Below are 115,343 nucleotides of genomic sequence, written 5' to 3'. Positions count from 1 at the left end.
TCCCGAGCGACCTGAATTCAAGGATTACAGTCCGCCCCTCCTCATTAAAGATCTTCCTGTATTTTACGAATCATACTTAATCTGATCCGGTTTTAAGACCTTTTAAGGGCTGGCAACTTCATGTCAGGCCTCAACTATTCTTTGTCTAAAACCACATTCAGATCCTATGCTTAATCGCACTATTAAGTTTCTTATAGAGAACAAACTCATCGCAGTAATTCTGCTGGTATGCTTTACCGGATGGGGCATCATGGTTGCCCCCTTTAACTGGGAGACTCCCCTGTTACCCAATGACCCGGTTGCCGTTGATGCCATTCCGGATATTGGAGAAAATCAGCAAATCGTATTCACCAAATGGCCGGGACGGTCGCCCCAGGATATCCAGGACCAGGTAACCTATCCCCTGACCTCCTCTCTTTTGGGCATACCAGGGGTAAAGACCATCCGAAGTACTTCCATGTTCGGGTTTTCCAGTATTTACATCATTTTCGAAGAAGACATCGAGTTCTACTGGAGCAGATCTCGTATCCTGGAAAAACTCAACTCCCTCCCTTCGGGCCTCCTGCCTGATGGGGTAAATCCTTCTCTGGGTCCCGATGCCACAGGTTTGGGACAGATCTTCTGGTATACCCTTGAAGGAAGAGATCAGGATGGTAACACCACCGGAGGATGGACCCTTCAGGAGCTAAGAAGTATCCAGGATTACTATGTAAAATATGCCTTATCCTCTGCAGGGGGCGTCTCAGAGGTGAGTTCGATAGGAGGTTACGTCAGGGAATACCATATTGATCTGGATCCGGAGCTCATGCGTCAGTACAACATCACCTTAAATCAGGTGGTGAAAGCCGTTAAGGAAAGTAACCGCGATGTGGGAGCACAGACCATAGAGATCAACCAGGCAGAATACCTGGTACGCGGACTCGGGTATATCAAAGACCTGAAGGATCTCGAGCAGGCGGTTGTCGCCGTAAACAACTACACCCCCCTGCGTATCGGCGACATTGCAAAGGTTTCCATGGGTCCGGCAGAACGTCGGGGCATCCTGGATAAGGAAGGAGCCGAAGTCGTTGGCGGTGTGGTTGTGGCCCGTTACGGGGCCAACCCCATGGAAGTGATCAACAATGTTAAAGCCCGGATCGCAGAACTGAAAGATGGATTGCCCTCTAAGGAATTAAAAGACGGTCGCCTTTCTAAACTTACCGTTGTTCCCTTCTATGACCGTTCCGAGCTTATTGAAGAAACCCTGGGAACCCTTAATGAAGCCCTTACCTTCGAGATCCTGATCACCATCCTTGTGATCATAGTGATGGTTTATAATCTCAGAGCTTCTGTTCTTATTTCAGGGCTGCTGCCCATCGCCGTGCTCATGGTATTTATTTCCATGAAGATCTTTCACGTAGATGCGAACATTGTGGCATTGTCCGGAATTGCCATTGCCATTGGAACCATGGTAGATGTCGGGGTAATTCTCTCGGAAAATATCATCAGGCACCTGGAAGAGAAAGGGGAAAGTCAACCGGTAAACACGATTGTGTATCAGGCAACCACCGAAGTATCCGGAGCTATCATTACGGCCGTACTAACCACAATTATTAGTTTTATCCCGGTCTTTACCATGATCGGTGCCGAAGGAAAACTGTTCCGTCCGCTGGCCTTTACCAAGACCATGGCCCTTACAGCATCCATTATAGTAACCCTTTTCCTGATTCCGCCATTTGCAGCAATGCTCTTTAAACGCAGGACAGGAAAAGGCTGGCTGAAACACTTTTGGAACATCGTCCTGATCCTCCTGGGTGGCTATGCCCTGGTGAAAGGGTATTGGGCAGGACTGGTACTTCCGGGGTTCGCTGTGGTAAACCACCTTGCATTCTCCAAAAAGATAACCGAGCAAAAACGTACCTGGTGGCATACAGGACTCACTGCCCTGGCTATTGTGCTGCTGTTGGCCACCTATTGGCGTCCCCTGGGCTTTGACCGGTCTGTGGTTCCTAACATCATCTTTGTTTCCCTTATCTGTTTCGGGTTATTGGGAGCCTTTACACTTTTTATAAGACATTATTCCCGGATTTTACGCTGGACGCTGAACCATAAAAAAGTATTCCTGATAGTTCCCACCACCCTGATCATCCTGGGGCTTGCTATCTGGAGAAACACCGGTAAGGAATTTATGCCGGCTCTAAATGAGGGGTCCTTTCTATTGATGCCTACCTCCCTCCCCCATTCGGGAGTGGCAGAAAACAAGCGGGTATTGCAACAGCTCGATATGGCGGTACAATCCATACCGGAGATCGCCACGGTTGTTGGTAAGGCCGGAAGAACGGAGAGTGCGCTCGATCCTGCGCCGCTTTCCATGTATGAGAACATTATCCTCTATCACCCGGAATACAAGGAAAATGAGTCCGGAGAAAAACAAAGATACCGGGTAGATGCATCGGGAGCATTCGTACTAAAGTCCGGGGGCACCGCAGTGAATCCCAATCAGGACAGAAATAACGATATCCCTGTCATTCCGTCAGGGTTCCCTGCAGATACAGACGAACTGATCCCTGATGAAGACGGAGCTTACTACAGAAACTGGAGGCCTGAAATTCGCACTCCCGACGACATCTGGAACGAGATCGTCAGGGTTACCAAACTCCCAGGGGTTACTTCTGCCCCTAAGCTGCAACCTATTGAAACGCGCCTGGTGATGTTACAAACCGGAATGCGGGCGCCTATGGGGATTAAGATAAAAGGTCAGGACCTCAATAAGATCGAGGCGTTCGGGATGGAATTGGAAAATATCCTGAAAACCGCAGAGGGGGTTAAGGACGAGGCCGTATTTGCAGACCGTATCGTTGGAAAGCCTTACCTGCTGATCGATCTTGACCGCGAGCAACTGGCCCGTTACGGGATTACTGTAGAAGAGGCTCAAAAAACCCTTGAAGTGGTTGTGGGAGGCATGCCCCTCACCCAAACCGTGGAAGGACGGGAACGTTACGGGGTGAGGGTGCGCTATCCGCGGGAACTCAGAAACGATCCCGGGGCCCTGGAAAACATCTTCCTGACCACCGCAGACCGAAGTCAGATCCCCCTGAGTGAGGTTGCCCATATCCGTTACGAAAAGGGTCCGCAAATGATCAAGAGCGAAGACACTTTCCTGGTAGGCTATGTACTGTTTGACAAGGTAGACGGATTTGCGGAAGTAGATGTGGTGGAGAATGCGCAAAAAGAAATCAGAAACCGCATTGAATCCGGAGACCTGGTAGTACCCTCCGGGATAAGTTTTAAATTTACCGGGACCTACGAAAATCAGCTAAGAGCAGAAAAGACCCTTCAACTGGTGGTTCCCTTATCACTGCTCATTATTTTCCTGATCCTGTACTTCCAGTTTCGCTCGGTAACCACCTCCCTGATGGTTTTTACAGGGATCGCCGTTGCCTTTGCCGGAGGTTTTATTATGATCTGGTTATACGGACAGGAATGGTTTATGAACTTTGAATTGTTCGGGATTCATTTCAGAAGCCTGCTTAACATAAAAACCATCAATCTCAGTGTTGCTGTATGGGTTGGTTTTATTGCGCTTTTCGGAATTGCCACCGACGACGGGGTGGTGATGGCCACCTACCTCACACAAACCTTCAGGGCGAATACTCCCGACACGGTTCGCGAGATCAGGGATTCCGTTATCGAGGCCGGAGAAAAACGTATCCGTCCATGTTTAATGACCACGGCTACTACCCTGCTGGCCCTGATCCCGATACTTACCTCTACCGGGCGTGGCAGCGATATTATGATCCCGATGGCCATCCCGGCCTTCGGAGGAATGACCATCGCCCTGATCACCCTGTTTGTGGTTCCGGTATTGTTCAGTATGGTTAAGGAATTCCAACTTAAAAGAAAACAGTCATGAAACACACCCGATATCTTTTGGCCCTGGCCCTGAGCCTCACTTCAGGTTTTACCATATACGCCCAGGATCCTTCCCCCCTGTTACAAACGTATATATTACAGGCACTGGAACATAATCCGGACCTGGCTTCCAGCCGGCTGGCCTATGAGATCAGCAAGGAAAAAACGGAAGAAGTCAACGCCCTTCCCAATACAGAATTTGGGGTAGGATACTTTGTGAGTGAACCGGAAACGCGTACCGGTGCACAGCGTGCGAGATTCTCGGTAAAGCAAATGATTCCCTGGTTTGGGAATATCTCTGCCCGGCAGAACTTTACCGCCTCCCTGGCCGATGCCCAGGCCCTGGAGGTACTCATCAGGGAGCGTAAGCTTATCCTGGAGCTCTCCGGAACCTATTACCGGTTGTACGCGCTGAAGAAAAAAATGGAAGTGGTCTCGAGACAGCTTACCTTAACCGACTCCTATGAACAACTGGCCCTTAGCGGACTGGAAACTGGGAAAGGATCTGCGGTATCTGTGTTTAAGATCCAGATCCGGAAAAACGAGCTGGAGAACAAACTGGCCCTTTTAAAACAACAAACGGAAACCGAAACAGTTCGTTTTCACAATCTTACCGGTACTGAAAGCACTGCCCCGGTCACCCTGCCCGACACCCTCATGCTCCAAGTGGAAGCAATGGATATGCAAACCATCAACCTGGATCTGCATCCGGAACTGGTGAAATTCGAAGAGATGTACGAGTCTGTGGTGCAGTCAGAGGAACTCAACAAAAAGGAGGCTGCTCCTAACCTGGGTTTCGGACTGGATTATATTCCAGTGGAAAAACGGACTGATATGAACCCGGCAGACAACGGAAAGGATATTATCATGCCTATGGTATCGGTTACCATTCCGCTATTCAATAAAAAATACCGGTCTGTATCACGGCAGAATGATATGAAAATACAAAGCCTAGAATTTGACCGTCAGGAACGCAGAAACCGCCTTGAAACGGTATTATACGAAGCTGTAAATTCCCGAACCACAGCCAGGATCAATACGGAAACCCTGCAGAAGAATATCAGGGAAGCAGAAAATGCCATGGAAATCCTGCTCAGGTCCTATGAAACCGGAACAATCGATTTCAATGAATTGCTGGATATCCAGGATATGCAGTTGCGATTTGAAATGAGCCTTATCGATGAGGTTCGCTCCTATTATAATGAATCATTAATTATTAATTATTTAAGTACTACAACATGAAACGAGTAAACAAAACCCTTGCTGCACTTTTAATGAGTGGATTGGTATTCACTGCATTTACTTCCTGCGGAACAGAGGATAAAAAGAAGGCTGAAGAAGCCGCCAATGACCAAGTAGAGATGCATGACGGAATGCATAAGGACGATCAAGAAGCCATGCACAACCAGGAAGGCATGCATGAAGACCATGGAAACATGAACAGCGACCAGCAAACTGCTGCCCTTGAATTCAAAGACGAAGCTACAGCAGAAACCTTTAAAGCCTATATCGCACTTAAGGATGCCCTGGTAGCTACCGATGCCGCTGCAGCTGCTACTGCTGCCAGTACACTGGCTGATAAAGCCGGAGACCAGGAAGCATTGAAAGCTGCTGCCCAGACGATTGCCCAGTCTGAAGATGTTGAAGCGCAGCGCAAGGCGTTTGTTGCCATTACTGCAGCCGTATCTGAGATGATGAACGGAGCTCTGACCTCAGGAGAGGTGTACAGACAGTATTGCCCGATGGCATTTAACAATACCGGAGCCTCATGGATCTCAGACAACAAAGAGATCATGAACCCGTATTTCGGAGACAAAATGCTTCACTGTGGAGCGGTGAAGGAAACCATAAAATAATCAGATTGGGTACCCCGGGAATCCTAAACCCGGGGTGCTACCCAATAAATATCACAGGATGAAACATACCTACCACATAGAAGGAATGAGTTGTAACGGTTGCCGAGCCCATGTTGAATCCCTTTTGAAAAAACAGGAGGGGGTACTTGAGGCCCGGGTTGATCTCGAGGCTAAGAAAGCCGTGGTGAGCATGGAGCATCATATTCCCCTGGAAACCTTACAAAAAGCCTTTGAGGAAGAAGGTGGCAACTACAGTATTCATCCCGAAAACTATACGGCCCCGCCACAACCGAAAAAACAAGTCTCTTCCGAATCATCAGATTCGCCCGGTTCCTGGTATTGCCCTATGCATTGTGAGGGCGATAAAACCTATGACCAACCCGGCGACTGTCCGGTATGTGGAATGGACCTGGTAAAACAGGCCGTTACTTCGAATACTCCTGTAATTTACACCTGTCCCATGCATCCCGAGGTCGAACAGGATGGTCCCGGATCTTGTCCCATCTGCGGAATGGACCTCGTTCCTAAAGATGCCGAGGCTGATGCAGAAGACGATACATATACCCGATTATTAAAAAAATTTAAAGTTGCCGTTGCTTTTACCCTACCCGTATTTCTGATAGCGATGTCAGATATGCTGCATCCAAACCCACTCTATAACCTCATGGACCGGGTGTACTGGGACTGGCTGCAACTGCTGCTCTCTATACCGGTGGTGTTTTACGCGACCTGGATGTTCTTTGAACGGGCCTGGAGGTCTTTAAAATACTGGAACCTTAACATGTTTACCCTGATTGGTATCGGAGCCGGAGTTGCTTGGATCTACAGTCTTGTTGCCCTCTTGTTTCCCGATATTTTTCCGGACCAGTTTAAAACCGGAGATGGTACCGTACACCTGTATTTCGAGTCGGCAACGGTGATCCTTACCCTGGTATTACTCGGACAGTTACTGGAGGCCCGTGCGCATCGAAAAACCAATGCGGCCGTAAAAGAGTTGTTGCAACTTACGCCCAACCAGGCCACCCGGGTCGTTAATGGCAAGGAAGAAATCATTGCTGTATCCCAGATAAGGACAGGAGATCTGCTCAAGGTAAAGCCAGGAGAGAAGATTCCCGTAGACGGCCATGTATCAGAAGGGAATACCGTAATCGACGAATCGATGATCACAGGCGAACCTTTGGGTGTTGAAAAGCATGAGGGGGATCCCGTCAAGGCAGGTACCGTTAACGGAAACCGGAGTTTTACTATGGAGGCTGAAAAGGTAGGAAAAGACACGCTGCTAGCCCAGATCATCCATTTAGTGAATGAGGCCAGTCGGTCCCGGGCTCCTATTCAAAACCTGGCCGATCGTATTTCGGCTTGGTTTGTACCCATCGTTGTGCTCACCGCCCTGATCACCTTTGCCATATGGGCGATCTGGGGGCCGGAACCTTCCCTGAGCTATGCCCTTATCAACGCCATTGCGGTTTTGATCATTGCCTGTCCCTGCGCCCTGGGACTTGCCACCCCCATGTCTGTCATGGTCGGAGTTGGAAAAGGGGCACAATCGGGGGTTCTGGTTAAAAATGCTGAAGCTCTTGAAAAAATGGCAAAAGCAACCGTAGTGCTCACCGATAAAACCGGAACACTGACAGAAGGAAAACCTGCCGTGGAAAAAGTGGTCTCCACCCACCCGGAATATACCGAAGCCTCCCTGGCCGGGATGGCAGCGACCATCAACAGCAACAGCGAGCACCCCTTGGCAGACGCCATGGTAACCCATGCTAAAGAACTCCATATCCCTCTGAAAGAGGTACAGGATTTTGAGGCCGTCACCGGCAAAGGGGTAAGAGGGGTGACAGATCAGGCTACCATTCTTCTCGGAAATCAAAACTTCCTAAAGGAAGAAGGAGTCGCGATTTCGCCCGGGGTGGCAGATGAGATCGCCCGGATTCAAAAGGAAGGAAAGACCGTACCTCTTATGGCAATTAACGGGGTCTTGGCAGGGTATGTTGTCATTACAGACAAGATCCGAAAAAACAGTAAAAACGCCATTAATACCCTCCAGCAACATGGCCTTCGGGTGATCATGCTAACCGGGGATAATGCAGATACGGCCAAAGCAGTAGCCAGCCATATCGGGATCTCTGACTTCCGGGCCGGACTTTTACCCGAAGACAAACTAAAGATAGTGAAGGACCTCCAGGATCAGGGAGAGATTGTAGCCATGACCGGAGATGGTATTAATGATGCCCCTGCTCTTGCCCAAAGCGACATAGGAATTGCCATGGGAACGGGTACCGATGTAGCCATTGAAAGTGCACAACTCACCTTGCTTAAAGGAGATATCAGCGGGCTGGTGAAGGCCAGAATGCTCAGTGAAAAAGTGATGACCAATATAAAACAGAACCTGTTCTTTGCCCTGATATATAATATGATCGGAGTACCGGTAGCCGCAGGGGTACTCTACCCCTTCTTCGGGGTTTTACTATCGCCTATGATAGCGGCCCTGGCCATGAGTTTCAGTTCTGTATCCGTAATTACCAATGCCCTTCGCCTTAGAAGTGCCCAAATCAAAACCTTAAAATGATCGATCGAAAAAAAGCAATGGCCCTGAGAAAGGCCCACCGTTACCTGGGGATCATCCTCGGCTTGCAATTCATCATGTGGACTGTAAGCGGCATGTATTTTAGCTGGACCGACATTGATGAGATCCATGGCGACCAGTTTAAAAACCTGAACTTTGAGCCCGGGAAACAAAAAGCCCTGGTCTCCCCTTCCACCCTTGAGGTTTCCGAAGGTATCAATTACCTGGAATTAAGGGTTATTGACGAACAACCCTACTACTGGGTAAATAAAAACATGCTGTACAATGCCCATACCGGTGCACCAAAGGCCACCATCTCTGAGGAGGAAGCCCTTAGCGTTGCCTCTAGTTATATGCAGGATGAGCTGCAGGTAGCCTCGGTGGCTTCCATCGCGGAGGCAGGTGATCACCACGAATACCGGGAGAAAATGCTCCCGGCCTATGTGATCTCCTATGAAGGGGATGAACAGCTCAAGGCCTATGTCTCCATGAAAGACGGAAAGTTCCAGACGGTAAGACACCGGGACTGGCGCATTTTTGACTTCTTATGGATGACCCATACCATGGATTATGAAGGAAGGGATAATTTTAACACCACCGTTTTGCGAGCCTTCTCCCTTTTGGGGCTCATTACCGTGCTCAGTGGCTTCATCCTTTGGTACATTTCTTCTCCTACTGTTAGAAAACTAAAAAAACGAATAAAAGTAAGATCATGAAAAAAACTGGAATTTATATTGGTATCCTGGCTCTGGGCCTGGTACTGGGATGGTTGATCTTTGGAGGTAACAACACGGCTACTACAGACCATGAGCACGAAACAGAAACCGGCGTGGCGCAAATGTATACCTGTTCCATGCACCCCCAGATCATGCAGCCCGAGCCCGGCGATTGTCCCATTTGCGGGATGGACCTGATTCCGGCAGAGACAGGGGCAGACGGATTAGCGGTCAACCAGTTCCGTATGAGTGAACAGGCAGTAGCTCTGGCCAATATCAACACTACTACCGCGGGAAGCAATTCAGAAGGCGCATCGAGTATCCGGCTATCCGGAAAAATTGTTGCTAATGAAAAAAATACCCTGGTGCAGGCAGCCTACTTCGGGGGACGTATAGAAGACCTATACATTAACACCACAGGGGAAGCGGTACGTCAGGGACAATTACTGGCTACCATATATTCTCCTGAACTCGTAGCCGCCCAACAGGAACTTCTCACTGCGGCAGGGCTCAAGGAAAATCAGCCTGCTTTGTACAAAGCCGTTAGAAATAAACTAAAACTCTGGAAACTTTCTGAAAAGCAGATCTCAGAGATCGAGACCAGGGGTAGGGTACAGGAATTCTTCCCGGTATACGCCAATATTTCAGGAACAGTAACGGAAAAGCTTATCAATGAAGGCGATTACGTAAAACAAGGACAACCGCTTTACCGCATTGCCAACCTGAACAGTGTCTGGGCTGTTCTGGATGCGTATGAGAATCAACTGGCGGTTTTAAATGAAGGACAGACACTCAACATCACAGCTAACGCCTATCCAGGGAAAAGCTTTGAAAGCAGCATTGAATTTATCGACCCTTTGCTCAACACGGCCAACCGGACTGCCAGAGTGCGGGCGGAGTTAGAAAATACCGAAGGCTTATTTAAACCGGGAATGTTTATCAAAGCAACCGCCGGGGTTGGAGAAGACCTGTCCAATTCGGGTATCGTAATCCCTAAATCGGCAGTCATGTGGACCGGAACCCGTTCTGTGGTATATGTTCAACCGGACACCAACGAACCGGTCTTTGAATTACGGGAAATTGAACTGGGCGGTGAAATGAATGATGCCTATGAAGTATTGGCCGGATTAGAGCAAGGCGAGCAGGTGGTTACTCAGGGAACCTTTACCATAGATGCAGCGGCACAGTTACAAGGCAAACCCTCTATGATGAACAGGGAGGAAAAGCAGGACGCAAGCGGTAATGAACCACTGGTATTACCAGGTAGTTTTCAGAAAACTCTTTGGCCACTTATTTCAGCCTACATCCAAATGAACGAATACTTTGTAAACACCGATGCACAGGGTGTTAAACAGCAGGCAAGGAAGGTATTGTCGGAATATGAGAAACTCGATATCTCTATCCTGGGGGAGGCAGAATCAAAACTGGTAAAACAAGCCGGACAAATGATCACCGCCATTGGAAACAATGAGGAGATCGAATCGCAAAGAGCGCACCTGGTTATATTATCGGATGTCATGGTAACCCTTGCCAAAAGTATGGACGAACTCCCCGAAAAATTATACGTGCAGAATTGCCCGATGGCAAATCAGAACAAGGGGGCCGACTGGCTGAGTACCACTGAAGAGGTATTAAATCCGTATTACGGGGAAGTAATGTTAAATTGCGGGAGTGTAACAGATACCCTTAAAACGAAGTAAACAACAATCCAGATCAGATCATTTATAAAGGGGCAGGGGTTAATCTTTGCCCCTTCCCATTTTATAATAGAGCATGACCACATATACAAGCCATCCCAGGAAAAGCACCCCTACGATAAGCGAGTAGTATAACACAAATTCGGTCATTATTCCTTAGGTTTAAAATAATTCATAAAACCCAGAATAGTCGGAGCCCAAAGCCCGATAAATATTCCCGACAATTTGTGCCCCATCAGAAAGATGGTTTCGGCCACAATAATAGTGACCAGAACTACCAGGATCATTACGATATTCCAGATGCCGTAGCGCTTAATAAGATCTTTAATCATTCAAAAGGTATAGGCATGTTAGTCCGGTCAAGTTAAGAATTTTTTAACAAGACAACAACTACAGCCTACAAGTTTTACAGGGTGGATGTTTTGCATAAAAAAAGCTTCCCTTCCGGGAAGCTTTTTACGTTCTTTTCTACTTATGTCAATCTAAATGATTCCGATCAAATTAAACATGGTTGAAATAAAGGTCCATGACAGCATCGTAATCAATACGAATACTATAAATTTGAGCGCGTAGATCAGTAAAGTAGATTCTTGTTTGCGTAATGATTGCCCCATAATGTTGATATTTAGATAGAGTTGATACTTCTAATTTAAGGTTAATTCTTACGTGTGTATTTCTATTTTGAATTTGGGGCTAACAAAAATACGACTGGAATATACGTTAAAATCCTGTATTTTCCAAATAAACGGACAAGAAAAATTCTCCGTGCCGTATAATTACGGTTTAGATTTGTACGTATTTACTTCCCAATTTAACGGATTTTTGGATAGCTTCAACGATACGAATATCCTTTAAACCCTCCTCTCCGGGTACCATAACCGGGGTATTATTTATAATGGATCGGGCATCGTCCTGCATTTGCAGCACCTGTTGTTTCCCTTTTATGGGTTCAAGACGGGTTCCGTCGCTGGCACCACCCTGAACTCCCGTATAGGATTGCATGGGGCGCAGGTAGTAATTTCCGTCCCGACACTGTACTTCCAGCCGGTTTAGATTTTCTCCGAAAGAGGTGGTACAGGACACCCTGAGATCGTTTTTAAAGTAGAGGGTAAACTCCGTGGTCTCGTCTACTTCCGTAAACAACTCCCCGCGCCGGTTCACCACCCGGGCCTCCACTCCTTCAGGCTCCTTGCCTGTGGCATAGCGGGCCGCATTTATGCAGTACACCCCCATATCATACAAGGCCCCTCCGCCCATCTCTTTTTTAAGTCTCCAGTTCGAGGGATCATCGCCCCTGAAATGAAATCCGGCTTCGGCTACGGCAGACTGCACGGGTCCGAAGGTTTCTTCTTTTGCCCATTTCATAAGCTGCCGGGTATTGGGTTCATGCTGCATGCGATAACCGATACTAAGGCTTACTCCATTCTTTTCACAGGCCTCGATTATCCGCTCGCATTGCTCCACATTCAGTGCCATAGGCTTCTCACACCACACATGCTTTCCGGCTTCTGCTGCCCGTACGGCATATTCGGCATGCATGGCGTTTGGCAGTACCACATACACCACATCGATCCCATCATCATTCGCCAGCTGATCCATTTGCCCGTAATCATACACATGGGCATCTGCTATCCCATACTCCTTTTGCCACCCGGGGATCTTACCGGGGCTACCGGTAATGATGCCTCTGAGTTCACAATGCTCCGTTTGCTTCAGGGAAGGCCCAAGCTGATGGGTACTGTAGGACCCCAGGCCGGTAAGGGCTACTCCCAGCGTTTTTTTGCCGGATGATGCATAGGACATAAAGGGCCATTGGGAAGCAAAAAATACAAATGTCCCCTGTTTTATAAATTGACGTCTTGATCCCATACTGCCTGCTATTTCCTTCTAAATTAAGAAATTAGCACAGAACAGGATCATAGTGTCTGGATTATTGTTAAAACACTGCTGCCGATGCGATAGCCCTTGTTTGCGTCATATCATGATCCAGACTTTTTAGTTTCGCTTCCATGCTGTTTAAGGCAATATTTCCAAGAGGGAGGCGCAATACCTCCAGATCGCCTCCAGCAATATGAAGGATTGCCCTGGCGGCTTTTACAGGATCACCTTCCTGCCGTCCGTGCACCGCCCGAAGTTTTTCGGTAAAGGCACCTGCCGATTTTTCATAGTCCCGGATCCTGGCATTTGAAACTTTCAGGTTTTTGCCCGCAAATCCGGTCCTGAAAGGTCCGGGTTCTACGATAGTAACCTTTATTCCCAGAGGTTGTACCTCCTGCGCCAATGCTTCACTAAATCCTTCGAGCGCGAATTTACTGGCATTATACACCCCAAAACCTGCAAAAGCCCTCACTCCCCCCGTGAGAAGAGATTTGTATGATATGTCCCTCTCCACGAAGTCTCATATGAGGAAGAACGGCCTTGGTAAGTTGCATAACCCCGAAAAAATTCACTTCAAATACCGCCCTGACCTCCTCCATTGATGCTTCTTCTATTGCTCCTGCAAAGCCGTATCCCGCATTATTCACAAGCACATCTATATGCCCGAATCTTTCAACTACCCTTGCAATGATCGTATCCATCTCCATTTTCTGATCGAGTTCCAAATGCACAGCAAAGCCCTTACCGTTATGCTTTTCGTTAAACTCGTTCACCTCTTCCTTTCTTCTGAATGTACCTATAACGAATATGTCATGAGTCATCAGCGTTTCGGCCAGGGCTCTGCCCAGTCCGCTTGAAATCCCCGTTACAAACCAAATTTTATTTTCCATCACCATCGCTCTTTAAAACGTTCAGAATATCCTCCGGTTCCACGCGGCTTCTGTAGTCTCCCCCGCCGGAACGTGCAAAACTCAATCGCCTGCTCTGTTCGATTATAAAAACCGCCGGCACGGGTAAGGTTCCGGATGAATCTGTATAAAAGTCATAAAAATTAATCCCAAGACTGGCCATGGCTTCTATCGCACGCTCTGAATTTCGGAATACTTCCACATATTGCTTCGCAACTATATTACCGGGATCACTAAGGACCTCAAATGCCAAAGTATTCTTCTCTTTGGTATCCATGGAGTTGTCCGGTGATTCGGGTGATACAGCCACAAGAACGGCTCCCTGCGCTCTAAATTCGGGAAGTACCTTTTGATAAAGCATTAACTGCAGGTTGCAATAGGGACACCAACCACCCCGGTAAAACACCAATACCACTCTTTGGTGTGTTAACATCTCGTACAGCCGTACTTTTTCTCCGGCAGCATTAAGCAGCTCAAAATCAGGGGCGATATCCCCTTTCTTTAACCTCACCCCTTCAGAAAGGTTCTTCTCCAGGTGGGCGGCATCATTGTCAAATATTTGTAATAGGTCCCCGGGGAGGGCTTCTTTTAATTGACTTCTCAGGGATATTAACCCCGACTCATAAGACGGAAGATGTGTTTTGGTCTTCATAATACTTTGATTTTAAATTCTCCTCATTATCGAGATAACAAAGTTGCATAAAGACACCTGGCATAAAAATGAACCAGTTCAGGAAATACTCTTGATATAGTTTAAGATTCTGATGATAATCCCTTACGAATACGGGACATGAATTCCGGGGTCATACCTAAATAAGAGGCAATGATCTTTTGAGGAACCCTTTGTACAATATCCGGGTAACGCTCCAGCAATTCGAGATACTTTTCCTCTGCAGTAAGGCTTAGGTTAGACAAGGCCCGTTTTCTGGAAAAGGCAAATGCCTTTTCTGTAGAGAGCCTGAAATACTCACTAAGGGAATGCACCTCTTTACACAGGTTTTCAATATCGTCATATGCCATTTGAAGGATGAGCGAATTTTCAAGGGCCTCTACAAACAAGGTGGCCGGCGTTTGTGTAATATAGCTGTAAAAGTCGCTTACAAACCAATCTTCCACCGCAATCTGTACCGTATGCTCCTTACCGTCTTCATCAATAAAATACGATCTGAACGCGCCCTGAACCACATAATTCCTGTAACGCGATACATACCCCGGCTGGTCTATAAACTGACGCTTTCGGATCCTGACCGGTCTGATGATCGCGTAAAGTCTCTCCTGCTCAGAAGCACTCAGGGATACGTAGCGCTGGATGTTATTTAACAGAAGTTGATTCGGTTCCACGGTACGGTTTATATAGCACTTATAATATCGTGTTTGGTGATGATCCCATACCTCCCATCTTCAAGTTCCACAAGAACGGCCTTATTTTCGCGGTTGATCATTCGGGAAACATCGTCTAAAGAGCTCGACTTTTTCACCACGGGAAACGGCGGCTGCATAATGGCTTTTACGGGAAGGTCGGCCACAGATTTGTTGTCGATATAGGCCTTAAAGAGGGTTGACTCGTCCAGGGAGCCGGCAAATCCATTGGCGTCGAGCACGGGTAATTGGGAAATGTTGTATTGCTTCATCCGTTCTATGGCATGTGCTACCAATTCTTCCGTCCTTACGGTAATCAATTCCGTATCCGATTTTGAGGTAAGGTCACCTGCATGCTTCACCTCTTCTTCCATAAAACCGCGATCGCGCATCCAGTCGTCATTAAACATCTTTCCTACATACCGGGTCCCGGAGTCGTGAAAAAGAACCACGACCACCTGTCCGGGTTTAAAATGATCCTTTAACTGCAAGAGGCCCTTAACCGCTGCCCCTGCCGAATTCCCACAGAAAACCCCTTCTTCCCTGGCCAGCTTTCGGGTATAGATGGCGGCATCCTTATCGGTTACTTTTGTAAACCCATCTATGATATCAAAATCTACATTAGCGGGGAGAATGTCTTCTCCTATGCCTTCGGTGATGTAGGGATAAATCTCATTCTCATCGAATTCCCCGGTTTCGTGATATTTTTTGAACACCGAACCGTAGGTATCGATACCCCAGATCTTTATCTCCGGATTCTTTTCCTTAAGGTATTTCCCTACCCCGGAGATGGTTCCTCCGGTACCCACCCCCACCACGAAATGATCGATCTTTCCATCGGTCTGTTCCCAGATCTCCGGACCGGTTTGTTCGTAATGCGCCAGGGTGTTGGAAAGGTTGTCGTATTGATTTACATACCAGGAGTTCGGGATCTCCTCAGCCAGGCGTTTTGATACCGAATAATAGGATCGGGGATCTTCAGGAGCTACGTTGGTTGGGCAAACCACTACCTCGGCACCCACGGCCCTCAGAATATCTATCTTTTCCTTACTTTGTTTATCACTGATCACACAGATCAGTTTGTACCCTTTTACGATCGCGGCAAGAGCCAGGCCCATTCCCGTATTTCCGCTGGTTCCCTCTATAATGGTTCCCCCGGGTTTTAGTCGGCCATCGGCTTCCGCATCTTCCACCATCTTAACCGCCATCCTGTCTTTTACAGAATTTCCGGGATTAAAGGTCTCTACCTTGGCAAGTACCAGGGCATCAACAGACCTGGTGATCGTATGCAGCTTCACCAGGGGGGTATTGCCTATGGTTTCCAGTATGTTCTCCGCGTATTTCATAAGGGGTCTTATTTCCTGACTAAGTTAGGGATTTACCCCCCCTTTTACAACTCTGAGATGTATGACCTTATTCGAAACGAATAGAACGTGCAGGAGAGATTCGGGTAATAATATAGGAAGGGATCAGCAGCATTAAAAGGCACAGCACCAGGGTTCCGGCATTTAATAAAAGAATATGCCACCCACTAACATACACCGGGGCAGTAGACACGTAATAGGTTTCCGGGTCCAGGGGTATGATTCCGAAATATTTTTGCAACAGGAGGATGCCCAGCCCAATGAGATTGCCCCAAAATAATCCCACCCCGATAAGATAGGCCGCATTGTATAAAAAGATCTTTCGAATACTCCAGTTAGAACAGCCCTGAGCCTTCAGGATCCCGATCATGGGTGTTCTTTCCAGAATAAGTACCAGCAGGGCAGTAATCATATTAATTCCTCCCACGATGATCATAATCCCGATAATGATGGCAATATTAAAATCAAAAAGCGACAACCATTCAAAGATATGGTAGTATTTACCGGATATGGTCTGGGAGTCCAGGGTAGACACGGTACTTCCGTACACCTCTCTCCCTTTTTGTTCCAGTTCATCAAAATCGTCAATAAACACCTCAAAGCTCCCTACCTGATCCGGTTTCCAGCGATTCATTCGCTGGACATGCCTCAGGTCAATGAACATATAATTGGAGTCGAATTCGCTGAAGCCGCTGTCATAGATCCCGACCACAGTAAATTTTACCTGGTTCGGGATCTCACTGGGCTGGTCCTTGAGGAAAAAGGCCCAGAACTCATCGCCCGGCTTAAACTGCAATCGGGAGGCGAGATATCTGGAGATCAGCACTTCCTCATTTCGTTTCTCACTGTAATCCGGGAGGCGCCCTTCCACCAGGTAATCCCGGAAAGGATCCCAGTTATAATCGGCCCCCACCCCTTTGGCAATGATTCCTTCAAAGGTATCCGCCGTGCGGATGATCCCCCCTTTGGTAGCCACCGCCTGGATATGGGAAATCCCTTCCACCGTATTAAATTCGGGGTAAAAATCCTGGTTGATAGAGACCGGATTTACCGAAACGTCAGATTGATTGTTGTCGTAATTAAAGATCTGGATATGACCGTTAAAGGCCGCCACCTTTTCACGGATCTTTCGCTGCAGTCCCACGCCTGTTGCCACCGCGATCATCATCATGACCAGTCCTATTGCAATAGCTGCAATGGCGATTTTTATAATTGGGGCCGAAATGCTACTTTTATGCTCCTTACCCCTGATAAGGCGTTTGGCTATAAAATATTCTAAATTCAAAGTATGATCCGCTTGTTAAGCCTCAAAAATACATTTTTATTATCGTTTTTCTTAATCGCTTCCTGTAACCCGGGAAAAGCCCAGGAACAACCCGCTGTAACCGGGCCCGTTCCTGCAGTTCAGCACACGGATAAATACCTGTCGCTACTGAAAGGGAAACACGTGGCCGTGGTAGCCAACCAGACCTCGGTGATCGCGCGAAAAGATACCGGATTTACCCATCTTGTCGACTCTTTGCTCCTGCAGGATATCTCCATTAAAAAGGTATTTGCGCCGGAACATGGCTTCAGGGGCCAGGCCGATGCCGGAGAAACCGTAAAGGATGGGACCGACAAAACCACCGGTCTCCTCCTTATCTCCCTTTATGGAAGCAATAAAAAACCAACCCCGGAACAGCTGGAGGGAATCGACGTGGTGGTGTTCGATATTCAGGACGTTGGCGTTCGGTTCTACACCTACATCTCTACCCTGCATTACGTTATGGAGGCCTGTGCCGAAAACGGGATTCCGGTAATCGTTCTTGACCGACCGAACCCCAACGGGTCCTATGTGGATGGCCCCACCCTGGAATCTGATTTTCAGAGTTTTCTGGGAATGCATCCCATTCCGCTGGTTCACGGGATGACCATAGGAGAATATGCACAGATGATCAACGGAGAGAAGTGGCTCAAGGATGGGATCCAGTGTGCACTTCAGGTGATCCCCATGGAGGGGTACAACAGAAATATGCCGTATTCGCTTCCGATGAGGCCCTCTCCAAACCTGCCGAACGATCAGTCTGTTGTGCTTTACCCAAGTCTCGGGCTTTTCGAAGGTACTACCGTAAATGCGGGAAGGGGAACAGAATTTCAGTTTCAGCGTTTCGGAGCCCCGTTTTTAGATCAGCAGCATTTTGACTTTCAATACACGCCTCAGCCTAATTTTGGGGCCAAAGACCCCAAACACAAAGGTGAAGTTTGTTTCGGAAGCGATCTCAGCGCGGTTACTGCTCCTGGAAAAGTTGACCTGCAATGGGTGATCGAGGCCTACACCTACAGTGAGAATAAAGATGCCTTTTTTAAAGACCGGTCTTTCACACTGCATGCAGGAACTGAAACACTGCGGAAACAGATAGAGAGCGGTATGGATGCAGAGACGATAAGAGGGACCTGGCAGGAAGGAGTAAATCAATTCCTGGCCATGAGAAAACCCTATTTACTTTACCCCTGAGGTTTATCGAATTTCGCACCTTCAGGAGCGCGGTACTTGCCAAAAGGCAACTTTAGCAGGATATTGATCTTTGCGTTCGAATCGACATCCGGATAGGTGTCTACCCCATAAACCAGGTCGGCATTTCGCATCTTTGCAAATGTACCGAACATGCGGTCCCAGATGGAAAAGATATTGCCGTAATTGGTATCTGTATACGGCAATACATAATGATGGTGTACCTTATGCATATCCGGGGAAACAATAAGCCAGCTGATCACATCATCCACCTTTTTGGGAAGTTCAATATTGGCGTGATTAAACTGAGAGAACACTACCGATAATGACTGGTATAACATGATAATCCCTACGGGAGCCCCCAGCACGAATACGCCAAGGGTGGTAAAGATAAACCGGATCACACTTTCACCGGGATGATGCCTGTTGGCTGTGGTCGTATCCACGTGGTTGTCGGTATGGTGGATCAAATGGAACATCCATAACGGCCTGATCTTGTGCTGTACCCAGTGCGCCAGCCAGGCACCGATAAGGTCCAGCAGCATGACTCCCAGCACTACCGTTACCCACAACGGAGCATCCAGCCATTGCAATACCCCAAAATCATTGGCTACTGTCCAGTCACTTGTCATTAAAAGTATAAATGCTAAAACGAAATTAACGACTATGGTAGTGAGGGTAAAGAAAATATTCGGCCAGGCATGCCTGAATTTCCTGTAATCGAATTTAAAAAGGGGGGCGGCGTATTCCAGCAGCCAGAAAAAAGTGATTCCGGAAACCAGGATAAGGCTTCTGTGAGTTGAAGGAATCGACTCGAAATAGTTGATAATACTTTCCATGTCCGAAATATAACAACTTCGGGCTATTTAGGCAATCGCTTTTTCATTTCCTCAACGATACGAAATGCTGCCGGACAAATGGCGGTGTTCTTCAGGGTGAGTCCGGTGATCTGGTGGAAGTTCTTGCGGTCGGTGTGCGGGTACTCCCTGCAGGCCTTGGGCCTGACCTCGTAGATGAGACAGTAGTTCTGATCGTCCAGAAAGGCACAGGGTACCTTTTGCAGTACATGGTCGTTATCTTCATCAACCCTGAGGTATTGTTCTATAAACTGCAGGGGTTTCATCCTGAGAAATTTTGCAATACGCTCAATATCGGCATTGGTGAAAAGGGGGCCTGTGGTTTTGCAGCAATTCGCACATTCCAGGCAGTCGATCTCACTAAACACCTCATCGTGAATTCCATGTACGAGATCATCCAGTTTCTTAGGCGGATTTTTTTTAAGCTTCTTAAAAAATCTTTTGTTTTCCTTATCTTGGTCTCCCGCCAATTGCGGTAATTTATTTATAAAATCTTCCATAATTAAAACTTAAAACCCGAAAATGAAAAAATTACTTTACCTCTTTACTTTTACCTTTACCCTTACCTCCATTTCGTCCTTTGCCCAACAAACCGAGGCTTATGCCTATGGAGCTACCACTTTACTAAACACTAAAGCTGCCGAATATAGCGGCATAGATGGCTCTCCATATCTCGATGGCAGCGAGTTTTCCAAAGGCTATATGGTCAAAGACGGGAAATCCATACCCAACATCGATCTGAGGTACAACGCCTACAAAGATAAGATAGAAATTAAGATCAGTGAGGAGAAGATCTACGCCACCAATCCGAATAATGAGAACGACTTCATCATTAAGGGGCGGCTTTTTACACAGGTAGATTTTACTTACAAAGAAAGCGAAAGAAAAGGATATATGGAATGCCTGAGTTGTGAAGGAGAGGCTAGACTCTTCAAGCGCCACTACAAGATCTTTGAGCAAGCCAAACAGGGACGTACCGGTTACGATCAAAATACGCCCCCGCGATTCATCAGCCGCGAGGATTACTTTCTGCAACTTCCGGGAATGGAAAAAGCCATTGAGCTGGAAGGTTCCAATAAAAAAATTGAGGAACAGTTCGGAACTTTAGATAAGGAGATGACTCAGTTTATCAAGGAACAACGACTTAAACTTAAGAAGGAAGAAGACCTGATCCGTTTTATCGAATTCTACAATAAGGCGATCTAACAAAACAACTGTAGCGATGAAGGATTTAATGGGGAAGGCATTACAGGATTACATCAATGGGGACTATACAGAGGACATGCTTACCGAGACCAACATCTCAGATCCGGATGAATTTCCGGTTGCATACCTGTTAAGAACCTATGAGGAAATGCCCGTTACCGAACAACGGGCATTACAATGTTGTAAAGGAAAAGTTCTGGATGCAGGTTCCGGAGCCGGCAGTCACGCCCTATACCTGCAACAACAGGAAAACCTCGAGGTCACTGCCCTGGACAGCAGTGCATCTTGTATCGAAATAGCCCGGAATCGCGGGGTAAAGCATGCGATTCACGGCAGCCTGTACGACCTGCCTCCACAGCGTTATGATACCGTATTACTGCTCATGAACGGCACAGGACTCCTGGGCCGTTTTGATGAGGCAGCCGGCAACCTGAAAAAAATAGCGGAATTGCTCACTCCAAACGGACAGATCCTTATCGATTCGTCAGATATCATTTATATGTATGACGAGGATGAAGACGGAGGCAAATGGGTTCCGGGAGACCGGTATTACGGCGAATTGGATTTTACTGTGCACTACAGGGGCGAAAGTGAATCTTTCCCATGGCTCTACCTGGATTATACACGCCTGGAGGAGATCGCCACCGAGGCTGGCCTGAATTGTGAGCTTATCACAGAAGGGGAACACTACGACTACCTGGCCAGGCTGACTTTTAGTGAATAGGAAATTTTGAAATCCAGCCGGAAATGTCCAACAACAAGGTAGTGGAAGCATAACCCCACAACCTGCTTTCAATCATCTCAATGGAGTATTTCGTTGATCTAAACCTTCAGACTCAAACTCCCAACTCAAACTCAAACTCAAACTCAAACTCAAACCTACCGTACTTCGCACAGGCAGGATTTCCTCCCTTGAGGGATGGCAAGCTCCAACTCAAACTCAAACTCCAACTCAAACTCCCTACTTCAAACTCTCCCTACGGAATATTCAAATACTTATGGGTTTGCAGGGACACCTTCCAACGCGGATTCTTCATTACATAGTCTACGATCTCAGGGATCATCGTCTCCCTTTTGCTCCATTCGGGTTGCAGATAAAGGATGCAACGGTCATTGACCCTGGCGGCCTGTTCCTCTGCAAAGACAAAATCGTGTTTGTTGTATACGATCACTTTTAGCTCATGGGCCTTTTGATAGACCTCATCTTTGGGAAGCTTCATTTTTTTGGGCGAAAGGCAGATCCAGTCCCAATGCCCCGTCAGCGGATAAGCCCCAGAGGTTTCGATATGGATCTTAAGGCCTTTGTCACGGAGTCGGCTGGTAAGCGGATCCATATTCCAGGTCAGGGGTTCTCCCCCGGTGACCACAATGGTATCTGAATATCTGGCGGCATTTTCCACGATCTGGTCGACATGGGTGGGTGGGTGGGTCGCTGCATTCCAGCTTTCCTTCACATCACACCAGTGGCATCCCACATCACAACCGCCTACCCTGATAAAATAAGCCGCGGTACCTTTGTGATACCCTTCCCCCTGGATGGTGTAAAACTCCTCCATCAGGGGTAACATCTCGCCCTTATCTACCAGTGCTAAAACCTCACTTTTTTCCATGGGCCAAAGATACAATTACTTTATTTATAGAAAACAGATCTCAGCACGCAGTTCTTGGCTCGAAATTTTCAGTTTTTAAGGATTGCTCAACCCGGGAGTAAAATCAGGGACAAGGCATGCGTTAAGAACATCTACTCCCGACTCCCTGACACCAACACGCCACGCACCCCCTCACTTCCTCTTCGTACCCACGTACCCAGGTACCCAAGTACCCACGTACCCACGTACTTCCGCACCTCCATACCTCCGAACCTCCATACCTCCGTACCTCCATACCTCCATACCTCCATACCTCCATACCTCCGTACCTCCATACCTCCATACCTCCTTACCCACGTACCTCCGTACCTCCATACCTCCGTACCTCCATACCTCCGTACCTCCATACCTCCATACCTCCATACCTCCTTACCCACATACCTCCATACCTCCATACCCACGTACCTCCATACCTCCTTACCCACTTACCTCCTTACCTCCTTACCCACGTACCTCCCTTCTTAATCCCATAACTATTAACAAATTCCCGTATTTTAGTATAAACTTCATCATATATGCATACTGCTGATCAATTTAAAGAAGCGATTGAACAAGGATATACCTTTAAGGGAGATGCCCTGGAGGTTGGCGCTGCCATGCTCAATGGCGCACCGCTCACGAACACCATGGTCAGGATCCCTCTGAAAACCCTGAACAGGCACGGGCTTATTGCCGGGGCCACGGGTACAGGCAAGACCAAATCCCTGCAGGTTATGGCAGAACAGCTATCTTCCAGGGGGGTTCCTGTATTACTGATGGACCTGAAAGGTGACCTCAGCGGACTGGCTGCTGAAGGTACACCCCATCCTAAGATAGACGAACGTATGAAGGCGATCGGACTGGATTATGCCCCCAAGGGATTCCCGGTTGAGATTCTTACCCTATCCGATCAAAAAGGAGTAAGGTTAAGAGCAACCGTCTCAGAGTTTGGCCCTGTGCTGTTATCCCGTATTCTCGACCTTTCGGAAACTCAGCAAGGTATTATGGCGGTGATCTTTAAGTACTGTGACGATAAGGAACTGCCCTTGCTCGATCTAAAGGACCTGAAAAAAATCCTTCAGTATGCCACCGAAGAAGGAAAGGCAGAGTTTGATAAAGCTTACGGCCGGATCTCAACTTCTTCCACCGGTGCCATTCTCAGAAAGATCATCGAGCTGGAACAACAGGGAGCAGACCTTTTTTTTGGAGAGCGATCCTTTGAAACAGACGACCTGATGCGCCTGGATGAGAACGGGCAGGGCTACATCAATGTGATCAGGCTTACAGATATACAGGATAAGCCCAAGCTGTTCTCCACCTTTATGTTGAGCCTTTTGGCAGAGATCTACACCACCATGCCCGAAATTGGCGATCCCGAACAACCCGAGCTGGTGATTTTTATAGACGAAGCCCATCTTATTTTTGACGAGGCTTCCACTACATTGCTCGACCAGATCAACAGCATTATCAAGCTGATCCGGTCTAAAGGTGTGGGGGTGTTCTTTATTACCCAGACCCCGACTGATGTTCCTGAGGAGGTGTTATCCCAGCTGGGACTCAAGATTCAGCATGCGCTTCGGGCCTTTACCGCCAAAGACCGGAAGGCCATAAAACAAACCGCAGAAAACTATCCGATCTCCGAGTTTTACAACACGGCAGAGGTACTTACCAGCCTGGGTATAGGGGAAGCCCTTGTTACGGCACTCGATGAGAAAGGCAGGCCCACCCCCCTTGCCGCCACCATGATGAGAGCACCCCAAAGCCGGATGGATATCCTAACCGAACACGAACTCAGCACGCTGCTAAAAGGATCTGCACTATCCTCCAAGTACAATGAGCGTACAGACCGGGAGAGTGCTTACGAGTTGCTGAATGAAAAGATTAAAAAAGCCAGCGAGGAGGAGTTGCAGGAAAAAGCACGTACCCAGAGAAAGACGGTACAACCCAGAAGTAGCTCCCGGATGAATCCAATAGTAAAAGTACTTACCAGCGCTACCTTTATCCGGGGGGTGATGGGTATTCTCAACAAGGCCATCTCTAAAAGATAATCTCATGAAGAAATACAGTATTCAAACGGAACCCTTCCGGATCCCGACAACTGATGGTAAAATTATCGAGGAACATCACGGACTGGCCACCACCGGGAATGATCATATAAGTATTGCCCATATGGTAGCACCGCCGGGATGGAGTGAGCCCTTCCAGACTCCCGAATTCGACGAGTATACTTTTGTGATCAAAGGGCAAAAACAGTTTAATATAGACGGGGAGGTGGTCGTGCTCAAGGCAGGACAGTCCATACATATAGAGAAAGGGGTTCGCGTACAATATTCGAATCCTTTCGGGGAGGCATGTGAATATCTTGCCATCTGCACCCCGGCCTTTCATTTGGACCGCGCCAAACGGGAAGAAGATTGATCCCGGCATCCCGTTTTCATTTTAACGTACTGAAATTCAGTATTTTTAATTACTTTTAGTTATAGAAGGCTTTTTCCTGTGGATACGCTTTAAGGCAATAACACCTTGGCAAGCATGACCACAGGCCTTCCTGAAATTCTCTAAAAGCTACTATTATGAAAAAATTTATTGCTGAATTTATCGGTACCTTCTGGCTGGTCTTTGGAGGGTGCGGAAGCGCTGTCCTGGCAGCGGGTTACCCGGAACTTGGTATTGGATTTGCCGGTGTTTCCCTGGCGTTTGGTCTCACTGTGCTTACCATGGTGTACGCCATCGGTCATATCTCAGGATGTCACCTCAACCCTGCAGTTTCCATAGGTCTCTGGATCGGTGGCCGCTTTGATAAAAAAGAACTGCTGCCCTATATCCTGGCTCAGGTGATCGGAGGCATAGCTGCCGCTGCAGTATTGTACACTATTGCTTCGGGCAAGGCAGGTTTCGAAACGGGAACTTTTGCTGCCAATGGCTATGGCGCCCTGTCTCCGGACGGATACAGTATGACGGCGGCCCTGGTAGCTGAGGTGGTACTCACCTTTATGTTTCTCATTGTTATTCTTGGCGCTACACATCCGAAAGCTCCTCAGGGTTTTGCGGGTATTGCCATAGGTTTGGCACTTACCCTGATCCACCTGGTAAGCATTCCCGTTACCAATACCTCTGTAAACCCGGCCAGAAGTACCAGCCAGGCTATTTTTGCAGGAGGTATGGCCATGGAACAGCTGTGGTTATTCTGGGTCGCTCCCATTGCAGGTGCCATCCTTGCAGGAGTGGTTTACAAGTACCTGGGAAGCGAAGAATAATCACGGTTCTCAATATCCACGTCAATCACCCCATTTTACCATTTCGGAAATCCTGAAATTATTTACCTTTAAGGAACTCCGAACACTATCCTATTCATATGTCTAAAAGAGCACATTCCGAAGATTTTACAGATGTCCTAATCATTGGCGCCGGTTTATCCGGCATTGGCGCTGCATACCATTTGCAGGAAAAATGCCCGGATAAAACCTACGCCATTCTGGAAGCTCGGGAACAGATGGGAGGCACCTGGGATCTGTTTAAATATCCCGGGATCCGGTCAGACTCGGATATGTATACCCTTGGGTTTTCCTTTAATCCCTGGAAAGATCCTAAGGCTATTGCCGACGGGCCTTCCATACTGAAGTATATTAAAGATACGGCTTCCAAATTCGGTATCGACAAGCATATCCGGTACAGCCACACGGTAATAGGTGCCAACTGGATCGAAGAGGATGCTCTATGGGAAGTAACCATCAACATCAAAGAGCAAAAAGAAACTGTTTTAAAGTGCAGGTTTCTATTTGTTTGCAGCGGATATTACGATTACGACCAGGGGTATGACCCTTTAAAGGGAACGGCCTCGGTGTTCAACGGGCCGGTGGTACACCCACAGCACTGGCCGGAAGACCTGGATTACACCAATAAGAAGGTGGTGGTGATAGGTAGTGGTGCCACGGCTGTTACCCTGGTACCTGAGTTGGCAAAGAAAGCCGAAAAAGTAACCATGCTGCAAAGGTCGCCCACGTATATCCTGAACCTTCCTCGCGAAGACAAAATTGCAAACCGTCTCAAGCGCATTCTCCCGGCTGGCTGGGCGCATAGCCTGTCCCGATGGAAAAATATACTCTTCAGCCTGGGGCTTTATAAGGTCTCCAGAAAATGGCCCGGAAAGATCAGGAATTTCATACAGAACCAGGCACAGCATCAATTGGGAGCGGATTACGACATGAGGCATTTCACTCCAACATACGATCCCTGGGATCAGCGCCTTTGCCTTGTGCCCGACAACGACCTCTTTCTGTCCATACGGGAAGGCAAAGCGCAAATGGTAACAGACACCATAAAGGAGTTTCTGCCAAACGGTATCGCACTGAATTCCGGTAAGGTTCTGGATGCAGATATTATTATTACTGCAACAGGATTAAAAATTAAACTGCTCGGAGGGATGGATGTGAAGATAGGCAACAAGAAAACAGACACCTCATCCCTGCATGTCTACCGCGGGGTGATGTTCAGCGACATACCCAATATGGCTATTGCGGTCGGGTATACCAATGCTTCCTGGACCCTGAAATGTGATTTGAACGGACAGTATGTGGCACGACTTCTGAACTTTATGGATAAGCAGGGTTACCGTACCTGTACCCCGAGATTCGATCCGGAAAGGTACACCTCAGAACCCTTGCTGGATTTTGATGCAGGGTATATCAAAAGAGCCCTGGATGTACTTCCTAAACAAGGGTCAGAACACCCCTGGAAGATCTACCAGAACTACCTCAAAGACATGTGGACCTTGAAATACAGTAAGCTCACAGATAATAGCCTGGAATTTAAATAGAATAGCAAAATTCCCGGTTTTAGAAAAAATACTATATTTGAATAAACCTAAATCTTAAGATCATGCTTCTTCGCGACCTTTTCAGACTGATTCTCAAATTAATGGGACTTTATGCGTTGATCATCAGTATCTTCACATTTTTACCTAAAGCCTTCAGCATTTCCGAGTTCGAACTCTCATCCTTCATTTGGATCTTTGTGGTTTCTGCGATAATGATAGGCATCTTTATTGTGATCGTTTTCCGAAGCGACATGATCATCGACCTGCTGGAACTGGACCAGGGCTTTGAAGAAAAGGAAATCCAGTTTGGTAACGTAGATAAATTCACCCTGATCAAGCTGGGTATCATACTTGCAGGAGGTATTCTTGTAGTTACCAAATTACCTGAGTTCTTGTATCAGACCTTTCACCTGATGAAGGATCAGCCCGAGCCTTCTGCCTGGCAAAAGTTCATCAGCCGTAACCAGGCCAGTTCAGAACCCTCGATAAACCTTGCGATCACCGGACTTCAGCTCATTACCGGTGGCCTGCTGCTTACCTTCAGAAACAAGATCAGTCTGTTTCTGAGCAACTCAAAATTCTAACGGGAGAAGGTTATCCCTGATTGATGCAATTCGTATTCGTAGACAGACAGCGCCAGGTTGGCCCTTGTTATCTTATGCCTTAACACGCCCTGTAACCGGGCCCGGAAGACCCTAGAGATCTCCAGAAGTTCGGACTCGGTAACCCAGCTTTCAGGATGTGCATGCCAGTCCTGAAAAAAACCATGGACCCCCATCCATTGTAGTGCCTTATAATAAGGGTCTTCGACCGACAGGTCTTTATAATACATTAATACGGCACCGCTTTCCAACAATCCCAATTGTAATGTTCTCACCGGTATATCCTGAACCGGTTCTCCCCTGTTTACCGAAATGGAGGCAGCCAGACCGGCAGCTTGACCGAGCGCCATCCAGGTAGGCTCCATTCGTAAAACAGAAAAACCAAGATGACTTCCTGACACAGGCACAGGGGCAAGGAGGTTCGAAACTTCCGGGGGAACCATGACCCCATATGGCACGGTAAACGGTGCTGTGCGCTGACTTATAAATCCGTCCAGGTGTACCCTGCCCGATTCTCTCTTTCTAACCCCATGGGAATCTATGGAATAATGCCCCGCCGTAACAGATGAAGGATGCACCGGCGGCCGTTCTCCCTTTTTAACCGGTAAGGCATCAAAGGCGGTATAAAAGTACTGGCCTTTCATCCTTCGCCCCTCCCTTACATAGACCTGTCGCGGAAAGTTGTTGTTATCCATATATTCGTCCCTGGCCAGTCCCCATGGAAGTATTTCTTCACGAAACCATAACGGCAGGTCCGGGTCATGCTGTGCGAACCAGAGTAAGCCCAGGGTGTAATTCTTTAATCGCTCTGCAAACCGATCCCTCCATTCCCACGAAGCTTCGGGCCACAACCAGTTTTCCTCCGGAAGGTCAGAAGACAGGAATGCGCGCTGCTGGTTATTGGCATCGGTTTTATTGTTAGGCAAGGCTACCGGGTTTAAGATCTTCGAGATTCCCCGGGGATTACCGGGTACCCTGGGAGGTTCCTTACTACCCATCGCACGGATGTTCTCACGTTCTTGCCCTGAGGTTTGATTCAGAAATTCGTCGTATTCTTTTCCTGCATGCCTTCCGGAAACCACATCCTCTATAAGACTCAGGTATTCTTCCCTGTTATAGGTCTCCGGTTGAGGTATGGGATTCCTGTTTTCAGGGTCCCGGGTCAGACAAAGCCTGTAGTTATAGGCCTGTATGGCATCATCAGGCATAAATGTACTACCCTCTGCCACCCGGCCTTCCCAGTATTTGTATACTTTTCCTGCCAGCTCTTCCCCAAAGGCCTCCTTACCCTCTCTGCCAACAGTATAAGGTACCCCGGCAGCAGCGATAAGGTCACCTTCGTAGGTTGCATCAACAAACACTTTCCCTGAAAACACCCTTTCTTCTCCACTCTCCCGGTGGGTAACCTTCAGGGACCGGATATAGCGCTCTTCCTTATGCACATCTTCCTCCCTACCATTGAACTGATAACCGGTAAGAACGGTGATCCCCTTTTCTGCTGCAATCATCTCATGAAACACCCTTTCTGCTACCGATGGCTCGAACCGATAGCCTTTCTTACAGGTTCTGTACTGCTCTGATAATACTCCGTATGTATCCCTGTAATGTTTTTCGATGGCCGTCACGAATTCCCTGAACAATCCGCCAACTGCACCCTCGGTCGAAATATCCGTCGCACCCAGTCCGTTTGCCGGGAGCCCCCCGATATGAAAAGATCGCTCCAAAAGAAGACAGGTTTTACCCTGGCGGGAGCCTTCTATAGCAGCCATGATGCCCCCGGGGGTTGCTCCAAGAATAACAAGATCATAATCGGAGGATTTATTTTGAGCGGTCATATCCGTGAAAAGACATAGCACCGAACAAAGGATCAGCCACCTTTTTAACCTGGAGGAAACTTCCGTGGAATACAAACTCATTGCAACTACCTGAATTTCAGTTGATTGATAAATTTAATCATAAAATCGGGTTTCCCTGAAAAACTTTACCTACAAAATTCCTAAAGTGTCCGTGAGATCCCCAGACTGGTGATTCGTAAGATCCTCCCCGGATTTCTCTTCTGAATTACTTTTGAAATTTGAAATTCTAACCGCTTATAGCTACTTTCGGGGACTTGCATTAAATGCTGTTAAAAATGCATGCGATACGATGACCCATCACAACCACCCGGACCGGAACAAACACCATATCACTGTACTTGCACCTGCACGCACCTGCTTGTTCGGAGACCATCAGGATTACCTGTATCTCCCCGTGATCGCCTGCGCTATAAACAGGCATATTACTCTTGAAGCCCGTGCTGAAAATCAAAGGACTTTTCAGATTGACCTCCCGGATATGGGAGAAAACAAAACCATAGCCCTCGATGAAGACTTCAGCAAAGGTGTTAAGGGAGACCATCTCCTGTCGGGATTCAAGGTCTTTAAAGATCTAGGGGGAAGTATTAGCAGCGGATACCACATTACGATAAAAGGGAATGTAGCTATTAATGCAGGTATTTCGAGTTCTTCTGCCGTTATGGTCGCCTGGATCACCTTTCTGTTAAAAGCCGGCGATCACCCCAGGAGCAACGATAGGGAGTTTATCGCTCAACTGGCGTATACAGCCGAGGTCACTGAACAGGATAGCCCCGGGGGGCGCATGGACCAGTACAGCATTGCCCTGGGAAATATTATGTTCCTGGAAACCGGTGAAAACGGCCGGTATCAGCTTTTTGAAAAGCAGATCCCCGGTCTTATCGTTGGCGAATCCGGAATACCAAAACCAACCCTTTCCCTTTTGGGCGACCTCAGATCAAAGGCCTGGAAGGCAATTGAGGAGATCAGGCAAAAACTCCCGGACTTCCGTATATCAGAGATCCAGCCTGAGGCATTGACGGAATACCTGCCCCTGGTTTCCAACCCGCTCCGTCCGGTTTTTGAGGCAGCGGTAAGAAATCATGCCATCACCATGGAAGCGTTGAAAGAAATTGAAAACGACCCTATGGACATGACCCGGATCGGCGAACTGATGAATCAGCACCATGAAATCCTGGACAAACTGTTGGGAATCACCGTGCCTCTTATAGACCGCATGACCGATGCAGCCCTGAGTGCAGGGGCTTTAGGCACCAAGATCGTGGGTTCCGGACTGGGAGGAAGCATCATAGCCCTGGCCAGGGAAGAAGATGTTCAAAAGGTGATCGCAGCGATTAAAGATGCAGGGGCGCGAGACGCCTATGCTGTTCAAACCGACCCGGGTGTCCGGGTAAAAAACACCTCTGATGAATAAAACTGAAACGGAGACTCTGGTGATCCTGGCCGGAGGGGCTTCTTCACGCATGAAGGCGGCATTAAGCGCTGCGGAAAGCGACCTTACCCCGGAAGAAATGGCCCAGGCAAATCAACGCAGTAAAGGACTTATCCAATTGGGAAAAAATCAATATCCTTTGCTGGACTATGTATTGTTCAACGCCAAACGGGCGGGGTACAAGAACATCGTTTTCCTCACAGGAGAAGACGCAGCACCATTCAGATCCCAGTATCTAAAACCCGATAAGCGCTACCAGGGTCTAAATGTATTTTTTGCCGTACAATCTGTTCCGGAAGGCAGAAAAAAGCCTCTGGGTACCGCAGACGCCCTCCTTCAGGCTATCGAGCAACAGGCCTGGCTTAAAGATACCCGATTTGTGGTTTGCAACAGTGATAACCTCTATTCGATAAAGTCCTTTTCAATGCTGCGAAATACCCAGGCTCCAAACGCCTTTATCAGCTATGACCGGGATGGGTTAAAATTCTCCAGGGAGCGTATCAACAGGTTTGCCCTTGTAAAAACCGATACAGAAGGATATTTGGAAGATATCATAGAAAAACCCTCAGTACAGGAGTCGGAACAGTACCGGGATGATGCAGGGAAATTCAGGGTGAGTATGAATATATTTATGTTTACCGGGAGCCAGGTGCTGCCCTTTCTGCAAAATTGCCCCTTACATCCCGTTCGGGAGGAGAAAGAGATTCCAACAGCCTTGCTCAACATGGTGAAAGCCCATCCCCGATCGGTACTTGGAATCCCTCTTACTGAACATGTACCCGATCTCACTTCAAAAAGTGATATTAGGATCTTAAAGCAATATCTCGAAACACATTATCCTCAGGAATTATGGCAATGAGGAGTTGGCCTGCTCCGGGGTCACACAAGACCGCTTCGTAAAGCCTGGCATCCGGGAAGCCATTTCCATGCGAACCAGTAAAAAAAGTTTTCAGGGCTTCGCGAAAAAATTATTTTTGAAAAACCATAACCTAACGTATGCCAACCTAAACTTAAGCTATGATCACACTGAATACCCTGGACTATCTTTTTATCTTTTCCTTTTTTACCCTAACCCTGGGTATCGGATTTTATGTTTCCCGTCAATCCGGAAAAAGCACTTCAGAATATTTTCTTTCGGGCAGAACCATGCCGTGGTGGCTGCTCGGGGTTTCCATGGTAGCCACGACCTTTTCTACCGATACCCCTAACCTGGTAACCGATATAGTTCGAACCGGTGGGGTAAGCGGGAACTGGGTTTGGTGGGCTTTTCTGATCACCGGATTGTTAACCGTATTTATCTATGCCAAATTATGGAGAAGGTCCGGGGTAAATACCGATATCGAATTCTACGAATTACGTTACAGTGGAAAACCCGCGCGGTTTTTAAGGGGCTTTCGCGCCGTGTACCTCGGGGTGTTATTTAACGTTCTTGCCATGTCGGCAGTCACACTTGCCGCCATTAAGATCGGGCAGATCATGCTGGGACTTTCACCCCTTGAAACAGTGGGTATTGCGGGATTGGTTACGGTGATATTTAGTACCGTGGGCGGATTCAAAGGAGTGGTCTACACCGATTTTATCCTGTTTTTTGTGGCCATGGCCGGGGGCATCGGGGCCGCGTGGTACTGCGTAAACTTACCGGAAGTTGGTGGGATCCAGGCGCTGATCACTCATGAGAATGTAGCAGACAAACTTCATATTCTTCCGGACTTCAACAATAAAGAAACCCTGATCACCCTGCTCATTATTCCGCTGGCTGTGCAGTGGTGGAGCGCCTGGTATCCAGGTGCCGAACCCGGAGGAGGCGGATATATCGCCCAGCGTATGCTGGCGGCTAAAAATGAAAATCACGCCATTGGGGCTACCTTCTTTTTCAATATCCTGCATTATGCCCTGAGGCCATGGCCCTGGATCCTGGTGGCCCTGGCTTCCCTTGTGGTCTACCCGGATATTGCAAGCATACAGGAAGCCTTCCCGGGAGTAACCCAGGATAAGCTGGGCAATGACCTGGCGTATTCCGCCATGCTCACCAAATTACCTAATGGCCTGCTCGGGGTGGTGCTCACCTCCCTGGTTGCTGCCTATATGTCTACCATTTCCACCCACCTCAACTGGGGGTCTTCCTATGTGGTAAACGATTTCTATATTCAGCACATTCATCCCGGTGCTTCCCAAAGGGAACAGGTGAACACCGGAAGGCTGGCCACGGTACTGTTGATGGTGGTCTCTGCCGGATTGGCCCTGGTGCTCAACAATGCCCTTCAATTGTTTAATATCATCCTGATGTTCGGGGCCGGAACAGGCCTCATCTTTATCCTGAGATGGTTCTGGTGGCGCATAAATGCCTGGAGTGAGATCTCGGCCATGTTCTCCTCGGGAATCATTTCTATCCTGATCAACTTTACAGCGGCAGGCACCTATTTGTTTGGAGGAATAAATGACACGGGAGTCCCGATCGACGGCCTTATGCCCGGATGGATGACCTATCCCTTTATTGTTGGGGCCACCACAATAATCTGGGTTCTGGTGACCTACCTGACAGCTCCGGAATCACAGGAAACCCTGGAAACATTCTGTTTGAAGATTAATCCCGGTGGCCCCGGTTGGAAAAAGGTCATTAAAGAAGGAGATACCGATAAACTTTCAAAAGCATTCCATGGGGAAACATGGAATGTACCGGCAGGTATTGCCGCAACCCTTGTTGGCTGTGTGGTGATCTACAGCAGCCTTTTTGCCACCGGATACTGGATCTACGGCCAATACACCAAAGCCGGGATCCTTACCCTTACCGCCGCAGTGGCTGCTTTTATTCTCACCAAACTGTGGCGTCAGATTAAATCGGTCATATTTTAATCCTCCATTACCCAACCAAAAGAGTTAAACCACATGTTATGAATTCCAGAAGAAACTTTATAAAAGCTACCTCAGCTGCCGGGACCGGATTATTATTTATGCCGGAAATGGCCTTTACCATGAACGCACAAAAAAGTCAGCTCAAGGTGGGACTTATAGGTGTGGGCTTACGCGGCACCAATCACCTTGATAATTTACTTCTCCGGGACGATGTGGAGGTCACCGCCCTCTGCGATATCGATCCGGCCCGTATCGATCTTTGCCGGAAGAAAATAAGGGAGGCGGGAAAGCCTGCCCCAAAAATGTTTGGAAAGGATGAATATGACTATCGCAATCTTCTGGACCTGCAGGAGGTCGATGCCGTGATCATAGCCACCCCCTGGTTATGGCATGTGCGTATGGCCGGAGATGCCATGAAGGCAGGTAAGTATACCGGGGTGGAAGTATCTGCCGCAAATACACTGGAGGAGTGCTGGGACCTGGTCAATATCCACGAGGAAACAGGCACCCACCTGATGATCCTGGAAAATGTAAACTACCGCAGGGATGTAATGGCCGTACTCCATATGGTCAGGCAGGGACTCTTCGGGGAACTTGTACACTTCCGATGCGGCTATCAGCACGACCTGAGACATGTAAAGTTCAATGACGGGAAGCAACCCTACGGAGGGGGAGTTGAATTCGGTGAGAACGCCATCTCAGAAGCCAAATGGAGAACCCAACACTCCCTCAGGCGAAATGCTGATGTGTACCCAACTCACGGGCTGGGACCGGTAGCTACCATGGCCGATATTAATCGTGGCAACCGTTTTGTATCGCTTACCGCTCACGCCACTAAAGCCGTTGGATTGCATAACTATATTGTAAACCACCCACAGGGAGGTGCCAACCATCCCAATGCCGACCTGAAATGGAAGCAGGGGGATGTGATTACCACCACCATAGGCACAGCCAAAGGAGAAACCATCATCATTACCCACGACTGTAACCTGCCCCGGCCCTACTCTCTCGGATTCCGGGTGCAGGGCGTAAACGGACTAACGGAATTTGATTATTACGATAAGCGTATCTATGTGGAAGGGAAAAGTGATGAACACCAGTGGGAAAAGATGGATGATTACCTGGATCGCTATGACCACCCGCTTTGGAAAAAATACGGCGAATACGCTGCCGGTTCAGGTCATGGCGGCATGGATTTCTTTGTGATCAATGCCTTTGTGGAGTCGGCAAAACAGAATATTGCACCTCCCTTGGATGTATATGACGCTGCGGCCTGGAGTTCGGTTACCCCACTTTCTGAAGCCTCCATCGCCAACAACGGAGCACCTCAGGATTTTCCAGATTTCACAAGAGGAAACTGGATTAAACGCACCCCTTATAACTGGATGAAAGACACCTATTAAGAGGGTGCGGAAACGTCTGGTGACACCCGGGTTTAAAAGAACTTTAACCCCTGGTCTTTTCTAGGCCCCCTGAGAATGGTTACCTTTAAGGTTTGTAAATCAAAACACATAATGATCATGAAACATGCAATCAGATTTATGAGCCTTATCGGAGTACTCATGCTAACCGGATGTAATTCTTCAGATGCCTACAAGGAGCAGCTGGACACACTGAACAACAACTGGAGTTCAACCACAGAAGAACTTACTTCATTTGCCCAATCGGCCGATACCGAGCTTAAAGCCTGGAAAGACATGTATGAAGGAATGGATGCGGAAATTGATGTGACCGCGATCTCTGATGATAAAAAACAAATCCTGGACAGTCTTGATGCAGTATGCAGAGGTCATGGTGATACATACACGCTTATGAACCAGGAAATCTCAGAGTTGGAGACACTTTGGACAGAAAACGCAAAGATCGTCGAAGATCTTAATGATAAATTTGAAAATAACAGCCTGTCTGAAGAGCATCTTGATGCCATCGATCAGTTGAACCGGCAAACGGAGGAAGTTAGCGAGAAGCTAAGTACCTGGAAAAGCACCCTGGAAAATGTTAAGAGCGATTGCGCGGTTACCTGCCAGGAATACGCAAAGGTGATTGACCAGGAATAATTCCATCTTTTTTAGAGTGCTCTTTCTCAGAAGGACCTCCAAAGGCAGCAGAAAACGGGAAAACCTAAAGTGCTTGTCTGAGCCAGCGATATGAAACCCTCTTGTCTTTACATTTTTTGAACTTTATCCCTGACCTCTTATGTGACTTATGTTACTGAAAATAGAGGAAAGAATTCCTACTTTTAAAAGCACCTCGGTTGAGGTCTGACCGTTAGTAACCCGGCGCCGCCTGATTAGGGTAAACCTGGGAAGTAGCGGAATTAAAGAAGGATCCTGACCGAAGTTCTAATGAATTTTAAAATGTAAAACAGGTTATGAAGATTAAGCAATTTGAAGATAAACCCCTGGCTCATTATTCTTACGCCATCGTTAGTGGCGATAAGATCGCACTGGTAGATCCTGCTCGCGATCCTATGCCCTATTACCACTTTGCGGAGCGCAATAATGCCCGCATCGTTGCCGTTTTTGAGACCCATCCCCATGCCGATTTTATAAGCAGTCACCTTCAGATCCATAAGGAAACCGGGGCTACCATTTATACAAGTTCCATGGTGGGAGCAGAATATCCGCACCAGGCCTTCGATGATGGAAACAGCTTTACGATGGGAGAGGTTACCTTTACCGCCCTTCATACGCCAGGCCATTCGCCGGATGGGATCACCATACATGCCACCGATGGTTCAGACCATGCATTATTTACCGGTGACACCCTGTTTATCGGAGATGTTGGCCGCCCTGACCTCAGAGAAAAGGCGGGAAATATGAAAGCGAAAAGAGAAGAACTGGCAAAAATGATGTATCATACCATACAGGAAAAATTCAGGGATTTCCCTGATGAAACCACAGTATATCCGGCGCATGGCGCGGGATCGCTATGTGGGAAGAACCTCAGTGATGCCGCCAGCAGCACCCTCGGAAATGAAAGACAGGGCAACTGGGCGTTCAGGGAGCAGACCGAGGAGGAATTCGTGTATGAGATCCTCAAGGATCAGCCTTTTATTCCGTCCTACTTCGGCTACGATGTAGACATCAATAAAAAAGGGGCTCCCGATTACGAAAAGAGTCTATGTGGCATTCCGTTTCGCATAGGATATGCCCCGGAACACAACGGAGGGTTGATCGTTGATACCCGAAAGGCATCTGATTTTAAAGCAGGTCACCTCAGGGGAAGCTTCAATATCCAGGCTGATGGCATCGACGACAAGGTGGAAACATGGCTGGGATCTATCGTAAGGCCGGAAGAAAAATTTATCCTGGTCATTCCTGCTGCCGACAGAAGGCATGAGATTCTGGCCCGAGTGGCCAAAATCGGGTACGAATCCCTGATCACAGCGGTTATTACCCTTAATGGTAAGATTGATCTGGAACAAAGCACACCGCTCCAACTGGAAACCTTCAGGGAGCATCCGGATAACTATACGATTGTAGATGTTCGCAATGCCAGTGAGGTGGCCGGGAACCCGATCTTCGAAAATGCAGTGAATATTCCTCTGAATGAACTCAGAGACAGGGTAAACGAAATTCCTCAGGAGAAACCGCTTGTGGTGCATTGTGCCGGCGGATACCGAAGTGCAGCAGGAAGCAGTATTCTTAACGGACTCAGGAGCGATACAGTCTATGACCTGGGGGAAGCAGTAAAAGAGTTTAAATCAAAATAAACCCTTCAACGGAAGGAATTACCGGGCCCTTATGGTTTTCATAAGGGCTTTTTTCCGTTTTACGAACTCTTCCCGCTTACCAACCTGTATCCCTGTTTCCCTGTTTCCCTGTATCCCTGTTTCTCGGTCTCCCAGTCTCCCTGTCTCCCTGTCTCCCTGTCTCCCTGTCTCCCTGTCTCCCTAAAAATTATAATTAAGCACCAGGTTGATATTCCACATATCCGCCTTGTTCATGATAAAATTCGGGCTGTCCGGGAAATCTCCATTAGCCACCTTATAGGTCACCAGGAATTCAGGCTGGAATCCTTTCAGGCCTTCAAATTCAAAAAAGAGGTCTGCATTGAAGTGCGCATAGCTCGGAAAGGCATATTTGTTCAGGGCCGGGTTGAAAGGATCATCTTTCCAGTGTTGTCCTGCACTCCATGTAGAAAGCACCTTTGTTTTCAGGGCGGGAAACTCGGTTTGTGTATTAAAATAGGCAACCAGGGCGTGATTTCCGGCCGTTCCCTCACTGCGTTCCCGTTTCTGAAAACTGAAGAGGAATTCCCGTCCCCATTCCCGCGGAAACAAAAAGCGCCCGGCCCCCGTAATACGGTCATAGGCCAGGGAGACCGATGATGTCTTATTGATCCGGTAGGCAACCTTCCCCCCGATCACATCAGCAAATTTATTGCGGAAATAACTCAGGCTGTCTATGGCATTCCCTCCATTGTCCAATCGGTTTTGGTGTAACCATTCTGCCTGTAGGGTCCATTTTGGATTTACCTTATATGTGGGACGGATATACAAACTATTAAATACATTATCCACATAAAAATCCCAAAGTTCCACAGAGAACTGTTTTGAGATCCTCAGGTCGGAGTTGGCCAGGATTACGAAATCTGAATTTACATTCTCCCGGTAGAGTGAAGGCTCACCGGCGATATCCCTGCCAACGGGATAGAGGCCGATACTTTCCCCTATTTCAAAAAATTTATCTGTCGATCGCGGAGCAATCCTGTCCAGTACCCCGATCTGAAACTTATGTCCCTGGGCTGAGCCGTACTGATACCAAATGCCCTGAACCAGGGTGGGAATCATACGTCCATCCTGCGGATTAAGAAAAGTGCTCTTAACCTTCATTCTCCCTACCTTAAGATCGTGTCCTGCTGCAGCATACCCCAGGTACATTTCCCCCAAAAGAGCGATCCAGCGGTCATCCGGATCTTCGATATCAAACAAGCCAATCTCGTAGCGTGACGCCTGGCCGGTTATCGGGTCAGGAAGGTTGAGATCCTGGATATTGGTATTCAGGGAGGTGTATAACGCCCCTCCCAGATAGAGTCCTGAAGAAAACTGATATTCGTATTTCACATATCCCCCTGTGGCCAGGGCGTAATAATCCTTCAGTTCGCCCTTGTTTATGGTATTCATGAAATAGGTTCTCCATTGTCCGCTGAGGGTTCCTTTCTGCGGTGTAACCTCATCATTTTTTTGAGCCCATAGTGAAAAGCTGAACAGGGTGATCACCAGGGTACTCAAAATATATTTTCGCATCATTTCGATTTCGTGATTTGGTATTGCTTTTTGTAGTATTCGATAATCGGCGGGAAAGGTCCGAATTTATGTTGATCCGGAGAAAAATCATCGGCCCATGGTCCGTAGGGTGTGGAAACCGGTTTTAGTTTTTTATCCGGGAAATCGGCTTCGAGATTGGACTTCTCCGGCCTTGCAAAACTGTTGATATACCCGGCAACATGATAGGCTTCTTCATCGGTGAGCTTAGGATTCTCCCAGGTGGCTTCCAGGTAAGGCATATTCGACTTTATAAATTCTGCCGCGGTGATTACCCGGTGCATTCCGGCCCCGTTGTTATAGGTGTCATTCCCCCATAGGGGCGGATAAACATATCCGGGGCCATCGGGCTTGGCAGCCCCTTGTCCGTTCTCCCCATGACAAATCACACAGTGCTGACTGTAAACAGCTTTGCCTTTCTCCAGGTCTACGGCCACATTGGGAATATTAATTTTAGGGTACCCCGAAAACTCCTTAAGGCGCTCTTCCGGCAACCCTTCTCCAAGCCATTCCATATAGGTCACCATAGCCTGCATTTCACGGGAATCCTCAGGCAGCTTTCTTCCGTTCATACTGCGTTCCATACACCCGTTAATACGGTCTTCAATGGTACCGGTTGTATTCTCGCGTCCGCGAAACTGCGGATAACGGTCAGTAACACCCACCCAGGAACCGGACCCGGCCTGGGTACCACCTTTCAGGTGGCAATTGGTACAGGAAAGGTTATTCCCGGAAAAATGCATCGCGGGATCTTCGGCTCCCGGACCTATCCATCTGGATGTCTCCGAGAGTATCAGATAGCCGTATTTCACTTCCGGATCCATCACTCCGGCAGCGAATTCCTCCTCGGGGATCTTTAATTCCCATGTCTTGGGTTGCGACTTTAAAAAATCGAGCATTCCGGGATTAAAACTGTAGAGAAAAATAAAAACCGTAACCAACAATATCCCGGAGATCAGCCAACTGAGCTGTCTTCTAAGAGAACGCAATATTTCGTGAAGTTCATCCATATAGTTATCTAAACTATTACTAGTGATAACAAAATTAAGGGTTGCCCTGCTTCAGGGCTGTAATATTTGTTACACAGGAAAAAGCCTTCCTTGACACTCCTCCATTATGAAGTTACTAAATAACTGGAAGTCTTTGAGTAACAATGGAAAAACCAATCACAAAAATTTCGAAGAGATGAAGTTTAAAATCCCAGAATTAGAAAAAGAGAGCGAAAGGATATGAAATGATGGGCGAATCAGTCAGGAGTTGGAGCTGAAGTTGGAGTTGGAGTTGGAGTTGGAGTTTGGGTTGGAGTTGGAGTTGGAGTTTGGGTTGGAGTTTGAGTTTGAGTTTGAGTTTGAGTTGGAGCTTGCCATCCCTCAAGGGAGGAAATCCTGCCTGTGCGAAGCACGGTAGGTTGGAGTTTGAGTTTGAGTTTGAGTTGGAGCTTGCCTGCCTGTGCGAAGCACGGTAGGTTGGAGTTTGAGTTGGAGCTTGAGTTTGAGTTGGAGTTGGAGCTTGCCTGCCTGTGCGAAGCACGGTAGGTTGGAGTTTGGGAGTATTAATATACCAAAACTTATAACTTAAAATTAACCCATCGAACGGCAAACCTACAATCTCCTATTCTCCCTTATAACCTGTAACCCGTAACCTGTAACCTGTAACCTGTAACCTGTCACCTGTAACCCCTAACTATACGCCCCGGACGAATACGTGAGCTCATAGCTATGGGTATAGATCTCGAAAACGATCCCGAACGGATCTTCCACATAGACCATCTGATACGGTTTTTCGCCCGGATAATAACTTCGGATGGGCATGCGCTGCTTCCCGCCGGCAGCCACGATCTTTTGGGTGAGCCCTTCGATATCGGGATCCTGTACACAAAAGTGAAAGAGCCCGTTTCGCATGGGCTGAAAATCGGGGGCTTCCTGGCCTTTGAGGTGAAAAGAAAACAGCTCGATTCCGATTCCGTCTGAGGTGGCCATATGGGCGATCATAAATTCCTGCCACCCTTCCCCGAACACATCTATGCACATTTGCCCCACCGGGGTTTCTCTTTCTTCCTTAACCAGGGTCGGTGGCATGATCACGTACCAGCCCATAACCTCAGCGTAAAAATCGACTGCTTTTTGTATGTCGGGTACATTAAGCCCTATATGCGAAAAACTTCGTGGATACTTCATAACTTTAAATACTACTATTCAAGCTTAAAAATACCACAAATACTTCGCAACCAATTAGTTAAGCCGAAAATATTATAGCCTAAGTGACAAGGTACGGGTGACGGGGTACGGGCACTATAAAATGTATTACCTAGCATTCATCATCTATAATCTTCCGGTTTCCTCCTCGTTTCCTCGTACCTCCGTACCCCTGCCTGCATGGCTGCGGGCAGGCAGGTTCGTACCTTATTTAAGGAGATCGCCTATGAACCGGTATTTAAATATCCCCGGCAATTCACCCGGATATTCAAAAAGAATACGGGTATCTCCGCCAACGAATACCACATGATGAATTAACCCTCCGGGGAGCCCCCTCGCGCTGAATACACCTATGATGACAATCAGTTTTTAACATACGTTTTCTCTTTACTTTAGAGCTTCCTTTAAATTCGACTTATTTATGTAATGGTTTATCCGGATAACCTGAAACCATAAGTCATGAAAACAAAAAACCAATTCCAAAACACTCCGATAGGATACCCGTGGGTGTTGATTTTATCGTTGGCTTTATTTTTTCATCCAACAGTATACGCACAAGTCGTATCTCCTGTTCAGGGAGGGCATTATGCTCCCGTGGTTAAGAATGTACGGGATATGGCTACTCCCCCACCCGGACTCTTTGTATTATGGTACAATGCCTTTGCCTCCAGCAATAAATACATAGACCGAAACGGAAATGGGTTTAACCGTATTAACCTGGGAAATATAAATCCTGGGCTTCCTCCCATAGAAGTTTCCACCAATCTGGATGCATTTACGAGTATCCCTACCATATTCTGGGCCTCCAACTTCGAAATATTAGGAGCCCGGTACATGGCGGGAATTTCCGCGAATTATATTTCGGCTGATGTCTCCGTTATAACCGAGCGAAATGGCGCCATTTTAGATACCACATTTACCAGAAGGACCAATAGCAAAGTCTCCGGAATAAGCGATCTGTTTGTAGCCCCCGTCGGACTTTCCTGGGGTTTGGACAATGCCGATATTACCTTTCTGTACGGGTTCTACGCCCCCACCGGGAAATATGAAACCGGAGGCGATGATAATGTTGGGCTGGGGTTCTGGACCCACCAGTTCCAGGGCTATGGATATTTCTATCCCGTGGAAGACAGGTCCAGTGCCATTATGCTGGGGCTTACCTATGAGACCAACAGCTAGATCGAGGATGCCGATGTGCGTCCTGGTGACCGGTTTTCCCTTGAATACGGAATCAGTCAATACTTTACCGAAAGACTCGAAGTATCCATTCAGGGCGGGCACAACTGGCAAATTGGAGATGATAAAGGAGACGATGTCTACTGGGATCCAACATTTCACGACCGTAAGAGCAGTCTGGGATTTGGTGTAAGCTACTGGATCTGGAAAGATCACCTGCAGATGAATTTCAAATATGCATTTGACTACGGTATACGACAACGATATAAAAACAACCTGTATTTTTTGAATCTGGTTTTTGTTCCTGATGTGCTCACCGGGAAGAAAAAATAAGCATGAGGTGAAAACCGGTGAATCAGATGTTAGAACCCTGGCAAAGTGAATCGTATCAATCCACCAAAAAGCCTTTAGTAGGATAATCTCTGAATGCCTGGAGGTGATACTCGCTGTCTATTGCTTGAGAGAGGTAAAAACAACGTTTAACAGTCGAAAAAATCGAATATCAAACACCATAAAAGAAACGGTTCTCCCTTTCCTTGCTTCCCTGTTGAGGTTGTTTTTTGACTAATCAACACCTAAATATGATTTGAGTTTTGTCCTTATTGAATACCTTTATGGTGAACTTAAAAAGTCGTCATCATGAAGATCGTTACCTGGAACGTAAATGGCATCCGAGCCGTGGTTAAAAAGGATTTTTTTGAAACCGTAAAAAACCTCAACCCCGACATACTTTGCTTGCAGGAAACCAAGGCCCAGGTGGATGAAACCAAAGAAGCTTTATCCGGGGTTGCTGATGACTTTAACATCGTTGCCAATGCCGCAGAGCAAAAGGGCTATTCAGGCACCGCTACTTTAAGCAAAACCGAAGCCGTCCATACCTCTGAGGATATGGGCAAGGAAGAACACGATAAGGAAGGTCGGGTGATCTGCACCGAATTCGAACATTTTTTCCTGGTTAATGTCTATGTACCCAACTCGGGACAAAACCTGGTGCGACTGGATTACCGGGAAACCTGGGACCTGGACTTCCTGGCCTATCTCAAAGACCTGGAAAAGAAAAAGCCGGTGATCGTGTGCGGGGATATGAACGTGGCCCACCAGGCCATCGACCTGAAAAACGATAAATCCAATTACAACAAAACGGCCGGGTATACCCAGAAAGAGATCGACGGCATGACCCGCTTTCTCGAGAACGGTTTTGTAGATACCTTCCGCCACTTCCATCCGGACGAGGTAGCCTATACCTACTGGAGTTACCGATTCAGTGCCCGTAAAAAAAATATCGGGTGGCGACTGGATTACTTTTTGATTAGTGAATCCCTTCTGGACAAGGTAGAAAAGATCGAAATCCTTTCTGATATCATGGGATCCGATCACTGTCCGGTAGCCCTGACCCTGACCCTTTAAATAGCTTTTTTATAAATTTTTATAACTTCCACCGGCACTGCATTTTCACTAACCTGAAGTTTTAAACCCAAAGCATCCAGGGCTTTTTGAAGACTACCCTGTTCTTCAAATGCCCAGTCAATTTGTATATCATATTTACCCCCGAGCCCCGTCTGGTCTGTTACCGGTTTATCCAGAAATCCTTCGAGATATCCGGTAAATTTATGCATCGGGATCGCCTTGCCCTCAAAATGAGACCCCGTAAAAGTTACACCGGTCCTATCTGCATCAGAAGGAATTAATATTGCCCTGGTTTGCACTAATTCGTATACCTCCAGGGTATCTGTAGTCATTTTACCGTTCACATCAAAATAGTCATTCAGAAATGCTACTCCCAGTTCCTTCCATTGGTCATGGTATTCAGGAGCGGTGTAGAGCTCCAGGTTAAATTGATGATCGGGTTCATAGGGGAAATCCTCAAAACTCAATCCTTCTTCAAATACGATACGGTTTGGTGATTCCACCTCAAAAATGGTCTGGTACATCCTGGGGATGGTACTATTCCAGAGACTTACACCATTTATTTCTCCCTGATCCCTGTGATATCGGTAGCCCCCGCGTTGCTGTTGTTTATAGGAATGAAGGCTGATGGAATACCCCTTCTTCAACTCCTGTTTTAACAGCGTGGATGTTACCTCAGGGTCAACGTAAAAGTCATCCTTCAGTTCCGGGGCTACCTCTGCTCCTGAGATCACCTTCCCGATCAGCTCAGCATCAATATTAGATGGATGGGTTATCGCCTTTACCACCCCATTCGCATCCAATATTACAGAATGCGGGATCACCCGGTAAGGAAACATCTTTTTAGAAAGGGAATCTGAAACATAGGTGATATCCCAATTAGTCCGGTCCATAAATCTTTGAAGTCTATCCGTATTTTCTTCAGAGACTGCTATTACCGCGAGGTCGTCTCCATACACACCCTTAAGGCTATCTAGTTTACGTAAGGCAGGAATACATGGCCGGAACCAGGTCGCCCAATAGTCAATAACCACCGTTTTACCCCTGAGATCATCAAGTTTAAGAGACGTTATTTGATCCCCGATCACCTTATCAAAGGAAAAATCCGGAACTCGTTGTCCTACCTTAACCGGGTGTAAATCGGCACTACAGGAAACAACAGTAAGTGTAAGCAGAATTAAATAAAGAGTACGTTTCATTACTATTCTGGTAGAATCTGCTTTTTGACCTTATAAACTTTCCAGGAATGCTTTGTCGAAGCCTACCACAACGCTATCTATGATACCTTGCTCATTGATCAGGATAAAAGTAGGCGTTGAAGATACACCGTAAGCCTCTCCGATCTTCTCTGCATTCGGAACCACAGGAAATGAAACCTTGACCTTATCAAAATAGGCTACAAGATCCTTTTGTTTGTCGAATGGAGCGATATAGAAGGTTTCCATATTAGCGGGAAGTTCAAAATCGTTCTGATTCATAAACTTAATCGCCTGGTGACAATGACCGCAGCCTGTGCTCGAAAAGTTCAGGAGAATTTTTTTCCCCCGATATTCTTTCAGGCTTAAAGAATTGTCCTGCAGATCCACCTCTTCAAATAAAGGGGCTTCCTGACCTGCTTCTAACAGTGTTCGTTCTTTGTTCTTACCGTAGAAAACAGACTTGTAATCTGAAGGTGGGGTATAGGCTGGTTTCTCCTTGCCCGGTCCGAGTTCATAATCGGAATAGCTACATACCAAACGTTGACTGAGGCTGCCCTTAAAGTAATTTCTCCGTTCCCATCGCTCCAGTAGTTTTAAATCGGTATTGATAAAAATATGCTGCTCAGTGTACACCTTATTCCCTTCAACAACCTTATCATTTTCGATCCGGTAGAAATCCAGTAGGTCATTACCATCAATTAGGGTATCCTTCACATAGATCCAATCCGTCTTTTCAAGTAGTATCAAGGGGGAATTCCTTATAGAATATGAATTGATGAAGGCAGATTTAACGAGATCAGGGTTCTTTTCAGGAAAAAACTCAACACTCTCATCCCGATGGTTTACCGATTTAAACTCGCCTTCCTGGTAAATATTATCGTAAAATTTATTCTTTATTATAAAGTCATACCCAATGACACTTTCCGGATTTTTACTGAAGAATGAAGAGGTTTTCACCGTATCAATTTCACCAATTGGATTCGGATTAAGGGCTACCAGCTCATAGTTGAAATTTTCAGAGGTACTGATCTTTTGCCTGGCCTGATCCAATATCCCTTGCGGATCTTCGGAGCAGGAAGTGAACGTAAGTAATGTGAGAATTGAAATTTGTTTCAACCTGTAAATATTGCATTTAGATAACATAAAAAAATAGTTTATTAGAATCATTGATTTATTCGACACGGAATAGCTTGGATAATGTTTTAGCGAGCTCTGTATTCCATAATTCTTAGCATATTATAGAGTTGATACACAGTAAAAAATACCAAACACACCTGTCTCCAACTCGATATATTGTTAGGTAAAACCGTTCTGCTTTTCCCGATTAACCTACGTAAAACCTTTAAGGAGATCGCCACGTCGGCCTTTGTCCTCCTCGCGAAGACGTGGATATTCACATGTATCATCACACCGAACTCAAACTCAAACTCAAACTCAAACTCAGACTCAGACTCAGACTCAGACTCAAACTCAGACTCAAACTCAAACTCAGACTCAAACCTTACCTGGCGGCAGGCAGGGTGGATCGAAGCAAAGCCTCGAGACGGGGTGGGTTGATTCTCGTTAGCTGCATCTACAACCCCTTCCGACCCCGGCTCCTCGATAACTATCGAGAGCCGGCGCCACCTTCCCCTGACCAGGGGAAGGAGCCCATTATTCATCTATATTTTAAAACGTCATCCCCTGCACAAGAAATCAGGATTTCAAAAACCTCGGGAATACGATTCATTCATCATTCATCGTGATTCTTTATTCCTGAATCTTTTCTCCTTCCCAGCGTACGCCCTGAAAATCCATATAAGCCTTTAATTCGCCTTGACTATCCATGCGGAATTCGATAGACTCCCGGCTTTCCGGGGCCCAAAAGAATATTGAATCACTTTCAGGCTTAAGCACCCCGGCCCTCTTCCCCTTTTGATAGGCCACCAGGGAATCGTTCTCAATCCTGAATTCCAGCACCAGGTGCCCGGCATCCACAAAGTCATACCTACCTTCATAAGCCTTGAGGATATTGGCGTTGATGGTGGCCATTTCACGCTGTACAGGTTGGGGAATATCAACTGTATCCCCTTCCATGATGGCCACCAGATCTTTAGTCATCATTTCAAATGGAAGCATATCCATATTGCTCAGGAAAACGATCGAAAAATCATTCTTTACATTGGCAGATACCCAGGCCCTTTTCCCCTTGCTCCCACCGGAATGGGTAATGATCCCATCTTCCGACAACCGATCTGCCAGGGGAGAAGACCTCAGGGATCGCATAAACCGGCTCATATCCCCGGCGGTAGAAAATAAGTGTCCGAGCTGCATGTCTTCCTTCTCCAGTGGATCCACCTTTATTAAAGAATCATTTTTCAGGTAATGACCATAGGCGTAATGAGATAATTTTGCGTCTTTATCCAAAAAATGAGCTCCGGAGCCATTCATCTGTAAAGGATCAAAAAATCGCTCCCGAAGCACTTCCGGATACGGTTTCCCTTCGATCGTACCGATCAGGTAATACAGGATCTGGTACCCCGGATTCGAATACAAGGTGTCGGTACCCGGATCAAACTCCAGGGACTGACTCCTTACGTATTCCATGACCTCCGAAGCAGTCAGGTCAATGGGATCTTCCTCAAGACCTGACAGTTCCCGGGGCAATCCCGACCGGTGATCCATAAGTTGCTGCACTGAAACACGGTCTCCAAAGGAAAAACCATCCAGATAGGTTGCCAGGGGGGCTGAAAGATCGAGCTTCCCTTCCTTCTCCAGCTGAAAGAGCACTGCCTTAGCCATAAGCTTGGACACCGAGCGCAGATCGAATTGTGAAAGGGTATCCACGGCCAGACTTTCGGAGCGAAACTTTTCTGTAGTATAGGCTTTATGCAATAAGATCTTGCCATTATTTTCCAGTACAACCACCCCATTAAACTGGCCCATATCGGCCAAAGCCGACAGGTAGTCATCTGCATTTCGGGCCTCCGGAGCTGTATTTTCTCCACCCGAAATACCCCTTTCAGGCTTTTGCGATCTGCCGCAAGAGACCAGGATAGAAACAATAATGATATATTTTATGAATCTCACACTTCTTCTGTTTGATGCAAAATTGAGGGTTTCCAACCTCTCATAATTGTAAAAATGGAATCTACATCCGGTGACGCTCAAAAAATGGTGCAAGGTCCTTAAAAAACACCCGCGGTGTCAACCCGGTCACTCTTTTAAAATCCCTGTTAAAATGCGCCTGATCGAAATAGCCGTATTCCAGGGCCAGATCCGTAAAGGACCCTTCCGGACTGTTGATCCTATTTTTAATGAGGTCAACGATCCTTACAATCAGGATAAATTTCTTCAGGCTGTACGACACGCTTTGTTTGAACCGGGCATTCAGGTATTGCCGACTATAGCCAAATGCTTCTTCTAATTCAGAAACGGTGATCACCCCTCGATCACTGTAGATCCGTGTACATAGACCTTCTACCAGCGTATCTGCTTCCGGGTTGTGATCCCGCACAAGGGTGCGTAACCAGGAACTCACCATCTTAAAACGCTGCTCATTAGAAACAGGCATAAACAACTCTCCCCTAAGGCCTTTAAGGTGTTTCCCGAGAAAGGTATCGATACCCACAATACCCTGTTGCCCTTCCACAGGAAAAAACAGGGTATTAAACCAGGGCTGTACCTTGATCGTAAAAAAGCTTAACTCGGAATTGAGAAGGATGCGATAGGGAGGCTCAAGATCATGGATCGTAAATACCTCCTTATCTACGGGCAACTGCTGGTGATCGGGTCCGTATTCAATAAGGGAATTCCTTTCCTTAAAAAATACCAGGTCATGACAGCCATCATCCACTACAGGGATAAAGTCAGCCCCTTCGGTACGAAAACGGCAGAAATAGAATTCCCTGAAATAGGGCGTCAGCTCTGCCGGTGGATTTGTACGTATGATTTCCATAACCTTTTTTAATCTAACAGCAACACTTCTTGTTTTTCAATGAATTTTGTATCTTTTAAAGACCTTTCTTACCGTGTTCCTCTCCTCAAAACTAAAGAATTAACATCACTAACCCATCACATCAATGAGTACTTCTTCAAATTCAGGGACAGGAATCAGCAGAAAAGATTTTATTCAACAATTCGGATTTGGAATGGCAGGCCTGTATTCGGGCCTTCTTTTTGCCAGCCCTTTCGACGCCGGGAACAGGATCACCGGATTATCTCAGGACCCTAAACGGGTGGTTGTTATCGGGGCCGGACTCGCAGGATTATCGGCCGCCATGGAACTTATCAGGGGAGGGCACCAGGTAACTGTATTGGAAGCCCGCGATCGGCCGGGCGGAAGGGTTTCCACGGCCCGTGACCCTTTTCCGGAAGGCATCTATGCAGAAGATGGGGCCGTAGCCTTTTCAGAATCCTATACCCTGGCGAATTCCTATATTGAAAAATACGGTCTGCAAAAAATTCCCTGGACGTTCCCGGAAACACCGATCACCTATGTCCTTAATGGAAAAACCCTCCAGGTAGCTCCGGGTGAGAAGGTGGAATGGCCTTTTGACCTGACCCCCGAAGAACAGGAGCTTGGCCCTATGGGCATGGTTAATAAATACATCATACAAACCCTGCCTCAGGAAATTTCAGATCCATCGAACTGGGATAAGCAGCCCTTACTGGCTTTAGATCAAAAATCCATGTCCGAATATTTAAAAGGCCAGGGTGCCAGCGACGGGGCCATAGAACTGTTTAAAAATACCCAATGGTTTGCAGCCCTGCCGGGGGAAACCTCTGCCCTGACGATGGCGGTTTGCGATTTCGGACTCTTTATGAGAGGGCCATCCTTTTTTACACTGGTCGGGGGAAACGATACCTTGCCGAGAGCCATGGCTGAGGAATTGGGAAGTCAAATTAACTATGGCCATGTCGTTAAAAGTATTGATACGAGTTCGGAACAGGTTACGGTTACGTGTGAGAATGGCGCTACCCATACAGCCGATCATGTAATTTGCACCTTGCCCCATAAGGTGGTAAGAACCATCAACTTTACCCCTGATCTTCCGGCAGAGAAAACGGAAGCCTTGGAGCATTTACCTGCCCTGAGCCTTTCCCGGGCCTATTTTGGGGTAGATCAACCCTATTGGAGTGCACATCAGGTTTCAGGACTGGCCTATACCGACCTGATGACAGGACAGGTAGTGCCTCACGTAAATATGGACAATCCTGATAGTGATGCCGTACTGGAATGTTATGTCTACGGAGAGAAAGCCAGAGACATGGATACAATGACCGGGGAGGAGATCACAGAAGTACTGGGAAAAGCCATGGAAGAAGTACATCCCGGGTTTGCGGAACATTACAACAATAACATCTATGTGAAATCCTGGAAAAATGATCCCTATGCCCTTGGAGGCCCCAGCTGGGCAGGACCCGGAGATATTGAAAAATACCTGAAGATCCTGCAGGCTCCGGTTGGAAAGGTCCATTTCGCAGGAGAGTATACCACTATTCTAAGAAGTACCATGGAAGGGGCCATGCGATCCGGAGCAAAGGCGGCCAAAACGGTGCACGATGCAAAAGGTTGATTATGCTCCACGGAATTCGATCAGATCGGGAGAATTCTCCTAACTTTAAGGAAATTCAACACTTAAAATTATGAAGGACCAGCACCGGATTTCCTTTCAGTTTATCAGTGAACCCACCGATGTGAATTTTGGAGGTAAAGTACACGGAGGGGTCGTAATGAAATGGATCGACCAAACCGCATACACCTGCGCCCGTACCTGGGCAGAAACCTATTGTGTTACCGTGTATGTGGGAGGCATACGGTTTTACAAACCCATCAACATCGGGGAGGTCATTAAGATCGATGCCTACGTGATCTATACCGGAAAATCCAGTGTACACATAGCGGTGGATGTTTATTCCAGGAATTTCGAAAAAGAAGGGTTTGAAAAGAAAACCCACTGCGTGATCGTTTTTGTCTCGGTCGACGGGAAAGGGAATCCCGTGCCTGTAAAAAAATGGGAACCTGAAACTGAGAAGGAAAAACAACTGGCTACCTATGCAAAAAAACTGAAAGCCCTGAGAGAACAGATCAGCGAAGAAATGGAACCCTTCTTTAAAAACTAACTAACCGTTCTAAGATTAATTAATCAACCGATGGAAAATGTATTTCGCATCGTTCCCTGACCTGGTCCAAAAGTCGGATGAGTTGGAGGGAGTCGTAATGAGACCACAATTCACTCTCTAGAACCCCTCGTCGAATGCACTGATGTACCTCCCCGATCTCGTGAAAATAGCCTTTTCCCGTTACAGGTAGGTGCTCCCTTTTTTCCTCTCCATTTTGAATAAGGGTAAAACCCGAGGCCTCATGCCACCTTGGGTCGATATAGATCTCTCCATTCTCCCCCGTGATCCTGGCCTCCATTTTGGCATTGTTTGCCAGGGAGCTATGCAGTATGGCCTGGGCTTTGGGATAAGTAAAAAGCATGGAGGTCTGTACCTCTGCCCCGGTATGAAAAAACCTGGCCCGGGCATCCATCTCATCCGGAAGTCCCAAAAGCAGGTAGGCAAGGAACACGGGATAGATCCCAATATCCAGAAGCGACCCACCCCCCAGGGCAGGATTCAGCAGGCGTCCGTTCTCGTCCCTGTCAAGGGCATAAAAACAGAAGTCGGCATGAACATATCGCAGGGTTCCCAGGACACCCTCATCGATCAGATTCTTAACCTTCCGGATAGAAGGATTGAACCTGGACCATAACGCTTCCATAAAGAATACCCCCTGATTTCTGGAAACGTTAATCATCTCCTGTACTTCCCCGGCATTTATTCCGGCAGGCTTCTCGCATAAGACGTGCTTGCCGTGCTGCATGGCCGAGATACTGGTATTGGCGTGCTGGGAGTGCACATTGGCAACATAAACCACATCTACCTCGGGACAGGCAAATAATTCCTCGTAAGAGCCAAATGCGATTTTTGCATGGTGTAGTTCTGCAAATTCCTGGGCGCGGATCAGCGAGGTGGAAGCTACAGCTACCAGCTCCGCATCCTTGTCCAGCGCCAGATCGGCTGCAAACTTCCCTGCAATTTTACCGAGTCCGACAATACCCCATCTGATCTTTTCATTATGTGCTTTCATCTCATCTTTTTTTGTGTTGAATGGTCACAGGAAGATAAATTTAGGGAATGCCTTTGAAAGACCGGAGGGTTTTGATTTTGAATCTCTAAATACTGTAATATTTATAAACTTAAATCGAAGACAACTTACTCGGGGGTATCCAATCTATTTGCTTTGATTCAGAGAAACCCCGATGGTTGCGAATGTAAAGGCCGGAAAAAAATAAAACAGTACCTTGTTGCTCAGAATTAACCTGCAAAAACAAAATATGCCAGCATCATTAGAGAACCAACAAATCGGCCTTGTACTTTCCGGTGGCGGGGTAAAGGGAATGGCCCATATCGGGGTCATCAAGGCGCTGAGCGAACACGATATATATCCGCATTACATTTCCGGGGTCAGTGCCGGAGCTTTAGTGGGTGCCCTATATGCCAATAATTTCAATCCGGAGGATATGCTGGCGTTCTTTAAGGAAACACCTCTTTTTAAATACAACTTCGTAACCATTAATAAGCCGGGACTTTTCGACACCGAAAAATACCTGTTCGCCCTTGAAAAGTATTTTCCTGAGAACCGCTTTGAAGCCCTGCACCGTCCCCTGTATGTAACCGCTACCAATTTGCAAAAAGGCAAGCCGGTTTACTTCCAGACCGGAGAACTCATTCACCCTCTTCTGGCCTCCGCTGCCCTGCCTCCGGTATTCAGCCCGGTAGAGATCAAAGGCGAACTCTACTCAGATGGAGGGGTTATGAACAACTTCCCCTTGGAACCCCTGCAGGGCCAGGCCGAGTATATCATTGGTAGTTACACCTCTTCCATGAAGGAGCTGTCTAAAAAAGAGATCAGCAATTCCTTTCAGATTTCCCAAAGGGCCAACCTGCTGATGCTCCACGCCAGTGCTCTGAATAAACTTCATATTCCCGACCTGTTGTTCCGTCCGGAAGACCTCGATCTCATCGGTGTCCTCGATAAAAAAGGCATCGACAAAGCTTATGAGATCGGGTATGCACATGCGAGTAAGGTGCTGGAAGCGGTTACCAAGGTACCAGGGTACGCGGATACCAAGTGATTATCAATGATAAATGTCTGATGATAGATTTTTGTCTTTGTGAGTCAGGCCTTAGGCCTGAGGAAATGATCTGACTGGTTGGAGGTACGGAGGTACGGAGGTACGGAGGTACGGAGGTACGGAGGTACGGAGGTACGGAGGTACGGAGGTACGGAGGTACGGAGGTATAAAACTAAAAAAGTCTTGATCGCTGATCGCTGGTTCTGACTATCCGGCTTACAATGAATTATACCAATCAATAAGCGCTGCGAGTTCTTCCGGGTTCTTAGGATCAAGATCCTGTGTTTTGGCATACTCAGTCACTTTCTTGTAATCCGCACCGAATAATTCCTTTACAAAACGATTATTCACCTTAACCTCCGTTATGGGACCATCATTCATTTGGAGATAATACCGATGGTCGTCTACATATCTGGGAGGGATATACTGGTCGTATCCCGATTTTGGTTCTTTCCCGTCGATCAGTCGCCTGGCCGGTTTCTTATAAAAGGACATAGCACCTTCTGCAAGGGGAAACAGATAACCACTTTTGGATTCTCCGTTTTCCAGGTACTCCAGAATGCCCAGTTTTTTACCGTTCATTTCTACCCAGATGTTCGGGCGACGAAAGAGCTGATATACCTGGTTCCCCTCTTTAACCTCAATAAAATCCAGGTGGGCATTGTAGCGGATAAAGGCCTCATTATTCGGGTTACCGTTAATATATACGGTGCCCTTTACATAAGCCTCGTTTAAGTACGGACTGCCCTTCGCCTTTACATCAGAATAGTCTTTTTTAATGGTCATGATCTGGTTCGGACGATTATTCCCCATGCTGTTTATACGATTGGTCTCCACCAGGTTTCCGCTGTTTTGTGCCTTTATACCGAAACTGAAAAGAAAGATAAATGCGTTAAATAGGAAGATATAGTATTTCACAGTCTTAAGATTTTGGTCATTAACGGATACGCGATCATTCCAAATATAGCAAAACCTTAAACAACCCGAACTGCCGGATTTTTATTTATGTCACCTCCGCAATGGAAACAGCAGGTACGGAATACAAAAAACAATATCCCATATATCATTTAAACTTTTAAAAATACTTACCATCCTGGTCCACTCCAGGCCGACTTCGCTCAGGCATGCCAGGTCCGGGGAATCCTGGAACTATTTTAAAACTTCTGAAACCGGTACCAGGTTAAAATCGAAGGAAGCATCGGCCTGGAAATTGATAATAGGTGCATGTCCGGCGCCGATAAGGAGCATGACACGGTCTCCGGGGGCTTTGATTTGCAGTAGGTTGTGGAAAATCCGCATATTTCGGTTATACCACCAAACGGCGCTGTCGGCCCCGTAATAATCGGTACCTTCCCCCATCTTAAAGCTCCCCATCACATAATGCCCGTGACTTACGCGAAGTACCTCCGGATGGTTCATATATTTAAAAAAGGTCTTCAGGGGAACCTGCGTTTTCATCAGGTCCTCTGCCTGGTAAAACTTAAAAAAGGACGAATCGATCTGTTGCTCATAGCGCAATGCTTCCGGGGAAGCTTTTCCGATATAGTAGGCCTGTTTTTCATTGTGGAAAGCATCGCCCCCCTCTTCCTTAAACGACCGGGCCGGGGCATCCACCGCATACAGCTTTTTATGTCCCAGCATTTTACCCAAACGGAAGGCCACCTGGTAGATCTCATTGGATTTCAACTTGAGATCACCCTTTAAATACGCCTGGTATAAAGAGTCAACCCGGGGCTGATCTTCCTTTCTAACCTCTATTGCGATCTTGTTGGGATTAAAGACCTTCAGATCCTCCAGCATAACAGCCAATTCAGCCTGCTTTTCTTCAGACATGATATTGATATCGTGTTGGGGTTTGTATCCGTCCAAACCGGCATCCTTAAAATGAAAGCTGCCCAATACCAAAAGTTCTGCCTGCTGATCTTTTATTTCTGCGAAGGCCCGGTTATACTGCTCCAGGGGATCCTGGGCCTTCAGGGGGATCAAACTGAGAAAACAAATCATTACCGGGAAAACGTTCTTTAGTTTCATATCGATGTACAACAAATTGGTTTATAAAAAGATGATAGCAAATCGCAATTGTTACAGCTCATTTAAACAGGAGCACCAAAATTCTTTCATTTTTTTCGTTTTTAGAGGTTCAGGTCTTTAACCGGGTATGCTGGTTATACAGCATTCCTGTACTGATGACAGGTGATCACCACCCAAAGTATCGTGATTATGTTACCCCGAACCAGGTGTTCATATAGATGATTACCACAGGTACCTGTTGCATACACTCAGTCTCTGAACCGTATACGATCTATGATATCTCATGGAGAAAGCTGGAAACACGATTTTATAGTATCTTCGTTTCAGGCAGACCAAATCCGATACCACCACTACTTTATGATTAACCTCGTAAAAAGCACCTATATCAATGTAAGGCACCGGCTGATCGATCTTTTCTTAAGCTCGACTAAAAAAGCAGTATATCACCAGGTTCTGCTCCGTCACAACACCTATTACAGGGGACTTTCTCCCGAAGGGAAGCGTAATTTTATTATACGCACCCACCTTTTTATTGGTACAACCCGATTTCGCTCCCAGGAGGGGCTTTCCGTGCCCCTGGTTATGAAGATCATATTATCGGCAGCATTCGTGCAGGTCACTTTCGGGTTAAATGAGGATGTGCTGGAGTACTTCAATCGCATCGTTATCTTCTCTGGCCCCTATTCCTACAAAAACACCTCCAAACGCTTTAAAGGCGACGTTAATCCCCGAACCCGGACCATCAACCTCAGCTGGCCTTCTGTGGCCCGTGGATTTGAGGATGCCGAGGACGGGATCAACCTGGCCATTCACGAATTTGCCCACTGCCTGATCCTGGAGAACTCCAGGCGAAGTTACCTGAATCGCATCCTCAATGCTTCCGATCTAAGAGCCTGGAAACTACAGGCTGTGGTTTTACTTCGGCAGATTCGCAACGGGCAGGCTCCCTTTTTCCGGGCCTATGGTGGCACGAATCTGATGGAGCTTTTTGCCGTATCCCTGGAACTGTTTTTTGAAAAACCGGAGGCCTTTGCCAGAGAAAATCCGGAATTCTACCAATGCATGACCATGCTGCTCAAGCAGGATCCAAGATTTACACCCTACCCTCCCTTGCCTTAGCCTACCTTAACCAGACATTCCCGACACCTGAAAAACATCAAATATGAATAATATGTTATTGGTTTTGAAGGATATGTGACAGAATTACCTTGGAATTCTAAGTAACTTTAGCGTCCTAACCAATAAACGATCAATACAATGAAAACACTAAGATTTATATGTGCTGCCCTGATCGCTACTTGTCTGCTTTCATGTTCTAATGACCTTTCAGAAACCCTGGATGAAGAAAACTTAATTGAAATCCAATCCCGGGCCATGCTCCCTTCATTTGTTCCTGCCGAATATCAGGATAATGTCGTTCTCACACAGGAACTCCATCGTTTGTACAGGGTTGTAAAAGACATGGAAACCCTGGAGGATGTAACGGCTGCCGGATGGACCGAAGACCTCACAGGATATTTACCAAACATGGGGAATCACTATGCAAACATGAAATTTCTATCAGATGGTAAATTCAAGATCCACAAGCCGGAAACTATCCTGGTAGGATGTACTGCAGATGGAAACTATAAGGCAGTAGGTGTTGAATATATTGTACCGGGAGATCCTGGAGTTGCACCAGAAGGATTCTCCGGGGAATGGGATGCTTGGTATTATATTGATGGAGTAGGATGGACACTTCATGTTTGGCTACTTTATGAAAATCCGGATGGTTTGTTCTATGCAACAAATAGCAATGTTGCTTTGGAAAATAATTGTACGGGCTCTGAGGATTAAAAGTACTATCCAGCCGGTACCTTTTTTGATGTTATTCCTATTCATGGCCGGTAATTTTTACCGGCCTTATTTATTACCATGATTTAATCAGTCGAAAGAGAAGAAGTAATTCAACCGTAAGAAAAAGAGGATTTGATTACAACTTTTTACGTTTGTCTGACATTAAACACCTAAAAACGCAGATAATGTACTGACATTCAATATTTTCACTAAATTTAAAAGATTACCCCGCTTCTTCCTCTACCTGCTTCTGAATGGCAAACTTAAAATCTTTCACTTTGAATATCAGGTACAGGGTAATCGATTATTTGGTAGGCACTTCCCAAAAAGAAGAATGTCATCTTGTCCTGATGGACCGCAATGCATATTACCAGCATTTGGATAGTAGTGAAAAACGGGAATTCGTTATTCGCACCCTCGTCTTTCTAAGGTCCGTGAATATTTATTCGGAACCAGGATTCCACGTTTCCCGTGAGATGAAGATCCTGCTTGGCAGTGCCTTTGTACAGATCACCTTTGGCTTGCGACGCGATGTCCTGGAACATTTTAAACGCATCTTTATTTTTTCAAAGCCCTATACCTATAAAAACATGAATGCCTTCTTCAATGGCGATGTGAATCCGTTAACCGGCAGTGTGAACCTGAGCTGGCCTGCGGTGGAAATGGGATTTGTGGTTCCTACCGAGGGAGCGAACCTGGCCATTCACGAATTCGGACATTGTCTTATCCTGGAAAACAGGATCTGCGGCATCATTAAAAAAATTCTGCATCCCAGGCAACTGAAATCCTGGGAACACCTTGGACTGAAACAATTGGTTCGTATCCGACGCGGGCAATCGGTACTTTTTAAGCGCTATGCCGGCACCAACCTGATGGAGCTCTTCTCTGCCGCCCTGGAAAATTTCTTCGAGAAACCCTATGCTTTTTATGCGGAAAACCCGGACCTGTATAAATCGATGTGCCTGTTGTTAAAACAGGATCCCAGAGACCCCAAAAGGCCCACCGAATTTCTTCGGAACCTGAGATAACACCCTCCTTTGTTTTTCCTTTAAAAAAAAATGCCTCCGGAATTCCGGAAGCACCTTCGCTAATTCAAATGAAATGTATGTTGCAGATCAGGCCAGAAAGAATACTTTCCGGGTTAACAGGTATACAGCCCCTAATACAGAATTCACTCTTGTATTTTCCCTGCTCTTAACCATCACTGTATTGGTGATCAGGGCATCCACTCCGGATGCGGCTGTGGGCCAGGCATAGGTATAAGACGGGTAATAATACATCTTACGCAGGTAGGCCAGGTCTTGCTTGAGGTCTTTTACCGACCTTAAAGCATCCGGATCTATCTGATGCTCCCGGCTAAGACACAGATAGGTCAGGGTTTCTGCCATGAACCGCAAACGCTCTTCCGGTTTAAATTCCTGCCACTGAGTAATCAATTCCCGCTTGGTACCCTTGGGAAAATTATTAAAGTAGATACGATCCAGGATCCGTCTGCGCAATTGTACCGACAATCCGTTTTGCCCGGTATGGTACCCCATTGCCGCGAGAAGGGACATGGTTAGACGGTCTGTAACTTCCTTGAGTCCGAAGGCATTTAATTTCTTTAATCGGATCTGATACTCTTTAGCTTCCTTTGCGGTCTCGCGGGTGGCTTTGGTAACATCGGCCCGGAAACGCAAGGGTTTCATCTTCACTTCCAACTCCCCGTAAAGCGTTTTCAGCAGGGTTTCCCCCTCTGCCGGAAATGCCATGGAACCCAGGTTGTTTTGCAATTCAAAGTTCAGGGGGGCATTACTTTGTAATCTTTCCATTGTGATCCAGGTATTAGTTTGAACAAAAGGATCAAGCCAGGGTGTTAATTTGAAGCGACCTGTAATCATCTGAAAAACAGGAAGGTAAACTTATGTATTAATAACGCTCACCCAATGTTAAAATCGTTAAGTTTCAGTTTTTTCTGATTAACCGAACCTCCCTTTTTATAAAAATAGCAGCCATGAAATCGTCAGATAATTTGACATTTTATCAGGCAGAAAATCGAACAAAACGCTTCTCCTATGCACTAAAAATCAAGGTCTGCGCTCTACTGATCCCGGAAATACGACCAACCACTTCAACCAAATTATCGTACATTTGAGGTCATGCGTACGCCCTTTAAAAGCCCTGGCATTCTTACTGCGGTAAGCTTATTCATGTTTTTATCTCAGTTCCTGTTTCTTCAAGCCCAGGCAGGGCCTGCCAAAAGCGACAGCACCGGGATCATTACTAAAAGTTTTTCCCAGCATTGGGAACTGGAAAAAAAAGATAAGCAGGGAACATTCAGACTAATTTCCTACAAACCCACATATTTTACAGCAGCACGGTGGTCGAGCAATCCCAACCTGCAACCACAAAGTGAGAATCCGCTGTATTCCGTCCCGGAAGCAGAACCTTACAATACCTGGGAAGCAAAATTTCAGCTGAGCTTTAAAACCAAGGTATTTCAATCCATGTTTTGGGGCAAAGCCGATCTATGGGTAGCTTTCACCCAGGTGGCTCATTGGCAATTGTACAACCCTGACCTGTCGCGTCCGTTTCGCGAACTCAACTATGAACCTGAGATTATCCTGAACGTTCCCTTAAATTTCGACCTTTTCGGGGGACAGATCAGAATGGCAGGTGTGGGATTCAATCACCAGTCTAACGGCCGGGACCTGCCACGTTCCCGAAGCTGGAACCGCATCATTTTTCACATGGCCTACGAGCGTGGTCCCTTGCAGTTATACCTGAGACCATGGCTGCGCATTGGAGACGAAGATGATGAGAACCCTGAAATTACGGGATATGTGGGTAACGGAGAGATCACAGCCATGTACACCCTGAACCGTCATGCGATTTACGTGGTGGGTACCAATACGTTTACTCTAAAAGACAATCGCGGCAGCCTGCAATTCAATTACCTCTTCCCCATTAAAGGGAATCTACGCGGTCAGGCCCAGGTATTTCACGGATACGGGGAGACCCTGATCGACTACAATCACCGGCAGACGACCATAGGGATCGGCGTGTCGTTTATTGATTGGTAAAATAAGATCTCCTTTCGGAAGGCAGACTAACCTTCATCACTCATTTCGTTTCAGCGGTGGATTCACCCAGGTTCCGGACAAAGCCTCTTCTTTTGGACCGTATAATCTCAATACACAATAAAAAGGACCGTCCGGAGCCGGAAGCCAATTGGGTTCGAGTACTTCCCCAGGAGATTCCTTCTGCACATAGAGGGTCAGGGAACCGTCTTCTCCATAAACATATTGATCTGTATTATTGGAATTCAATAAATATCGATCCAGGCTATTCTCAATAAATAATTGGGTTTTGCCATCGTACATTGATAAAGACCAAAAGGAATTAACAGGGGGCATAGAATCCTTATGGAAAGTAAGTGTATAGTTATGCTCTGCTCCGTTAAAAGGAGTCTCAGGAGCCTCCATCAGGTAGGTAGGATAAATAGCTTCCTTTCCGGAGTTCCCGTATAATCCCAGGTGAGCTGCTCCGGCTCTCAGCAGATAATAATCCTCAAACCCGAATTCATCCTTAGCTGTTGATGACAGAAATTCCCGGGTTCCAAAGATCTTTGAACTCATCAGAGGATCGGAGTTATTTGAATTAATGAATTCCTCGATCTCTTTAAACCCTTCGGCTACCCCCTCTGCGATAGCCTTTTGTACTTCCTCATCAAAATTATTCATATCAAACCCACCCTGAGTTCCGATACCCAGTGCCGCAAATTTATCCCGTAATGCCCGCTCTTCGGGGACCGGGTTGGTGAAATTAAGCATCAGATCGATATAGGTAAATGCCTTGGGAGTAAACTGGGCCCCTTCTTCCCATTCCGGAAAGTTATGTATCTGAGGTTGCTCCGGAGCCCCTTTCTCCAAATAGCTGCTTAATGTTCGTACCTTATAAGCATCTTGCAGCGCTTTTACATTAGGGAGATCATCAGGATTCATCATTTGGGTGCGCACCACCGTGAAGAACAATTCTGTCTCACATGGAACCGTTTTTTTGATCCCTTCGGGCACTTCTCCCTCCCAGTCGGAAGGTACTATTAAATAGTCTCCCCCTTCATTCCCGGTAGTCAGGCTACCCAGGTAGGCAAAGTTATGGGTATACAGATCGATCAGCTGGAAATGATAAAATCGTTCGGGCTCCATGGCGGGAATAGAGATCACCAGAGGTTCACTGCGAATATCTCCCCACATCATGCAATAGGGCGTATCTGAATTTGGAGTTACAACCGTTTTATCTTCCGGCCCCAAAAGGCGGGCATCACAAGCCATCTCGTTAAAGTTGCCTTTATACTCAGGAGAATCCTCATTAAGCACGTACATGTACATGGTCTTGTAGTTCATTACCATAGGAAAACCGTAGATATAGGTTTCCTTAGCGATTTCCTTTGCCTGTTCCGGAGTTATGGATTCTTTGGTTAGGCAGGCTCCAATCAAGATTGCAATAAGGAAGATGAACGCTACAGGGAATCGGAAATGATGGTCAGGTTTCATAATATTGTCTTTTTCTCAGGATCACCCTTGATCTGGCTACCCTGAAGTTATTTTCGCTTTTTTCATAGCAGGAGGTATTCCGGGGAAGGTCACCTATAAATGTACAGATCAGAACTAAAACAAAACATGATGATTATCAGGCAACTGACAAGACAAATCCTGTTTTTAATTAAAATAAGTTCATGATATCAGGGAAGAAAAAGTTGAATTGTGAACAACTCTTAAAAGGAATCCATTAACGGCACCGATATATCTGATATTTTTGACGTCCTAAAAATTTACAGATATGAGCGTAACCTGGTTTGAATGCAAAGTAAAATACCGGAAAACACACGAAACCGGAGAACAAAAAGTAACATCCGAGACCTACCTGCTGGATGCCGTTTCCTATACGGAGGCTGAATCGCGGATGAATGAAGAAATGACGGCCCTCACCAGTGAGGAATTCCAGATCATGAACATTAAGGTGGCAAACTTCGCAGAGGTTCATCCTTTTGAGAATTCAGACCGCTGGTTCAAGTCGAAGATCGCCCTGATCGCCGTGGATGAGGAAAGCGGAAAAGAACGGAAAACAAATATCTACATGCTTATCCAGGCCAACGACATCAAAGAAGCCTTTGATAACACCACCCATGTGATGAAAGACACTATGGGCGATTATTCCATCCCGTCTATCGTGGAATCTCCTATTGTAGATGTCTTTCCGTATTTCTCCGGAGAGGAAGGGGAAGAGATCCCGGAACGCTTTAAATCCATAGAAGTGGAAGAGGAAGTGGTTGTGGAAGACACTTTGGTGGAACAGGAGTAATGGTGAGTGGAGAATGTTGAGGGGTGAGGGGAAAAATTTTCTCGCTCCCAAAGACGGAAGGAGCAGCCAGGGAGGAAGGTCACAAGCTGAAAAAGGTGATTAACTTCCATAGTTACCTGGTCATTAAGTTGGCAGACCTACCCAACTAGCCACTAACGACTCCCAACGAACCAACCCCTTTATCTGACATACCACCAAGAAAATTTTCAAAAAACTGCCCTGCGCGAGCGGGGCAGTTTTTTTATATCCCAAAAGTAAAGCCCTGCCTTTATATTCTATGCCAACTTTTTCTTACATTTAAACCTGTCGCCAGATTTTTAACCAACCAACGCTAAATCACCTCAGCTATGCTCAAAAGGGCACTCACCCGTTGGGACATCATCATCCTGGTCCTTAATTGTATTATCGGGTCCGGAATCTTTGGATTACCTTCCCGTATCTACAGCCGGATAGGCTTATATAGTATCCCTGCATTTTTGATCTGTGCCGCCCTGATGCTTATTGTTATTCTGAATTTTTCTGAAGTGGGAAGCCGTTTTAGAAAAACCGGTGGTCCTTATTTATATTTAAAGGAGGCCTATGGCGATTTTGTCGGGTACCTCGCCGGCTGGATCCTGATCATCTCCAGAGTAGCCTCATTTGCAGCTCTTGTGAATCTTATGGTAGATTACCTGGGGTATTACGATCCGGTATTTAACGATACGGTCTACAGGCCACTGACCCTCATTTCCATCACCCTTCTGTTCTTCGGAGTCAATGCCCGGGGAGTTCGGGGCAGTGCCAATTTAAATAATCTTTTGGGGGTATTAAAAATCGTTCCGCTGCTGTTGTTTATTCTGGTAGGATTCTTCTTTATCGATCCCAACCTGCTTACCCTGCCGGAAGAGCCACCAAAACCGGAAGTCTTCAATTCGGTAATAATGATCCTCGTATTTGCTTTTACCGGATTTGAAGGTGGGGTGATCAACACAGGGGAAATGAAAAATCCCCAAAAGGACATCCCCTTCGCGCTGATCACTGCGACCCTGGCAGTAAGCGTATTCTATATGCTGATACAATTTGTCTCAATCGGAGCCTACCCGGGGCTGGTCGCTTCAGAAAGGCCCCTTTCGGACGCTGCAGAATATATGCTGGGCTCCTGGGCAGGGATCCTGATCACCATCGGAGCCGTAATATCTATAAGCGGAACCCTGAATGCAAACGTTCTTTCCGGATCCCGTCTGCCTTATGCTTTGAGTGAGAACGATCAGTTTCCCCGATTTTTCAGTAAGGTTCATCCAGTAACCCGCATCCCCTATTGGAGCCTTATTATTTATATGCTGGTTACCCTTGCAGTTTCCCTGAGTGGTACGTTTATCTATGCCCTGGCCATTAATGTGATCAGTAAACTGCTGATATTCGCTCTGATCTCGGCAGCAGTAATCAGACTGAGAAAAAAGGAAAGACCGGCTCCGGCAATATTTCGCATCAAATACGCAGGCCTGTCGGCCATGGTGGGTATTACCTTGTGTATCATTCTACTTATCGGGGCTGAACCTTCCAACCTTATCCATGTCGCTGTGGCTATAGGCACAGGGGTGATCTTCTATTTCTTACACTCCCGGTATAAGCGGACTCTTTCCCCCGAAGATGAAGAAAAAGAAGAAGAAAAGATCGCACTAAGAGAACATAGTGAGGTTTAGGATGATCAGTGCAGTGAACCGGAATGTAATCACAATAGTTATTATAATCATCTCTTTTAATTTTGAGCGATACCAGGCTACAAAAAATTAAAAGACCAGGTAACTACAATTAGAATTCACATCGAGGCAGCCCCCCTGTCGGGCAAAATGGCTTATTCAATTTTCATCGGATCTTCCTTCAGAATCTTCTCCAAATAATAAAGTACCTCATCAGCATTTCCCTTATCGAATACCATCGGTGGCTTTATCTTGATCACGTTGTGATCTGCTCCGTCAGTGCTCATCAGAATTTTATAGTCCTTCATACGATTTACGAGGTAAGTTGCATGCCCTGACAGGGGCTGCAACTCCTTATCCACCAACTCAATGCCCAGAAAAAGTCCTTTCCCCCGGATATCTCCCAGAATGGGAAACCTCTTTTGCAGTTCCTTTAATTGTTGCTTAAGGTAATTTCCAACCTCCCCGGCATGATTCTGCAGCCCATCTCTTTGCACGATCCCGATCACCTTCTTAGCAATAGCACAGGACACCGGGTTACCTCCAAATGTATTGAAGAACTCCATGCCATTGGCAAACTTTTCAGCTACCTCTGCCGTGCAAGCTACCGCAGCCACCGGATGTCCGTTGCCTAAGGGTTTTCCAATAGTAACGATGTCCGGCACAACCCCGTGTAACTGAAACCCCCAGAAATGATCCCCGACTCTGCCACACCCCGTTTGAACCTCATCTGAAATGCAGAGCCCTCCACGTTTGCGGACCATATGGTATACTTCCGGTAAAAATCCCGTGGGAAGTTCCACCTGTCCGCCACAGCTAATAATGGGTTCCAGGATCAGTCCGCCCAATTGTATGTCGTTTTTATCGAGGTCCCCCAGGAGCCTGGACACCTCCTCAATATATCCACTAACGGCTTCTTTCCCCCTGTATTTTCCCCTGAAGACATCCGGAAGCGGAAATACATGGGTGTGTTCTGGAGCTCCTTTTCCTCCCTTCCCATCAAACTTATAGGAAGAGACCTCGATACAGCGGTTCGTATTTCCATGGTATCCGATCTCCGAAACGAGCATATGCCTGGATCCTGTCGCCGCTTCTATCATCCGAAGGGCAAGTTCGTTGGCTTCGCTTCCTGAGTTTACAAAATGTAAAACCGTTAACTCCTCAGGCAATGTATCCAGCAGGGACTCCGCGAGGCTATTGATATGTTCATTCAGGTAACGGGTATTGGTATTCAGAACCGCCATTTGCTCCTGGCCTGCACGCACTGCCTCAGGATGTTCATGCCCCAGGTGAGCTACATTATTAACCGTATCGAGGTATTGACGTCCTTCCCTGTCCATCAAATACACCCCGTTACCCCTGACAATTTCCAGCGGTTCTTGGTATTGCAGGCTCATCCCTTTCCCCAGGTGTTCTTTGCGGTAAGACCATAAATTTTCCCTGGTAAACCGGGGTTGACTTTTTAGTTCTTTCAACTTTAAAAATCCATTAGGATCTGGACAAATACTTTGCCAGATCGCTTTCTGGTCGGGATAGGCCACACCGGGAAAGTCAATCGTGTAATCGAGTAAGGACAACATTACGTGGAAATGTAAATGCGGGGCCCAATTCCCGTTTTCCGGGTAGTTACCGAGATAACCAATAACCCCACCCCTTTCAATCCGGTCTCCGATACGCATCCTTTCTATACTCTCCAGGGACAGGTGTCCATAAAGGGTGAAAAATTCGAATCCTGCTCCCTGGTGTTTTAAAATGATCAGACCACCATATTCCTTATCGCCGGCGTCATTACAGGCAGTAACCACCTCTCCCTCTATTATGGCATGAACAGGGGTACCGGCAGGTAACCAGAAGTCAACTCCCAGGTGCAGGGTACGGTATTCCCTCCCGTGATTCCCTTGTTTTACATACTCCCCCGTGGTGTAAATGGGGCGCGGTTCGAGATATCCTCCCGCTATGATCGCTTCGGGATCTTTCCGCTGCAATTGATGAATGCGAAAATCAAAATATTCCGGATCGTCGTAATCCTCCTTCAGACCCAACCAGTTCCCTGCAATACTAAGATCTAAAGGCAAAATCCTCTTTTTGCCGGCGTTTGGAAAAAGCATTTCGATACTCATTTCCTTTTCGGCTACCCAATCCCTGAAGGCCTTTTCATTCGGGTGAGGGTCATATCCACAGGCCGACCTGAAAACAAAATGTGCAAAATCTGCAGAGATCGCATGCCACTTTTCCATCAAGATCCAAAGGGGGCCTTCACTAATGGTGAGATATGCATTCTCGGGCTCTGCAACCTTATTGATCGCCGATTTGGTAAGGGAGATCACCATGCGCATTCCTATGGCCATGTACAGCTGTTCCAGTTCCTTCTCCTGTAGTGGGAAATTTTCGTGATACCCCCGAATAATGGGAATGGCTGCAGCAAGCGGATCGTTGCATTCCATAATGGCATAAACACAACATACCGCGAGATCGTTGATAATCTGCGTATGAACAGCATCTCCAAAATCGATCAATGCATATACCTCCGGGTTATAGATATCCTGGGTTACCACGATATTATTGTCGTTCACATCGTTATGTACCACGGCTTTTCGCAAATCCCGGTAGGCCCCGGCCTGTTCCCTGAACATTTGCTGAAAGTATTCTATGCATTTTCTTTGCGCTCCGGAAAACAATCCGTGATGCTCCTCCGTCCAGGCTCCCTGGGCAATATCCCATTCCAGGCTCCTGTAACTCTCCGTGTGCGCAAACCCCCGGAGGCTCCGGGTAAGTTTCCCTGCTACCTTTCCTAGACTGTATCTCAGGTGGTCGGTTACCGGGTTTACCTGGCTCCACAGGCGTCCCGGCATCCATGTCAGCAATCTGAATTGTCGCGATTGTCCGCTGGTATCAGTAAACCATCCGCAAGATTCATTTTGCAGGGTTGGAATAATAGCCGGTGATGGAAGGTCCTGGGTACTAAGATGCTCCAGCAGGGCCACCTGGAAATCGAGGAAAGCCGATGAAGCGTCGAAATGGGTGACTTTAAAAAGATATTCGGGTTGCCCCTCTGTTAGGACCATAAAATTGAGATCCAGTTCACCATCGAGGCGCCTGATCTCTCCTTTTATTCCGTAGTTTTCCAGAAGAAGCGATTTTACTTCTTCATGCGCGATGCCTTTATTCATACAGCGTTTATGAAGTATTTGTGACCGGGCCGTGTTTCAGGCTTTCACTTATTGTTTCTGTTCTAAAGGTATTAGGAAATTTGAAATATGCAGGGAAGGAATTCCTGAAAAACAACACCTGCTTCAATCGGTTTAAATTAATCTGGAGGTCTTCCCCCGGCGGGGGAAGGTGTCTTCAGGCACCGAACTGAAGACGGAAGGGGGAGTTTCTGCCATGAAGCTAGTTAAACAACAGGATTACTTCGTGATCCTTTAAACCCACTACTGCAAATAAAAATCCAAGGCAGTCACCTGCCTTGTTGTCTTTTTTATTCCCCTTCGCCTCCTACTCTAAATTAAAAGCTCTCCACCCTTCCTCACACCCTTTAGGGCTGGGGTAAAGAAGGACGGACACAGGATTAAAGATCCTGAATAAACCCACTACTGCAAATAAAAACCCAAGGCAGTTACCTGCCTTGTTGTTTTTTTATTCCCCTTCGCCATCTGCTCTAAATTAAAAGTGATCCACCCTTCCTCACACCCTTTAGGGCTGGGGTAAAGAAGGAAGGGCACAGGATTAAAGATCCTGAATAAACCCACTACTGCAAATAAAAACCCAAGGCAGTTACCTGCCTTGTTGTTTTTTTATTCCCCTTCGCTATCTGCTCTAAATTAAAAGTTTTCCACCCTTCCTTCCACCCTTTAGGACTGGGGTAAAGAAGGAAGGGCACAGGATTAAAGATCCTGAATAAACCCACTACTGCAAATAAAAACCCAAGGCAGGTAACTGCCTTGTTGTTTTTTTATTCCCCTTCGCCATCTGCAAGCGAGCTTGCGTGGCTTCAGGGAATAAAAAAACCCATCGCTTCTGCGATGGGTTTTTGTTTGATGTGACCTCGACAGGATTCAAACCTGTAACCTTCTGAGCCGTAATCAGATGCGCTATTCAGTTGCGCCACGAGGCCGTTTACTCCACGTCTGTCTTGTTGCAAACGCGGGTGCAAATATAATGTTTTTCTCAATTTATTTCCAAGGGTAAAATCGATTTTTTTAAGCTTTTTTGGCTTTTCAAATTTATCGCTCTCGATCCCAGGGGGTTTTGTTTTCTCATAACATCCCGCATGGATTAACATAAGCCAAATGGTTACCTTTGTGAAAAATAAATCCCTTATTATGGAAGCTATATTAGAACCGTGGCCCTGGTACGTCTGCGGACCACTTATTGCCGCCACAATGTTCCTGTTGCTCTACTTCGGCAAGGAATTCGGCATGTCTTCAAACCTAAGAACCATGTGTTCCATGGCCGGAGCCGGTAGAAAAGTAAAATTCTTTGACTTCGACTGGAAGGCGCAACGCTGGAACCTTACTGTTGTCATCGGAGCAGTTATCGGTGGATTCATCGCCGTACACTTCCTTTCCAACCCGGTAGACATTGATCTCAATCCAACGACAGTAGCTTCTTTAGAGGCTTTCGGATGGGATAACGTAGGAAAGAGCCTTGTACCACCGGAAATCTATAGCGGAGACGCCCTTGGCAGCATTAAAGGGATCGCCATTCTGCTTATTGGCGGGTTCCTGGTAGGATTTGGAACACGCTACGCCGGTGGCTGTACCTCCGGTCACGCCATTTCAGGGATCAGCAACCTGCAGATCCCCTCTTTTATCGCCGTGATCGGTTTCTTTATTGGAGGGCTTATCATGACTCATTTCCTAATTCCTTTAATCTTTGGATAAGATGAAATATTTAAAATTTTTACTGGTAGGTATATTTTTCGGGATCGTAATGGTAAAATCGGAAGCCGTTTCCTGGTACCGCATCTATGAAATGTTCCGGTTTGAGGCTTTCCACATGTACGGCATCATTGGTTCTGCGGTGGTCCTGGGGATCATTATCGTAGCCTACATCAAGAAAAACCATATGAAATCCATAGAAGGCAAGGAGATCCTTTTTAACCCTAAAGACAGGAGCTGGCCGCGCTATATCCTGGGTGGCACCATCTTCGGGTTTGGATGGGCCCTTGCAGGAGCCTGTCCCGGCCCCATGTACGTCTTGTTCGGTACCGGAGTCTACTCCATCCTGATCGTTATCGGCGGGGCACTTCTGGGCACTTATGTTTACGGATTACTTCGAGATAAACTGCCTCATTAATGGGGTACGAAGAGATCTTCGGATACGGGGGAGCGTTGTTAATCGGTCTTATTATCGGTTTACTTGGGGGAGGTGGCTCTATCCTAACCGTCCCCCTTCTCGTCTATCTCCTGCATTACAACCCGGTAACCGCCACTGCCTATTCCCTGTTCGTGGTGGGAATATCTTCCCTCTTTGGTACAGCCCAAAAACACCGGAAAGGACTGGTAGATTTTAAAACCGGATTTGCTTTTTGTTTCCCCTCCTTCATGGCTGTCTACCTTTCCAGGAGATACCTGGTACCCTTTCTCCCCGAAATCATCCTGGAACTTCCCGGCTATACCATTACCAAAGATATGCTGATCATGGTATTTTTTGCGGCGGTGATGTTTCTGGCTTCCATGTCTATGATTCGCGGCAGAAATACCGATGCGCCGCCCGGAAAACAGGGAAAACAGCCGTATTACAAAACTTTTTTGCAAGGCCTTTTTATAGGTGTCATTACCGGTTTCATCGGGGCCGGAGGCGGATTTCTCTATGTGCCTGCCCTGGCCATATGGGCCGGACTCCCAATGAAAACAGCGGTTGGAACCTCTTTGGTTATCGTTACCATAAATTCTTTAGTTGGATTTTCGGGAGACATGCAAACCCTCGATATCAACTGGCAATTCCTGCTGAGTTTCTCCCTGTTTACCATTGTTGGTACTTTGATTGGCGGCACACTTACCCATCGGGTGCCGTCCAAAGTCCTGAAAAAAGGCTTCGGCGTAATGATCCTGCTAATGAGTTTCTTTATTGTTGGTAAGGAAGTTCTCGGAAAGAGGACCAAGATGGAGAACCCTGCTCCAAAAGGGAAATTATTATCTTTGAAAAAAATGAATTCCATGAAGATTGAACAGATCTATACAGGTTGCCTGGCCCAGGGCGCCTATTATATCGAGTCTGAAGGTGAGGCCGCGATCATCGATCCGCTCAGAGATACACAACCCTATATAGACCGTGCAAAAGAGCGTGGTGCGTCCATTAAATATGTTTTTGAGACCCATTTCCATGCCGACTTTGTTTCCGGTCATATTGACCTGGCTGAACAAACCGGGGCCACGATTGTTTATGGCCCCAATGCAGAAACCAATTATGATATTCATTCTGCGAAAGACGGGGAGGAATTTAAGATCGGAAAAGTAACCATAAAAGTTTTGCACACTCCGGGCCACACCCTGGAATCGACCACCTACCTCCTGATTGATGAGCACGGGAAGAATCACGCGATCTTTACCGGAGACACACTTTTTCTCGGAGACGTGGGACGACCTGACCTGGCGATAAAACAGGACATAACCAAAGAAGACCTTGCCGGTCTGCTCTTCGACTCCCTGCGTGAGAAGATCATGCCGCTGGAAGACGATGTGATCGTTTACCCTGCACATGGCGCGGGTTCTGCCTGCGGGAAAAACCTCAGCAAGGAAACCGTCGATATCCTGGGGAATCAGAAAAAAACCAATTATGCCCTCAGGGAGGACATGACCAAGGCAGAATTCGTCAAGGAAGTCCTGGACGGGATTTTACCTCCGCCTCAGTACTTTGCCAAAAACGCCATGATGAATAAAGAGGGATATACGTCATTCGAAACCGTGCTTAAAAAAGGAGATGCTCCCCTCACCGCAGAGAATTTCGAAGCCATGGCTAACCATGAAAGCGCCCTGGTACTGGACGTAAGAACGCAGGAAGAATTTGTAGAAGAACATATTCCAAATTCTATTTTCATCGGGCTGAACGGATCCTTTGCTCCATGGGTAGGGGCATTGATCACAGACCTGAACCAGCCTATCCTTCTGGTGGTTCCCGAAGGCAAATCGGAAGAAGCGGTCACCCGGCTCTCCCGTGTCGGATACGACAATACCCTCGGATATCTTGAAGGTGGTCTGGAGGCCTGGAAGGCAGCCGGAAAAGAAACAGCAAGTATTCGTTCGATAAGTGCTGCTGCACTTGAAGAGGAATACAACGGAAATATCACTATTCTCGATGTGAGAAAACCCGGGGAATACAGCTCCGAACACCTGGCAGATGCGATGTCCTTTCCCCTGGATTTTATCAATGAACACATGCACGAGATCAACAGGGATGAGCCTTACTACGTACACTGCGCAGGCGGATACCGGTCTGTGATTGCCGCTTCTATCCTGAAAGCACGCGGATACGACCAATTAACCGATATCGCAGGAGGGTATAAAGCCCTGAAGGAAACCGGAATGAAGCGCACAGATTATGTGTGCCCAAGTACGATAAAATAAGGGAGGGTTGATTATGAGACTAAAGAAGAATATGGGACCACAGGATAAACTGATCAGGGTTGTCATCTCCTTTGTCATCGCCCTGCTCTATTATTACAATATTATAAGCGGGTATTTTGGCATTGCCATGATGCTAATCGCGATTGTACTATTGTTAACCAGTTTATTCCGGTTTTGTCCGATATACCGGATCCTCGGTAAGGATACCTGTCAAAAATAACAGAAAAAGGGGGCTGATCAGCCCCCCTTTTTTTATTTGGTTTGTTTATGTCTCGTTAGACGATCTCTGCACTAAGCCCCTCTTCCAGCAGTTTTGCACACCGCGGTCGCAGATCTTCATAAGACCCGGTCTTTACCGTACACTTTCCCTTGTAATGAACAATAAGGGAACATTGTTCTGCCTGCAAAGGAGTATGATCACACGCAATGATGAGCGTTTCGATCACATGATCAAAAGTATTCACATCATCATTATAAAGTACGATCTCATTTTCCTTCAAGACATCTTCCTCCAGCAGCAGCTCTTCGGATATCTTTTCTTTCGTACTCATAATTATTGTATTTGCGCTAATTTAAGAATTTTAGTGCAACCCAAAGATTCCGCTCCAGCTTTTGAGCAAAGTTTAACGAAAGCGACTCACACTTTTCGCGGATCATGGAAATGTCGCTTTCATAGAAGCCGCTGAGCAAAAGAACCCCGTTTTCCCTTAAACAAGAGGCGTATACAGGCAGGTCTTCCAGCAGTATATTTCTGTTGATATTGGCGATGATCACGTCATAGGATCGACCTTTTAAAAGAGAGGCATCGCCCTCAAAAACCTCAATTTTATCACAGTTATTTCGCTCGGCATTCTCTATGGAATTCAGGTAGCACCAATTATCGATGTCAATTGCATCCACATGAGCTGCCCCTTCCTTTTCTGCCAGGATAGCCAGTACCCCAGTACCACACCCCATATCAAGGACATCCTTGCCCTCGAGGTCGGTATCCATCAGGTGCTGTATCATCATATGGGTGGTGGCGTGATGCCCGGTCCCAAAACTCATTTTGGGTTCGATGACGATATCGTACAGGGTATCCCCTTGCTGATGAAAGGGAGCGCGAACCGTACACTTACCATCAACAACGATAGGATCGAAGTTCTTCTCCCACTCTTCATTCCAGTTTACCTGTTCCACCTCCTTTTGACTGTAACTTACAGCAACCTGATCATTCCCCAGTGTATAGAGTCCGTCCAGGAGATCGTCATTCCAGAATTCCTTTTGGATATAGGCCAGAAAACCTTCCCCGGTTTCTGCAAAACTTTCAAATCCCACCTCACCCAATTCGGCCATCAGGATGTCACTAAAAGGCTCCCTCGGGGTTACCCTAAATTCAAATTCCAGGTATACTGCAGACATAAATTTTGGATCGGATTAAAAGGATTTAGCAATAGCGATAAAGTCTTCGGCTTTCAGCGCAGCACCTCCGATAAGACCGCCGTCCACATCAGGTTTTGAAAAGATCTCTCCGGCATTTCCCGGCTTTACACTACCTCCATAAAGAATGGAAATCCCATTTGCCAGCTCTTCGCTATAGGCAGCGGCCAGCGTCTCTCTGATAAACTTATGCATCTCCTGGGCCTGCTCCGGACTGGCGGTCTCCCCTGTTCCAATAGCCCATACAGGCTCATAGGCCAGAATGATATTCTTCCAGGCAGATTCGGGGAAATGAAACAAGGCATTCTTTAATTGAGATTCCACCACCTGGAAGTGATTTCCTGATTTTCGGTCTTCCAGTTCTTCCCCAAAACAAAAAACGATCTCCATCTCATGTTTCATCGCCGTATCCACTTTCTTTGCGAGCATCTCATCTGTTTCTCCAAAATAAGCCCTGCGCTCGGAGTGCCCGAGAATAACCGTGTTAACTCCTACACTCTTAAGCATCCCCGCAGAGATCTCTCCTGTGAAGGCCCCGTTGTCTTCGTAGTGCATATTTTGTCCGATCACCTCTATCTTATGGGTTCTCAATAATTGAAAAGCCCTGTACAGACTGGTAAAGGTTGGAGCGATCATAACGTCGGCCACGGTCTCCGGCATGTTACGCGTCAGTTCATCTATTAACGATTCTGTCTGGGCCAGGTCCATATTCATTTTCCAGTTCCCGGCAACAATTTTTCTCCTCATGGGTACGATGTTCTAAAGATTAATCTTGTGGTTGGTACATAATTTTGTTCACGGGATCCTTTCACCTCAAGGCCCGTGTTACAAAAATATCAATAAAGAAGAACATAGGGCCTATTTCGGGTCAGAGTTCGAGAGATTCGATATCGTTGTAATGCAATTTTTGGACAATGGTTCCCTTCTGCAGCAGTAGTATTCCGGGATTTGAACGCACAATGGTTTTCAGGGTGGTCAGGTCGCAGAAATAAAAATCTAGCTCCCACCCCGCGCGTTTCTTTAATGCATCCACAGCCTCCGGGGAAGATGCAGAAAGTCCGATAACCCTATACCCTTTTTCCTGTGCTTCCCGGATCCCGGCATCCACTTTTTCCAGGGATCCGGGCGCAGTCTTTTCAGCCACCCTTGCGATTACCACCATTAATTCCGGCTCGCTCATGAGGGTTCCGGTAAAATCTTCCCCGTCCTTTTCCATGGTAAAATCATGGATTGGAGGTTCATAGCCCTTTTGAACCTCTTCGGTCTCAACGTCTAAAAAATCCCCGTCTACTTCGGGATAATCTCCATTGGTAACCACCACCTTTTCCGTATCCCCTACCTTAAACTTCCAGGAATATTCATAGACAGGTTTGGGGGCATCTTCAGGAATTTGCATTCCCTCCGGGATATTAGCCCCGATCTCATAGGGTCTGAAGTCGATCACAGGCAGATGCGCGATCACGTAATAACTGAATACCACACTTCCAAGAGTTACCATCCCCATGGTGGCAGTGGTGACCTTTATTCCGAATACAGGCCGTATATATTTTTGCCCCGCTAACAAGATCAGGATCAACACCAGAAGAATCACGTCTTTGGTAAATGACTCCCATGGGGTTAATTTGATGGCATCACCAAAACAGCCGCAATCGGTTACCTTGTTAAAATAGGCCGAGTAAAATGTGAGAAAGGTAAAGAAGACGATCATGGCCAGGAGGCTCCAAAGCGTGAATTTCTTCTTAAATCCAAGCAACAGGGAAACCCCAAGTAACACTTCCACTATTACAAGAAATACGGCTATTCCAAGTGCAAAGGGCTGTAGAAATTCAAGGTTAAGCACATCGGCCCCGAAATATTCCTCGAGTTTAAAAGAAAATCCCACCGGATCATTCATCTTTATGAGTCCGCTGAGTATAAATACAAAACCTGTTAGTAATCTGGAAAAGGTGGTTAAAAGTTTCATGGATATGGCTGGTTAGGATTCAAGCTAAGGGTCAGGCTTCTGATTCAAAGGCTTTGAGATGGATCAGGGCGAATACCGCATAATTGATCATATCCTGATAATTCGCATCGATACCTTCACTTACAAGAGTTTTACCCTGGTTATCCTCGATCTGTTTCACCCTAAGGATCTTCTGAAGAATCAGATCGGTCAGGGAACTTACCCTCATATCCCTCCAGGCTTCCCCGTAATCGTGATTTTTATCCTCCATAAGCGATTTGGTCAGGGCTACCTTTTCATCATACAATCTAACTGCCTCCTGTACGTCGAGATCCGGTTCTTTGGCAATACCCATGTCGATCTGTATCAAGGCCATCACCGAGTAGTTGATGATCCCGATAAACTCGGCCACCTCATCCTCGTCTATCCGTCGTTCCGCATTCTCCTGAAGCGAGCGAATACGCTGGGCTTTTATAAAGATCTGATCGGTCAGGGAGGGCAATCGAAGAATTCTCCAGGCACTTCCGTAATCTTTCATTTTCTTGGTAAATAAATCACGGCAAGGCCCGATCACTGCATCGTATTGTTTTGAGGTATCATGCATGAGAATGGTCGAATTTTGATTAAATTTCGCGTAAAATAAGGTTTTGTTCAAAAATAGTGGTTTTCCCTTAAGAGAACCACTTCACATTCTCTGTAAAAGTTTTTTTTACTAACAACTTATGACCATAAACTGTAAAGGACAACTCAAAGACCTCAGCATCCCAAGAGTAATGGGAATCCTGAATGTAACCCCGGATTCCTTCTTTGACGGAGGCAAATACAATAGCGACAAACTTCTGTTAACTCAGGCGGAGCAAATGCTAAGGGAAGGCGCCGATTTTATTGATATAGGCGGTTACAGTTCCAGGCCGGGAGCAACTCATATTTCTGAAGATGAAGAATTAAAGCGAACTGTAACAGCTACGGAAGCCCTGGTAAAAAATTTCCCGGAGATCCTTATTTCCATAGACACTTTTCGGGGACGGGTTGCGAAAGAGAACATCCTTGCCGGAGGGGCGGTCATTAACGATATTTCCGGGGGTAGCCTGGATGAAGAAATGCTGCCCATTGCGGGAAAGCTTGGGGTACCTTACATCATGATGCATATGAAGGGAACCCCACAGAACATGAAAACCCTTGCCGAATACAATAACCTTTTAAAGGAGATCACCTATTTCTTTTCCAAACAGATCGCAAGGGCAAGGGATTTTAAGGTCAACGACGTGATCATCGACCCGGGCTTTGGCTTTGCCAAAAATATAACCCAGAATTTCGAACTGCTTCGCAACCTGGAACACCTGAAAATACTGGATAAGCCTATATTGGTGGGCATCAGCAGAAAATCCATGATCTATAAAACTCTTGATACCACTGCAGCAGAAGCCCTGAACGGCACCAGTGTACTGAATACGCTGGCCCTTGAACGTGGTGCAAATATCCTGCGCGTACACGATGTGAAGGAGGCTGTGGAATGCGTAAAGCTATGGGGAATGGTCAGGGGGTGAGCGGAAACGAAATGGAAAACAGGGGGCAAAGGGGAATGAAAATGTCGCAAAAGAAGAAGATGGCATAGCACCCGAAATCATCTCAACCCCACCTTATGGCTGCTTTACCTTATAACAGCATAACATTTTTTTTATTTATTCAGCCAGAACTGTATTTTTACATAAAACCTGCCTACTTTGGAGTTATTCGACTTTCTCGATTTTCAGATCATTGACATTATTGACATCGTCCTGGTGGCCTTTTTAATGTATTCCCTGTATAAGCTCCTGAAAGGAACGGTAGCGATCAACATTTTTCTGGGGATCGTGATCATCTACATCATCTACCTGATTACCGAAGCACTGAACATGCGGGTACTGAGTAATATTTTCGGCCGGTTTATCGGCGTGGGATTCTTCGCCCTTATCGTGGTATTCCAGCAGGAAATACGAAAATTCCTCCTCATGATCGGATCCACCAATTTCGGTGGTAAAAATGGATTTTCCAGGTATTTTAAATTCTTAAAGACAGAGCGGGTACAGCTTGAAACCGATGTCGAGGCCATCGTTCAGGCCTGTGAAAAGATGAGTAAAACCTATACCGGGGCCATCATCGTAATTGAACGTAACAGCTCCCTCGAGTTTGTGAAAAATACCGGGGACAGTATGAATATCGAGGTGACCCAACCCATTCTTGAAAGCATATTCTTCAAAAACAGCCCACTCCACGACGGGGCAGTGATCATAGAAGACAACAGGATAACCGCCACCCGGGTGATACTACCTGTATCGAATGAAAGGAACATCCCGCTTCGGTTTGGGCTCCGCCACAGGGCAGCTGTTGGAATCACTGAAAAAACGGATGCCGTGGCTTTAGTGGTAAGTGAAGAGACCGGGCAGGTATCTTATATCAAAAATGGCGAATTCGTACTTTTTGAAGACAGCGATGAGCTTATTGAAACCCTGAAAAAAGATCTGGAATAACCCGGGTATCCATCACAATAGTATCCCCATAAATTATTGGATAGGTCTTGCAGTCAATTCGACAAGATGAGTTGCTGAGTAGTCTGAATTCAACTTGCCCTTCGAATTGTTGCAAGAAATCGGGACCGAATCCCGGTCTCCTAAACCGTCTCCTCCTCTGCCATGAACTGCACTTCGTACAGGTTTCGGTAATGACCGCCTTCCTTCTGAAGGAGCTCATTATGGGTTCCGGTCTCCACAATTCTTCCGGCTTCCATCACGATAATCTGATCAGCCTTTTTAACCGTTGCCAGGCGGTGTGCAATGACAATGGAGGTACGTCCCTTGGTTACCCGCTCGGTGGCACGCTGGATCAGCTTTTCAGAATGGCCGTCTACCGAGGAAGTAGCCTCATCCAGAACAAGAATAGACGGATTGCTCACATAAGCCCTTAGAAAGGCGATCAACTGGCGTTGTCCGCTGGAGAGCATACTACCCCGCTCTTTTACATTGTAATGGTAGCCTCCAGGCAGACTTTCAATAAATTTATGAATGCCTATTGCCTTGGCAGCCTTTATAACCTCATCCTCTGTAATGTCAGGATTCTTGAGGGTGATATTATTCAGAATGGTGTCTGCGAACAGGAACACATCCTGCAGCACGATGGCGATCTCATCGCGAAGTGATTGTACGGTAAACGAATTGATATCCTGCCCATCGATACGAATCTGTCCTCCCTTAATATCGTAGAAACGATTGAGCAGATTGATGATGGTCGATTTCCCAGCTCCGGTAGCTCCAACAATAGCCACAGTTTCTCCGGGATTGGCTACAAAGCTGATTCCGTGAAGAACCTCTTCCCCTGCGACATATTCAAAACGTACATTATCAAACTCGATCCTCCCTTCAAAATGGCCGGCTACCACGGTACCGGTTTCTTCCACCCTGCTCTTGGTATCCAAAACATCAAAGACCCGATTGGCCGCCACCATACCCATCTGGAGGGTGTTAAACTTGTCGGCGATCTGCCTTAACGGACGGAAGATCATTGTAGAGAGCATAATAAACATGAAAACATCTCCCAGTTTACTGATGTCATTATTCAACACCGCCTGTAAGCCCCCATACCATACGATAAGACCCGTGGTTATGGCCGACATTAATTCGACCACGGCAATAAATATGGAGTTATACCATACCGTGTTGATCCAGGCTTTCTTATGTTTCTCATTGATCTCCACAAAATCGTTGTACTCCTGTCTTTCCCTCACAAAAAGCTGAACGATCTTCATCCCTGTTAACCGCTCCTGCACAAATGAATTCAGGTTTGCCACCTCCTTGCGCACCTCGATAAAGGCTTTTTTCATAGCCTTCTGAAAGAGACGGGTTGCATAAAGCATCAGGGGCAACACTGCAAAAATGATAAGGGAAAGCTTCCAGTTAAAATAGATCATTACCCCCGCTACAACGATCATCTTCAACAAATCACTTACGATCATAAACAGACCGTCGCTGAATATCGCCGCGATACGTTCGATATCATTCACCGCACGGGTTACCAGGATCCCCACAGAAGAACTGTCGAAATACTTCATCCGGAATCGGATCATATGATCAAAAAGTCTGATCCTGATATCCCGGATCACCGACTGACCCAGCCAGTTGGCAAAGTAGATAAAGGAAAGCTGACTTAATACTTCCAGAAAAAGGGCAGCCGTCATGAGTAATACAAAGTACAATAACCCTTCCGGATCTTTCCCGATGATATAATCGTTCACGGTGTACCTGAGTATAATGGGGCGTACCGATGAAAAGAAAGACAGAAGTATGGCCGCCACGGCAACACCTGTAAAGGTTAACCGATAAGGGCTGGTATACTTCATCAGCCTGGCAAACAGGTTCAGATCAAACGATTTTCCGGTAGTATCCTTACTCATTAGTTATTCGTATTCGGTTTGGGTATGAAACATCGGTTAAAAATAAACCATGTGCAGGTACAGAAGCACCTGCCTCACTGCGATTCTTGCTATCTATGATACGGCGCAATCCTTCTTCATCCAGTTTTCCCTGTCCGACCTCCAGCAAAGTCCCCACTATTGCCCGTACCATATTCCTTAAAAACCGGTCGGCAGAAATATGAAACACCAGTCGCTCCGGGGATATACGCTTCCATTCTGCCTGTGATATCTTGCAAAAATAAGTCTTTACATCGGTCTTTGAACGGGAAAAACATTCAAAGTCTTCATATTCCAACAATAGCGCAGCGGCCTTGTTCATCCTATCCACATCCAGGGGCGCGCGGTATTCATAAGCCAGGTCCCTTAAAAACGGATCCTTTTCCTGAACAAGGTGGTATTCATAGCTTCGGGAGACAGCATCAAATCTTGCGTGGGCGTCTTCGTTTACATGGTACAGACCTGTGATGGCTATATCTCCCGGCAGAAGCCTGTTTAAGCGATACTGGAACTCGGTAAGATCAGGGATTTCCGCTGTGTCAAAATGTGCAGCCATTACCCTGGCATGAACTCCGGCGTCGGTTCGCCCTGCTCCTGTTACCGGCGTTTCAGCACGCAGTAAAAGGCGCATGGCCTTCTCCAGAACCTCCTGAACGGAAACCGCATTAGGCTGTCGTTGCCAACCGTGATACGCCTTGCCGTGATATGAAAACTCAATGAAATATCTCAAAGCAAAATGGTACTTTTGTACAGACCTGCAAAGATATCTAATATATTGCATACGGACCTTACTGCCGTTGTATTTAAAGATTTTTTAAGTTTTATGACCCGAATCCTCCTCCTCTCAGATACACATAGCCACATGGACGAACAGATCCTGAAGTATGTCCGCCAGGCCGATGAGGTATGGCATGCAGGAGATATCGGAGATATTCAGGTAACCGACACCTTGAAAAGCCTTAAACCACTTCAGGGCGTTTGGGGAAATATAGACGACCACGTAGTAAGAGCTGATTTCCCGGAAAACAACAGGTTTATGTGTGAAGGAGTGGATGTCTGGATCACCCACATCGGGGGATATCCCGGGCGATACGACAAAAGGATTCGTGAAGAGATCCGTAATAATCCTCCTAAGCTCTTTATATGCGGGCATTCCCACATCCTGAAGGTCATATGGGACAAGAAGCTGGGGTTACTGCATATGAATCCCGGGGCGGCAGGAAAACACGGTTTCCACAAGGTAAGAACCATGCTGCGCTTTGTGATCGAGGGAGAACAGATCAGGGATCTGGAGATCATTGAGCTGGAAAAGAGGTAGTCAGGGTTTTAACATGCCGGGATTCCGGGTTTAAAACTATTCTGTATATTACTCCCTGAAAAGGATTTTCCTTACCCGAAACCAAAACGTGGAACCTAAAAACCTGCTGCTATGAAGAAATGGACCACACTTATTTTATATTCCGGGATATTCACAGTATTACTCCGAAATTTTCTCGTGTACTATATCGGGGCGATTACACCCGGATATCATCCTTTTTTCAATTTTATCAGTGAACTATCTGCCGAAGGAACGCCGCATGCCACGCTTATGAACACAGGAAGCCTGATCCTGCTTGGCATCGTTCTTATCCTTACAGCCAAAGCTCTGAATCAAAGCATACAGGGCCCGGGGTCCTGGTTACCCATGGGCTACCTGGCCATTGCAGGGGCCGGATTTATTCTTATTGGCCTATTCCCCTGTCCTCCCGGGTGCCTACCGGAACTCGATACCACGCAGATGACCATCCACCTGCTCGCTGCCTTTGTTGCTACATTTTCCATGAGTACCTCTGCACTGGCCTATGGCCTGTGGTCGTTCAAAGGATACAGATCGCATATGCGGATGGCGTCCCTGGTGCTGGGGAGCATAGGAATCTTAGCATTTATCGGCCTTTGGGGCTCAGTGATTTTTTGGGAGATGGGCATGAATGCCCCATTACTACCTGTTAAGGGACTCATACAACGCATCAACGTAGCTGCAGGCGATCTTTGGGTGATACTCGCTTGTGCTAGCGCGTTAAAAAGTTCCAATACCAGCCTTAAACCTTCATTAAACTGATCTTAGAAGGTACAGTCTATTTTATTGTTCAGAAGGAACTTCAGAAAAATCGAATTCCATTTTTTTGGCAGACACAAATCAACCAAAGTTTTTAATTCCCATTGATGACTGCATAGCTGCCATCACCTTCAAAATTTGACAGGGAAATACTTACCGACCACAACCCGGACGCTCCCCCGGCAGAAACACCTGAGATCACAAAGGCCCCGTCTGCATCCTCCAGGCTCCAATATCGCTTTAACACCTCCATCCTTTCCGCATCATGCACGCGTACTATAATATTACCATCTGTTCCAGGCACCAACTCCAAATTCAGGGTTGCGGTAGTTTCCGGATTGGTCCACCTTAAAATTCTCACCTCGTTTCCTCCATCCCCGGAGACTTCCCCACTTACTCCCTTGCTAATATCCGGATCCAGGGTTATCCTGGCATGAAGATCGTCCTCCTGAGGTTCAATAAGGGAACAGGAATTAAAACAAAATACAGAACCGATCAGGAAGCATATAAACCAATTCGAAAGTCGCATAATCGAAAGAAATTTTCCAGCCGATAAAATAAAGTAAATAATCTAAATTAAGACTGAGTAATATCAAAAAATGGTGCACTTCATGCAGCGCTGCGTATGATAACTCCCCCCTAAGAATTCAGTGAATTCCAATTTTATAGGAGCACAACTTTTCCCAATACTCAGGTAAAATCACGAAGTCCAGCTGATTGCTTTATGCGATGACAGCGTTCAAACCAGGCTATACCCGCAATAAAAATATCCGGAGTTTTTATTGTGTCTGCTCTGTTATACTTTTAAGCCTCCCCCGTTGGTCCGAAATTCAAAGGCATTGGAGGTTGTTCATAATCCTTGATCTCACCATGTGCCTGTTCAAAACGGGCCACATTTTCTCCAAGGGCCTTCAGAAAACGTTTGGCATGCTGGGGCGTCAGAATGATGCGGCTCTTTACTTTTGCCTTGGGTTTTCCGGGCATGATATTCACGAAATCCACAACGAATTCAGAAACCGAATGGTTAATGATGGCCAGGTTGGAATACGTTCCTTCTGCTACCTGTTCATCGAGCTCTATATTGATCTGCCCCTTATTTTGTTCTTTCTTTTCGCTCATAAGTAATCTGTTTATTACACCGATTAAAGGTAAGCATATTCAAAAAAAATACCCCGGGGTTACCGGGGTATTCTTATTGTAAATTGAAAACTATCTTAGAAATTGACCTGAGGTTTTTTATGGGCCATGATTTCTTCGTATTCTTCTTTAGATCCGACGATGATGTTGTCATAATCTCTCATACCGGTACCGGCAGGGATCTTATGTCCAACGATCACATTCTCCTTCAGACCTTCAAGGTTATCCACCTTACCATTCACTGCCGCCTCGTTAAGTACTTTGGTAGTTTCCTGGAAGGAAGCTGCCGAGATAAACGATTTGGTTTGGAGCGAAGCACGGGTAATACCCTGAAGTATCGGAGTAGCCACTGCAGGAATTGCTTCCCTTGCAGTTACCAACGCCTTGTCTGCACGTTTCAGGATAGAGTTCTCATCCCTCAACTGACGTGGAGTAATGATCTGTCCGGGTTTCATGGTTTCTGAATCCCCGGCATCCTCTACGACCTTCATACCGAAGATCCTGTCGTTCTCTTCAATAAAGTCATCTTTATGAACCAGTTGCTGCTCAAGGAAGATGGTATCTCCGGAATCGGTGATCCTTACCTTACGCATCATCTGACGAACAACCACCTCAAAGTGCTTATCATTGATCTTCACCCCTTGTAAACGGTATACTTCCTGTACTTCGTTCACCAGGTACTGCTGTACCGCAGATGGTCCTTTAATTCTAAGGATATCCTCAGGTGTTACAGATCCATCGGAAAGCGGCATACCGGCACGTACGTAGTCATTCTCCTGAACCAGGATCTGGTTCGAAAGTTTAACCAGGTACTTCTTGATCTCCCCGAGTTTAGACTCAACGATGATCTCGCGGTTACCACGTTTGATCTTACCGAAGGAAACCACCCCGTCGATCTCAGAGACCACTGCAGGGTTAGAAGGGTTACGCGCTTCGAAAAGCTCGGTTACCCTTGGAAGACCTCCTGTAATATCCCCTGCCTTAGACGACTTACGCGGGATCTTAACAAGGATCTTACCTTCCTTGATCTTATCTCCGTCTTCAACCATAAGGTGAGCTCCAACAGGCAGGTTATACGAACGCATAACATCACCTTTGGCATCCTTGATGTGAAGGGTTGGGATAAGTTTCTTATTTCTCGATTCAGAGATCACCTTCTCCTGGAATCCGGTTTGCTCATCGATCTCTACCTGGTAGGTAACACCTTGTTCGATGTTTTCGAATCCTACCTTACCGGAGAATTCGGAGATAATTACCGCATTATATGGATCCCACTGACAAACCACATCACCTTTCTTCAGTGACTGTCCGTCTTTTACAAAGATTTGCGAACCGTAAGGTACGTTATTGGTACCGAGGGTAATTCCGGTCTTCTCATCGATAAACTTCACCTCCGCTGTTCTGGAGATAACGATATCGACCTTGTTTCCTTCACTATCCTCACCTTTTACAGTTTTCAGATCCTCGATCTCGATCTTAGAATTGAATCTGGCAATGATCTTGTTCTCCTCAGAGATGTTTCCTGCAATACCCCCTACGTGGAAGGTACGAAGGGTAAGCTGTGTACCGGGCTCCCCGATAGACTGGGCAGCAACCACACCAACAGCTTCACCTCTCTGAACCATCTTACCGGTAGCCAGGTTACGTCCGTAACACTTGGCACAGATTCCTTGCTTGGCCTCACAGGTAAGAGGGGAACGCACTTCAACGCGCTCGATAGGTGATTCTTCAATCTTTCTCACCGCTACTTCATCGATCTCCTCACCGGCAGATACCAGCAATTCTTCCGTTAGCGGATCGTATACGTCGTGAAGTGATACACGTCCCAGGATACGTTCTCCCAGGCTTTCCACCACTTCTTCGTTTTTCTTCAATGGCTCTACCTCTACTCCTCTCAGGGTATCACAGTCTTCTGCATTTACGATCACATCTTGTGAAACGTCTACCAGACGACGGGTCAGGTATCCTGCATCCGCCGTTTTAAGAGCGGTATCCGCAAGACCTTTACGTGCACCGTGAGTAGAAATAAAGTATTCCAGGATCGAAAGCCCTTCCTTAAAGTTCGAAAGGATCGGGTTCTCGATAATCTCCCCACCACCGGCTGTCGATTTCTTAGGTTTCGCCATCAGACCACGCATACCGGTAAGCTGACGGATCTGCTCTTTAGATCCCCTCGCTCCGGAGTCAAGCATCATGAATACCGAGTTAAACCCTTGGTTATCCTCACGGATACGCTTCATGGCAAGCTCAGTAAGCATGGCATTGGTAGAGGTCCAAACGTCGATCACCTGGTTATAACGTTCGTTATTGGTGATAAGACCCATATTATAGTTCATCATAATACCGTCTACCTGCCCGTTGGCTTCCTCGATCATAGCGAGTTTCTCTTCCGGAATAATAATATCTCCCAGCGAGAATGACAATCCGCCTTTAAATGCGAAGTTGTACCCCATATTCTTGATCTTATCAAGGAAGTCAGCAGTGGTTGGTACATCGGTAGCCTTCAGGATCTTTCCAATAATATCACGAAGTGATTTCTTGGTAAGGAGCTCGTTCACATACCCTACACCTTCAGGCACTACCTGGTTGAACAGGATTCGACCTACCGTAGTTTCGATGATCTGATTTACCAGTTCTCCCTTCTCATTATAATCCTTGGCACGCACCTTAACCACGGCATTAAGCTCTACACGTTTTTCGTTAAAGGCGATATTTACCTCTTCGGCCGAATAGAACGTAAGTTCCTCTCCTTTGATAGGACGTTCCGGAGTCGATCTGCGACCCTTGGTCATATAGTACAATCCAAGTACCATATCCTGAGAAGGTACGGTAATTGGTGAACCATTTGCAGGGTTCAGGATGTTATGAGAAGCAAGCATGAGCAGCTGCGCCTCCAGGATCGCCTCAGGACCCAATGGAAGGTGAACCGCCATCTGGTCACCGTCAAAGTCAGCGTTAAACGCCGTACACACCAATGGGTGCAGCTGGATCGCCTTACCTTCGATCAGTTTTGGCTGGAAGGCCTGGATACCCAGACGGTGAAGCGTGGGGGCACGGTTAAGCAGTACCGGGTGTCCTTTAAGTACATTCTCAAGGATGTCCCAAACTACAGGCTCGCGCTTGTCAATAATTTTCTTGGCAGATTTCACGGTTTTCACAATACCTCTTTCGATCAACTTTCGGATCACAAAGGGCTTGTAAAGCTCTGCTGCCATATTTTTAGGAAGACCACACTCATAGAGTTTCAGCTCAGGACCTACAACGATCACCGAACGTGCAGAATAGTCAACACGCTTACCGAGGAGGTTCTGACGGAAACGCCCCTGTTTTCCTTTAAGGGAATCAGACAGCGATTTAAGTGGTCTGTTGGATTCGGTTTTTACCGCTGAAGACTTACGGGTGTTATCGAAAAGTGAATCTACAGATTCCTGCAGCATACGCTTCTCGTTTCTAAGGATCACCTCAGGAGCTTTGATCTCCATAAGACGCTTCAGACGGTTATTTCGGATAATTACCCTTCTGTACAGGTCATTAAGGTCTGAAGTGGCAAAACGTCCACCATCCAGAGGAACTAACGGACGTAATTCCGGCGGAATTACCGGTACGACCTTCATGATCATCCATTCCGGATTGTTCTCACGGTTCTGCTGTGCATCGCGGAAGGCCTCCACAACCTGCAGCCTTTTCAGGGCTTCAGTTTTACGTTGTTTTGAGGTCTCGTTGTGCGCCTTGTGTCGGAGTTCATAAGAAAGTCCGTCAAGATCGATACGTGAAAGCAGTTCGATCAGACATTCGGCACCCATCTTGGCGATGAACTTATTCGGGTCAGAATCGTCGAGATACTGGTTCTCTGCCGGGATAGAATCCAGGATGTTCAGGTATTCTTCCTCCGTCAGGAAATCCATTTTCTCAACAGGATCCCCGTCGGCATTCTTTGCAATACCAGGCTGGATTACTACGTAACGTTCGTAGTAAATGATCATATCGAGTTTCTTGGACGGCAATCCAAGAAGATAACCAATCTTATTAGGTAAGGAACGGAAATACCAGATATGCGCTACAGGTACTACCAGGTTAATGTGACCTACTCTGTCTCTACGTACCTTTTTCTCGGTAACTTCCACTCCACATCGGTCACAAACAATACCCTTATAACGGATTCTTTTATACTTACCGCAGGCACACTCATAGTCTTTTACAGGACCAAAGATACGCTCACAGAAAAGACCGTCCCGCTCGGGCTTATGGGTACGGTAGTTAATGGTTTCCGGCTTTAACACCTCTCCTCTGGATTCGGCAAGAATGGCCTCGGGAGATGCTAATCCGATCGAGATCTTATTAAATCTCTGTACTGTATTCTTATCTTTATTTCTAGCCATAATAAATGGTGATAATGAATTAAGTGTAATTTAACTTACGTTTTAAACCGCTGCCCTCCGGGGAAGGCAGCGATCCAAAATTTATTCTTCTAATCTGATGTCGAGTCCGAGTCCTTTCAGTTCATGCATCAATACATTGAACGATTCAGGTAATCCGGGCTCCGGCATGCTTTCTCCCTTAACGATCGACTCGTAGGTTTTAGCTCTACCGATTACATCATCAGATTTAACGGTCAAGATCTCTCTTAGCGTGCTCGATGCACCATAGGCCTCCAGTGCCCATACCTCCATCTCACCAAAACGCTGACCCCCGAATTGTGCCTTACCTCCAAGAGGTTGCTGGGTAATAAGCGAGTATGGTCCGATAGAACGTGCGTGCATCTTATCATCTACCATGTGACCTAATTTAAGCATGTAAATCACACCTACTGTAGCGGCCTGGTCAAAACGTTCTCCGGTTCCCCCATCGTAAAGGTGGGTATGTCCGAAGCGTGGAATACCGGCTTCATCGGTAAGTTCATTGATCTCGTCCAGTGAAGCTCCGTCAAAGATCGGGGTAGCGAACTTCTTCTGAAGTTTCTTACCAGCCCATCCAAGAACGGTCTCATAGATCTGTCCAATGTTCATACGCGATGGTACCCCAAGTGGGTTCAGCACGATATCAACCGGTGTACCGTCTTCCAGGAACGGCATATCTTCCTGACGTACAATACGTGCTACGATACCCTTGTTCCCGTGGCGACCTGCCATTTTATCACCTACCTTCAACTTACGCTTCTTGGCGATATACACTTTTGCAAGCTTCATGATTCCCGCAGGAAGTTCGTCCCCTACAGAGATGGTAAACTTATCTCTTCGAAGCGCCCCTTGCAGGTCATTTAATTTGATCTTATAATTGTGAAGAAGATCGTTGATAAGCGCATTGGTCTCATCATCAGTAGTCCAGGTTCCGCTCACCAGGTGGGCGAAATCGTCTACAGCATTCAGCATTTTCAAGGTGTACTTCTTCCCTTTTGGCAATACTTCCTCTCCGAGGTCGTTAAATACCCCCTGAGAAGTCTTACCATTTACTATAGAGAAGAGTTTCTCTACCAATACATCTTTCAACTGGTTGAACTTGGTTTCGTATTCCAACTCCAACTTGGCAATATCTTCTTTATCTTTTGCTCTCTTGCGCTTGTCTTTAATTGCTCTTGAGAACAGTTTCTTATCGATTACCACTCCACTAAGCGAAGGAGAAGCCTTCAGGGAGGCATCCTTCACATCTCCGGCCTTATCACCGAAGATGGCACGAAGCAGTTTCTCTTCCGGAGTAGGATCAGATTCTCCTTTAGGAGTGATCTTACCGATCAGGATATCTCCGGGCTTCACCTCGGCTCCGATCCTGATCATACCATTCTCATCGAGTTCTTTGGTAGCCTCTTCGGATACGTTTGGAATATCGTTGGTAAGCTCTTCTGCTCCCAGTTTGGTATCCCTAACTTCCAGTGAGTACTCATCGATGTGGATAGAGGTAAAGATATCTTCCCTAACCACTTTTTCTGAGATCACGATCGCATCCTCAAAGTTATATCCCTTCCAGGGCATGAAGGCCACCTGAAGGTTTCTACCCAGTGCAAGTTCTCCCTGCTGGGTGGCATACCCTTCACAAAGTACCTGTCCCTTCTTCACTCTGTCGCCTTTTCTAACGATAGGCTTCAGGTTGATCGAAGTTCCCTGGTTGGTCTTGCGGAATTTTACGAGATCGTAAGCCTTATAATCATCGTCGAAGCTCACCAACCTGTCCGTATCGGTGCGATCGTACTTGATTATAATTTTCTTAGCATCTACGTAATCCACTTCCCCGTCACCTTCAGCATTTACCAGTACTCTGGAATCTGAAGCTACCTGGCGTTCCAGTCCGGTTCCTACAATAGGTGATTCCGGGCGCAATAGCGGAACCGCCTGACGCATCATGTTAGATCCCATCAGTGCACGGTTCGCATCATCGTGTTCCAGGAACGGGATCAGCGAGGCCGAGATCGAAGCAATCTGGTTTGGCGCCACGTCGGTATATTGAACTTCTGCAGGGTCTACCACGGGGAAGTCACCTTCCTCACGAGCAATAACCTTATCGTTCACTATGGTTCCGTCGTCTTTTAACGGAATGTTTGCCTTAGCAATTTTCTTTCCTTCCTCTTCTTCGGCACTCAGATAAAGTACCTCTCCGAGATTCACTTTTCCATTTTCCACGGTGCGATAAGGGGTTTCAATGAATCCCATATTGTTCACCTTGGCGAAAACAGACAGCGAGGAGATCAGACCAATGTTTGGTCCTTCCGGGGTTTCGATCGGACACAACCTACCGTAGTGGGTATAGTGAACGTCACGAACCTCGAATCCGGCACGCTCTCTGGACAGACCTCCAGGCCCAAGGGCAGAAAGACGACGCTTGTGCGTGATCTCTGCAAGCGGGTTGGTCTGGTCCATGAACTGTGACAGCTGGTTGGTACCAAAGAACGAGTTAATTACAGAAGAAAGTGTTTTGGCGTTGATCAGGTCAATAGGGGTAAACACCTCGTTATCACGTACGTTCATACGCTCACGGATGGTTCTTGCCATACGGGCCAGACCTACACCAAACTGTGTAGACAACTGCTCTCCAACGGTACGAACACGTCTGTTGGAAAGGTGGTCGATATCGTCAATTTCCGCTTTGGAATTAATAAGCTCGATAAGGTACTTGATGATCGTGATGATATCTTCCTTGGTAAGCACCTGCTTATCCATCTCAATGTCAAGACCGAGTTTTTTGTTCATTCGGTAACGTCCCACCTCTCCGAGGTTGTAACGCTGGTCTGAGAAGAATAATTTATCGATAATACCACGGGCAGTTTCCTCATCCGGCGGTTCTGCATTACGCAGCTGACGGTATATGTGTTCTACAGCCTCTTTTTCAGAATTTGTAGGGTCCTTTTGAAGGGTATTGTAAATAATGGCATAATCTCCGGTCTGACTGTCTTCCTTATGCAGGAGGATGGTCTTCACGTCGGTGTCCAGGATCTCTTCCAGGTGCTCTTTCTCAAGAACGGTATCCCTGTCGAGGATGATCTCATTTCGTTCAATAGATACCACTTCTCCGGTATCCTCATCCACAAAATCCTCGTGCCATGTTTTAAGTACACGGGCAGCCAGTTTACGGCCCTGTACTTTTTTAAGTCCGGTTTTGGTTACCTTCACCTCTTCTGCCAGGTCGAAGATTTCCAGAATGTCTTTATCACGCTCAAATCCGATAGCCCGGAAAAGCGTGGTTACAGGTAATTTCTTTTTACGGTCGATATAAGCGTACATTACGCTGTTGATATCGGTAGCAAATTCGATCCAGGAACCTTTGAAAGGAATCACCCTTGCAGAATACAGCTTGGTTCCGTTAGCGTGGAAAGATTGTCCGAAGAAAACTCCGGGAGAACGGTGCAATTGAGAAACCACAACCCTTTCCGCTCCATTGATCACAAAGGTACCACTGGGAGTCATATAAGGGATCGTTCCCAGGTATACGTCCTGTACGATGGTCTCGAAGTCTTCATGCTCCGGATCTGTACAGTAAAGCTTCAAACGCGCTTTTAACGGCACGCTGTACGTCAATCCTCTTTCGATACACTCCTGAATGGAATACCTTGGAGGGTCGATAAAATAATCTAAGAATTCAAGTACAAATTGATTGCGCGTATCAGTAATAGGGAAGTTCTCCATGAAGGTGTTGTAAAGACCTTCGTTACCCCGCTCTTCAGATTTGGTTTCCAGCTGGAAGAAGTCCTGGAAGGATTTGATCTGAATGTCCAAAAAATCCGGGTAGTCCGGAGTGCTTTTAGCTGAGGCGAAATTAATTCTTTCAGTCTGATTTGTGAACATCAATGGACAGTATTATGATTAAAATAAATGTTAACTTACGTATATCGTCATATACGCAAAAGGGTTTAGGTCTTATCCCCACCTTCGGGGATAGACCTAAACCGTGTTTTTACAGCTTGAGCTGTAAGGCAAAATTACTTCAATTCTACCTCAGCACCAGCCTCTTCTAAAGACGACTTAAGACCTTCGGCCTCATCTTTAGAGATACCTTCTTTGATAGCTTTAGGAGCGCTATCTACCATTTCTTTAGCTTCTTTAAGCCCAAGTCCGGTAAGCTCTTTTACAAGCTTAACAACAGCAAGCTTAGAAGCACCAGCGGCCTTAAGGATAACGTCAAACTCAGTTTTCTCCTCAGCAGCGTCACCACCACCGGCAGCACCACCACCAGCAACAGCTACAGCAGCAGCTGCAGGCTCGATACCATATTCTTCTTTAAGGATATCAGCTAACTCGTTTACTTCTTTTACGGTAAGGTTAACCAATTGTTCTGCAAAATCTTTTAAATCTGCCATTTTCTATCGTTTTTAATGTAAAATTTTAATGTATAATTGTTTAAGTGCGTTCTTATGATTCTTTCTCTGAAAGGGTCTTCAGGATACCGGCCAGTTTCCCACCTCCGCTCTTAAGACCGCTGATAACGTTCTTAGCAGGCGATTGTAGCAATCCGATGATATCTCCGATAACTTCCTCTTTAGACTTGATAGCCACAAGAGTTTCCAGCTGATCATCTCCAACGAAGATCGCCTCTTCGATGAAGGCTCCCTTTAGAAGGGGCTTTTCAGATTTCTTTCTGAAATCCTTGATAAGCTTAGCCGGAGCGTTACCGGTTTCTGAAAGCATCAGAGAGGTGTTTCCTTTTAATGTAGAAGGAAGTTCTCCGAAGTCCTTGTCAGAAGCTTCCATTGCTTTTGCAAGCAAGGTATTCTTAACAACTGCAAGCTTGATGTTTGCCTTAAAACAAGCTCTCCTTAGGTTGGAGGTTGTCTGGGCATCTAATCCTGATATATCTGCGAGGTAAATTACCCCACTATCAGCTAACTGTGCAGTCAAATCTTCTATTACCGTTAACTTTTCTTCTCTAGTCATGATTCAAAAAATTTACAACTGCCAATTAAACTGCTTTCGGATCGACAGGCACCCCGGGACTCATTGTACTAGACATTGAGATACTCTTGATATAGGTACCTTTAGCCGCAGTTGGCTTAAGTTTAATTAAAGTTTGGATTAATTCATTCGCGTTTCCGGCGATTTTATCGGCAGTAAAGGATGCCTTTCCGATGGAAGCGTGAACGATACCGGTCTTATCAACTTTAAAGTCGATCTTACCAGCCTTCACCTCTCCAACAGCCTTAGCAACATCCATAGTTACCGTACCGGTCTTTGGGTTCGGCATTAATCCTCTTGGACCGAGAATACGTCCTAGGGGTCCGAGTTTACCCATTACGCTTGGCATAGTGATGATCACATCAACATCTGTCCAACCGTCTTTGATCTTTTGAAGATACTCGTCCAAACCAACATAATCTGCTCCTGCTTCCTTAGCCTCAGCCTCCTTATCCGGAGTTACCAGGGCAAGTACTTTTACATCCTTACCGGTTCCGTGAGGAAGGGTTACCACACCTCTAACCATTTGGTTAGCTTTACGCGGGTCCACTCCAAGACGAACTGCAAGGTCTACAGATGCATCAAAGTTTACGTTTGTGATATCTTTTACCAATTGAGACGCTTCTGCAACAGAGTAAAGTTTACTTCTGTCGATTTTTGCTGCAGCCTCTTTTTGTTTTTTCGTTAATCGTGCCATTTCTAGATTCTTTTAAGATTAAAAAGGCTTTTCACCTGAAACCGTTAGACCCATTGATCTTGCAGTACCGGCAACCATGCTCATGGCTGATTCCACGGTGAATGCATTAAGATCCTGCATTTTGTCTTCTGCGATAGCCTTCACCTGTTCCCAGGTAACGCTGGCTACTTTCTTACGGTTTGGTTCTCCTGAACCTTTTTTAACCTTAGCCGCTTCCATTAGCTGAACTGCCGCTGGCGGTGTTTTTACAACGAAGTCGAATGACTTATCGGAGTAAACCGTGATAACAACAGGTAATACCTTACCCTGTTTGTCCTGTGTACGCGCATTAAACTGCTTACAGAACTCCATGATGTTAACGCCGGCAGCACCTAGAGCGGGTCCAACCGGTGGCGACGGATTCGCAGCACCTCCCCTAACTTGTAGCTTAACTACTTTACTAACTTCTTTTGCCATTGTTTAATAGTTCAATTTAACATTCGAAACGCCCTAATGGAAGCAAGGCGCATCTATATAATGTAACAATTATATTTTCTCTACCTGCATGTAGCTTAATTCCAGCGGAGTCTTTCTCCCGAAGATCTTCACCATCACTTCCAGCTTGCGCTTTTCCTCGTTGATCTTCTCTACTGTCCCGTTAAACCCGTTGAAAGGCCCGTCAATTACTTTTACGGTCTCTCCTATGGTATACGGTATCGCTACATTGTCCGTTTTTACGGTTAGCTCATCAACCTTACCTAACATACGGTTGACCTCTGATTTTCTCAACGGCACAGGATCACCTCCCTTAACCTCTCCGAGAAAACCTATAACCCCGGTGATCGATTTGATCACGTGAACCACCTCACCACCAAGATTGGCTTTTACCATTACATAACCGGGAAAATAAACGCGCTCTTTGCTGATCTTCTTCCCGTTCCGGATCTGTATTACTTTTTCAGTTGGCACCAGCACTTCATCCACATAATCAGAATAACCCAGCCTGGAGATCTCCTGTTCGATATACCCCTTCACTTTGTTTTCCTGACCGCTTACGGCCCTCACTACGTACCATTGTTTTGCTAATGCTTCTGCCATTGCAATTGAAATGCTTTAATATTCTTAGTTGATTAGACTGAAATAGAAACTGATGACCTTGCTGAACACCGTATCTATTCCCCAGATCGCCAGAGAAAAAAGAATGGAAAACACAGCCACTACCACCATCAGGTTTTGTCCTTCTGCCCAGCTTGGCCAGGTTACATTCGCTCTTAATTCCTCGAACGACTCTTTCATATAATTAACCATAGTATCTTCGTATTACTATTCGCACGGGTGGAGAGATTCGAACTCCCATCAACGGTTTTGGAGACCGCTATTCTACCCTTGAACTACACCCGTCTATTCAAGTTTAAAGGCATCCCGCCTGACGACAGGATACCCTTAACTTGATATTTATTTATCTAGAACTTAGTCTAAAATCTCAGTTACCTGACCTGCACCTACAGTTCTACCACCTTCACGGATCGCGAAGCGAAGACCTTTATTAAGTGCGATAGGCGAAAGAAGCTCTACAGTAATAGTAAGGTTATCACCTGGCATTACCATTTCAACTCCATCAGGAAGACTGATAGTTCCGGTCACGTCAGTTGTACGTACGTAGAACTGTGGACGGTAGTTGTTGTGGAATGGAGTGTGACGACCACCTTCTTCTTTCTTAAGGATATACACCTCAGCTTTGAATTTAGCGTGTGGCTTCACAGAACCTGGCTTACAGATAACCATACCTCTCTTGATATCAGATTTCTCAATACCTCTAAGAAGGATACCTACGTTATCTCCAGCTTCACCTCTGTCAAGGATCTTACGGAACATCTCAACCCCGGTAATAGTAGAAGTAAGCTTCTCAGCACCCATACCGATGATATCAACCGGATCTCCGGTTTTAGCAACACCAGACTCGATACGTCCTGTAGCTACAGTACCACGACCAGTAATGGTGAATACATCCTCGATCGGCATAAGGAAATCCTTATCTACATCACGCTGAGGAAGTTCGATCCACTCATCAACCGCATCCATAAGCTTCATTACAGAGTCAACCCACTTTTGCTCCCCGTTAAGGGCTCCAAGTGCAGATCCTGGAATTACAGGACCGTTGTCTCCATCATACTCGTAGAAAGAAAGAAGTTCTCTTACCTCCATCTCTACCAACTCAAGAAGCTCCTCATCATCAACCATATCCACTTTGTTAAGGAATACAACGATTCTAGGAACACCTACCTGACGACCAAGAAGGATGTGCTCACGAGTTTGTGGCATAGGACCATCAGTAGCAGCAACTACAAGAATAGCTCCGTCCATCTGAGCAGCACCTGTTACCATGTTCTTCACATAGTCAGCGTGACCAGGACAGTCAACGTGTGCATAGTGACGATTTGCAGTTTGGTATTCTACGTGCGAAGTGTTAATAGTAATACCTCTCTCTTTTTCTTCCGGAGCGTTATCGATAGAATCGAATGAACGAGACTCAGAAAGACCAGCGTCTGCTAATACCTTAGTAATAGCAGCAGTCAAAGTAGTTTTACCGTGATCTACGTGTCCAATAGTACCTATATTTAAGTGCGGTTTGGAACGATCGAAAGTTTCCTTTGCCATGATTTAATAATTTTAATCTTAGTTATATATTAGTGTTCAAATTTAAACGCAACAAGAGCCAATGACGAGAATTGAACTCGTGACCTCTTCCTTACCAAGGAAGCGCTCTACCCCTGAGCTACATCGGCTTATTTAGTTACCACCAAAAATGCCCGCCTAACGGCCGGCTTGGTAACTCAAAAGTACTTTAGAAAAGAGCTGGCATTACTTCGGAGAAGGAATGCAAATATAAGACTCTTCAAGCACTTTAGAAAACCGAATCTCGTTAAAGTTCGGTAAGATTTTAGAGCGGGAGACGAGGTTCGAACTCGCGACATTCAGCTTGGAAGGCTGACGCTCTACCAACTGAGCTACTCCCGCCTTTCATCAAACAACCTATACAATAGAACTGTCTGACCTGAGTTTTGTGGGGAGAGCAGGATTCGAACCTGCGAAGGTAAAAACCAACAGATTTACAGTCTGTCCTCGTTGGCCGCTTGAGTATCTCCCCAAGTTGTATTTACAACACAACCTTTGATGTTTGAGCGGGCAAATATAGTTGTAAACCCGACTCTAGACAAGTTTTTTTATGTCTTTTTCGCGATTTTTTTTCTGCCTTTTCACAAGAGGTTAATCCTCAGTAAAAAAGAAGTGTTTACGCGATGAATTTCCAAAATTTCAAGGAACCTGAAACCGGGTGTTCCACCCCGGCAGACCCGAAGGAAAAACACCCTTCGGAAACCTTACCGATCGCTTCGAAAAACAACCGGAATTCAACCTTTCAAAGAGAGCCGATAGAGGGACTCGAACCCACGACCTGCTGATTACAAATCAGCTGCTCTAGCCAGCTGAGCTACATCGGCTTTTCACTAAAAAAGTCCGCTATTTCTAACGGACTGCAAATGTATAGAAATTATTCATTTTACAAAATAAATTCCAAAAAATTTTTGCTCTAGGCATGAGGCCTGAGTTTCTGCTTCCTTTTGGTAAGCACACGCTCGAGAGAACTGGCCGCTGAGTCGACCGCCTCTTCAAAGGTTTTGCATTGCTTTTTCACGATAAGATCATCCCCGGGAACATGCACTTTGATCTCGGCAAATTTGTTCTCCTTCTCACTGGTTTTCTCCACTTTCAGATAGACATCCGAATAGATGACCCTGTCGTAAAAATGATCCAGCTTATCCATACGCTTTTGGATAAAATCGAGAAGATCCGGTTGAACATTGAAGTTCACAGATTGCGTGTTTACTTCCATCTCTAAGGTTTTAAGGATTAGACTTCATTGCCGGTCAGGAGTCCTTACGGTTTCGGGGGTGCCTCGAAAATTGCTTCTTGATCTCCGTCAGGTTATTATGGGTATACACCTGGGTGGAAGCCAGACTGGAGTGCCCCAGTAACTCCTTGACCGAATTCAGGTCTGCCCCATTATTTAATAAGTGGGTGGCAAAACTATGCCGCAGGATATGCGGACTCTTTTTTGCCTTCACAGACACCTTACTAAAATAGGTATTTATCAATCTATAAACAAAAGAATCATAGAGTTTACCTCCTTTATCGGTGAGGAAAAGCCATCCTTTTTCACCCTGTCCGAATTCCAAGGTTCTCAAGGGGATATACTCGGCCATCCTTTCAGCAGTTCCATCGAGTAAGGGCACGATACGCTCCTTATTGCGTTTCCCCAGCACCCGCAACTCTCCGCCGGCTAAATCCACATCCGAAATCCTCAACCCTATAAGCTCACTTCTGCGAAGTCCGGTCACGTAGAATAATTCAATGATCAGGCGGTCGCGGAGACCGGAAAGTCCTTTGGGAAAACCCAGTCCGTCCAGGACGAGTTTAACCTCCTTTTCTGAAAAGGGCAATTGCGCTTTCTTAGCCACCTTAAGGGAGCGGTGACCGGCCAGAGGATCCGCCCCTATCTTCCCGATACGAAGCAGGAATTTATAATAGGCCTTTAAAGAAGACACCTTCCTGTTCACCGTCCGGGAACTTTTACCGGAATTGACCAGGTGCACAATCCAGGTACGTATCTCCCCGTAACTTACCTGGTCTACATCCTGCTGCCCTCCATGGGCCATACAAAAATCAAAGAAGGTTTCAAGGTCGGCCCGGTAGGCTTTCACAGTGTGGTCGGAATAGTGTTTTTCCAACTGCAGGTATTGGGTAAACTTATGGAGCTCCATACCGGTAAAAATAGACAAAAAAAATCCCGTAACGAAAAACCGTTACGGGAAGTCCTATCTTATAAGAGAAACTGTTCTGTTAGATCTCTTCCTGATCTCTAAGCTGCTGGATATAAGCGGCTTTTTGAACCTGAGCTCTTTTCTCGACAGAAGGCTTGGTAAACTGCTGACGACTTCTAAGTTGACGCATGGTTCCTGTCTTGTCGAATTTACGCTTGTAACGCTTTAGCGCCCGGTCTATATTTTCTCCTTCTTTTATTGGTATTATTAACATAAGCTTAGCACCTCCTTTCTTTTAACGGGGGCAAATATATATCAAAATTCAAATATCAAACAAAATTATTTTAAAATATTCCTGGAGATCACCAGCTTCTGAATTTCGGTGGTCCCTTCCCCTATGGTACACAGCTTGGAATCGCGATAAAACTTCTCCACCGGGAAATCTTTGGTATACCCATACCCTCCGTGAATCTGCACGGCTTCATTGGCCACTTTGACACATACTTCCGAAGCGTACATCTTACTCATAGCACTCAGGGTAGTCATTTTTCTACCCGCGTTCTTTTCAAAGGCAGCCTTATGCAGCAATAATTCTGAGGCTTCGATCTCGGTTGCCATATCCGCAAGCTTGAAAGAGATACCCTGGAAGCTTGCGATAGGTTTCCCAAACTGCACCCTTTCCTTAGCGTATTTTAAAGCCGCCTTATACGCCCCCTTGGAAATCCCCAGGGAAAGCGCTCCTATAGAAATACGCCCTCCGTCGAGTATCTTCATCGACTGAATAAATCCGTCGCCCACAGGACCGAGCCGGTTGGCATCCGGGATACGGCAATCGGTAAATACAAGCTCTGCAGTTTCGCTGGCCCGCATTCCTAATTTATCTTCCTTTTTTCCGCTGCTAAATCCGGGAGTCCCCCGTTCTACCACAAAGGCGGTCATTCCATGTGAATCTCCCTTTTCTCCTGTACGAACAATAACCACGGCTACATCCCCGCTTTTTCCATGGGTAATAAAATTCTTTGCACCATTGATAATCCACTCATCCCCGTCTTTAACGGCAGTGGTGTTCATACCCCCCGCATCAGAACCGGTATTGTGCTCAGTAAGACCCCAGGCCCCGATCCACTCGGCGGTGGCGAGCTTGGGAATCCAACGTCTTTTTTGCTCTTCATTCCCAAAAGACAGGATATGGTTGGTACAAAGCGAATTGTGGGCTGCAACCGAAAGCCCTATAGAGGGATCTACCTGAGAGATCTCATCTACGATGGCGATATATTCGTGGTATCCGAGACCGGACCCCCCGTACTCCTCCGGCACAAGAACCCCCATAAAGCCCAGCTCTCCTGCTTTTTTAAAGACCTCAACAGGAAATTCCTGGGATTCATCCCATTTCATGATGTGTGGACGTATATATTGCTCGGCAAAATCCCTGGCCGCCTGAGCCACCATTTGCTGAGTTTCTGAAGCATCAAAATTCATTTGTGTTGCAACATCTAGATTCATAGCAGCAATTTTTATTCAACCCTCAAATATAACTGAATTCTGCTTAAATCGTTTTCTGATAAATTGTGAATTTTTGTTAATTCTCCCAAACTATCGATGCGCTGCCGGGCCGACCGGTAGGCCACGATCTTAGCTGCCAGAGCCATGGAAATATAAGGAACCGCAGCCAGCTCACCCAGGTCTGCTGTATTCACATCTACTACCGGGTATATTGCAGGCGCATCGAGATGAAACCTACCCCAAACACCCAAAACCGCTTCCTCCTTTAGTCCGTAAACCTCTCCCAGCTGCCCCTTTAGGGCGAAACCTCCAAGCCGTTCCCGGTAGACAATAATCCGCTCTGCCAATACCGGCCCGACACCATAGACCTTCTGCAGTTCCATGGCGGTAGCCGAATTGATATCCTGCTTTTTAATGACATTATCTGCCCTGGCAGGAGATACCGGGAAGCGAGGGAAACGAAAATAGGGTTCCATTCTCAGAAGGATACTGTCGTGAATGCCGGTGACCGCCTGAAATTGAAGGGCGGTATTCACATATTGGCCGTCAGCCCTGAAAGCAAAAAGCCGATCGATCTCCTCGGGACTCATTCCAAATCTGTACCCCTTATAATCACTCATGAAATTCGGATTAAAAGGCTCAGGGGCATACGCCTTGGGCTGGGAGGCTAATCGTACCGAATCGATATAGGCATTTATACTTTGTATCCGCGCCTCATCTTCCTGCCCAAAACCTGACGGACTTTCGAATACTCCGGCCCAGATCATGACCTGAACTGCCATTACCAACAGGCACAAAAAAAATATCCCACTTCGCTGAGACTTTGAGAATCGGAAGTGGGATATTCTTTTCATATGTTATATGCCTCAGGAGGCTTTTTTCACATCAGGCTTTTTAAAAAGCTTGTTATCCTTAAGGTCTTTCAGATAGTTTGAAAGGTCTTTTCTAACTTCCCCACTCATTATATAAAGTCCGATAATATTAGGGAAGGACATGGCCAGGATCATCATATCTGAGAAATCCAATACCGCTCCAAGACTTACAGAAGCCCCAACGATCACGAAGAACAGGAACATGAACTTGTAGATCAACTCTGTTCTTTTACTTTTCCCGAAAAGGTAGGTCCAGGCTCTCATTCCGTAGTAAGACCATGAGATCATGGTGGAGAACGCAAAAAGGAATACCGCCGCTGCCAGCACATACGGGAACCAACTGATAACACTTCCAAAAGCATTAGAGGTAAGCTCCGCACCGGCAACCCCTTCTATCTCGTGCATTCCTGTAAAGATAAGCACCAGGGCGGTCAGGGTACATACAACTACGGTATCGATAAAAGGCTCAAGCAGGGCCACAAAACCTTCTGATGGCGGATGGTTAGTCTTGGCAGCACTGTGCGCAATGGCCGCAGATCCTACTCCGGCCTCATTCGAAAATGCTGCACGCTGGAATCCGACAACCAATACTCCGATCACACCACCTTTAAGTGCACTGGGACTAAATGCCCCATCGATAATTGCTCCAAAAGCAGGCCCGATGTTCTCGATATTTACAAAAATCACGGCAAGGGCACCAAGCACATATACACCGGCCATAAAAGGAACGATCTTTCCGGTTACCTTGGCAATACTGTCAATTCCCCCAATGATCACCACCCCTACAAGGATGGAGACCAATACTCCAAACATAAATCCGTTCCCCTGAAGAACAGGGAACTGACCTGAAAGGATCTCAAAACTCTGGTTGGCCTGGAACATATTTCCACCTCCGAAAGAGGCACCGACCCCAAGTACGGCAAAAAACACAGCCAGCACTTTTCCTAACCCGGTAAGGTTACGCTTTTCAAGACCGTATCGAAGGTAGTTCATCGGACCTCCGAAAACCCGTCCGTCAGGCAGAATATCCCGGTATTTAACACCCAGGGTACACTCTACAAATTTTGAAGACATTCCCAAAAGACCTGCTACGATCATCCAGAATGTTGCTCCGGCTCCCCCAAGAGAGATGGCAACCGCCACTCCGGCGATGTTACCCAGACCTACGGTTGCAGAAACTGCAGTAGCAAGAGCCTGGAAGTGCGTAATTTTACCTGGCGCATTCGGATCGTCGTATTTACCCTTGGCCAAATCCAGCGAGTGTCTGAACCCTCTGATATTGATAAAGCCCATTCTAAGGGTGAAAAACGCCGCCCCAAAGATCAGCCAGATCACGATAAAGGGAATGCTGATGGTTCGCACATCCCCGTTTGGATGCAGCAAAGGTACCTGTTCGTCATATACGATATCGGCAAACACATCTGCATTGGTTTGAATCTTGTCTGAGGTCTTTGTTCCGTCATAGATCACCTGACCTTCCTCAATACGGTGTTCCAGGCTACCGCTGGTGGTCGCTGTAGCCATCAGAACCTCTCCATCAGAAGTGGAGATGCGTGCAATATTATCGCCTTTTTTAACATGAGCTCCTTCTTCAACGAGCCATTTCTCAAGGGTAAAAGTCTTTTTTGTAGTGGTGGTCCATCCAGGAATGGAAACCATCTTCTTATCGGCATACATCACCGGGTCATAGATTCCCATGGCGGCGAACGGATCCCAGAAAAGTACAGACCCGAGACCTGCTACGGCAGGCGTCATGGTGCTGTTAAACACTTCAACAATAGACTCGGCCTCTATCTGATATTCCCCTGTGAAGGAGGCTCCATTGGCATCGGTTACCGTTACCGAATAAGGAATCCCCTCGGTTAGTCCAACAGCTTCCTGAGCATTTAAAGGAGTGGATTGATTGCTCCATTTGAAGGTGTAGGGAGGTGTACCACCATCAACATCCAGCTGTATGGCTGCATCATTAATTTTATTCGAAGGATTGATAAGCGTCTCCTTAACGCTCAGATCCTGAGCAAAGAGCGCCACACTACATAGCGTAAAAAATATTGAGAGAAAATTTCTTCTCATAAAATTTCTTTTGTTTAGGTTAATTTTATGTTAGGATTTAGCAAATCGATCCGCAATATGTGAAAAATAAAGCGCTTAATCAAATTAAATGAGTTAAATAAAACTATGAGTTCCTGAACAGTATGGAGTTTAATTTATTGATCTGTTCGGGCCTTCCAAGCACGACAAGTTTGGCGTGCGGCATCAGTTTGGTATCGGCTTCCGGGTTAATGATATAAGACCCTGAAGGATCTTTATACCCGATCACGGTGCACCCGGAATGTTTTCTGATATCGAGGTCTCTGATAGAGCGGTAACTGAAATCCTCTGTGAGATCGTCTATTGCAATTTCCTCCAGGTTGATACTGTTATCTCCGTCGATAGACAACTGATCGAGAAACTCGATCAGATCCGGCATAACCACCAGGGCAGCCATGTGGTCTCCCCCTATCTTGTCAGGCATAATGGTCTTATTGGCTCCGGCCAGGTGTAATTTACTCAGGGTGGATTCATTTGAGGCCCTGCTGATGATACTCAGTCTTTTGTTCAGCTGGCGGGAAGAAAGTACCACGAACAAATTATCGGCATCGTTGGGCAAAGTGGCGATAAGGGATTTTGCGCGTTCAATGCCGGCTTCCTTAAGCACGTCATCGTCATTGGCATCCCCATGCACAAAAACGATTTCCTCGGCAAATCGATCGATCAGCTCTTCATCCCTCTCAATAACTACAAAAGGCCTGCGATGCGCGTGCAGTTTGGCTGCCGCCTGCCTTCCGTTTCTGCCATAACCACAAATAATTACGTGATTCTCCATTTGTTCTAGCTTTTTTTTCATCTCCCTGAATTTAATGTTTTGAAAGGTACTTTTTGAAAGAATATATTCGGTGATGACCGAGATCGAATAGGCAAATATGAATACACTCCCCACGATCAGGACGATAGTGAATAATTTTGTAGTAGTGTCTGAAGGGCCCACTTCCCGAAAACCAACCGTGGTCACGGTAATCACGGTCATGTAGAGCGCATCTACCCAGTCGTATCCCGATATGAATTTATAACCCAGGGTTCCTGCAGAGATCACCCCGAGTAGCAGGATGAGTGCCGTGTAAAATTTAGAACGAAAAAGCTGAAACATATCTTAGAGATCAAAAACCGAACTGCGCTTGGTGTAAATCAGGTCTTTCAGCTTTAGCCAAAAGGCCAGAACAAGGTAAAACAGAAACCAGATTCCAAAGGTGGCAAAGGTAGCATAGATAAAAAACAGCCTGACATTCTTTGCCTTCATCCCCAATCTGTCTGCAAGACGCGAGGTCACAGCAAAGCCGTGCTTCTCAAAAAAATACCTCAGATCTGTAAACCATTTCATATTACAAATATAAAATTATCCCCCAATTATAAACTGTCCCACCCGGCATTCCAGGCACTTATTCCTGGAACAGTACCTCCCGTAGAGCTCCAGTAACCCCTGAGACTCCCCGGCATGCCCCGGGTTAATCCCCTCCTGCCGGAATAATTGGATAATCCTGTTCTTTTCCGCCGGTATGTGTGAAAACATGTCAAGGATCCTGCCGCCCACATCCGCACCCCGATTTGTTTTAAAAGCATAAACCAGGGGCAACACTGCGTTTATCAAAACCAGATCTGTTCTTTCCTTTGATATTTTCTTGGGTACGGCAGGCGTAACCCCGGAACTGTAGGAATAATGAACATCCCAGTATTTATGAGCCCTTACCGAGAAAACTTCCCGCATATCCCGCAGGGTTTCACAATCCAGGATCCTGGAAAAAACAGACCCCTCCTGACCGTACAGGACAGCCAGTTGGGAAAGCCTGACCGTAGGAAACCCGGAAGGACGCAACCTGAAAAAAACCGGGGTTATTACCGTACCTGGATCGAGGTTGTACTTTCTTGACAAATACCGAAATTCCCGTTTTCGGCCCAGGTAGAATGAGTCGCCCTGCTTCTGCCTGAAAAGACCCGCCATGCCGTGAAAAATGACCTCCAGATCCTCGCCTGCAGCCCGGATCCTTCGAATACGATCAATACCAATGGAGGCCGCAATGCTGTAAAAAGCCTCCCCGTTAACCTGAGCCCCCATGTACCTGAATACACTCCTTAACAACAACTCCTCCCAATGCCCCGAACAATCGGGACTAACATTGAAAAGGGCTGTCTCCCTGCCCTTCAAGCGTTGCATGCACAGGGTATTAAGCCAGTCTTTCCAGGACGCCGGATCAAATGCCTCATGCTGACCGGAACAGTTCAGGAACTGACTTCTAATCCTGGAAAGGTTTTGGTAATTCCTAAGAAATCTTTTAGGGGTAATATCGCTCAGGACAAGAACCGGGATGCTTCCTCCTGAAGGATAATACACCTCCTTGTCGTGCTCCCAGACTACATGAAGGATCACATTCTGATAGTTTTCATCCTTGTGATGCCTGTGCTCAAACCAAAGGGAAGAACGAAGATGCATTTCGACATGCCCGGACCATAGCGTATCTCCTATAAGAAGTGTTGCATTGAGAAAATCAGGTCCCGCATTGGTATTATGCGTGCCGGCATCCCTGACTACAATAAAGTCGCCATTTGAAGTATACAGCGCACCCGGAGACAGTTTGGATGCAAGCCACAGATAATGGAGAAAATCTTCCTTCAACAGATTTAGAATATTTTCTCTAAAAATACAAAATCCCCGTAATAATCACAGGGTTTTGCATATTATTTTACTGTATATCAATAAATTAAGTCAGATCACTTTGCAGCAACCTCGCCTTGCCATTCCAGCATACCACCCACCAGGTTGTAGGCGTTGTTAAAACCCAGTTGGTTCATAATTGAGCAGGCCTGTCCACTGCGATTTCCCGATCTGCAATACACGTAATAGTTCTTATTCTTATCCAGTTTTTCGATCTCATCGATAAATTCCTGACCCTTGTATATATCCAGGTGCAGGGCATTAGGAATGATACCTTCAGCAACTTCCGCCGCCGTACGCACATCAAGAATAACTGCCTTATCATCTTCTTTTAATTGAGCTACCCATTGCTCCTGAGTTAAATCTGCCATATTTATACGACCTTTTTATGATTTTAAATAAATAGATCCGGGCTTTAAAAGGCCCGGATCGCAAATTTAAGCAATTCTTTATTTCTGTCAGACCTTAATAGTACAACCTATGGCCTTGGTATTTTTAACACTGATCTCCTCCCCGGATAACATCGCATTAATGGCATTCTCCACATAGGTGGTCTCTACGGCTGAGGCATCCTGATAATTATCGTCTATAGCCCCGATATATCTTACCACATTCCCCCGGTCTGTCTTTTCCAGCAGAAAACAGTGGGGAGTTCTTTTAGCTCCGTATTGGGGAAAGATCTGTTGCCCCTCATCCAGGAGGTAGGGAAAAGAGAAGCCCTTTTCCGCAGCTCTCTTTTTCATTTCTTCAAAACTATCCATGGGTTGTACCTTAGGGTTATTCGGATTGATAGCGATAACCGGAACGCCCTTTTGCTTATATTTTTCATGAAGCGCTATAATGCGATCTTCATAGGCCACCGCATAGGGGCAGGTATTACAGGTAAACACCACCAGAAAACCCTTTGCATCCGTATAGTCTGCAAGGGACACCATAGATCCGTCAACGTTCTTCAATTTAAAATCGGTGGCCACATCGCCAACTTTGTAACCGTCGCTAAACAGGTCAAGCCCTGCAAAGGAAGAACATACCGCAATAAGACCTATAAATAAAAGGATTCTTGTTATTTTCATAATTGGTTATATTAATTCATGAAACTCGTTACTGCCGTTTCAAGCTCTTTAAAAGTAAATGATTTCTCATAGAATTCCCTTTTATCCCGGCTAAAAATCACCGTGGCCGGAATAGCTCCGGACCAGGATGGACTTACCCTGGGTATCCAGGTGTTTTGTTTGGGATCATCCAGAAGCAACACAGTACTTTTCAGTCCTCTTTTTTCAACAAATGGAATCAAAACCTTTTCTGCCCTGGACGGAAAATCCAGGCTCACCAGCACTACTTCCACGTCTTTTGTCGCATACTTCGTATGCAGCGCTTCAAAATAAGGGAGCTCTTCAACGCAGGGCTTGCACCAGGTTGCCCAAAAGTTAACCACATATACCTTGTCGTCTGAACGATTGAGCAAACCTTCCAGTCCTTCGAAATCGTACACCGGAATGCTCACCTGCTCTCCTGTAAGCATTCCCCTGGGAGCTGCCTCCATTTCGAGGGTGGAGGAACTTCCGGAAACCTCCCCACTCACCTGAGCGTGTAATGCACAGGAACCGAGAAGGATCAACCCCATAATCCATACCTGATAAATCAGCTTCATTGTTATTTCCATTTTACGACAGCTAAAATTAACCAACCTTTTACTGCTGCTCCTCCCTTTAACTTTTTTTTAAGCATCAAAAGATGGTCATTCTCATTTGGTTTTATATATTTGTACCTACAAATGTTGTATAAACAAAAATGAAGATAGAGGAAATCATACAATCCACTTCGATGCCACCGGCAAGGAAAACGGTAATCAACATCATCTTTACCGCCAACCTGCTTAGCGAACAAAGCGCTGAGGTACTGAAGCCTTTTGGATTGAGTCTTCCCCAATTCAACGTTTTACGCATATTAAGAGGTCAGAAGGGAAAACCGGCGAATCTCTCCACCATTCAGGACCGCATGGTGAATAAGATGAGTAACACCACCCGTTTGGTAGACAAGCTTATAGAAAAAGGCCTTGCAAGCAGAATTATCTGTGCCGAAAACAGGAGAAAGGTTGAGATCAGTATTACACAGAAAGGTTTAGCACTGTTATCTGAAATAGATGCCCCTATGGATGAAATGAATCAAAAAGCCATTTCCCGGTTAAGTGAAGACGATATAAATTCTCTGAATGACCTTTTGGAGAAAGTAAGGGGATAAAAAAATTTAGCACAACAGTTGTATATACAACAATTAAAAACACCGCGTTATGAATAATTACATCGAAAAATTACAATGGCGTTATGCCACCAAAAAATTCGACCCAGCGAAAAAACTGGAGAAAGAAAAACTGGAAACGCTGAAGGAAGCCATCCGGCTTTCTGCTTCCTCTTATGGTTTGCAGCCTTATAAGGTGCTGATCATTGAAGATCCGGAGTTAAGGAAAAAACTACGTCCTGCAGCCTGGGACCAACCTCAGATCACAGATGCATCCCAACTCATTGTGTTCGCTCACGACACCAATTTCGGAGATCAGCAGATCGATGCCTACATCAACAATGTTGTTGAGACCAGAGGACTGAAGAAGGAGGATCTGGCCGGATACGGAGATTTCATGAAATCTAAAATCACTCCCCTTCCGGAAGCCCGGAAATCGGCATGGACCGCCAGGCAGGCGTACATCGCCTTGGGGAATATGCTTTCTGCAGCTGCACACCTGGAGATCGACGCCTGTCCTATGGAAGGATTTGAGGTCGACCAGTTTGACCAGATCCTTGGATTAACCGGAAAAGGATGGAGTACTGCAGTAATCGCTACCGTAGGGTACCGTTCAGAAGAGGATGATACCCAGCATTACGCCAAAGTGAGAAAATCTGAAAAGGAATTATTCGAAACCATTTAAATATTTACACTAAAATTCATCTCATGAAAAAGTTTTTAAAATCATTACTTGTGCTTACCGTTGTTGGTACTGCGGTTGCCTTTACCACCCCGATTGAAGAGAAAACCGTGAACACCGAAGAGAGTACCGTAACCTGGAAAGGTTATAAGGTAACAGGGTCTCATGAAGGTACCGTTGACCTGGTGAGTGGAAAACTGGAATTTGACGGGGAAACCCTGACCGGAGGAAACTTTGTTGTTGACATGTCTTCCATCATATCAACTGATCTCAGCGGAGAGTACAAGCAAAAGCTGGAAGGACATCTTAAATCGGATGATTTCTTCGGGGTGGAAAAGTACCCTACCGCAACCCTCGAAATCACCGATGTAAAAAGCAGCGGCAAAAATGCATATGAGGTAACCGGTAACCTAACCGTTAAAGACAAAACCAACCCGGTAACCTTCACCATGTCCATTTACGGTAACAAAGCCACAGCTAACCTGAAGATAGACCGCGCCGAATACGATGTTCGATACGGATCCGGATCTTTCTTTGACAATCTTGGAGACAAGACCATTTACGACGAATTTGATCTTGTAGTAGACCTGCAATTCTAATACTACAGGATTGGCAATGATGAGAAGTCCCGGAAACACTCCGGGGCTTTTTTATTTCACCATTTCCCGGTGTTATTTTTTTATTAAAACTATGATAATTAAATAATGGGTTTTATATTTATCCCATGTTTAGAAACAAAGCACATAACTGGTGGTGGAACTCCTTACGTCAAACGTCGTGAGAAACACTGCTGTATGAAAATATTTTTTCAAAAAGCCTGTCGATCACGACAGGCTTTTTTTTTGCCAGACAAATTCAATAGTTCACCTAAATATGAGTTTAAACCATGAAGCCTTTCCGTTTAAAAACCACTTATAAAAAGATCCTCGCAGACACGATTACCCCTGTGAGTATCTATCTCAAGATAAGAGACCGCTATCCGAACAGTATTTTACTGGAGTCCAGCGATTACCATGCCAATGACAACAGCTTTTCGTATATCTGTTTTAACCCCATTGCACACCTCCGGGTAGATCAGGGTGTGTTCCGGGCGGAATTTCCGGATGGTCAAACCACCGAGAAGGATCTGGGAAAGGATAAGACCCTGCTCCCCGCGCTCATCGAGGAATTCACCGGTAATTTCAAGACCGATTCCAACCCGTTCAAGTTTATTAACAACGGTTTATTTGGATATATTGCCTATGACGCGGTACAGTATTTCGAAGACATAGAGATCAGTGTAAAAAATGATCGACTGGAGATCCCGGACCTCTACTATGCAGTTTACAGAAACATCATTGCCATAAACCATTTCAAAAATGAGGCCTTCATATTTTCTCATGATTACGAGCAGGAAAACAACCTTGAAGAGATCGACCAGTTACTGAAATCAAGAAACTTTGCCTCTTATGAGTTTTCAACTGAAGGTCCCCCTTCTTCCCCTCTTTCTGATGAGGCCTATAAAGAATTGGTTCAAAAAGCCCGTCAGCATTGCGCTCGTGGGGATGTTTTCCAGCTGGTGCTCTCCAGAAGGTTCAGCCAGAAGTTCAAAGGAGACGAGTTCAATGTATACCGCGCCCTGCGCTCCGTAAATCCCTCCCCTTACCTGTTCTTTTTTGATTACGGGAACTTCCGGATCTTCGGCAGTTCTCCGGAATCCCAATTAGTCATTAAGGACAACATTGCCGAGATCCACCCTATAGCAGGCACCTTCAGGAGAACGGGAAATGACGAGGAAGATGCCCGACTGGCCCGGGACCTTGCAGACGACGAAAAAGAGAACAGCGAACATGTAATGCTGGTCGATCTGGCCCGCAACGACCTGAGCCGAAACGGCAACAGTGTCGAGGTAAAGACCAACAGGGAAATTCAGTTTTTCTCCCACGTCATCCACCTGGTTTCCAAGGTGGTGGCAAAGAAAAAACCGGAGATCTCCACCATGCAGATGGTTGCAGACACCTTTCCGGCCGGAACCCTGAGCGGTGCCCCCAAACATATGGCCATGCAACTTATTGACCGGTACGAACCCGGCAACCGAAATTATTACGGGGGAGCCATCGGCTTTATGGATTTTAACGGCAATTTCAACCACGCCATCATGATAAGAACCTTCCTGAGCAAGGATCACCATCTTTATTACCAGGCAGGAGCCGGGCTGGTCGCAGCTTCTGACCCTGAGACCGAATTACAGGAAACCTACAACAAACTCGGCGCACTGACCACCGCCCTGGAGTTAGCCGGAAACCTATGAAAATAATCTGGAAAGCATTATGAAAGTATTAGTTATAGACAATTACGACAGTTTCACCTACAACCTGGTGCACTACCTGGAAGACCTGGGGTGTGAGGTTACGGTAAAACGCAATGATCAGCTACACCTGGAGGAGGTTGCCCCTTTTCACAAGGTGCTGCTATCCCCAGGCCCGGGCATCCCGGACGAGGCCGGATTACTAAAGGCGATCATCAGACAATATGCCCCAACCCACAGCATTCTGGGCGTTTGCCTGGGGCAACAGGCCATAGGGGAAGTGTTCGGCGGCAGGATCAACAATATCGAAAAGGTGTATCACGGGGTTTCCACTCCTGTAGAGATCATTGCAGAAGACCCTATTTACAAAGACTTACCCAAAACCCTGGAGGTAGGAAGATACCACAGTTGGGTAGTAGACCGGGAACTCCCCGACGAACTTATGGCCACCGCTGTAGACGCCAACGGACAGATCATGTCACTCCGGCATAAAACCCTGGATGTACGCGGGGTTCAGTACCACCCGGAATCGGTACTTACGCCAATGGGCAAAAAAATTCTCGAAAACTGGATCCATATTTAATTCGAATGAAAAAGATTCTTAACAGGTTAATCAATCACGAAACCATTTCCAGGGAAGAAGCCCGGAATGTGTTAATAAATATCTCTCACGGCAACTATAACGCCAGCCAGATCGCAGCGTTTCTCACGGTATACATGATGCGAAACATCACCATCGAAGAACTCGAAGGATTCCGGGATGCCCTGTTAGAGCTTTGCATAGCCGTAGATATGAACGGATATGAAACCATTGATCTTTGCGGAACCGGAGGAGATGGTAAAGACACCTTCAACATTTCCACCCTGGCATCCTTTGTGACAGCCGGAGCAGGGATACCGGTGAGCAAGCATGGAAATTACGGTGTTTCCTCTACCTGCGGGTCCAGCAATGTCCTGGAATCTCTCGGGATCAGGTTTTCCAATGACGGGGATTTCCTGAGGAGGTCCCTGGATGAAGCGGGTATTTGTATTCTCCATGCTCCTTTATTTCACCCGGCCATGAAAGAAGTGGCCCCTATAAGGAGGGAGCTGGCGGTGAAAACCTTTTTCAATATGCTTGGGCCTATGGTTAACCCTGCCTTTCCTAAAAATCAGATGGTAGGGGTATTTAACCTGGAACTTGCCAGACTTTATGGTTATCTTTATCAGAATACCGATAAGAACTATACGATACTCCATGCCCTGGATGGTTATGACGAGGTATCCCTGACAGGACCTGCCAAAATCATAGGCAACCATAAGGAGCAGGTATTACAGGCGGAAGACCTGGGACTTCGGACCCTGCATCCGAAGGAAATTGCCGGTGGAAGCACCATAGAGGCCAACGCAGAGATCTTCCTAAACGTTCTCAACGGCAAGGGAACTGAGGCTCAAAATGCAGTAGTATGTGCCAATGCTTCCATTGCCATTGCCACGGCAACAGGCAAAGACCTGGATAACACCCGGGAAATGGCCTTTACTTCCCTGCAATCGGGGCAAGCCCTGGAACGATTTAAAAAACTACAAACCCTAAGCGAATAAAACCATACCTGATGGAAACACCCAACATCCTTCAAAAGATCATTATGGATAAAAAAAGGGAGGTTGCCCTGAAAAGCAGCCTGATACCCGAAACCCAACTCAAAGCCTCTGTTCTTTTTAACAGGACTCCCCTTTCGATGAGCTCCAGGCTCAGGGAAAGCGATACGGGTATCATTGCAGAACACAAACGCCGGTCTCCTTCCCGGGAGGTCATCAACCAGTCCCTGACAGTAGAAGAGGTAGCTAAAGGCTACCAGGATGCCGGGGTTTGCGGGATGTCTGTGCTAACCGACGGAAAATATTTTGGAGGTTCCCTGGATGATCTTTTACTGGCCAGAGCCTCCTGTGATCTGCCCTTGCTCCGTAAAGACTTTACCATCGACCCCTACCAGGTTTTCGAGGCCAAAGCCTACGGGGCCGATACGATTCTCCTAATTGCAGCTGCACTGCGGCCTGAAACCACCAAGGAATTAGCCTTACTGGCCAACGATCTGGGATTGGAGGTTCTCCTGGAAGTGCACAACAGGGAAGAACTTCACACCCACCTCAATGATCATTGTCATATGGTTGGGGTAAATAACAGGAATCTTCAAAATTTTGAAGTTTCCACAGACACCAGTAAAACCCTGGCTAAGGATATCCCGGATCAATTTGTGAAGGTATCTGAAAGCGGTATTTCCAATGAGGAGATCATTGCCGAACTCCGTCCCTTTGGATATAAGGGATTCCTGGTTGGAGAATATTTTATGCGTACGGGAAATCCGGGTATTTTTGCCCGTCAGTTTATTGAATCCCTGAAAAAGATATCCCTATGATACGAAAGGTGTGCGGCATGAGAGACCCCAAAAACATGTTGGACCTGGCAGCGACCGGGACCACGGTCATGGGGTTGATCTTTTACAAAAAATCCCCGCGGTACTTTAACGGAGAACTTCCTCAACTTCCATCGAACATGGCCCTGGCCGGGGTATTCGTGAACAGCAGTATTAGTGAGGTCACCGACAAGGCTGAAACCTACGACCTCTCCTATATCCAGCTTCACGGAGAAGAAACTCCGGAGTATTGCCAATCCCTTAAAAGTGCGCTCGAGGAAAAAGACCTAAGCCCCAGGATCATCAAGGCACTTCCGGTCGCCGCAAAAGAAGACCTGTCTCCGATTTCCGGTTACAAAGGGGTTACAGACCTCTTCCTTTTCGACACCAGGGGCCGCAACAGAGGAGGCAATGGAGAACAGTTTGACTGGAGTATTCTGAAGGACTATTCGGCTGACACCCCCTTTCTTTTAAGCGGCGGGATTGGTCCCGAGGATGCCGGGGCCATAATTACATTTTTAGCCTCCCCATGGGGGGCACGCTGTGCGGGGATCGACCTGAACAGCAGGTTTGAAATACGCCCTGGACTAAAGGACACCAGGCTGATTAAAGAATTCAACACGCAACTCGTAGAGGGAAACCTCAAACAAAAAAATACTCAAGAATGAAATATCATGTAGATCAGAACGGATATTACGGAGAATTTGGCGGGGCCTATATTCCGGAAATGCTGTATCCCAACGTTGAGGAATTACGCAACCAATACCTGGACATCACCAGTGAAGCCTCCTTTAAAGAAGAATTTGAAAGCTTGCTGCGCGATTATGTAGGGCGCCCAACGCCCCTTTATTTTGCAAAACGCCTTTCGGAGCGCTACGGGGCTAAGTTTTACCTCAAGCGGGAAGACCTGAATCATACAGGAGCACATAAGGTAAACAATACCATCGGCCAGATCCTGCTGGCTAAAAGACTGGGCAAGCAGCGTATTATTGCGGAGACCGGCGCCGGGCAGCACGGGGTGGCCACGGCTACTGTATGCGCCCTGATGGGAATGCAGTGCGTGGTCTATATGGGAGAAATTGATATTGCCCGACAGGCCCCCAATGTAGCCCGGATGAAAATGCTCGGAGCCGAGGTCAGACCGGCCCGCTCAGGAAGCAGAACCCTCAAGGATGCCACCAACGAGGCAATCCGCGACTGGATCAATAATCCCGTGAATACACATTATATCATCGGTTCGGCCATCGGACCTCACCCTTACCCGGATATGGTTACCCGTTTTCAAAGCGTGATCTCGGAAGAAATACAAAAACAACTTCAGGAAAAGGAAGGCCGGAATGCACCCGATCATATCGTAGCCTGTATCGGAGGCGGAAGTAATGCTGCAGGAGCCTTCTACCATTTTCTGGACAATGAACAGGTAAACATCATCGCGGTGGAAGCAGCCGGAAAAGGTATCGAAAGCGGACATAGTGCAGCGACCTCGGCCCTGGGCAAAAAAGGGATCATTCACGGTTGTAAAACCCTTTTGATGCAAACCGAAGACGGACAGATCACAGAGCCGTATTCCATATCTGCAGGACTGGATTACCCGGGGGTAGGCCCCATGCATGCCCACCTCTACGCATCCCGACGTGCGGAATTTATTTCCATAACAGACGACGATGCCATGAAGGCAGGACTCGAACTCGCCCAGCTCGAAGGTATCATCCCGGCTATAGAAACCGCCCATGCCCTGGCCATTCCCGAAAAAAGACCCTTCCGGAAAGACGAGATCGTAGTGATCAATCTCTCCGGAAGAGGCGATAAAGACCTCAATACATATATCGATCATTTTAAACTCTAATACCCATGAACAGGATCAATAAAAAACTTCAGGAAAAAGACGATATCCTCTCCATTTACTTTACTGCGGGGTATCCCGGTCTTCACGATACCCTCCCCATTATAAAAGCACTTCAGGAAAGCGGAGTCGACATGATCGAGATCGGCCTTCCCTTCAGCGATCCCCTGGCCGATGGGCCGACCATCCAGGAAAGCTCGGTTCAGGCGTTAAAGAACGGCATGACTACGGCTGTACTGTTTGAACAGTTAAAAGCGGTGCGGGAAGATATCTCCATCCCCCTTATCATTATGGGGTATTTTAACCCAATACTTCAGTACGGAGTAGAAGAATTTTGCGCTCAATGTGCCAAAGCGGGAATCGATGGGCTCATTATACCCGACCTGCCTGTGGATGTCTATCAAAAAGAATACATGGCCACATTTGAAAAATACGGATTGGCCAATATCTTTCTGATCACTCCGCAAACCCCGGAGTCCAGGGTTCGCTATATCGACGAAGTATCCAATGCCTTTATTTACATGGTGAGCTCGGCTTCCGTTACAGGATCTAATTCCGGTTTCGGAGCGCAGGAACAAGGCTATTTCAAACGAATCGACGCCCTGAATCTGAGAAACCCAAGGATCGTTGGTTTCGGCATCAGCAATGGTGAAACCTTCAAACAGGCTACTGAGTTTGCTAAAGGTGCCATTATTGGGTCGGCATTTATTCGCCAGCTAACGAAAAAAGGCATAAAGGGAATTGGAGAATTTGTTGATGGTATCCGACAAGTGAAGAAAATTCTCTAATTTTTAACCAAAATTACAGACCATGAAAAATCTACTTCCCTTAAGCCTCTTGCTTTTTCTTGGAATGGGCAACATGCTCATAGCCCAGGACATTCACCCTGCCATCGTTAACACGGTCAGGGAGATAAAAAATTTTGTTGCCATCCCCAATGATGCAGAGCAGCTTGATGACATGAAGGATAATATCATCTGGCTGAAAAAAGCTTTTGTCAGAAGAGGATTCAGCATCATGGAACTTCCCA

The 115,343-nt window shown here is 46.5% G+C and carries 107 protein-coding genes, 6 tRNA genes and 2 pseudogenes (2 of these 115 only partly in view); 53 read left to right on the top strand and 62 right to left on the bottom strand.

Annotated features, from left to right (window positions below; translation table 11 throughout):
• The 7 genes from K7R11_RS07565 to K7R11_RS07535 form a co-directional block, all read left to right on the top strand.
• Nucleotides 1–85, top strand: the 3' end of a protein-coding gene (locus tag K7R11_RS07565) for an HYC_CC_PP family protein (RefSeq protein WP_224489930.1). It extends 332 nt beyond the left edge of the window; only the last 85 of its 417 coding nucleotides appear in the window; its start codon lies beyond the left edge, outside the window; the stop codon is at nt 83–85.
• Nucleotides 86–166: 81 nt separating this feature from the next.
• A complete protein-coding gene (locus tag K7R11_RS07560; protein WP_224489929.1) occupies nt 167–3,892 on the top strand; it encodes an efflux RND transporter permease subunit in 3,726 nt (1,241 codons plus the stop codon).
• The gene (locus K7R11_RS07555) at nt 3,889–5,133 is read left to right on the top strand and encodes a TolC family protein (RefSeq protein ID WP_224489928.1); all 1,245 of its coding nucleotides are present in this window, start codon (nt 3,889–3,891) and stop codon (nt 5,131–5,133) included. The genes K7R11_RS07560 and K7R11_RS07555 overlap by 4 nt, the downstream gene beginning before the upstream one ends.
• Nucleotides 5,130–5,747: a DUF3347 domain-containing protein gene (locus K7R11_RS07550; RefSeq protein ID WP_224489927.1), complete on the top strand. Its 618-nt coding sequence runs from the start codon at nt 5,130–5,132 to the stop codon at nt 5,745–5,747. Before K7R11_RS07555 ends, K7R11_RS07550 begins: the two co-directional genes overlap by 4 nt.
• Nucleotides 5,748–5,805: 58 nt before the next feature.
• The gene (locus K7R11_RS07545; RefSeq protein WP_224489926.1) at nt 5,806–8,316 is read left to right on the top strand and encodes a heavy metal translocating P-type ATPase; all 2,511 of its coding nucleotides are present in this window, start codon (nt 5,806–5,808) and stop codon (nt 8,314–8,316) included.
• Nucleotides 8,313–9,029, top strand: coding sequence for a PepSY domain-containing protein (locus K7R11_RS07540; protein WP_224489925.1), 717 nt, complete (start codon nt 8,313–8,315; stop codon nt 9,027–9,029). Before K7R11_RS07545 ends, K7R11_RS07540 begins: the two co-directional genes overlap by 4 nt.
• The gene (locus K7R11_RS07535) at nt 9,026–10,729 is read left to right on the top strand and encodes an efflux RND transporter periplasmic adaptor subunit (RefSeq protein WP_224489924.1); all 1,704 of its coding nucleotides are present in this window, start codon (nt 9,026–9,028) and stop codon (nt 10,727–10,729) included. Before K7R11_RS07540 ends, K7R11_RS07535 begins: the two co-directional genes overlap by 4 nt.
• 146 nt (nt 10,730–10,875) lie before the next feature.
• Here the strand turns inward: K7R11_RS07535 and K7R11_RS07530 are convergent, their stop codons facing one another.
• The 8 genes from K7R11_RS07530 to K7R11_RS07500 form a co-directional block, all read right to left on the bottom strand.
• Entirely contained in the window at nt 10,876–11,058 is a 183-nt protein-coding gene (locus K7R11_RS07530) for a hypothetical protein (protein ID WP_224489923.1), read from the bottom strand.
• Between the two features lie 451 nt (nt 11,059–11,509).
• A complete protein-coding gene (locus tag K7R11_RS07525) occupies nt 11,510–12,595 on the bottom strand; it encodes a Gfo/Idh/MocA family protein (protein WP_224489922.1) in 1,086 nt (361 codons plus the stop codon).
• Nucleotides 12,596–12,662: 67 nt separating this feature from the next.
• On the bottom strand, nt 12,663–13,076 hold the full coding sequence (locus K7R11_RS15025) for an SDR family NAD(P)-dependent oxidoreductase (RefSeq protein WP_317196472.1): 414 nt from the start codon (nt 13,074–13,076) through the stop codon (nt 12,663–12,665).
• A complete protein-coding gene (locus K7R11_RS15020; protein ID WP_262899791.1) occupies nt 13,045–13,494 on the bottom strand; it encodes an SDR family NAD(P)-dependent oxidoreductase in 450 nt (149 codons plus the stop codon). The genes K7R11_RS15025 and K7R11_RS15020 overlap by 32 nt, the downstream gene beginning before the upstream one ends.
• Nucleotides 13,484–14,164: a peroxiredoxin-like family protein gene (locus K7R11_RS07515; protein WP_224489921.1), complete on the bottom strand. Its 681-nt coding sequence runs from the start codon at nt 14,162–14,164 to the stop codon at nt 13,484–13,486. The genes K7R11_RS15020 and K7R11_RS07515 overlap by 11 nt, the downstream gene beginning before the upstream one ends.
• A 101-nt stretch (nt 14,165–14,265) precedes the next feature.
• Nucleotides 14,266–14,853, bottom strand: a complete 588-nt coding sequence (locus K7R11_RS07510) for a Crp/Fnr family transcriptional regulator (protein ID WP_224489920.1) — start codon at nt 14,851–14,853, stop codon at nt 14,266–14,268.
• Nucleotides 14,854–14,861: 8 nt separating this feature from the next.
• Nucleotides 14,862–16,217, bottom strand: coding sequence for a pyridoxal-phosphate dependent enzyme (locus tag K7R11_RS07505; protein WP_224489919.1), 1,356 nt, complete (start codon nt 16,215–16,217; stop codon nt 14,862–14,864).
• A 67-nt stretch (nt 16,218–16,284) separates the two neighbouring features.
• Complete coding sequence (locus tag K7R11_RS07500; RefSeq protein ID WP_224489918.1) at nt 16,285–17,520, bottom strand: ABC transporter permease; 1,236 nt, start codon at nt 17,518–17,520, stop codon at nt 16,285–16,287.
• A gap of 3 nt (nt 17,521–17,523) precedes the next feature.
• On the opposite strand from K7R11_RS07500, the gene K7R11_RS07495 reads away from it, so the two are divergent.
• Nucleotides 17,524–18,729, top strand: coding sequence for an exo-beta-N-acetylmuramidase NamZ family protein (locus K7R11_RS07495; protein WP_224489917.1), 1,206 nt, complete (start codon nt 17,524–17,526; stop codon nt 18,727–18,729).
• Here K7R11_RS07495 and K7R11_RS07490 read toward each other — a convergent pair.
• Nucleotides 18,720–19,565 (bottom strand): sterol desaturase family protein, encoded by an 846-nt coding sequence (locus K7R11_RS07490; RefSeq protein WP_224489916.1) that lies wholly within the window; start codon nt 19,563–19,565, stop codon nt 18,720–18,722. The two genes, K7R11_RS07495 and K7R11_RS07490, sit on opposite strands and share 10 nt — an antisense overlap.
• 23 nt (nt 19,566–19,588) lie before the next feature.
• Nucleotides 19,589–20,083, bottom strand: a complete 495-nt coding sequence (locus tag K7R11_RS07485) for a YkgJ family cysteine cluster protein (protein WP_224489915.1) — start codon at nt 20,081–20,083, stop codon at nt 19,589–19,591.
• Nucleotides 20,084–20,105: 22 nt separating this feature from the next.
• Between K7R11_RS07485 and K7R11_RS07480 the strand changes: the two genes are divergently transcribed.
• Together K7R11_RS07480 and K7R11_RS07475 are read left to right on the top strand one after the other, a co-directional pair.
• Nucleotides 20,106–20,789: a hypothetical protein gene (locus K7R11_RS07480; protein WP_224489914.1), complete on the top strand. Its 684-nt coding sequence runs from the start codon at nt 20,106–20,108 to the stop codon at nt 20,787–20,789.
• A gap of 16 nt (nt 20,790–20,805) precedes the next feature.
• The gene (locus K7R11_RS07475) at nt 20,806–21,513 is read left to right on the top strand and encodes a class I SAM-dependent methyltransferase (RefSeq protein ID WP_224489913.1); all 708 of its coding nucleotides are present in this window, start codon (nt 20,806–20,808) and stop codon (nt 21,511–21,513) included.
• A 253-nt stretch (nt 21,514–21,766) separates the two neighbouring features.
• Here K7R11_RS07475 and K7R11_RS07470 read toward each other — a convergent pair whose 3' ends face one another.
• Both K7R11_RS07470 and K7R11_RS07465 read right to left on the bottom strand, forming a co-directional pair.
• Nucleotides 21,767–22,399 carry a 7-carboxy-7-deazaguanine synthase QueE gene (locus K7R11_RS07470; protein WP_224489912.1) on the bottom strand — a complete coding sequence of 211 codons (633 nt, stop codon included), beginning with the start codon at nt 22,397–22,399 and terminating at the stop codon, nt 21,767–21,769.
• Between the two features lie 131 nt (nt 22,400–22,530).
• On the bottom strand, nt 22,531–22,863 hold the full coding sequence (locus K7R11_RS07465; protein WP_224489911.1) for a hypothetical protein: 333 nt from the start codon (nt 22,861–22,863) through the stop codon (nt 22,531–22,533).
• Nucleotides 22,864–22,953: 90 nt separating this feature from the next.
• Here K7R11_RS07465 and K7R11_RS07460 point away from each other — a divergent pair, with 90 nt between their 5' ends.
• The 5 genes from K7R11_RS07460 to K7R11_RS07440 all read left to right on the top strand — a co-directional run bounded on the left by K7R11_RS07460 (nt 22,954) and on the right by K7R11_RS07440 (nt 27,817).
• Nucleotides 22,954–24,465, top strand: coding sequence for a helicase HerA-like domain-containing protein (locus K7R11_RS07460; protein WP_224489910.1), 1,512 nt, complete (start codon nt 22,954–22,956; stop codon nt 24,463–24,465).
• A gap of 4 nt (nt 24,466–24,469) precedes the next feature.
• Nucleotides 24,470–24,835, top strand: coding sequence for a cupin domain-containing protein (locus K7R11_RS07455; RefSeq protein ID WP_224489909.1), 366 nt, complete (start codon nt 24,470–24,472; stop codon nt 24,833–24,835).
• A gap of 155 nt (nt 24,836–24,990) precedes the next feature.
• Nucleotides 24,991–25,674, top strand: coding sequence for an aquaporin Z (gene aqpZ / locus K7R11_RS07450; RefSeq protein ID WP_224489908.1), 684 nt, complete (start codon nt 24,991–24,993; stop codon nt 25,672–25,674).
• 98 nt (nt 25,675–25,772) lie between these two features.
• Complete coding sequence (locus tag K7R11_RS07445) at nt 25,773–27,233, top strand: flavin-containing monooxygenase (protein WP_224489907.1); 1,461 nt, start codon at nt 25,773–25,775, stop codon at nt 27,231–27,233.
• Between the two features lie 62 nt (nt 27,234–27,295).
• Nucleotides 27,296–27,817 (top strand): hypothetical protein, encoded by a 522-nt coding sequence (locus K7R11_RS07440; RefSeq protein ID WP_224489906.1) that lies wholly within the window; start codon nt 27,296–27,298, stop codon nt 27,815–27,817.
• On the opposite strand, the gene K7R11_RS07435 is transcribed toward K7R11_RS07440, so the two are convergent.
• On the bottom strand, nt 27,814–29,751 hold the full coding sequence (locus tag K7R11_RS07435; protein WP_224489905.1) for an FAD-dependent oxidoreductase: 1,938 nt from the start codon (nt 29,749–29,751) through the stop codon (nt 27,814–27,816). The genes K7R11_RS07440 and K7R11_RS07435 overlap by 4 nt on opposite strands.
• A 229-nt stretch (nt 29,752–29,980) precedes the next feature.
• Between K7R11_RS07435 and K7R11_RS07430 the strand changes: the two genes are divergently transcribed.
• The 6 genes from K7R11_RS07430 to K7R11_RS07405 all read left to right on the top strand — a co-directional run bounded on the left by K7R11_RS07430 (nt 29,981) and on the right by K7R11_RS07405 (nt 37,688).
• Nucleotides 29,981–31,102 carry a mevalonate kinase family protein gene (locus tag K7R11_RS07430; RefSeq protein WP_224489904.1) on the top strand — a complete coding sequence of 374 codons (1,122 nt, stop codon included), beginning with the start codon at nt 29,981–29,983 and terminating at the stop codon, nt 31,100–31,102.
• Nucleotides 31,095–31,979 carry a sugar phosphate nucleotidyltransferase gene (locus K7R11_RS07425; protein WP_224489903.1) on the top strand — a complete coding sequence of 295 codons (885 nt, stop codon included), beginning with the start codon at nt 31,095–31,097 and terminating at the stop codon, nt 31,977–31,979. Before K7R11_RS07430 ends, K7R11_RS07425 begins: the two co-directional genes overlap by 8 nt.
• A gap of 158 nt (nt 31,980–32,137) precedes the next feature.
• Complete coding sequence (locus K7R11_RS07420) at nt 32,138–33,973, top strand: sodium:solute symporter family protein (RefSeq protein WP_224489902.1); 1,836 nt, start codon at nt 32,138–32,140, stop codon at nt 33,971–33,973.
• A 38-nt stretch (nt 33,974–34,011) separates the two neighbouring features.
• Nucleotides 34,012–35,376 carry a Gfo/Idh/MocA family protein gene (locus tag K7R11_RS07415; RefSeq protein ID WP_224489901.1) on the top strand — a complete coding sequence of 455 codons (1,365 nt, stop codon included), beginning with the start codon at nt 34,012–34,014 and terminating at the stop codon, nt 35,374–35,376.
• A gap of 117 nt (nt 35,377–35,493) precedes the next feature.
• Complete coding sequence (locus tag K7R11_RS07410; protein ID WP_224489900.1) at nt 35,494–36,030, top strand: hypothetical protein; 537 nt, start codon at nt 35,494–35,496, stop codon at nt 36,028–36,030.
• A gap of 314 nt (nt 36,031–36,344) precedes the next feature.
• Complete coding sequence (locus tag K7R11_RS07405) at nt 36,345–37,688, top strand: MBL fold metallo-hydrolase (protein WP_224489899.1); 1,344 nt, start codon at nt 36,345–36,347, stop codon at nt 37,686–37,688.
• 180 nt (nt 37,689–37,868) lie between these two features.
• Here K7R11_RS07405 and K7R11_RS07400 read toward each other — a convergent pair whose 3' ends face one another.
• From K7R11_RS07400 to K7R11_RS07390, 3 genes are all read right to left on the bottom strand, one after another.
• Nucleotides 37,869–39,227, bottom strand: coding sequence for an OprD family outer membrane porin (locus K7R11_RS07400; RefSeq protein WP_224489898.1), 1,359 nt, complete (start codon nt 39,225–39,227; stop codon nt 37,869–37,871).
• Entirely contained in the window at nt 39,224–40,252 is a 1,029-nt protein-coding gene (locus tag K7R11_RS07395; RefSeq protein WP_224489897.1) for a c-type cytochrome, read from the bottom strand. The genes K7R11_RS07400 and K7R11_RS07395 overlap by 4 nt, the downstream gene beginning before the upstream one ends.
• A 669-nt stretch (nt 40,253–40,921) precedes the next feature.
• Entirely contained in the window at nt 40,922–41,419 is a 498-nt protein-coding gene (locus tag K7R11_RS07390; RefSeq protein ID WP_224489896.1) for a lactoylglutathione lyase family protein, read from the bottom strand.
• A 198-nt stretch (nt 41,420–41,617) separates the two neighbouring features.
• Between K7R11_RS07390 and K7R11_RS07385 the strand changes: the two genes are divergently transcribed.
• The 3 genes and pseudogenes from K7R11_RS07385 to K7R11_RS07375 all read left to right on the top strand — a co-directional run bounded on the left by K7R11_RS07385 (nt 41,618) and on the right by K7R11_RS07375 (nt 44,020).
• Entirely contained in the window at nt 41,618–41,755 is a 138-nt protein-coding gene (locus K7R11_RS07385; RefSeq protein WP_224489895.1) for a hypothetical protein, read from the top strand.
• A gap of 141 nt (nt 41,756–41,896) precedes the next feature.
• Nucleotides 41,897–42,946 (top strand): annotated as a pseudogene (locus tag K7R11_RS07380) (SphA family protein).
• Between the two features lie 306 nt (nt 42,947–43,252).
• Complete coding sequence (locus K7R11_RS07375; RefSeq protein WP_224489894.1) at nt 43,253–44,020, top strand: exodeoxyribonuclease III; 768 nt, start codon at nt 43,253–43,255, stop codon at nt 44,018–44,020.
• Here the strand turns inward: K7R11_RS07375 and K7R11_RS07370 are convergent.
• The 4 genes from K7R11_RS07370 to K7R11_RS07355 all read right to left on the bottom strand — a co-directional run bounded on the left by K7R11_RS07370 (nt 44,017) and on the right by K7R11_RS07355 (nt 49,156).
• Nucleotides 44,017–45,219: a TIGR03435 family protein gene (locus tag K7R11_RS07370; protein ID WP_224489893.1), complete on the bottom strand. Its 1,203-nt coding sequence runs from the start codon at nt 45,217–45,219 to the stop codon at nt 44,017–44,019. The two genes, K7R11_RS07375 and K7R11_RS07370, sit on opposite strands and share 4 nt — an antisense overlap.
• A 30-nt stretch (nt 45,220–45,249) precedes the next feature.
• Nucleotides 45,250–46,335, bottom strand: a complete 1,086-nt coding sequence (locus K7R11_RS07365) for a TlpA family protein disulfide reductase (RefSeq protein WP_224489892.1) — start codon at nt 46,333–46,335, stop codon at nt 45,250–45,252.
• 633 nt (nt 46,336–46,968) lie between these two features.
• Nucleotides 46,969–48,288 (bottom strand): serine hydrolase domain-containing protein, encoded by a 1,320-nt coding sequence (locus K7R11_RS07360; protein WP_224489891.1) that lies wholly within the window; start codon nt 48,286–48,288, stop codon nt 46,969–46,971.
• 61 nt (nt 48,289–48,349) lie between these two features.
• The gene (locus K7R11_RS07355; RefSeq protein WP_224489890.1) at nt 48,350–49,156 is read right to left on the bottom strand and encodes a helix-turn-helix domain-containing protein; all 807 of its coding nucleotides are present in this window, start codon (nt 49,154–49,156) and stop codon (nt 48,350–48,352) included.
• Between the two features lie 124 nt (nt 49,157–49,280).
• Between K7R11_RS07355 and K7R11_RS07350 the strand changes: the two genes are divergently transcribed.
• Together K7R11_RS07350 and K7R11_RS07345 are read left to right on the top strand one after the other, a co-directional pair.
• Nucleotides 49,281–50,777: an NAD(P)/FAD-dependent oxidoreductase gene (locus K7R11_RS07350; protein ID WP_224489889.1), complete on the top strand. Its 1,497-nt coding sequence runs from the start codon at nt 49,281–49,283 to the stop codon at nt 50,775–50,777.
• A gap of 70 nt (nt 50,778–50,847) precedes the next feature.
• Complete coding sequence (locus tag K7R11_RS07345; RefSeq protein WP_224489888.1) at nt 50,848–51,324, top strand: acyl-CoA thioesterase; 477 nt, start codon at nt 50,848–50,850, stop codon at nt 51,322–51,324.
• A 19-nt stretch (nt 51,325–51,343) separates the two neighbouring features.
• Here K7R11_RS07345 and K7R11_RS07340 read toward each other — a convergent pair whose 3' ends face one another.
• The gene (locus tag K7R11_RS07340) at nt 51,344–52,336 is read right to left on the bottom strand and encodes a Gfo/Idh/MocA family protein (RefSeq protein WP_224489887.1); all 993 of its coding nucleotides are present in this window, start codon (nt 52,334–52,336) and stop codon (nt 51,344–51,346) included.
• A gap of 247 nt (nt 52,337–52,583) precedes the next feature.
• On the opposite strand from K7R11_RS07340, the gene K7R11_RS07335 reads away from it, so the two are divergent.
• Nucleotides 52,584–53,384, top strand: a complete 801-nt coding sequence (locus K7R11_RS07335) for a patatin-like phospholipase family protein (protein ID WP_224489886.1) — start codon at nt 52,584–52,586, stop codon at nt 53,382–53,384.
• A gap of 216 nt (nt 53,385–53,600) precedes the next feature.
• Here the strand turns inward: K7R11_RS07335 and K7R11_RS07330 are convergent, their stop codons facing one another.
• Together K7R11_RS07330 and K7R11_RS07325 are read right to left on the bottom strand one after the other, a co-directional pair.
• Complete coding sequence (locus K7R11_RS07330; protein WP_224489885.1) at nt 53,601–54,302, bottom strand: hypothetical protein; 702 nt, start codon at nt 54,300–54,302, stop codon at nt 53,601–53,603.
• Between the two features lie 231 nt (nt 54,303–54,533).
• The gene (locus K7R11_RS07325) at nt 54,534–55,415 is read right to left on the bottom strand and encodes a DUF5694 domain-containing protein (protein WP_224489884.1); all 882 of its coding nucleotides are present in this window, start codon (nt 55,413–55,415) and stop codon (nt 54,534–54,536) included.
• A 357-nt stretch (nt 55,416–55,772) separates the two neighbouring features.
• Here K7R11_RS07325 and K7R11_RS07320 point away from each other — a divergent pair, with 357 nt between their 5' ends.
• From K7R11_RS07320 to K7R11_RS07310, 3 genes are all read left to right on the top strand, one after another.
• Nucleotides 55,773–56,534, top strand: a complete 762-nt coding sequence (locus K7R11_RS07320; RefSeq protein ID WP_224489883.1) for a zinc-dependent peptidase — start codon at nt 55,773–55,775, stop codon at nt 56,532–56,534.
• Between the two features lie 138 nt (nt 56,535–56,672).
• Entirely contained in the window at nt 56,673–57,251 is a 579-nt protein-coding gene (locus K7R11_RS07315) for a hypothetical protein (protein WP_224489882.1), read from the top strand.
• A gap of 278 nt (nt 57,252–57,529) precedes the next feature.
• Entirely contained in the window at nt 57,530–58,279 is a 750-nt protein-coding gene (locus K7R11_RS07310; protein ID WP_224489881.1) for a zinc-dependent peptidase, read from the top strand.
• Nucleotides 58,280–58,366: 87 nt separating this feature from the next.
• On the opposite strand, the gene K7R11_RS07305 is transcribed toward K7R11_RS07310, so the two are convergent.
• Nucleotides 58,367–59,062, bottom strand: coding sequence for a hypothetical protein (locus K7R11_RS07305; RefSeq protein ID WP_224489880.1), 696 nt, complete (start codon nt 59,060–59,062; stop codon nt 58,367–58,369).
• A 378-nt stretch (nt 59,063–59,440) separates the two neighbouring features.
• Here K7R11_RS07305 and K7R11_RS07300 point away from each other — a divergent pair, with 378 nt between their 5' ends.
• Nucleotides 59,441–60,313 (top strand): phospholipase A, encoded by an 873-nt coding sequence (locus tag K7R11_RS07300; protein ID WP_224489879.1) that lies wholly within the window; start codon nt 59,441–59,443, stop codon nt 60,311–60,313.
• A 36-nt stretch (nt 60,314–60,349) separates the two neighbouring features.
• Here the strand turns inward: K7R11_RS07300 and K7R11_RS07295 are convergent, their stop codons facing one another.
• Nucleotides 60,350–61,786, bottom strand: coding sequence for a DUF1254 domain-containing protein (locus tag K7R11_RS07295; RefSeq protein WP_224489878.1), 1,437 nt, complete (start codon nt 61,784–61,786; stop codon nt 60,350–60,352).
• Between the two features lie 286 nt (nt 61,787–62,072).
• On the opposite strand from K7R11_RS07295, the gene K7R11_RS07290 reads away from it, so the two are divergent.
• Nucleotides 62,073–62,594, top strand: a complete 522-nt coding sequence (locus tag K7R11_RS07290) for a DUF4494 domain-containing protein (protein ID WP_224489877.1) — start codon at nt 62,073–62,075, stop codon at nt 62,592–62,594.
• A gap of 347 nt (nt 62,595–62,941) precedes the next feature.
• Nucleotides 62,942–64,276 (top strand): APC family permease, encoded by a 1,335-nt coding sequence (locus K7R11_RS07285; RefSeq protein WP_224489876.1) that lies wholly within the window; start codon nt 62,942–62,944, stop codon nt 64,274–64,276.
• 152 nt (nt 64,277–64,428) lie between these two features.
• On the opposite strand, the gene K7R11_RS07280 is transcribed toward K7R11_RS07285, so the two are convergent.
• Together K7R11_RS07280 and K7R11_RS07275 are read right to left on the bottom strand one after the other, a co-directional pair.
• Nucleotides 64,429–67,443 (bottom strand): aminotransferase class III-fold pyridoxal phosphate-dependent enzyme, encoded by a 3,015-nt coding sequence (locus tag K7R11_RS07280; protein WP_224489875.1) that lies wholly within the window; start codon nt 67,441–67,443, stop codon nt 64,429–64,431.
• An 870-nt stretch (nt 67,444–68,313) separates the two neighbouring features.
• Nucleotides 68,314–68,387, bottom strand: a tRNA-Arg gene (locus K7R11_RS07275).
• A gap of 208 nt (nt 68,388–68,595) precedes the next feature.
• Here K7R11_RS07275 and K7R11_RS07270 point away from each other — a divergent pair.
• The 5 genes and pseudogenes from K7R11_RS07270 to K7R11_RS07250 all read left to right on the top strand — a co-directional run bounded on the left by K7R11_RS07270 (nt 68,596) and on the right by K7R11_RS07250 (nt 72,061).
• Nucleotides 68,596–69,156, top strand: a complete 561-nt coding sequence (locus K7R11_RS07270; protein WP_224489874.1) for a YeeE/YedE family protein — start codon at nt 68,596–68,598, stop codon at nt 69,154–69,156.
• A gap of 1 nt (nt 69,157) precedes the next feature.
• A complete protein-coding gene (locus K7R11_RS07265; RefSeq protein WP_224489873.1) occupies nt 69,158–69,571 on the top strand; it encodes a YeeE/YedE family protein in 414 nt (137 codons plus the stop codon).
• A pseudogene (locus K7R11_RS07260) lies at nt 69,571–70,329 on the top strand (sulfite exporter TauE/SafE family protein); the annotation flags it as partial. The gene K7R11_RS07265 and the pseudogene K7R11_RS07260, both read left to right, overlap by 1 nt.
• Before the next feature lie 105 nt (nt 70,330–70,434).
• Nucleotides 70,435–71,841, top strand: a complete 1,407-nt coding sequence (locus tag K7R11_RS07255) for an MBL fold metallo-hydrolase (protein ID WP_224490235.1) — start codon at nt 70,435–70,437, stop codon at nt 71,839–71,841.
• Between the two features lie 13 nt (nt 71,842–71,854).
• A complete protein-coding gene (locus K7R11_RS07250) occupies nt 71,855–72,061 on the top strand; it encodes a YgaP family membrane protein (protein ID WP_224489872.1) in 207 nt (68 codons plus the stop codon).
• Nucleotides 72,062–72,116: 55 nt separating this feature from the next.
• Here the strand turns inward: K7R11_RS07250 and K7R11_RS07245 are convergent, their stop codons facing one another.
• The 5 genes from K7R11_RS07245 to K7R11_RS07225 all read right to left on the bottom strand — a co-directional run bounded on the left by K7R11_RS07245 (nt 72,117) and on the right by K7R11_RS07225 (nt 75,806).
• On the bottom strand, nt 72,117–72,392 hold the full coding sequence (locus K7R11_RS07245) for an ATP-dependent Clp protease adaptor ClpS (RefSeq protein WP_224489871.1): 276 nt from the start codon (nt 72,390–72,392) through the stop codon (nt 72,117–72,119).
• Nucleotides 72,393–72,408: 16 nt separating this feature from the next.
• Nucleotides 72,409–73,242 carry a 50S ribosomal protein L11 methyltransferase gene (gene prmA / locus K7R11_RS07240; protein ID WP_224489870.1) on the bottom strand — a complete coding sequence of 278 codons (834 nt, stop codon included), beginning with the start codon at nt 73,240–73,242 and terminating at the stop codon, nt 72,409–72,411.
• A gap of 15 nt (nt 73,243–73,257) precedes the next feature.
• Complete coding sequence (gene tpiA, locus K7R11_RS07235; protein WP_224489869.1) at nt 73,258–74,007, bottom strand: triose-phosphate isomerase; 750 nt, start codon at nt 74,005–74,007, stop codon at nt 73,258–73,260.
• A 121-nt stretch (nt 74,008–74,128) separates the two neighbouring features.
• The gene (locus K7R11_RS07230; protein WP_224489868.1) at nt 74,129–75,223 is read right to left on the bottom strand and encodes a BT_3928 family protein; all 1,095 of its coding nucleotides are present in this window, start codon (nt 75,221–75,223) and stop codon (nt 74,129–74,131) included.
• Nucleotides 75,224–75,254: 31 nt separating this feature from the next.
• The gene (locus K7R11_RS07225; RefSeq protein WP_224490234.1) at nt 75,255–75,806 is read right to left on the bottom strand and encodes a DUF1599 domain-containing protein; all 552 of its coding nucleotides are present in this window, start codon (nt 75,804–75,806) and stop codon (nt 75,255–75,257) included.
• 118 nt (nt 75,807–75,924) lie between these two features.
• On the opposite strand from K7R11_RS07225, the gene folP reads away from it, so the two are divergent.
• Both folP and cdaA read left to right on the top strand, forming a co-directional pair.
• The gene (gene folP, locus K7R11_RS07220) at nt 75,925–76,749 is read left to right on the top strand and encodes a dihydropteroate synthase (RefSeq protein ID WP_224489867.1); all 825 of its coding nucleotides are present in this window, start codon (nt 75,925–75,927) and stop codon (nt 76,747–76,749) included.
• 177 nt (nt 76,750–76,926) lie between these two features.
• Nucleotides 76,927–77,712: a diadenylate cyclase CdaA gene (cdaA, locus tag K7R11_RS07215; protein ID WP_224489866.1), complete on the top strand. Its 786-nt coding sequence runs from the start codon at nt 76,927–76,929 to the stop codon at nt 77,710–77,712.
• A gap of 140 nt (nt 77,713–77,852) precedes the next feature.
• On the opposite strand, the gene K7R11_RS07210 is transcribed toward cdaA, so the two are convergent.
• Both K7R11_RS07210 and truA read right to left on the bottom strand, forming a co-directional pair.
• Nucleotides 77,853–79,628 (bottom strand): ABC transporter ATP-binding protein, encoded by a 1,776-nt coding sequence (locus K7R11_RS07210; protein ID WP_224489865.1) that lies wholly within the window; start codon nt 79,626–79,628, stop codon nt 77,853–77,855.
• Nucleotides 79,621–80,376, bottom strand: coding sequence for a tRNA pseudouridine(38-40) synthase TruA (gene truA / locus K7R11_RS07205; RefSeq protein WP_224489864.1), 756 nt, complete (start codon nt 80,374–80,376; stop codon nt 79,621–79,623). The genes K7R11_RS07210 and truA overlap by 8 nt, the downstream gene beginning before the upstream one ends.
• A gap of 93 nt (nt 80,377–80,469) precedes the next feature.
• On the opposite strand from truA, the gene K7R11_RS07200 reads away from it, so the two are divergent.
• Together K7R11_RS07200 and K7R11_RS07195 are read left to right on the top strand one after the other, a co-directional pair.
• Entirely contained in the window at nt 80,470–80,964 is a 495-nt protein-coding gene (locus K7R11_RS07200; protein ID WP_224489863.1) for a metallophosphoesterase family protein, read from the top strand.
• 111 nt (nt 80,965–81,075) lie between these two features.
• Nucleotides 81,076–81,744 (top strand): DUF998 domain-containing protein, encoded by a 669-nt coding sequence (locus K7R11_RS07195; protein ID WP_224489862.1) that lies wholly within the window; start codon nt 81,076–81,078, stop codon nt 81,742–81,744.
• A gap of 91 nt (nt 81,745–81,835) precedes the next feature.
• Here K7R11_RS07195 and K7R11_RS07190 read toward each other — a convergent pair whose 3' ends face one another.
• The 28 genes from K7R11_RS07190 to K7R11_RS07055 form a co-directional block, all read right to left on the bottom strand.
• Complete coding sequence (locus tag K7R11_RS07190) at nt 81,836–82,270, bottom strand: hypothetical protein (RefSeq protein WP_224489861.1); 435 nt, start codon at nt 82,268–82,270, stop codon at nt 81,836–81,838.
• A 275-nt stretch (nt 82,271–82,545) separates the two neighbouring features.
• Nucleotides 82,546–82,860, bottom strand: coding sequence for a DUF3467 domain-containing protein (locus K7R11_RS07185; RefSeq protein ID WP_224489860.1), 315 nt, complete (start codon nt 82,858–82,860; stop codon nt 82,546–82,548).
• A gap of 95 nt (nt 82,861–82,955) precedes the next feature.
• On the bottom strand, nt 82,956–87,257 hold the full coding sequence (gene rpoC, locus K7R11_RS07180; RefSeq protein WP_224489859.1) for a DNA-directed RNA polymerase subunit beta': 4,302 nt from the start codon (nt 87,255–87,257) through the stop codon (nt 82,956–82,958).
• Nucleotides 87,258–87,338: 81 nt separating this feature from the next.
• Nucleotides 87,339–91,148 (bottom strand): DNA-directed RNA polymerase subunit beta, encoded by a 3,810-nt coding sequence (rpoB, locus tag K7R11_RS07175; protein WP_224489858.1) that lies wholly within the window; start codon nt 91,146–91,148, stop codon nt 87,339–87,341.
• A gap of 134 nt (nt 91,149–91,282) precedes the next feature.
• On the bottom strand, nt 91,283–91,660 hold the full coding sequence (gene rplL / locus K7R11_RS07170) for a 50S ribosomal protein L7/L12 (RefSeq protein WP_224489857.1): 378 nt from the start codon (nt 91,658–91,660) through the stop codon (nt 91,283–91,285).
• 52 nt (nt 91,661–91,712) lie between these two features.
• A complete protein-coding gene (gene rplJ, locus K7R11_RS07165) occupies nt 91,713–92,234 on the bottom strand; it encodes a 50S ribosomal protein L10 (protein WP_224489856.1) in 522 nt (173 codons plus the stop codon).
• Between the two features lie 25 nt (nt 92,235–92,259).
• Nucleotides 92,260–92,949 carry a 50S ribosomal protein L1 gene (rplA, locus tag K7R11_RS07160; RefSeq protein WP_224489855.1) on the bottom strand — a complete coding sequence of 230 codons (690 nt, stop codon included), beginning with the start codon at nt 92,947–92,949 and terminating at the stop codon, nt 92,260–92,262.
• A gap of 18 nt (nt 92,950–92,967) precedes the next feature.
• On the bottom strand, nt 92,968–93,405 hold the full coding sequence (gene rplK, locus K7R11_RS07155) for a 50S ribosomal protein L11 (protein ID WP_224489854.1): 438 nt from the start codon (nt 93,403–93,405) through the stop codon (nt 92,968–92,970).
• 69 nt (nt 93,406–93,474) lie between these two features.
• A complete protein-coding gene (nusG, locus tag K7R11_RS07150) occupies nt 93,475–94,026 on the bottom strand; it encodes a transcription termination/antitermination protein NusG (protein ID WP_224489853.1) in 552 nt (183 codons plus the stop codon).
• Between the two features lie 24 nt (nt 94,027–94,050).
• On the bottom strand, nt 94,051–94,236 hold the full coding sequence (gene secE, locus K7R11_RS07145; RefSeq protein WP_224489852.1) for a preprotein translocase subunit SecE: 186 nt from the start codon (nt 94,234–94,236) through the stop codon (nt 94,051–94,053).
• Between the two features lie 22 nt (nt 94,237–94,258).
• Nucleotides 94,259–94,329: transfer RNA gene (locus K7R11_RS07140), tRNA-Trp, on the bottom strand.
• A gap of 69 nt (nt 94,330–94,398) precedes the next feature.
• Nucleotides 94,399–95,586, bottom strand: coding sequence for an elongation factor Tu (tuf, locus tag K7R11_RS07135; protein WP_224489851.1), 1,188 nt, complete (start codon nt 95,584–95,586; stop codon nt 94,399–94,401).
• Between the two features lie 56 nt (nt 95,587–95,642).
• A tRNA-Thr gene (locus K7R11_RS07130) sits at nt 95,643–95,714 on the bottom strand.
• A 159-nt stretch (nt 95,715–95,873) separates the two neighbouring features.
• Nucleotides 95,874–95,946: transfer RNA gene (locus K7R11_RS07125), tRNA-Gly, on the bottom strand.
• Nucleotides 95,947–95,993: 47 nt separating this feature from the next.
• Nucleotides 95,994–96,076: transfer RNA gene (locus K7R11_RS07120), tRNA-Tyr, on the bottom strand.
• A 278-nt stretch (nt 96,077–96,354) separates the two neighbouring features.
• Nucleotides 96,355–96,428: transfer RNA gene (locus tag K7R11_RS07115), tRNA-Thr, on the bottom strand.
• An 89-nt stretch (nt 96,429–96,517) separates the two neighbouring features.
• Nucleotides 96,518–96,820, bottom strand: coding sequence for a ribosome hibernation-promoting factor, HPF/YfiA family (gene hpf, locus K7R11_RS07110; RefSeq protein WP_224489850.1), 303 nt, complete (start codon nt 96,818–96,820; stop codon nt 96,518–96,520).
• A gap of 34 nt (nt 96,821–96,854) precedes the next feature.
• Nucleotides 96,855–97,748, bottom strand: coding sequence for a tyrosine-type recombinase/integrase (locus K7R11_RS07105; RefSeq protein WP_224489849.1), 894 nt, complete (start codon nt 97,746–97,748; stop codon nt 96,855–96,857).
• 79 nt (nt 97,749–97,827) lie between these two features.
• Nucleotides 97,828–98,022, bottom strand: coding sequence for a 30S ribosomal protein S21 (rpsU, locus tag K7R11_RS07100; RefSeq protein WP_224489848.1), 195 nt, complete (start codon nt 98,020–98,022; stop codon nt 97,828–97,830).
• 65 nt (nt 98,023–98,087) lie between these two features.
• On the bottom strand, nt 98,088–99,227 hold the full coding sequence (locus K7R11_RS07095; protein WP_224490233.1) for an acyl-CoA dehydrogenase family protein: 1,140 nt from the start codon (nt 99,225–99,227) through the stop codon (nt 98,088–98,090).
• 35 nt (nt 99,228–99,262) lie between these two features.
• Nucleotides 99,263–100,105: a ComEA family DNA-binding protein gene (locus K7R11_RS07090; protein WP_224489847.1), complete on the bottom strand. Its 843-nt coding sequence runs from the start codon at nt 100,103–100,105 to the stop codon at nt 99,263–99,265.
• A gap of 12 nt (nt 100,106–100,117) precedes the next feature.
• Nucleotides 100,118–102,196 (bottom strand): amino acid carrier protein, encoded by a 2,079-nt coding sequence (locus K7R11_RS07085; RefSeq protein WP_224489846.1) that lies wholly within the window; start codon nt 102,194–102,196, stop codon nt 100,118–100,120.
• Between the two features lie 103 nt (nt 102,197–102,299).
• Nucleotides 102,300–103,310, bottom strand: coding sequence for a potassium channel family protein (locus K7R11_RS07080; protein ID WP_224489845.1), 1,011 nt, complete (start codon nt 103,308–103,310; stop codon nt 102,300–102,302).
• Nucleotides 103,311–103,313: 3 nt separating this feature from the next.
• Nucleotides 103,314–103,541, bottom strand: a complete 228-nt coding sequence (locus K7R11_RS07075; protein ID WP_224489844.1) for a PspC domain-containing protein — start codon at nt 103,539–103,541, stop codon at nt 103,314–103,316.
• Between the two features lie 15 nt (nt 103,542–103,556).
• Nucleotides 103,557–104,831 (bottom strand): DUF2851 family protein, encoded by a 1,275-nt coding sequence (locus K7R11_RS07070; protein WP_224489843.1) that lies wholly within the window; start codon nt 104,829–104,831, stop codon nt 103,557–103,559.
• A gap of 95 nt (nt 104,832–104,926) precedes the next feature.
• Nucleotides 104,927–105,241 carry a rhodanese-like domain-containing protein gene (locus K7R11_RS07065; RefSeq protein WP_224489842.1) on the bottom strand — a complete coding sequence of 105 codons (315 nt, stop codon included), beginning with the start codon at nt 105,239–105,241 and terminating at the stop codon, nt 104,927–104,929.
• 87 nt (nt 105,242–105,328) lie between these two features.
• On the bottom strand, nt 105,329–105,943 hold the full coding sequence (locus tag K7R11_RS07060) for a thioredoxin family protein (RefSeq protein ID WP_224489841.1): 615 nt from the start codon (nt 105,941–105,943) through the stop codon (nt 105,329–105,331).
• A gap of 11 nt (nt 105,944–105,954) precedes the next feature.
• A complete protein-coding gene (locus K7R11_RS07055) occupies nt 105,955–106,521 on the bottom strand; it encodes a TlpA disulfide reductase family protein (protein ID WP_224489840.1) in 567 nt (188 codons plus the stop codon).
• Nucleotides 106,522–106,661: 140 nt separating this feature from the next.
• Here K7R11_RS07055 and K7R11_RS07050 point away from each other — a divergent pair, with 140 nt between their 5' ends.
• The 11 genes from K7R11_RS07050 to K7R11_RS07000 all read left to right on the top strand — a co-directional run.
• Complete coding sequence (locus tag K7R11_RS07050) at nt 106,662–107,111, top strand: MarR family winged helix-turn-helix transcriptional regulator (RefSeq protein ID WP_224489839.1); 450 nt, start codon at nt 106,662–106,664, stop codon at nt 107,109–107,111.
• Between the two features lie 49 nt (nt 107,112–107,160).
• The gene (locus K7R11_RS07045) at nt 107,161–107,793 is read left to right on the top strand and encodes an NAD(P)H-dependent oxidoreductase (protein ID WP_224489838.1); all 633 of its coding nucleotides are present in this window, start codon (nt 107,161–107,163) and stop codon (nt 107,791–107,793) included.
• Between the two features lie 23 nt (nt 107,794–107,816).
• Nucleotides 107,817–108,389 (top strand): YceI family protein, encoded by a 573-nt coding sequence (locus tag K7R11_RS07040; protein WP_224489837.1) that lies wholly within the window; start codon nt 107,817–107,819, stop codon nt 108,387–108,389.
• 287 nt (nt 108,390–108,676) lie between these two features.
• Nucleotides 108,677–110,080 carry an anthranilate synthase component I family protein gene (locus tag K7R11_RS07035; RefSeq protein WP_224489836.1) on the top strand — a complete coding sequence of 468 codons (1,404 nt, stop codon included), beginning with the start codon at nt 108,677–108,679 and terminating at the stop codon, nt 110,078–110,080.
• 19 nt (nt 110,081–110,099) lie between these two features.
• A complete protein-coding gene (locus K7R11_RS07030; RefSeq protein WP_262899789.1) occupies nt 110,100–110,660 on the top strand; it encodes an anthranilate synthase component II in 561 nt (186 codons plus the stop codon).
• Between the two features lie 5 nt (nt 110,661–110,665).
• The gene (trpD, locus tag K7R11_RS07025; protein WP_224489835.1) at nt 110,666–111,658 is read left to right on the top strand and encodes an anthranilate phosphoribosyltransferase; all 993 of its coding nucleotides are present in this window, start codon (nt 110,666–110,668) and stop codon (nt 111,656–111,658) included.
• Between the two features lie 11 nt (nt 111,659–111,669).
• Nucleotides 111,670–112,473 carry an indole-3-glycerol phosphate synthase TrpC gene (trpC, locus tag K7R11_RS07020; protein WP_224489834.1) on the top strand — a complete coding sequence of 268 codons (804 nt, stop codon included), beginning with the start codon at nt 111,670–111,672 and terminating at the stop codon, nt 112,471–112,473.
• Complete coding sequence (locus K7R11_RS07015) at nt 112,470–113,138, top strand: phosphoribosylanthranilate isomerase (protein ID WP_224489833.1); 669 nt, start codon at nt 112,470–112,472, stop codon at nt 113,136–113,138. The genes trpC and K7R11_RS07015 overlap by 4 nt, the downstream gene beginning before the upstream one ends.
• A complete protein-coding gene (gene trpB, locus K7R11_RS07010) occupies nt 113,135–114,316 on the top strand; it encodes a tryptophan synthase subunit beta (protein WP_224489832.1) in 1,182 nt (393 codons plus the stop codon). Before K7R11_RS07015 ends, trpB begins: the two co-directional genes overlap by 4 nt.
• A 5-nt stretch (nt 114,317–114,321) precedes the next feature.
• Nucleotides 114,322–115,101: a tryptophan synthase subunit alpha gene (gene trpA, locus K7R11_RS07005; protein WP_224489831.1), complete on the top strand. Its 780-nt coding sequence runs from the start codon at nt 114,322–114,324 to the stop codon at nt 115,099–115,101.
• A 22-nt stretch (nt 115,102–115,123) separates the two neighbouring features.
• Nucleotides 115,124–115,343, top strand: partial view of a M20/M25/M40 family metallo-hydrolase gene (locus K7R11_RS07000; RefSeq protein WP_224489830.1) — the 5' portion only. Its footprint extends 1,283 nt past the window's final position; 220 of the gene's 1,503 nt are visible here — the first part of the coding sequence; the start codon lies at nt 115,124–115,126; its stop codon lies off the right edge, out of view.

Source organism: Robertkochia flava, from assembly GCF_020166515.1.
Lineage (GTDB): Bacteria > Bacteroidota > Bacteroidia > Flavobacteriales > Flavobacteriaceae > Robertkochia > Robertkochia flava.
The sequence above is the reverse complement of the archived record's forward strand: the minus strand, read 5'-3'. Positions and strand labels throughout refer to the sequence as shown.

Bases quoted from the DNA above. Each gene is read 5' to 3' on its own strand.
- K7R11_RS07560 (WP_224489929.1), top strand. From the start codon at position 167: ATGCTTAATCGCACTATTAAGTTTCTTATAGAGAACAAACTCATCGCA.
- K7R11_RS07555 (WP_224489928.1), top strand. From the start codon at position 3,889: ATGAAACACACCCGATATCTTTTGGCCCTGGCCCTGAGCCTCACTTCA.
- K7R11_RS07550 (WP_224489927.1), top strand. From the start codon at position 5,130: ATGAAACGAGTAAACAAAACCCTTGCTGCACTTTTAATGAGTGGATTG.
- K7R11_RS07545 (WP_224489926.1), top strand. From the start codon at position 5,806: ATGAAACATACCTACCACATAGAAGGAATGAGTTGTAACGGTTGCCGA.
- K7R11_RS07540 (WP_224489925.1), top strand. From the start codon at position 8,313: ATGATCGATCGAAAAAAAGCAATGGCCCTGAGAAAGGCCCACCGTTAC.
- K7R11_RS07535 (WP_224489924.1), top strand. From the start codon at position 9,026: ATGAAAAAAACTGGAATTTATATTGGTATCCTGGCTCTGGGCCTGGTA.
- K7R11_RS07530 (WP_224489923.1), bottom strand. From the start codon at position 11,058: ATGATTAAAGATCTTATTAAGCGCTACGGCATCTGGAATATCGTAATG.
- K7R11_RS07525 (WP_224489922.1), bottom strand. From the start codon at position 12,595: ATGGGATCAAGACGTCAATTTATAAAACAGGGGACATTTGTATTTTTT.
- K7R11_RS15020 (WP_262899791.1), bottom strand. From the start codon at position 13,494: ATGGAAAATAAAATTTGGTTTGTAACGGGGATTTCAAGCGGACTGGGC.
- K7R11_RS07515 (WP_224489921.1), bottom strand. From the start codon at position 14,164: ATGAAGACCAAAACACATCTTCCGTCTTATGAGTCGGGGTTAATATCC.
- K7R11_RS07505 (WP_224489919.1), bottom strand. From the start codon at position 16,217: ATGAAATACGCGGAGAACATACTGGAAACCATAGGCAATACCCCCCTG.
- K7R11_RS07495 (WP_224489917.1), top strand. From the start codon at position 17,524: ATGATCCGCTTGTTAAGCCTCAAAAATACATTTTTATTATCGTTTTTC.
- K7R11_RS07490 (WP_224489916.1), bottom strand. From the start codon at position 19,565: ATGGAAAGTATTATCAACTATTTCGAGTCGATTCCTTCAACTCACAGA.
- K7R11_RS07485 (WP_224489915.1), bottom strand. From the start codon at position 20,083: ATGGAAGATTTTATAAATAAATTACCGCAATTGGCGGGAGACCAAGAT.
- K7R11_RS07480 (WP_224489914.1), top strand. From the start codon at position 20,106: ATGAAAAAATTACTTTACCTCTTTACTTTTACCTTTACCCTTACCTCC.
- K7R11_RS07475 (WP_224489913.1), top strand. From the start codon at position 20,806: ATGAAGGATTTAATGGGGAAGGCATTACAGGATTACATCAATGGGGAC.
- K7R11_RS07470 (WP_224489912.1), bottom strand. From the start codon at position 22,399: ATGGAAAAAAGTGAGGTTTTAGCACTGGTAGATAAGGGCGAGATGTTA.
- K7R11_RS07460 (WP_224489910.1), top strand. From the start codon at position 22,954: ATGCATACTGCTGATCAATTTAAAGAAGCGATTGAACAAGGATATACC.
- K7R11_RS07455 (WP_224489909.1), top strand. From the start codon at position 24,470: ATGAAGAAATACAGTATTCAAACGGAACCCTTCCGGATCCCGACAACT.
- aqpZ (WP_224489908.1), top strand. From the start codon at position 24,991: ATGAAAAAATTTATTGCTGAATTTATCGGTACCTTCTGGCTGGTCTTT.
- K7R11_RS07445 (WP_224489907.1), top strand. From the start codon at position 25,773: ATGTCTAAAAGAGCACATTCCGAAGATTTTACAGATGTCCTAATCATT.
- K7R11_RS07440 (WP_224489906.1), top strand. From the start codon at position 27,296: ATGCTTCTTCGCGACCTTTTCAGACTGATTCTCAAATTAATGGGACTT.
- K7R11_RS07435 (WP_224489905.1), bottom strand. From the start codon at position 29,751: ATGAGTTTGTATTCCACGGAAGTTTCCTCCAGGTTAAAAAGGTGGCTG.
- K7R11_RS07430 (WP_224489904.1), top strand. From the start codon at position 29,981: ATGACCCATCACAACCACCCGGACCGGAACAAACACCATATCACTGTA.
- K7R11_RS07425 (WP_224489903.1), top strand. From the start codon at position 31,095: ATGAATAAAACTGAAACGGAGACTCTGGTGATCCTGGCCGGAGGGGCT.
- K7R11_RS07420 (WP_224489902.1), top strand. From the start codon at position 32,138: ATGATCACACTGAATACCCTGGACTATCTTTTTATCTTTTCCTTTTTT.
- K7R11_RS07415 (WP_224489901.1), top strand. From the start codon at position 34,012: ATGAATTCCAGAAGAAACTTTATAAAAGCTACCTCAGCTGCCGGGACC.
- K7R11_RS07410 (WP_224489900.1), top strand. From the start codon at position 35,494: ATGAAACATGCAATCAGATTTATGAGCCTTATCGGAGTACTCATGCTA.
- K7R11_RS07405 (WP_224489899.1), top strand. From the start codon at position 36,345: ATGAAGATTAAGCAATTTGAAGATAAACCCCTGGCTCATTATTCTTAC.
- K7R11_RS07400 (WP_224489898.1), bottom strand. From the start codon at position 39,227: ATGATGCGAAAATATATTTTGAGTACCCTGGTGATCACCCTGTTCAGC.
- K7R11_RS07395 (WP_224489897.1), bottom strand. From the start codon at position 40,252: ATGGATGAACTTCACGAAATATTGCGTTCTCTTAGAAGACAGCTCAGT.
- K7R11_RS07390 (WP_224489896.1), bottom strand. From the start codon at position 41,419: ATGAAGTATCCACGAAGTTTTTCGCATATAGGGCTTAATGTACCCGAC.
- K7R11_RS07385 (WP_224489895.1), top strand. From the start codon at position 41,618: ATGGCTGCGGGCAGGCAGGTTCGTACCTTATTTAAGGAGATCGCCTAT.
- K7R11_RS07375 (WP_224489894.1), top strand. From the start codon at position 43,253: ATGAAGATCGTTACCTGGAACGTAAATGGCATCCGAGCCGTGGTTAAA.
- K7R11_RS07370 (WP_224489893.1), bottom strand. From the start codon at position 45,219: ATGAAACGTACTCTTTATTTAATTCTGCTTACACTTACTGTTGTTTCC.
- K7R11_RS07355 (WP_224489890.1), bottom strand. From the start codon at position 49,156: ATGGAAATCATACGTACAAATCCACCGGCAGAGCTGACGCCCTATTTC.
- K7R11_RS07350 (WP_224489889.1), top strand. From the start codon at position 49,281: ATGAGTACTTCTTCAAATTCAGGGACAGGAATCAGCAGAAAAGATTTT.
- K7R11_RS07345 (WP_224489888.1), top strand. From the start codon at position 50,848: ATGAAGGACCAGCACCGGATTTCCTTTCAGTTTATCAGTGAACCCACC.
- K7R11_RS07340 (WP_224489887.1), bottom strand. From the start codon at position 52,336: ATGAAAGCACATAATGAAAAGATCAGATGGGGTATTGTCGGACTCGGT.
- K7R11_RS07335 (WP_224489886.1), top strand. From the start codon at position 52,584: ATGCCAGCATCATTAGAGAACCAACAAATCGGCCTTGTACTTTCCGGT.
- K7R11_RS07325 (WP_224489884.1), bottom strand. From the start codon at position 55,415: ATGAAACTAAAGAACGTTTTCCCGGTAATGATTTGTTTTCTCAGTTTG.
- K7R11_RS07320 (WP_224489883.1), top strand. From the start codon at position 55,773: ATGATTAACCTCGTAAAAAGCACCTATATCAATGTAAGGCACCGGCTG.
- K7R11_RS07315 (WP_224489882.1), top strand. From the start codon at position 56,673: ATGAAAACACTAAGATTTATATGTGCTGCCCTGATCGCTACTTGTCTG.
- K7R11_RS07305 (WP_224489880.1), bottom strand. From the start codon at position 59,062: ATGGAAAGATTACAAAGTAATGCCCCCCTGAACTTTGAATTGCAAAAC.
- K7R11_RS07300 (WP_224489879.1), top strand. From the start codon at position 59,441: ATGTTTTTATCTCAGTTCCTGTTTCTTCAAGCCCAGGCAGGGCCTGCC.
- K7R11_RS07295 (WP_224489878.1), bottom strand. From the start codon at position 61,786: ATGAAACCTGACCATCATTTCCGATTCCCTGTAGCGTTCATCTTCCTT.
- K7R11_RS07290 (WP_224489877.1), top strand. From the start codon at position 62,073: ATGAGCGTAACCTGGTTTGAATGCAAAGTAAAATACCGGAAAACACAC.
- K7R11_RS07285 (WP_224489876.1), top strand. From the start codon at position 62,942: ATGCTCAAAAGGGCACTCACCCGTTGGGACATCATCATCCTGGTCCTT.
- K7R11_RS07280 (WP_224489875.1), bottom strand. From the start codon at position 67,443: ATGAATAAAGGCATCGCGCATGAAGAAGTAAAATCGCTTCTTCTGGAA.
- K7R11_RS07270 (WP_224489874.1), top strand. From the start codon at position 68,596: ATGGAAGCTATATTAGAACCGTGGCCCTGGTACGTCTGCGGACCACTT.
- K7R11_RS07265 (WP_224489873.1), top strand. From the start codon at position 69,158: ATGAAATATTTAAAATTTTTACTGGTAGGTATATTTTTCGGGATCGTA.
- K7R11_RS07255 (WP_224490235.1), top strand. From the start codon at position 70,435: ATGAAGATTGAACAGATCTATACAGGTTGCCTGGCCCAGGGCGCCTAT.
- K7R11_RS07250 (WP_224489872.1), top strand. From the start codon at position 71,855: ATGAGACTAAAGAAGAATATGGGACCACAGGATAAACTGATCAGGGTT.
- K7R11_RS07245 (WP_224489871.1), bottom strand. From the start codon at position 72,392: ATGAGTACGAAAGAAAAGATATCCGAAGAGCTGCTGCTGGAGGAAGAT.
- prmA (WP_224489870.1), bottom strand. From the start codon at position 73,242: ATGTCTGCAGTATACCTGGAATTTGAATTTAGGGTAACCCCGAGGGAG.
- tpiA (WP_224489869.1), bottom strand. From the start codon at position 74,007: ATGAGGAGAAAAATTGTTGCCGGGAACTGGAAAATGAATATGGACCTG.
- K7R11_RS07230 (WP_224489868.1), bottom strand. From the start codon at position 75,223: ATGAAACTTTTAACCACCTTTTCCAGATTACTAACAGGTTTTGTATTT.
- K7R11_RS07225 (WP_224490234.1), bottom strand. From the start codon at position 75,806: ATGCATGATACCTCAAAACAATACGATGCAGTGATCGGGCCTTGCCGT.
- folP (WP_224489867.1), top strand. From the start codon at position 75,925: ATGACCATAAACTGTAAAGGACAACTCAAAGACCTCAGCATCCCAAGA.
- K7R11_RS07210 (WP_224489865.1), bottom strand. From the start codon at position 79,628: ATGAGTAAGGATACTACCGGAAAATCGTTTGATCTGAACCTGTTTGCC.
- K7R11_RS07200 (WP_224489863.1), top strand. From the start codon at position 80,470: ATGACCCGAATCCTCCTCCTCTCAGATACACATAGCCACATGGACGAA.
- K7R11_RS07195 (WP_224489862.1), top strand. From the start codon at position 81,076: ATGAAGAAATGGACCACACTTATTTTATATTCCGGGATATTCACAGTA.
- K7R11_RS07190 (WP_224489861.1), bottom strand. From the start codon at position 82,270: ATGCGACTTTCGAATTGGTTTATATGCTTCCTGATCGGTTCTGTATTT.
- K7R11_RS07185 (WP_224489860.1), bottom strand. From the start codon at position 82,860: ATGAGCGAAAAGAAAGAACAAAATAAGGGGCAGATCAATATAGAGCTC.
- rpoC (WP_224489859.1), bottom strand. From the start codon at position 87,257: ATGGCTAGAAATAAAGATAAGAATACAGTACAGAGATTTAATAAGATC.
- rpoB (WP_224489858.1), bottom strand. From the start codon at position 91,148: ATGTTCACAAATCAGACTGAAAGAATTAATTTCGCCTCAGCTAAAAGC.
- rplL (WP_224489857.1), bottom strand. From the start codon at position 91,660: ATGGCAGATTTAAAAGATTTTGCAGAACAATTGGTTAACCTTACCGTA.
- rplJ (WP_224489856.1), bottom strand. From the start codon at position 92,234: ATGACTAGAGAAGAAAAGTTAACGGTAATAGAAGATTTGACTGCACAG.
- rplA (WP_224489855.1), bottom strand. From the start codon at position 92,949: ATGGCACGATTAACGAAAAAACAAAAAGAGGCTGCAGCAAAAATCGAC.
- rplK (WP_224489854.1), bottom strand. From the start codon at position 93,405: ATGGCAAAAGAAGTTAGTAAAGTAGTTAAGCTACAAGTTAGGGGAGGT.
- nusG (WP_224489853.1), bottom strand. From the start codon at position 94,026: ATGGCAGAAGCATTAGCAAAACAATGGTACGTAGTGAGGGCCGTAAGC.
- secE (WP_224489852.1), bottom strand. From the start codon at position 94,236: ATGGTTAATTATATGAAAGAGTCGTTCGAGGAATTAAGAGCGAATGTA.
- tuf (WP_224489851.1), bottom strand. From the start codon at position 95,586: ATGGCAAAGGAAACTTTCGATCGTTCCAAACCGCACTTAAATATAGGT.
- hpf (WP_224489850.1), bottom strand. From the start codon at position 96,820: ATGGAAGTAAACACGCAATCTGTGAACTTCAATGTTCAACCGGATCTT.
- K7R11_RS07105 (WP_224489849.1), bottom strand. From the start codon at position 97,748: ATGGAGCTCCATAAGTTTACCCAATACCTGCAGTTGGAAAAACACTAT.
- rpsU (WP_224489848.1), bottom strand. From the start codon at position 98,022: ATGTTAATAATACCAATAAAAGAAGGAGAAAATATAGACCGGGCGCTA.
- K7R11_RS07095 (WP_224490233.1), bottom strand. From the start codon at position 99,227: ATGAATTTTGATGCTTCAGAAACTCAGCAAATGGTGGCTCAGGCGGCC.
- K7R11_RS07090 (WP_224489847.1), bottom strand. From the start codon at position 100,105: ATGAAAAGAATATCCCACTTCCGATTCTCAAAGTCTCAGCGAAGTGGG.
- K7R11_RS07085 (WP_224489846.1), bottom strand. From the start codon at position 102,196: ATGAGAAGAAATTTTCTCTCAATATTTTTTACGCTATGTAGTGTGGCG.
- K7R11_RS07080 (WP_224489845.1), bottom strand. From the start codon at position 103,310: ATGTTTCAGCTTTTTCGTTCTAAATTTTACACGGCACTCATCCTGCTA.
- K7R11_RS07075 (WP_224489844.1), bottom strand. From the start codon at position 103,541: ATGAAATGGTTTACAGATCTGAGGTATTTTTTTGAGAAGCACGGCTTT.
- K7R11_RS07065 (WP_224489842.1), bottom strand. From the start codon at position 105,241: ATGGCAGATTTAACTCAGGAGCAATGGGTAGCTCAATTAAAAGAAGAT.
- K7R11_RS07060 (WP_224489841.1), bottom strand. From the start codon at position 105,943: ATGAAAATAACAAGAATCCTTTTATTTATAGGTCTTATTGCGGTATGT.
- K7R11_RS07055 (WP_224489840.1), bottom strand. From the start codon at position 106,521: ATGAAGCTGATTTATCAGGTATGGATTATGGGGTTGATCCTTCTCGGT.
- K7R11_RS07050 (WP_224489839.1), top strand. From the start codon at position 106,662: ATGAAGATAGAGGAAATCATACAATCCACTTCGATGCCACCGGCAAGG.
- K7R11_RS07045 (WP_224489838.1), top strand. From the start codon at position 107,161: ATGAATAATTACATCGAAAAATTACAATGGCGTTATGCCACCAAAAAA.
- K7R11_RS07040 (WP_224489837.1), top strand. From the start codon at position 107,817: ATGAAAAAGTTTTTAAAATCATTACTTGTGCTTACCGTTGTTGGTACT.
- K7R11_RS07035 (WP_224489836.1), top strand. From the start codon at position 108,677: ATGAAGCCTTTCCGTTTAAAAACCACTTATAAAAAGATCCTCGCAGAC.
- K7R11_RS07030 (WP_262899789.1), top strand. From the start codon at position 110,100: ATGAAAGTATTAGTTATAGACAATTACGACAGTTTCACCTACAACCTG.
- trpD (WP_224489835.1), top strand. From the start codon at position 110,666: ATGAAAAAGATTCTTAACAGGTTAATCAATCACGAAACCATTTCCAGG.
- trpC (WP_224489834.1), top strand. From the start codon at position 111,670: ATGGAAACACCCAACATCCTTCAAAAGATCATTATGGATAAAAAAAGG.
- K7R11_RS07015 (WP_224489833.1), top strand. From the start codon at position 112,470: ATGATACGAAAGGTGTGCGGCATGAGAGACCCCAAAAACATGTTGGAC.
- trpB (WP_224489832.1), top strand. From the start codon at position 113,135: ATGAAATATCATGTAGATCAGAACGGATATTACGGAGAATTTGGCGGG.
- trpA (WP_224489831.1), top strand. From the start codon at position 114,322: ATGAACAGGATCAATAAAAAACTTCAGGAAAAAGACGATATCCTCTCC.